The 111879-nt window shown below is 65.8% G+C and carries 109 protein-coding genes (1 of these 109 only partly in view); 65 read left to right on the forward strand and 44 right to left on the reverse strand.

What is annotated here, in order from left to right; all coding sequences use genetic code 11:
• Both WH265_RS18965 and WH265_RS18970 read left to right on the forward strand, forming a co-directional pair.
• Window positions 1-798 (forward strand): ProQ/FINO family protein (locus WH265_RS18965; protein WP_339559321.1); only part of this gene is annotated, 798 nt, incomplete at its 5' end.
• A gap of 148 nt (window positions 799-946) precedes the next feature.
• On the forward strand, window positions 947-1072 hold the full coding sequence (locus tag WH265_RS18970) for a hypothetical protein (RefSeq protein ID WP_021027617.1): 126 nt from the start codon (window positions 947-949) through the stop codon (window positions 1070-1072).
• A 14-nt stretch (window positions 1073-1086) separates the two neighbouring features.
• On the opposite strand, the gene WH265_RS18975 is transcribed toward WH265_RS18970, so the two are convergent.
• The 3 genes from WH265_RS18975 to lplT all read right to left on the reverse strand — a co-directional run bounded on the left by WH265_RS18975 (window position 1087) and on the right by lplT (window position 3932).
• Window positions 1087-1584 (reverse strand): glutathione peroxidase, encoded by a 498-nt coding sequence (locus tag WH265_RS18975; RefSeq protein WP_339559322.1) that lies wholly within the window; start codon window positions 1582-1584, stop codon window positions 1087-1089.
• A 52-nt stretch (window positions 1585-1636) separates the two neighbouring features.
• Window positions 1637-2488, reverse strand: a complete 852-nt coding sequence (locus tag WH265_RS18980; protein WP_339520893.1) for a DMT family transporter — start codon at window positions 2486-2488, stop codon at window positions 1637-1639.
• 139 nt (window positions 2489-2627) lie between these two features.
• The gene (gene lplT, locus WH265_RS18985) at window positions 2628-3932 is read right to left on the reverse strand and encodes a lysophospholipid transporter LplT (RefSeq protein WP_021027614.1); all 1305 of its coding nucleotides are present in this window, start codon (window positions 3930-3932) and stop codon (window positions 2628-2630) included.
• A gap of 141 nt (window positions 3933-4073) precedes the next feature.
• Here lplT and alr point away from each other — a divergent pair, with 141 nt between their 5' ends.
• On the forward strand, window positions 4074-5177 hold the full coding sequence (gene alr / locus WH265_RS18990) for an alanine racemase (protein ID WP_339559323.1): 1104 nt from the start codon (window positions 4074-4076) through the stop codon (window positions 5175-5177).
• An 85-nt stretch (window positions 5178-5262) separates the two neighbouring features.
• Here the strand turns inward: alr and WH265_RS18995 are convergent, their stop codons facing one another.
• Together WH265_RS18995 and WH265_RS19000 are read right to left on the reverse strand one after the other, a co-directional pair.
• Window positions 5263-6531 carry a type II toxin-antitoxin system HipA family toxin gene (locus WH265_RS18995; RefSeq protein ID WP_339535822.1) on the reverse strand — a complete coding sequence of 423 codons (1269 nt, stop codon included), beginning with the start codon at window positions 6529-6531 and terminating at the stop codon, window positions 5263-5265.
• A complete protein-coding gene (locus WH265_RS19000) occupies window positions 6528-7109 on the reverse strand; it encodes a helix-turn-helix transcriptional regulator (RefSeq protein WP_021027611.1) in 582 nt (193 codons plus the stop codon). The genes WH265_RS18995 and WH265_RS19000 overlap by 4 nt, the downstream gene beginning before the upstream one ends.
• A 368-nt stretch (window positions 7110-7477) precedes the next feature.
• On the opposite strand from WH265_RS19000, the gene WH265_RS19005 reads away from it, so the two are divergent.
• The 8 genes from WH265_RS19005 (at window position 7478) to WH265_RS19040 (ending at window position 20038) form a co-directional block, all read left to right on the forward strand.
• Window positions 7478-8062 carry a TetR/AcrR family transcriptional regulator gene (locus tag WH265_RS19005; protein ID WP_339535824.1) on the forward strand — a complete coding sequence of 195 codons (585 nt, stop codon included), beginning with the start codon at window positions 7478-7480 and terminating at the stop codon, window positions 8060-8062.
• Window positions 8059-9723: an MFS transporter gene (locus tag WH265_RS19010; RefSeq protein WP_339520904.1), complete on the forward strand. Its 1665-nt coding sequence runs from the start codon at window positions 8059-8061 to the stop codon at window positions 9721-9723. Before WH265_RS19005 ends, WH265_RS19010 begins: the two co-directional genes overlap by 4 nt.
• Before the next feature lie 42 nt (window positions 9724-9765).
• A complete protein-coding gene (locus WH265_RS19015; protein WP_339559324.1) occupies window positions 9766-10995 on the forward strand; it encodes an HlyD family secretion protein in 1230 nt (409 codons plus the stop codon).
• Window positions 10992-12458 carry an efflux transporter outer membrane subunit gene (locus WH265_RS19020; RefSeq protein ID WP_339559325.1) on the forward strand — a complete coding sequence of 489 codons (1467 nt, stop codon included), beginning with the start codon at window positions 10992-10994 and terminating at the stop codon, window positions 12456-12458. Before WH265_RS19015 ends, WH265_RS19020 begins: the two co-directional genes overlap by 4 nt.
• Before the next feature lie 178 nt (window positions 12459-12636).
• A complete protein-coding gene (locus WH265_RS19025) occupies window positions 12637-16704 on the forward strand; it encodes a Pls/PosA family non-ribosomal peptide synthetase (protein ID WP_339559326.1) in 4068 nt (1355 codons plus the stop codon).
• Window positions 16705-16706: 2 nt separating this feature from the next.
• Window positions 16707-17324, forward strand: coding sequence for a 4'-phosphopantetheinyl transferase family protein (locus WH265_RS19030; protein ID WP_339559327.1), 618 nt, complete (start codon window positions 16707-16709; stop codon window positions 17322-17324).
• Between the two features lie 170 nt (window positions 17325-17494).
• The gene (locus WH265_RS19035) at window positions 17495-19117 is read left to right on the forward strand and encodes an ABC transporter substrate-binding protein (RefSeq protein WP_445228556.1); all 1623 of its coding nucleotides are present in this window, start codon (window positions 17495-17497) and stop codon (window positions 19115-19117) included.
• Window positions 19118-19171: 54 nt separating this feature from the next.
• A complete protein-coding gene (locus WH265_RS19040) occupies window positions 19172-20038 on the forward strand; it encodes a substrate-binding domain-containing protein (protein WP_339559328.1) in 867 nt (288 codons plus the stop codon).
• Between the two features lie 13 nt (window positions 20039-20051).
• Here the strand turns inward: WH265_RS19040 and WH265_RS19045 are convergent, their stop codons facing one another.
• Window positions 20052-20678 carry a glutathione S-transferase family protein gene (locus tag WH265_RS19045; RefSeq protein WP_339535834.1) on the reverse strand — a complete coding sequence of 209 codons (627 nt, stop codon included), beginning with the start codon at window positions 20676-20678 and terminating at the stop codon, window positions 20052-20054.
• A gap of 135 nt (window positions 20679-20813) precedes the next feature.
• Between WH265_RS19045 and radA the strand changes: the two genes are divergently transcribed.
• The gene (gene radA, locus WH265_RS19050; RefSeq protein WP_021025375.1) at window positions 20814-22199 is read left to right on the forward strand and encodes a DNA repair protein RadA; all 1386 of its coding nucleotides are present in this window, start codon (window positions 20814-20816) and stop codon (window positions 22197-22199) included.
• A gap of 4 nt (window positions 22200-22203) precedes the next feature.
• A complete protein-coding gene (locus WH265_RS19055) occupies window positions 22204-22878 on the forward strand; it encodes a phytanoyl-CoA dioxygenase family protein (RefSeq protein ID WP_339559329.1) in 675 nt (224 codons plus the stop codon).
• A 6-nt stretch (window positions 22879-22884) separates the two neighbouring features.
• On the opposite strand, the gene WH265_RS19060 is transcribed toward WH265_RS19055, so the two are convergent.
• From WH265_RS19060 to WH265_RS19075, 4 genes are all read right to left on the reverse strand, one after another.
• Window positions 22885-23889 (reverse strand): aldo/keto reductase, encoded by a 1005-nt coding sequence (locus WH265_RS19060; RefSeq protein ID WP_339559330.1) that lies wholly within the window; start codon window positions 23887-23889, stop codon window positions 22885-22887.
• 96 nt (window positions 23890-23985) lie between these two features.
• Window positions 23986-25080, reverse strand: coding sequence for an FHA domain-containing protein (locus WH265_RS19065; RefSeq protein WP_339559331.1), 1095 nt, complete (start codon window positions 25078-25080; stop codon window positions 23986-23988).
• Window positions 25077-26588, reverse strand: coding sequence for a S1C family serine protease (locus tag WH265_RS19070; RefSeq protein WP_339559332.1), 1512 nt, complete (start codon window positions 26586-26588; stop codon window positions 25077-25079). Before WH265_RS19070 ends, WH265_RS19065 begins: the two co-directional genes overlap by 4 nt.
• Window positions 26589-26781: 193 nt before the next feature.
• The gene (locus WH265_RS19075; RefSeq protein WP_339559333.1) at window positions 26782-27495 is read right to left on the reverse strand and encodes a MarC family protein; all 714 of its coding nucleotides are present in this window, start codon (window positions 27493-27495) and stop codon (window positions 26782-26784) included.
• Between the two features lie 189 nt (window positions 27496-27684).
• On the opposite strand from WH265_RS19075, the gene WH265_RS19080 reads away from it, so the two are divergent.
• The 4 genes from WH265_RS19080 (at window position 27685) to WH265_RS19095 (ending at window position 30669) form a co-directional block, all read left to right on the forward strand.
• Window positions 27685-28116, forward strand: a complete 432-nt coding sequence (locus WH265_RS19080) for a glycerate kinase (protein WP_312989542.1) — start codon at window positions 27685-27687, stop codon at window positions 28114-28116.
• 244 nt (window positions 28117-28360) lie between these two features.
• Window positions 28361-28567, forward strand: coding sequence for a zinc-finger domain-containing protein (locus tag WH265_RS19085; RefSeq protein ID WP_021028650.1), 207 nt, complete (start codon window positions 28361-28363; stop codon window positions 28565-28567).
• The gene (locus WH265_RS19090; protein ID WP_339559335.1) at window positions 28568-29380 is read left to right on the forward strand and encodes a glycosyltransferase family 2 protein; all 813 of its coding nucleotides are present in this window, start codon (window positions 28568-28570) and stop codon (window positions 29378-29380) included.
• Window positions 29377-30669 (forward strand): O-antigen ligase family protein, encoded by a 1293-nt coding sequence (locus WH265_RS19095; protein WP_339559337.1) that lies wholly within the window; start codon window positions 29377-29379, stop codon window positions 30667-30669. The genes WH265_RS19090 and WH265_RS19095 overlap by 4 nt, the downstream gene beginning before the upstream one ends.
• Before the next feature lie 30 nt (window positions 30670-30699).
• On the opposite strand, the gene WH265_RS19100 is transcribed toward WH265_RS19095, so the two are convergent.
• The 4 genes from WH265_RS19100 to WH265_RS19115 are packed head-to-tail and all read right to left on the reverse strand — an operon-like array spanning window position 30700 to window position 34172.
• Complete coding sequence (locus WH265_RS19100) at window positions 30700-31257, reverse strand: GNAT family N-acetyltransferase (RefSeq protein WP_339559338.1); 558 nt, start codon at window positions 31255-31257, stop codon at window positions 30700-30702.
• Between the two features lie 19 nt (window positions 31258-31276).
• A complete protein-coding gene (pdxY, locus tag WH265_RS19105; protein WP_339559339.1) occupies window positions 31277-32173 on the reverse strand; it encodes a pyridoxal kinase PdxY in 897 nt (298 codons plus the stop codon).
• Window positions 32174-32226: 53 nt separating this feature from the next.
• Window positions 32227-33279, reverse strand: coding sequence for an NAD(P)H-dependent flavin oxidoreductase (locus WH265_RS19110; RefSeq protein ID WP_339559340.1), 1053 nt, complete (start codon window positions 33277-33279; stop codon window positions 32227-32229).
• Window positions 33276-34172, reverse strand: coding sequence for a LysR family transcriptional regulator (locus WH265_RS19115; RefSeq protein ID WP_339559341.1), 897 nt, complete (start codon window positions 34170-34172; stop codon window positions 33276-33278). The genes WH265_RS19110 and WH265_RS19115 overlap by 4 nt, the downstream gene beginning before the upstream one ends.
• A 78-nt stretch (window positions 34173-34250) precedes the next feature.
• On the opposite strand from WH265_RS19115, the gene WH265_RS19120 reads away from it, so the two are divergent.
• The 7 genes from WH265_RS19120 (at window position 34251) to rbsD (ending at window position 41745) form a co-directional block, all read left to right on the forward strand.
• The gene (locus WH265_RS19120) at window positions 34251-35516 is read left to right on the forward strand and encodes a YbfB/YjiJ family MFS transporter (RefSeq protein WP_339559342.1); all 1266 of its coding nucleotides are present in this window, start codon (window positions 34251-34253) and stop codon (window positions 35514-35516) included.
• A 215-nt stretch (window positions 35517-35731) separates the two neighbouring features.
• Complete coding sequence (locus WH265_RS19125) at window positions 35732-36682, forward strand: sugar ABC transporter substrate-binding protein (RefSeq protein ID WP_021027463.1); 951 nt, start codon at window positions 35732-35734, stop codon at window positions 36680-36682.
• 14 nt (window positions 36683-36696) lie between these two features.
• Window positions 36697-38286, forward strand: coding sequence for a sugar ABC transporter ATP-binding protein (locus WH265_RS19130; RefSeq protein ID WP_339559343.1), 1590 nt, complete (start codon window positions 36697-36699; stop codon window positions 38284-38286).
• 24 nt (window positions 38287-38310) lie between these two features.
• Window positions 38311-39318 carry an ABC transporter permease gene (locus tag WH265_RS19135; RefSeq protein WP_339559344.1) on the forward strand — a complete coding sequence of 336 codons (1008 nt, stop codon included), beginning with the start codon at window positions 38311-38313 and terminating at the stop codon, window positions 39316-39318.
• A gap of 8 nt (window positions 39319-39326) precedes the next feature.
• Entirely contained in the window at window positions 39327-40376 is a 1050-nt protein-coding gene (locus tag WH265_RS19140; RefSeq protein WP_339559345.1) for a LacI family DNA-binding transcriptional regulator, read from the forward strand.
• Window positions 40373-41347 (forward strand): ribokinase, encoded by a 975-nt coding sequence (gene rbsK / locus WH265_RS19145; protein ID WP_339559346.1) that lies wholly within the window; start codon window positions 40373-40375, stop codon window positions 41345-41347. Before WH265_RS19140 ends, rbsK begins: the two co-directional genes overlap by 4 nt.
• Complete coding sequence (gene rbsD / locus WH265_RS19150) at window positions 41344-41745, forward strand: D-ribose pyranase (RefSeq protein ID WP_133857564.1); 402 nt, start codon at window positions 41344-41346, stop codon at window positions 41743-41745. The genes rbsK and rbsD overlap by 4 nt, the downstream gene beginning before the upstream one ends.
• 79 nt (window positions 41746-41824) lie before the next feature.
• Here the strand turns inward: rbsD and WH265_RS19155 are convergent, their stop codons facing one another.
• From WH265_RS19155 to WH265_RS19165, 3 genes are all read right to left on the reverse strand, one after another.
• A complete protein-coding gene (locus WH265_RS19155; RefSeq protein WP_339535853.1) occupies window positions 41825-43096 on the reverse strand; it encodes a sensor histidine kinase in 1272 nt (423 codons plus the stop codon).
• A gap of 36 nt (window positions 43097-43132) precedes the next feature.
• On the reverse strand, window positions 43133-43861 hold the full coding sequence (locus WH265_RS19160) for a response regulator transcription factor (RefSeq protein ID WP_043340843.1): 729 nt from the start codon (window positions 43859-43861) through the stop codon (window positions 43133-43135).
• A 129-nt stretch (window positions 43862-43990) separates the two neighbouring features.
• On the reverse strand, window positions 43991-45340 hold the full coding sequence (locus WH265_RS19165) for an AmpG family muropeptide MFS transporter (RefSeq protein ID WP_339559347.1): 1350 nt from the start codon (window positions 45338-45340) through the stop codon (window positions 43991-43993).
• A 161-nt stretch (window positions 45341-45501) separates the two neighbouring features.
• On the opposite strand from WH265_RS19165, the gene WH265_RS19170 reads away from it, so the two are divergent.
• The 3 genes from WH265_RS19170 to WH265_RS19180 all read left to right on the forward strand — a co-directional run bounded on the left by WH265_RS19170 (window position 45502) and on the right by WH265_RS19180 (window position 48235).
• Entirely contained in the window at window positions 45502-46203 is a 702-nt protein-coding gene (locus tag WH265_RS19170; protein WP_339535855.1) for an AraC family transcriptional regulator, read from the forward strand.
• 87 nt (window positions 46204-46290) lie between these two features.
• On the forward strand, window positions 46291-47235 hold the full coding sequence (locus WH265_RS19175) for a DMT family transporter (protein WP_339559348.1): 945 nt from the start codon (window positions 46291-46293) through the stop codon (window positions 47233-47235).
• Between the two features lie 142 nt (window positions 47236-47377).
• The gene (locus WH265_RS19180; RefSeq protein ID WP_339559349.1) at window positions 47378-48235 is read left to right on the forward strand and encodes a M48 family metallopeptidase; all 858 of its coding nucleotides are present in this window, start codon (window positions 47378-47380) and stop codon (window positions 48233-48235) included.
• Window positions 48236-48241: 6 nt separating this feature from the next.
• Here the strand turns inward: WH265_RS19180 and WH265_RS19185 are convergent, their stop codons facing one another.
• Together WH265_RS19185 and WH265_RS19190 are read right to left on the reverse strand one after the other, a co-directional pair.
• On the reverse strand, window positions 48242-48541 hold the full coding sequence (locus WH265_RS19185) for a DUF2218 domain-containing protein (RefSeq protein ID WP_339559350.1): 300 nt from the start codon (window positions 48539-48541) through the stop codon (window positions 48242-48244).
• A gap of 5 nt (window positions 48542-48546) precedes the next feature.
• Window positions 48547-49572, reverse strand: coding sequence for an alpha/beta hydrolase (locus tag WH265_RS19190; RefSeq protein ID WP_339559351.1), 1026 nt, complete (start codon window positions 49570-49572; stop codon window positions 48547-48549).
• A gap of 162 nt (window positions 49573-49734) precedes the next feature.
• Here WH265_RS19190 and WH265_RS19195 point away from each other — a divergent pair, with 162 nt between their 5' ends.
• Both WH265_RS19195 and WH265_RS19200 read left to right on the forward strand, forming a co-directional pair.
• Entirely contained in the window at window positions 49735-50658 is a 924-nt protein-coding gene (locus WH265_RS19195; protein WP_339559352.1) for a helix-turn-helix transcriptional regulator, read from the forward strand.
• A 199-nt stretch (window positions 50659-50857) separates the two neighbouring features.
• On the forward strand, window positions 50858-53125 hold the full coding sequence (locus WH265_RS19200) for a TonB-dependent siderophore receptor (RefSeq protein ID WP_339559447.1): 2268 nt from the start codon (window positions 50858-50860) through the stop codon (window positions 53123-53125).
• A gap of 68 nt (window positions 53126-53193) precedes the next feature.
• Here WH265_RS19200 and WH265_RS19205 read toward each other — a convergent pair whose 3' ends face one another.
• On the reverse strand, window positions 53194-53832 hold the full coding sequence (locus WH265_RS19205) for an MBL fold metallo-hydrolase (protein ID WP_339535864.1): 639 nt from the start codon (window positions 53830-53832) through the stop codon (window positions 53194-53196).
• Window positions 53833-54019: 187 nt separating this feature from the next.
• Here WH265_RS19205 and WH265_RS19210 point away from each other — a divergent pair, with 187 nt between their 5' ends.
• The 4 genes from WH265_RS19210 to pntB all read left to right on the forward strand — a co-directional run bounded on the left by WH265_RS19210 (window position 54020) and on the right by pntB (window position 58630).
• The gene (locus tag WH265_RS19210) at window positions 54020-54856 is read left to right on the forward strand and encodes an AraC family transcriptional regulator (RefSeq protein WP_339559353.1); all 837 of its coding nucleotides are present in this window, start codon (window positions 54020-54022) and stop codon (window positions 54854-54856) included.
• A gap of 80 nt (window positions 54857-54936) precedes the next feature.
• Window positions 54937-55362, forward strand: a complete 426-nt coding sequence (locus tag WH265_RS19215; RefSeq protein ID WP_312990373.1) for a cupin domain-containing protein — start codon at window positions 54937-54939, stop codon at window positions 55360-55362.
• Window positions 55363-55533: 171 nt separating this feature from the next.
• Window positions 55534-57201, forward strand: coding sequence for a Re/Si-specific NAD(P)(+) transhydrogenase subunit alpha (locus WH265_RS19220; RefSeq protein ID WP_339559354.1), 1668 nt, complete (start codon window positions 55534-55536; stop codon window positions 57199-57201).
• 19 nt (window positions 57202-57220) lie between these two features.
• On the forward strand, window positions 57221-58630 hold the full coding sequence (gene pntB, locus WH265_RS19225; RefSeq protein WP_339559355.1) for a Re/Si-specific NAD(P)(+) transhydrogenase subunit beta: 1410 nt from the start codon (window positions 57221-57223) through the stop codon (window positions 58628-58630).
• Between the two features lie 6 nt (window positions 58631-58636).
• Here pntB and WH265_RS19230 read toward each other — a convergent pair whose 3' ends face one another.
• Both WH265_RS19230 and WH265_RS19235 read right to left on the reverse strand, forming a co-directional pair.
• Window positions 58637-59224: a hypothetical protein gene (locus WH265_RS19230; protein ID WP_339559356.1), complete on the reverse strand. Its 588-nt coding sequence runs from the start codon at window positions 59222-59224 to the stop codon at window positions 58637-58639.
• Between the two features lie 63 nt (window positions 59225-59287).
• A complete protein-coding gene (locus WH265_RS19235; protein ID WP_339559448.1) occupies window positions 59288-60091 on the reverse strand; it encodes an exodeoxyribonuclease III in 804 nt (267 codons plus the stop codon).
• A gap of 10 nt (window positions 60092-60101) precedes the next feature.
• Here WH265_RS19235 and pyrE point away from each other — a divergent pair, with 10 nt between their 5' ends.
• From pyrE to WH265_RS19250, 3 genes are read left to right on the forward strand one after another with little or no spacing between them, the layout of a single operon-like run.
• On the forward strand, window positions 60102-60800 hold the full coding sequence (gene pyrE / locus WH265_RS19240; protein WP_312990435.1) for an orotate phosphoribosyltransferase: 699 nt from the start codon (window positions 60102-60104) through the stop codon (window positions 60798-60800).
• Between the two features lie 40 nt (window positions 60801-60840).
• Complete coding sequence (locus WH265_RS19245) at window positions 60841-61485, forward strand: hypothetical protein (protein WP_021026825.1); 645 nt, start codon at window positions 60841-60843, stop codon at window positions 61483-61485.
• A gap of 15 nt (window positions 61486-61500) precedes the next feature.
• Entirely contained in the window at window positions 61501-62118 is a 618-nt protein-coding gene (locus WH265_RS19250; RefSeq protein ID WP_339559357.1) for a DNA-3-methyladenine glycosylase I, read from the forward strand.
• 8 nt (window positions 62119-62126) lie between these two features.
• On the opposite strand, the gene WH265_RS19255 is transcribed toward WH265_RS19250, so the two are convergent.
• The 6 genes from WH265_RS19255 to WH265_RS19280 all read right to left on the reverse strand — a co-directional run bounded on the left by WH265_RS19255 (window position 62127) and on the right by WH265_RS19280 (window position 65559).
• Window positions 62127-62660, reverse strand: coding sequence for a GNAT family N-acetyltransferase (locus tag WH265_RS19255; protein ID WP_339559358.1), 534 nt, complete (start codon window positions 62658-62660; stop codon window positions 62127-62129).
• Between the two features lie 67 nt (window positions 62661-62727).
• On the reverse strand, window positions 62728-62958 hold the full coding sequence (locus WH265_RS19260; RefSeq protein WP_021026822.1) for a hypothetical protein: 231 nt from the start codon (window positions 62956-62958) through the stop codon (window positions 62728-62730).
• Window positions 62959-63052: 94 nt separating this feature from the next.
• Complete coding sequence (locus WH265_RS19265; RefSeq protein WP_339559359.1) at window positions 63053-63415, reverse strand: hypothetical protein; 363 nt, start codon at window positions 63413-63415, stop codon at window positions 63053-63055.
• 12 nt (window positions 63416-63427) lie between these two features.
• Window positions 63428-64003, reverse strand: coding sequence for a hypothetical protein (locus tag WH265_RS19270; protein ID WP_339559360.1), 576 nt, complete (start codon window positions 64001-64003; stop codon window positions 63428-63430).
• Window positions 64004-64079: 76 nt separating this feature from the next.
• Window positions 64080-65210, reverse strand: a complete 1131-nt coding sequence (locus tag WH265_RS19275) for an alkene reductase (protein WP_339559361.1) — start codon at window positions 65208-65210, stop codon at window positions 64080-64082.
• Complete coding sequence (locus WH265_RS19280; RefSeq protein WP_339559362.1) at window positions 65188-65559, reverse strand: hypothetical protein; 372 nt, start codon at window positions 65557-65559, stop codon at window positions 65188-65190. The genes WH265_RS19275 and WH265_RS19280 overlap by 23 nt, the downstream gene beginning before the upstream one ends.
• On the opposite strand from WH265_RS19280, the gene serA reads away from it, so the two are divergent.
• The 6 genes from serA (at window position 65525) to WH265_RS19310 (ending at window position 72329) form a co-directional block, all read left to right on the forward strand.
• On the forward strand, window positions 65525-66754 hold the full coding sequence (serA, locus tag WH265_RS19285) for a phosphoglycerate dehydrogenase (protein ID WP_021026819.1): 1230 nt from the start codon (window positions 65525-65527) through the stop codon (window positions 66752-66754). The two genes, WH265_RS19280 and serA, sit on opposite strands and share 35 nt — an antisense overlap.
• Window positions 66755-66946: 192 nt before the next feature.
• Window positions 66947-67903, forward strand: a complete 957-nt coding sequence (locus tag WH265_RS19290) for a TauD/TfdA dioxygenase family protein (protein WP_339559363.1) — start codon at window positions 66947-66949, stop codon at window positions 67901-67903.
• Window positions 67904-67988: 85 nt separating this feature from the next.
• Window positions 67989-69353, forward strand: coding sequence for an ABC transporter substrate-binding protein (locus WH265_RS19295; protein ID WP_339559364.1), 1365 nt, complete (start codon window positions 67989-67991; stop codon window positions 69351-69353).
• Between the two features lie 19 nt (window positions 69354-69372).
• Window positions 69373-70380, forward strand: a complete 1008-nt coding sequence (locus WH265_RS19300) for a carbohydrate ABC transporter permease (protein ID WP_339559365.1) — start codon at window positions 69373-69375, stop codon at window positions 70378-70380.
• Window positions 70370-71236: a carbohydrate ABC transporter permease gene (locus WH265_RS19305; RefSeq protein WP_239644950.1), complete on the forward strand. Its 867-nt coding sequence runs from the start codon at window positions 70370-70372 to the stop codon at window positions 71234-71236. Before WH265_RS19300 ends, WH265_RS19305 begins: the two co-directional genes overlap by 11 nt.
• A 1-nt stretch (window position 71237) precedes the next feature.
• Window positions 71238-72329: an ABC transporter ATP-binding protein gene (locus tag WH265_RS19310; protein WP_339559367.1), complete on the forward strand. Its 1092-nt coding sequence runs from the start codon at window positions 71238-71240 to the stop codon at window positions 72327-72329.
• Between the two features lie 63 nt (window positions 72330-72392).
• Here the strand turns inward: WH265_RS19310 and WH265_RS19315 are convergent, their stop codons facing one another.
• Both WH265_RS19315 and WH265_RS19320 read right to left on the reverse strand, forming a co-directional pair.
• Window positions 72393-72947, reverse strand: a complete 555-nt coding sequence (locus tag WH265_RS19315) for a nitroreductase family protein (protein ID WP_339559368.1) — start codon at window positions 72945-72947, stop codon at window positions 72393-72395.
• A gap of 58 nt (window positions 72948-73005) precedes the next feature.
• Window positions 73006-73464 carry a PaaI family thioesterase gene (locus WH265_RS19320; protein WP_339559369.1) on the reverse strand — a complete coding sequence of 153 codons (459 nt, stop codon included), beginning with the start codon at window positions 73462-73464 and terminating at the stop codon, window positions 73006-73008.
• Window positions 73465-73624: 160 nt separating this feature from the next.
• Between WH265_RS19320 and WH265_RS19325 the strand changes: the two genes are divergently transcribed.
• The 6 genes from WH265_RS19325 to WH265_RS19350 all read left to right on the forward strand — a co-directional run bounded on the left by WH265_RS19325 (window position 73625) and on the right by WH265_RS19350 (window position 78221).
• Window positions 73625-75010 carry a hypothetical protein gene (locus tag WH265_RS19325; RefSeq protein WP_339559370.1) on the forward strand — a complete coding sequence of 462 codons (1386 nt, stop codon included), beginning with the start codon at window positions 73625-73627 and terminating at the stop codon, window positions 75008-75010.
• Window positions 75007-76197: a hypothetical protein gene (locus WH265_RS19330; RefSeq protein ID WP_339559371.1), complete on the forward strand. Its 1191-nt coding sequence runs from the start codon at window positions 75007-75009 to the stop codon at window positions 76195-76197. Before WH265_RS19325 ends, WH265_RS19330 begins: the two co-directional genes overlap by 4 nt.
• Window positions 76198-76458: 261 nt before the next feature.
• Window positions 76459-76587, forward strand: coding sequence for a hypothetical protein (locus tag WH265_RS19335; protein ID WP_021026809.1), 129 nt, complete (start codon window positions 76459-76461; stop codon window positions 76585-76587).
• A 41-nt stretch (window positions 76588-76628) separates the two neighbouring features.
• Window positions 76629-76787 carry a hypothetical protein gene (locus WH265_RS19340; protein ID WP_165841215.1) on the forward strand — a complete coding sequence of 53 codons (159 nt, stop codon included), beginning with the start codon at window positions 76629-76631 and terminating at the stop codon, window positions 76785-76787.
• A gap of 108 nt (window positions 76788-76895) precedes the next feature.
• Complete coding sequence (locus WH265_RS19345; protein ID WP_339559372.1) at window positions 76896-77684, forward strand: hypothetical protein; 789 nt, start codon at window positions 76896-76898, stop codon at window positions 77682-77684.
• A 384-nt stretch (window positions 77685-78068) separates the two neighbouring features.
• Complete coding sequence (locus WH265_RS19350; RefSeq protein WP_339559373.1) at window positions 78069-78221, forward strand: transcription initiation factor TFIID subunit D10; 153 nt, start codon at window positions 78069-78071, stop codon at window positions 78219-78221.
• A gap of 254 nt (window positions 78222-78475) precedes the next feature.
• Here WH265_RS19350 and WH265_RS19355 read toward each other — a convergent pair whose 3' ends face one another.
• The 4 genes from WH265_RS19355 to gatC all read right to left on the reverse strand — a co-directional run bounded on the left by WH265_RS19355 (window position 78476) and on the right by gatC (window position 83100).
• The gene (locus WH265_RS19355; RefSeq protein WP_339559374.1) at window positions 78476-79660 is read right to left on the reverse strand and encodes a hypothetical protein; all 1185 of its coding nucleotides are present in this window, start codon (window positions 79658-79660) and stop codon (window positions 78476-78478) included.
• 47 nt (window positions 79661-79707) lie between these two features.
• Window positions 79708-81162, reverse strand: a complete 1455-nt coding sequence (gene gatB / locus WH265_RS19360; protein WP_182344041.1) for an Asp-tRNA(Asn)/Glu-tRNA(Gln) amidotransferase subunit GatB — start codon at window positions 81160-81162, stop codon at window positions 79708-79710.
• 20 nt (window positions 81163-81182) lie between these two features.
• Window positions 81183-82658, reverse strand: coding sequence for an Asp-tRNA(Asn)/Glu-tRNA(Gln) amidotransferase subunit GatA (gatA, locus tag WH265_RS19365; protein ID WP_339559375.1), 1476 nt, complete (start codon window positions 82656-82658; stop codon window positions 81183-81185).
• 142 nt (window positions 82659-82800) lie between these two features.
• Window positions 82801-83100, reverse strand: a complete 300-nt coding sequence (gene gatC / locus WH265_RS19370; RefSeq protein WP_116926797.1) for an Asp-tRNA(Asn)/Glu-tRNA(Gln) amidotransferase subunit GatC — start codon at window positions 83098-83100, stop codon at window positions 82801-82803.
• Between the two features lie 212 nt (window positions 83101-83312).
• Here gatC and WH265_RS19375 point away from each other — a divergent pair, with 212 nt between their 5' ends.
• From WH265_RS19375 to mrdA, 4 genes are all read left to right on the forward strand, one after another.
• Window positions 83313-84359, forward strand: coding sequence for a rod shape-determining protein (locus tag WH265_RS19375; RefSeq protein ID WP_021026802.1), 1047 nt, complete (start codon window positions 83313-83315; stop codon window positions 84357-84359).
• A 285-nt stretch (window positions 84360-84644) separates the two neighbouring features.
• Window positions 84645-85586, forward strand: a complete 942-nt coding sequence (gene mreC, locus WH265_RS19380) for a rod shape-determining protein MreC (RefSeq protein WP_021026801.1) — start codon at window positions 84645-84647, stop codon at window positions 85584-85586.
• A 37-nt stretch (window positions 85587-85623) separates the two neighbouring features.
• Window positions 85624-86142 carry a rod shape-determining protein MreD gene (mreD, locus tag WH265_RS19385; RefSeq protein WP_021026800.1) on the forward strand — a complete coding sequence of 173 codons (519 nt, stop codon included), beginning with the start codon at window positions 85624-85626 and terminating at the stop codon, window positions 86140-86142.
• Window positions 86143-86163: 21 nt separating this feature from the next.
• Window positions 86164-88116 (forward strand): penicillin-binding protein 2, encoded by a 1953-nt coding sequence (mrdA, locus tag WH265_RS19390; protein WP_021026799.1) that lies wholly within the window; start codon window positions 86164-86166, stop codon window positions 88114-88116.
• A gap of 31 nt (window positions 88117-88147) precedes the next feature.
• Here mrdA and WH265_RS19395 read toward each other — a convergent pair whose 3' ends face one another.
• Both WH265_RS19395 and WH265_RS19400 read right to left on the reverse strand, forming a co-directional pair.
• Window positions 88148-88906: a sulfite exporter TauE/SafE family protein gene (locus tag WH265_RS19395; protein ID WP_312988378.1), complete on the reverse strand. Its 759-nt coding sequence runs from the start codon at window positions 88904-88906 to the stop codon at window positions 88148-88150.
• Window positions 88907-89427: 521 nt separating this feature from the next.
• Window positions 89428-91110: a GMC family oxidoreductase gene (locus tag WH265_RS19400; RefSeq protein ID WP_339559377.1), complete on the reverse strand. Its 1683-nt coding sequence runs from the start codon at window positions 91108-91110 to the stop codon at window positions 89428-89430.
• A 294-nt stretch (window positions 91111-91404) separates the two neighbouring features.
• On the opposite strand from WH265_RS19400, the gene WH265_RS19405 reads away from it, so the two are divergent.
• The 5 genes from WH265_RS19405 to WH265_RS19425 are packed head-to-tail and all read left to right on the forward strand — an operon-like array spanning window position 91405 to window position 95659.
• Window positions 91405-92529 carry an MlaE family ABC transporter permease gene (locus WH265_RS19405; protein ID WP_021026795.1) on the forward strand — a complete coding sequence of 375 codons (1125 nt, stop codon included), beginning with the start codon at window positions 91405-91407 and terminating at the stop codon, window positions 92527-92529.
• A gap of 2 nt (window positions 92530-92531) precedes the next feature.
• Complete coding sequence (locus WH265_RS19410; protein ID WP_339535903.1) at window positions 92532-93359, forward strand: ABC transporter ATP-binding protein; 828 nt, start codon at window positions 92532-92534, stop codon at window positions 93357-93359.
• A 2-nt stretch (window positions 93360-93361) separates the two neighbouring features.
• Complete coding sequence (locus tag WH265_RS19415; protein ID WP_339559379.1) at window positions 93362-94327, forward strand: MlaD family protein; 966 nt, start codon at window positions 93362-93364, stop codon at window positions 94325-94327.
• 10 nt (window positions 94328-94337) lie between these two features.
• Complete coding sequence (locus WH265_RS19420) at window positions 94338-95021, forward strand: ABC-type transport auxiliary lipoprotein family protein (protein WP_339559380.1); 684 nt, start codon at window positions 94338-94340, stop codon at window positions 95019-95021.
• Window positions 95021-95659: a hypothetical protein gene (locus WH265_RS19425; protein ID WP_339559381.1), complete on the forward strand. Its 639-nt coding sequence runs from the start codon at window positions 95021-95023 to the stop codon at window positions 95657-95659. Before WH265_RS19420 ends, WH265_RS19425 begins: the two co-directional genes overlap by 1 nt.
• A gap of 70 nt (window positions 95660-95729) precedes the next feature.
• Here WH265_RS19425 and WH265_RS19430 read toward each other — a convergent pair whose 3' ends face one another.
• The 6 genes from WH265_RS19430 to WH265_RS19455 all read right to left on the reverse strand — a co-directional run bounded on the left by WH265_RS19430 (window position 95730) and on the right by WH265_RS19455 (window position 101360).
• Complete coding sequence (locus WH265_RS19430; protein WP_339559382.1) at window positions 95730-95927, reverse strand: hypothetical protein; 198 nt, start codon at window positions 95925-95927, stop codon at window positions 95730-95732.
• The gene (gene creD, locus WH265_RS19435) at window positions 95924-97345 is read right to left on the reverse strand and encodes a cell envelope integrity protein CreD (RefSeq protein WP_339559383.1); all 1422 of its coding nucleotides are present in this window, start codon (window positions 97343-97345) and stop codon (window positions 95924-95926) included. Before creD ends, WH265_RS19430 begins: the two co-directional genes overlap by 4 nt.
• Before the next feature lie 110 nt (window positions 97346-97455).
• Window positions 97456-98922: a two-component system sensor histidine kinase CreC gene (gene creC / locus WH265_RS19440; protein ID WP_339559385.1), complete on the reverse strand. Its 1467-nt coding sequence runs from the start codon at window positions 98920-98922 to the stop codon at window positions 97456-97458.
• 9 nt (window positions 98923-98931) lie between these two features.
• On the reverse strand, window positions 98932-99648 hold the full coding sequence (gene creB / locus WH265_RS19445) for a two-component system response regulator CreB (RefSeq protein ID WP_339559386.1): 717 nt from the start codon (window positions 99646-99648) through the stop codon (window positions 98932-98934).
• A 25-nt stretch (window positions 99649-99673) separates the two neighbouring features.
• Window positions 99674-100420, reverse strand: coding sequence for an SDR family oxidoreductase (locus WH265_RS19450; protein WP_339559387.1), 747 nt, complete (start codon window positions 100418-100420; stop codon window positions 99674-99676).
• A gap of 64 nt (window positions 100421-100484) precedes the next feature.
• Window positions 100485-101360, reverse strand: coding sequence for a helix-turn-helix transcriptional regulator (locus WH265_RS19455; RefSeq protein ID WP_339559388.1), 876 nt, complete (start codon window positions 101358-101360; stop codon window positions 100485-100487).
• A 134-nt stretch (window positions 101361-101494) separates the two neighbouring features.
• Between WH265_RS19455 and WH265_RS19460 the strand changes: the two genes are divergently transcribed.
• From WH265_RS19460 to WH265_RS19470, 3 genes are all read left to right on the forward strand, one after another.
• Window positions 101495-102712, forward strand: coding sequence for an MFS transporter (locus WH265_RS19460; RefSeq protein WP_339521025.1), 1218 nt, complete (start codon window positions 101495-101497; stop codon window positions 102710-102712).
• 59 nt (window positions 102713-102771) lie between these two features.
• Complete coding sequence (locus WH265_RS19465; protein ID WP_339559389.1) at window positions 102772-103464, forward strand: dienelactone hydrolase family protein; 693 nt, start codon at window positions 102772-102774, stop codon at window positions 103462-103464.
• Window positions 103465-103609: 145 nt separating this feature from the next.
• Window positions 103610-105661 carry a bifunctional 2',3'-cyclic-nucleotide 2'-phosphodiesterase/3'-nucleotidase gene (locus tag WH265_RS19470; RefSeq protein WP_339559390.1) on the forward strand — a complete coding sequence of 684 codons (2052 nt, stop codon included), beginning with the start codon at window positions 103610-103612 and terminating at the stop codon, window positions 105659-105661.
• 48 nt (window positions 105662-105709) lie between these two features.
• Here the strand turns inward: WH265_RS19470 and WH265_RS19475 are convergent, their stop codons facing one another.
• Together WH265_RS19475 and hemB are read right to left on the reverse strand one after the other, a co-directional pair.
• Window positions 105710-106957 (reverse strand): magnesium transporter CorA family protein, encoded by a 1248-nt coding sequence (locus tag WH265_RS19475; RefSeq protein ID WP_027010810.1) that lies wholly within the window; start codon window positions 106955-106957, stop codon window positions 105710-105712.
• A 71-nt stretch (window positions 106958-107028) separates the two neighbouring features.
• Window positions 107029-108042 carry a porphobilinogen synthase gene (gene hemB / locus WH265_RS19480; RefSeq protein ID WP_339559391.1) on the reverse strand — a complete coding sequence of 338 codons (1014 nt, stop codon included), beginning with the start codon at window positions 108040-108042 and terminating at the stop codon, window positions 107029-107031.
• Window positions 108043-108241: 199 nt separating this feature from the next.
• Between hemB and WH265_RS19485 the strand changes: the two genes are divergently transcribed.
• From WH265_RS19485 to WH265_RS19505, 5 genes are all read left to right on the forward strand, one after another.
• Window positions 108242-108661, forward strand: a complete 420-nt coding sequence (locus WH265_RS19485; RefSeq protein WP_027010811.1) for a CopD family protein — start codon at window positions 108242-108244, stop codon at window positions 108659-108661.
• 60 nt (window positions 108662-108721) lie between these two features.
• Window positions 108722-109936: a VanZ family protein gene (locus WH265_RS19490; RefSeq protein WP_339559392.1), complete on the forward strand. Its 1215-nt coding sequence runs from the start codon at window positions 108722-108724 to the stop codon at window positions 109934-109936.
• A gap of 91 nt (window positions 109937-110027) precedes the next feature.
• Window positions 110028-110381, forward strand: a complete 354-nt coding sequence (locus WH265_RS19495) for a (2Fe-2S) ferredoxin domain-containing protein (protein ID WP_021026531.1) — start codon at window positions 110028-110030, stop codon at window positions 110379-110381.
• A gap of 97 nt (window positions 110382-110478) precedes the next feature.
• Window positions 110479-111120: an alpha/beta hydrolase gene (locus WH265_RS19500; RefSeq protein WP_339559393.1), complete on the forward strand. Its 642-nt coding sequence runs from the start codon at window positions 110479-110481 to the stop codon at window positions 111118-111120.
• A gap of 85 nt (window positions 111121-111205) precedes the next feature.
• Window positions 111206-111879: the 5' portion of a D-alanyl-D-alanine carboxypeptidase family protein gene (locus WH265_RS19505; RefSeq protein ID WP_021026533.1), read on the forward strand. The gene runs 499 nt beyond the window's last position; 674 of the gene's 1173 nt are visible here — the first part of the coding sequence; it begins with the start codon at window positions 111206-111208; its stop codon lies beyond the right edge, outside the window.

Consider the following 111879-nt stretch of genomic DNA (forward strand, 5'->3'; position numbering starts at 1 on the left):
AAGCCCGGCAATGGCGCACGCCGCGAAGGCCAGGGCGCCGGCGGCCGTGGCCCACGCCGTGACGGTGGCCAGGCGGCCCCCGCTGCGCCCAAGGCGCCTGCCCGCCCACGCCACCCGGTGGTGGAAAAGCTCGCCGGTCTGTACCCTGCACTGTTTGGCGACCAGCCGCTGCCGCTCAAGCGCGGTGTGTTCCAGGACCTGATGGCCGCCCACCCCGACGCCTTCGAGAAGAACGAGCTGAAGGTGGCCCTGGGCCTGCATACCCGCTCGACCCGCTACCTGAACGCCGTGGCCATGGGCCAGCCCCGCCATGACCTGCAAGGCCAGGTGGTCGAGGCGATGGCGCCCGAACATGTGTTCCATGCGCTGGTGGAGTCCTTCCGCCGCCGCAAGCCCCGTGATGGCGAAGACCTGCAGCTCAAGCTGCGCCGCCGCATCGGCATGGCCTATATCGCGTCCGACCTGAGCCGCGACGATTTCCTGGCCAAGGTCCAGGTCAAGGACGAAGCGACCCAGGCCCTGCTGGCGGCAGCCATGCAGGAAGTGGCCGAGTTCGACGCCAAGGCCGAAGCGCTGGCCACCGCCCACGCCGCCAGCGGCAAGAGCGTGGCCGAGTTTGCCGATATGTACGGCATGCACCCCGCTGCTGTGGAGCGCCACCTGCACCGCGCCGCCCAGACCCAGGCGATTGCTGCACGCCCTGCAGCCGCGCCTGCGGCCCCAAAAGCGGCGGACGAAGGCGATGCGGCCGAGCCGGCCGCTGCCAAGGCCGACGACAACGCTGCTGCTGCTGAATAAACCCGGCATTCGCCCAGCAAAAAGCTGCCCACGCTCTTGGAAGCGTGGACAGCTTTTTTTATGCCCCTGGCTTGATCGCTGACCCGCCGCTGCTTACACTGAGTTCCTGAGACCTGCGGATGGCCACCATCTGCGCAAGGAGTACGCCATGAAGCCCGATACCCCCCAAGCCAACCGCAATCGCCGCTGGCTGCGCAAGTTCTGGGGTGCGGTCTGCGTGATTGCGGGCCTGGCCAGCATTGCCGCCGGGCTGGAGACGGCGTTGATGGACTGAGCGCCGCTTGGCGTTTAAGAAGCAGCCAAGGCCTTCTCGATGGCCGCTTCCAGCTTGGCCGGCTTGGTCATCGGGGCAAAGCGCTGCACCGTGCGGCCATCGCGCCCGACCAGAAACTTGGTGAAGTTCCACAGAATCCGCCCGCCCAAGAGGCCTGGCGCCTGCGCCTTGAGCCAGGCAAACAGCGGGTCGGTGTGCGGGCCGTTGACCTCTACCTTGGCCAGGCTGGGAAAGCTGGTCTGGTAGTTCAGCTCGCAAAACTGCGCAATCTCGGTATTGCTGCCGGGGGCCTGCGCACCAAACTGGTTGCAGGGCAGGCCCAGCACCTGCAGGCCCTGGGGGCCGTACTGCTGCTGCAAGGCTTCGAGCCCTTGGAGCTGCGGCGTAAAGCCGCAGGCGGTGGCGGTGTTGACCACCAGCACCACCTGGCCGGCATAGCGCGACAGCGGCAGCGGCTTGGCGCTGGCGTCGTGGAGAACAAAGTCCTGGATGGTGTGCGGTGTTGCGGGCATGGCGGCTATCTTAGTCGCTAACCCGCCTCAAGTTAGCCGCGTTCAGCGCCACTCAGGGCAGGCGCGACTCCAGCGCCGCAATCAGCGAGGCCGACAGCACCAGCGCGCCGCCCAGCAGCAGGCGGCCCGAGAGCACGGTGCCCTCGATCAGCACATTGGAGGCGCTGGCAAAGACCACCTCGGACAGCATCACCACCGCAGCGGTGGTGGCGGCCAGGCGCGAGGCGCCGTATTGCAAGGTCCAGTTGCTCAGCATGATCAGCACGGCGACGACCAGCACCATCAGCGGCCAGCCCCAGGCCATATCGGGCACGGCCGGCATGCGGCCCAGGTAGATACCCAGCACCGACATGGCACCGGCGGCCACCAGGCCGCCAAAGAACATGGCCAGCATGCGCGCCTCGCCCGGCACGCGGTACTGGCTGCGCAACACCACATTGGTACCGGCAAAGGTAAAGCCCCCGACAATGGCCAGCGCATCGGGCAGCGAGAGGTTGGCTGTCAGGCTCTGCCAGGTGGCGCCGGCTGGAATCATCACGATCAACACGCCGCTGAAGGCCAGCACCAGGCGCAGGATGGAGTACTTGTTGGGCTTTTCACCCAGAAAGTACCAGGCCAGCAGCACCGACCAGGCGGGCATCAGATAGAACAGCAGCACCACACGCACCACATCTCCGGTGGTGGCGGCCCAGTTGAACAGCACATTGGTGCTGCCCGAGGTAAAGGCCAGCAGCAGCAGCAGCGGGTGGCGCCGGGCAATGGCCGCCGCTGCCGGCTTGACCAGCAGCAGACCGCAAAACAGGATCAGGTAGACCAGGGCCGTGCCCAGTACCGGGTGCACCCCCAGGGCCTGCAGCTGGCGGAACGGCCACCAGATCGTGCCCCAGATCAGGGCGTTGGTCATCAGGGCTAAAAAGGGCAGCGCGGTGAGCATGGGGCGAGGGGAAACAGCGCCTGGGGTCAACAGGCGCTGTCAGCTTTCTATTTTTCTAAGGGGTGCAGGAGGGCAGGTGGGCTTGGCGCGTGGCCCACCGGCGGGTCACTCAGTGGTGGTGGTCGTGGCGGGCAATGTCCAGCAGCCGTTGGACTTCCTGCGGATGCTGCTTGCAATTATGCCGGTGCCACAGCAGGATGCACCACATGATGCCGGCCACCAGCAGGCCAAAGCAGGTGATGGCGCCATAGGCCGACATGCCAAAGCGGGTGAACATGCTGTAGACGACACCCAGGCCCAGGATGCAGGCCTGCTCGTTGAAGTTCTGCACCGCAATCGAGCGGCCCGAGCCCATCAGGTTGTGGCCCCGGTGCTGCAGCAGGGCGTTCATCGGCACCACCAAAAAGCCACCCAGACCGCCCAGCACCACCAGAAAAGGGACCGCCAGCCAGATGCTGTGGATAAAGTTCATGCACACTACCAAGAGGCCCATCGCAATGCCCAGCGGGATCACGCGCGTAGCGCCGTCGAGCTTCATGCGCATCGAGGCGAGGATGGCACCGACTGCTGTGCCGATGGCGACCACGCCGACCAGCGCCGAGGCCTTGGTGGTGCTGTAGCCCAGCGCAACCGCACTCCAGGCCAGCACGATATAGCGCAGGTTGCCCGAGACGCCCCAGAACAAGGTGGTGGTCGACAGCGAGATCTGGCCGAGCTTGTCGCGCCACAGGCGGCTGTTGCAGCGCCAGAAGTCGGGCAGCAGGTCCATCACGTTGGAGAACATGCTGCGACTCGTGTCCTGGCGCAGTGGCACCAGCTGGGTGCTGGTGCGCGGGATGCGGGTGTTGAACCAAGCCGCACCTGCGTACAAGAGACCGATCACGCAGATTGCCGCCTCGGAAGGGGTATCGATGGGGGTGTCGATCAGCGGCAGATCAAAGGACAGCAGCCAGCCCGAGACCTGGGGGCCCACCAGCTGGCCGCCCAGCAGCACGCCCAGGATGATCGAGGTAATGGTCAGCCCCTCGATCCAGCCATTGGCCCGCACCAGCTGGCTGGCGGGCAGCAGCTCGGTGAGGATGCCGTACTTGGCCGGTGAGTAGGCGGCTGCGCCCAGTCCGACGACGGCATAGGCGAGCAGCGGGTGGTGGCCAAACAGCATCAGCAGGCAGCCGATCACCTTGATCGCATTGCTGATGAACATCACCTGCCCCTTGGGGTAGGCATCGGCAAAGGCGCCCACAAACGGTGCCAGGATCACGTAGAACAGCGCGAACATGGGCACCAGGGCGGCACGCTGCCACTCCGCAGCGCCTGCGCTGATCAACAGATCGACGGCAACGACAAACAGGGCGTTGTCAGCCAGCGAGCTGAAAAACTGCGCCGACATGATGGTGTAGAAACCGCGCTTCATTCGTTGGGAGGCTGATAAGGGATGCTAATGGCGCGAGAAATTTGTAAGCTGCGTGTAGGGAGTCGAGGTTATAGCACGCAGGGGCGAAAGCACGGTGCCAGAATACTAGGGGTTTTCATAATCTTGTTGTGAGTATTTGCCATGCCGCGCCCCATTCTAGCCACCATTCACACAGCTGCCTTGCAACATAACCTGGCACGCGCCCGTCTGGCGGCCCAAGACGCCAAGCTGTGGTGCGTGGTGAAAGCAAACGCTTACGGCCATGGCATCGAGCAGGTGTTTGACGGCATGCGCGCCGCTGACGGCTTTGCGCTGCTGGAGCCGTCCGAGGCGCAGCGCATCCGCGATCTGGGCTGGCGCGGCCCCATCCTGCTGCTCGAAGGCGTTTTTGATGCGCGTGACCTGGAGCTGTGCTCGCGCCTGAACCTCTGGCACACGGTGCACTGCGACCAGCAGATCGACTGGCTGGCGGCCCACAAGACCCAGCAGCCCCACCGCGTGTTCCTGAAGATGAACTCCGGCATGAACCGCCTGGGCTTCACCGCCGAGCGCTACCGCTCGGCCTGGGCCCGGCTCAATGCGCTGCCCCAGGTCGACGAGATCTCCTTCATCACCCATTTCAGCGATGCCGACACCGCCAAGGGCATCGGCGCGGCCATGGCGCTGTTCAACCAGACCACCGTGGACCTGCCCGGCGAGCGCAGCATCTGCAACAGCGCCGCGATGCTGCGCAATCCCGGTATGTCGGCCAGCGAGCGCGGCGACTGGGTGCGCGGCGGCATCCTGCTCTACGGCAGCGCGCCCGATTACCCGCTGCAAACGGCCGATGACTGGGGCCTGCAGCCGACGATGAGCTTGTCGGCCAAGGTCATCGGCGTGCAGGAGCTGCAGCCCGGCGATACCGTCGGCTATGGCTCGGCGTTCACCGCCGACAAGCCCATGCGCATCGGCGTCGTCGCCTGCGGCTATGCCGACGGCTACCCGCGCCACTGCGGCAACGGCACCCCCGTGCTGGTCGACGGCCAGCGCTCGCGCCTGATCGGCCGCGTCAGCATGGACATGGTCACCGTCGACCTCACCGACATCCCCCAAGCCGGCTGGGGCAGCGAGGTCACCCTCTGGGGCCGTGCGGCCAACGGCACCGTGCTCTCCATCGACGAAGTGGCCCAGGCCGCAGGCACCGTGGGCTATGAGCTGATGTGCGCTGTTGCGCCACGGGTGCCGGTGGTGGTGGATGGGCACTGATCTGCCTCAAAAATAGGCAGATCTACCAAGGGCTGAGCTGGCGCTGCGACGGCTTTGCTGAAGGATTCAGCCAGCTCCGCAGGCTTTAAAGAAAAGCCTGCCTTTGCCGTCTGAGCGCGTCGCGGTCGATGCTGGCTGCGAGCTGCTCCATATCCACCGGGCTGACCCCCAGTGCCTGAAAATGCGCAGCCCACTGGTCCACGGCCGCAGCCACCTGCTGCACCAGCGCGATGGCGCGTGGCCTTTTGAGCCCGTATTCCTTGATCTGGGTGAGCGCATTCTCCAGGCTGGACTCAGCCCCCATGGTGCCCACGCTGAGTGCCTGGTAGCCCAGGTTCTGCAGACTGGGCACCACGTCGTAGGCGGGGCTGAGGTCGTAGTAACCGTCCACGTTCAGGCTGATGCTGTGGTTGCGCTCATGGTCGTCGGTGTTGTCCATGAGGATGTTGAAGACCATGCGCTTGAATAGCTCCTCGCGCATGGTGGCCTGCCGCTCGGGATGGCCCAGGCGCAGCAGGATGCTTGCCAAGGCGCTGTAGCTCAGCTCCAACCCCGCAGCGCGCAAGGCAGTGTGAGCCGATTGGCAGTGCACGCGGAAAGGGCCGATGCGGTCAAAGCGCGCAATGGTGAGTGCATGCCGCGCCTTGCCATAGCGCGGTGGCAGTGGCAGCACCGCAGTGTTGGCGGTGTATATGCCGGCCTGTGCGGCCAGCCTCATCGTCGCGTGTTCAATCAGCGGGGTATCCACGGCATCATCCAACTCGCTGAATTTGATGACGCAGGGGCCGTTGTCGGTCTGCAGCAAGGCCTTGGGCCGGGCGCCACCCAAGGTGACGCCGGGCTGGACCAGGCGCTGTATCTCGGGGGTGATTGGGGCCTGGGTCTGCACATCTTCCACTGCGGCCGCGAGTTGCGCCAAGTCCTTCAGCTGCGGATAGGGCCCGATATAGCGCGGCAGGTAATGCTCAGCAGAGGTGGAAATGCCCAGTGCGCCAAAGCGGTCGTCTCCGGCAAAGAGCAGCATCTCCAGAATAGACAGGCGTGCAGGCCGGTCGATGTGGCGGATGATGCGCTCGCCCCAGCGGTCAGGCCGGGCGTCGTCGATCGCGCCAGGCGCCGTATGTTTTTCCTCATTGCTGAAAAGCTGGCCTTGTACCAAGGGCAGGTCCTGGCTGAGCGCAAAGTTCCACCAATCTGGCGCATAGCTGAACGTGGCGCAATCTGCCACCAACTGCGAAAGGCTGACCGTGCCCGCCAAGGTGGGCGCCGCCGGGTTGACCATGGCCCAGACATAGAGCTGGTCTTGCGGCACATAAGTGCGTGCAGAGACGGAGGGGAAGGCGTCGGCGGTCATGGCTTTTGGGGAGGCTTCTTGGCCATGAGCGCGGCAAGTCCTGGGGCTGCACTTGTCCATTCCTTGAGAGTCTTCTCTGATGGTTCCGCAACGATCCGAGCCAGCTCGGGCAGGTAAGCAGGGCTGAACAAGGATTTCCGGGATTTTTCTAAAGATTCGGAAGTGAGACGATCTATCTCTGACAAGGTACCTGCCTCAGTCCCGGCTTTGCGGCGCTCTGTTTGTGCCGCTGATGGCAGGGGATGGGCTGGCTCTTGAGTTTTGGGCTTGCGCTGGCTTTTTGCCTTGGCGACCTCTCGCTCCAGCGCAGCATGGTCGTTCTGCGGTGCAATCAGCCCGGCCAAATCGCCCCTTGGATTGATCAGCCACATGCACATCACATAGGAGGCCATCGCGACCGACGGGTCACCCCGTTCGATGCGGGCCATCGTGGGCTGTGAAATGCCCAGGCGTTTGGCCCATTGTGCCTGCGACTCTCCTCGCCGCTTACGGGCGATAGCAATGTTCTGCGCCAGCTTTTCGATCTGCTGCAGGACGGCTTGCGGGTAATCGGAAGGCGATGTGTTTTGACGAGGCATTCATAGATATTAGTCTTTTGCCAGAAAAAAGCAAATCTATGAATTATTTCGTCTTCTATGCTGACGAAAAAATACCAATCTCTGCTTGCACTGAGCTTAAAACAACATAGATATCATCATTTCTACGAATTTCATTCATCTATGAATATTTAAGGCTAATGGTGCCATTCCTCATCACTCTTCAACAGCAAACAGCGTGATCTTTGGGAGCATCCAGCATCCTCCTCCTCCTCGCCGGCGTAGCCGGTGAACTGACCAAAAACAGACCCCCGTTAACCCACGGGCTTACCCTGGTGTCCTCAGGGTTTGTGCAGGCCTGAAAAAATTAGCGTACAGTTTTGTACGTTTAATGCTTTTGCCTCTACCCCATGACCTCCAAAGAACGCCAACCCCGCAGTGATGCGCTGGCCCATCGCAGCCAGTTGCTCGATGCGGCCCTGCATGTGTTTACCGAGCAGGGGGTGACGGTGGCTTTGGATGTGGTGGCCGAGCGGGCGGGGGTGAGCCGCACGACGCTGTACCGCAATTTTGCGGACCGGTCCGAGTTACTGCGGGCCTTGCTGATCCATATCCTGGAGCGGCTGGCCGCCAAGGCCCATGCCTTGAGCGAGACGGGCGATGCCGATGCGCTGTTCGAGTTTTTGCGCCTCTGGGCGCATGACTCGGTGCTGACCGTGCCGCTGACCGATTACTGGCGCTCGCTGCCGCTCGATGACCCCTTGGTCGTTGACCTGCGCGCGCGCCTGTTGGCGCTGGTGACGCCCTTGTTGCTGCAGGCCAAGGCGGCAGGGCGCTGCCGGGAGGATCTGCAGGGGGCAGATCTGCTGCTGATCGTGGGCATGTTCAGCGCGGCGCGGCGCGGCCGCACGCCGGCCGAGCGCCTGCAGCTGAGCGACCGCGCCTGGCAGCTGATCACCGAGGGCCTGCGCATGGATGCCAGGGAGACGGTATGAACGCGCCTGCCTTTCGCTATGTCGAGCAACCCCCGGATTGGGAGACGCATGAGCGCCCCGTGCTGCCGGGCTCGCCTGCGCGGCTGCAGCACACGCTGCCCCGGCGCATCGCCTACATCATGGTGGGCCTGTTCGTCGGTCTGGTTGGCGGTCTGGGCAATGGCCTGGTCACGGCCAATCTGACCTCGATCCAGGGCCAGCTGGGCCTCACGGCAGTCGAGGCCGCCTGGCTGCCTGCAGCCTATGTGATGGTCAATGTGACGGCCAACCTGCTGGTCTTCAAAAGCCGCCAGCAGCTGGGCCTGCGAGTATTTGCCGAATGGGGCCTGGGCATCTATGCGCTCTTGGCATTGCTGCACGTGTTTGTCGAGGGCTACACCATGTCCATCGTGGTGCGGGCGGTCGCTGGTTTTGCCGGTGCCACCACCACCTCGCTGGCCGTCATGTATGTGATGCAGGGCTTTCCGGCCTCCAAGGTGCCCTCGGCCTTCATCCTGGGCATGAACATGTCCTCGATCGCCGTGCCGCTGGCCTGGGTGCTCTCGCCTTCGCTGGTCAACGTCAACCCCTGGCCCCATCTGTATGCGTTCGAGGCGGGTCTCGCGCTGATGGCCTTTGCCGCCGTGGTGGTGCTCAAGCTGCCGCGCGGCCTGCAGATCCATGTGTTCGAGCCGCTGGATTTTGTGACCTTTCTGCTGGTCGCGCCTGCGGTGGGCCTGCTGTGCGCGGTGCTGGCCCAGGGCGTGAACGCCTGGTGGTTCAACGCCCCCTGGCTGGCCTATGCGCTGATCGCGTCGCTGGTGCTGTTTGCGCTGGCCGCCCTGCTGGAATACAGCCGCCGCACGCCGCTGATCCAGCTGCGCTGGCTGATGCACCCCACGACGCTGACCTTCATGGCCGGCGCCATCATGATGCGTTTCATGATCTCGGAGCAGAACTATGGCGTGGTGGGCCTGCTGCGCGCGATGGGCGTGGTGCCCGAGCAGCTGCAGGCGCTGTATGGCGTGATCTTTGTCGGCATGCTGCTGGGCGTGATCGTGGGGGCGGCCACCTTCAGTCCCCAGGCCATCCTGCCGCAGATCCTGACCTCGATCCTGCTGATCGGCGTGGGCGGCTGGCTGGATCTGCACTCCACCAGCCTGAGCCGCCCGCATGACTTTTTCTTCAGCCAGTTCCTGATCGCGTTCTCGGCGGCGCTGTTCATGGGGCCGGTGATGATGATCGGCATCCAGCGCGCGCTGGGCAAGGGGCTGGACCACATGGTCACCTTTGTCGTGCTGTTCTCGGTCACCCAAAGCCTGGGCGGGCTGCTCGGCCCCGCGCTGCTGGGCAGCATCCAGCAGCAGCGCGCCCAGCTCTACACGCAGGCGATTGCGGCCGATATGCCGGTGACCAACCCGCTGGTCGCGCAGCGCCTGGCCCAGCAGTCGCAGTCGCTCGGCCGCACCATCACCGACCCGGTGCAGCGCGGCGCCCAAAGCCAGGCCCAGCTGGTGCAGGTGATCCGGCGCGAGGCGGCGGTGCGCGCCTTCAACGATGTGTTCCGCGTGATTGGCGCGATGGCGCTGGCCTTTCTGGCCTGGGCGTTCTACCGCGTGCTGCGCCAGCGCATTTTGGCCTGGCTCGCGCGGCGCCGGGGCGAGCTGCCGGCGCCCGTCTGACCTCCATCCCCTTTTTCGATCCCTATCTACAAAGCAACAACAATGGCTGATACTGAAAAACCCACTCCCCAAGCGGCCCCCGCTCCCGCAGCGCAGCCCACTGCCCCCCAAGCCACGGCGGCTGCGGCTGCTGCATCGGCTGCCCAAGCGTCGGCAGCTGCTGCAACGGCAGCCACCCCGGCACCCGTCGCATCGCCGACGGCCAAGCTGATCCGGCCCAGCCGCCGCGCGGTGCTGACCATGGCGGTCGTCGCCTTGGCCGGCGTGCTGCTGGTGCTCTGGGCCTGGAAGCTGCCGCCCTTTGCCTCCGACATGATGCGCACCGACAACGCCTATGTGCGTGGCCAGATCACCGTGCTGGCGCCGCAGGTCAGCGGCTATGTGACGGAGGTGAATGTGCAGGACTATGCGCATGTCAAGCGCGGCGATGTGCTGCTGCGCATCGATGACCGCATCTATGCCGAAAAAGTGGCCCAGGCCCAGGCGCAGCTCGACAATGCCCGCGCGCAGCTGGCCAACTCGGACCAGACCCAGGCGCAAAACCGCGCCAACCTGGGCGCGCGCCAGGCCAGCCTGTCGGCGGTGGATGCCGAAGCGCGCCGCGCGGCAGCTGATCTGCAGCGGGTCGAGGACCTGGCCGCTCGCGGCTCGGTGTCGCTGCGCGAGCGCGACCAGTCGCGTGCCACCAGCCAGCTGGCCAAGGCCAATGTGCAAAAGGCGCAGGCCGATATCCGCATCGGCGAGCAAAGCATCAAATCCACCCAGGTGGCACGCGCCAGTCTGGAAGCCCAGGTGAAGGCCGCCGAGGCCCAGCTGGGCCTGGCCCAGATCGACCTGGACAACACCGTGGTGCGTGCGCCGCGCGATGGCCAGATCAGCGAGGCCTCGGTGCGCCTGGGCCAGTATGTGGCCTCGGGCACGCAGCTGCTGTTCCTGGTGCCCGAGCAGCTGTGGGTGGTGGCCAATTTCAAGGAAACCCAGATCGCCCACATGCAGCAGGGCCAGGCCGCCAGCTTCTACGTCGATGCGCTGGAGGGCGCGCAACTGACCGGCCATATCGAACAGATGGCACCGGCCACCGGCTCGGAGTTCAGCGTCATCAAGGCGGACAATGCCTCGGGCAACTTCATCAAGATCGTGCAGCGCCTGCCGATCCGCATTGCGATTGACCCGAACCAGCCGCTGGCCGCGCGCCTGCGCCCGGGCATGTCGGTTGAAGTGCATGTGGACACGCGCGCGGCCAAGGCCGCCGCGCAAGGAGCCCGGCCATGACCCGCAGCCGGTTTTTGCAAGGCTCGGCCGCCAGCACGCTGACGGCCCTGGGCATGGCGATGCTGCTGGCCGGTTGTGCGCCGGCACTGCGCCAGGCGCCCGCCGATGCGGCCGTGACCGTGCCCAGCGCCTGGGCGCAGACGGGCGACGCTACCTCCAGCGGGCCTGAGGCAGCCGTGCCGGTGGCCTGGTGGCAGGCCTTTGGCGATGAACAGCTCAACCACTATGTGCAGGCGGCGCTCGCCCGCAATGCCAACCTGCAGGTGGCCGGCACGCGCGTGGCGGCAGCCCGCGCCCAGCTCGCCGCTGCCGATGCCGCGCTGCAGCCCAGCCTGTCGCTGGGCGCCAATGTGGGCGCCACCCACACCTTGACGGCCTCGGGTATCACCACCAGCCGCTCCATCCAGCCCCAGTTGCAGGCCAGTTGGGAGCCCGATCTCTGGGGCCGCCTGGGCGACCGCAGTAGCGCAGCCGATCTGCAGTACCGCGCCAGCCAGGCCGACCGCGATGCGGTGGCGCTGACGGTGGCGGCCACCACGGCCCAGGCCTATGTCGATCTGCTGGGCCGCGAGGCGCAACTGGCCCAGACGCGCCAGACCCTGCAGACCCGCAGCACCGCGCTGCAGCTGGCCCGTGACCAGGAATCGGTGGGCTATATCTCGCGCCTGCAGGTGACCCAGGCGCAGGCCGAGTACGAGGCCATCCAGGGCCAGATCCCGCCGCTGGAGCTGGCGATTGCACGGCAGTACAACGCGCTGCAGTTGCTGGCCGGCGATGTGCCCGCGGTACGCGATACCGCTGCGGCCGACGGCCAGGGCTTTGCCCGTCTGCAGATGCCGGTGGTGCCCGCTGCGCTGCCCTCGGCCCTGCTGCGGCGCCGGCCCGACCTGGTGCAGGCCGAGCTGAACCTGGCCGCCAGCGATGCCAGCCTGCGCGCCAGCCGCGCCGCCTACCTGCCCCAGCTCAACCTCAGCGCCAGTGCGGGGCGGCTGTTTGTCAATGCGCTGCAGTACAACCCCATCAATGTCTGGAGCCTGGGCGCGAGCGCGCTGGCGCCGCTGTTCGATGGTGGCCGGCTCGACGCGCAGTACGACAGCGCCACCGCCCAGCGCGACCAGGCCGCCTACGCCTACCGGGGCGCGGTGCTGTCGGCCCTGGGCGATGTGGAAAACGCGCTGGTCGGCGTGCAGCGCCTGGCCGAGCAGGAGCAGGCGGCCGAGCGCCGCCGCGCCGTGCTGGCCCAGACCCTGGGTTATGCCAAGGACCGCTACGAGGCGGGCTATGCCTCCTACCTGGAGCAGATCGACGCCCAGCGCAACCTGTTCCAGGCCGAGACCGAGCTGGTCAACCTGCGCCAAAGCCGGCTGGACAACCAGATTGCGCTGTACCGCGCGCTGGGCGGGGGCTGGTCGGCCGATGCGGTGCTGCCGAGCGCCGCAGTGCAACCCGCCGCCGCAGATTAGGCGGGGCTTAAGCCGGGCGCAAAGCGTTGCGCTCAGCCCTCAGACAGGCCTTGCCAGGGGGGATCCCGGCGTGGCAGGCGCTGGCGCCGCCGCATAATGCGCGAATGCCCCATTCTGGGGCGTTTTGTGCAGAAAGGCGGTGCGCCTGCGCCTTCTGCAGCTGCCGGGTATTGCTGCCATGTCTGAGACTGTTGTTTTGCGGGGGCCTGAGCGCCCCGATCTGTTGCGCCACGAGGTGCTGGCCGATGTGTTCGAGGCCACCGCCTATGCCCACCCCGAGCAGGTGGCGCTGATGGCCGGGGCGCGGCAGCTGACCTACGCCCAGCTCGATGCCGACGCCAGCCGCGCGGCACACCGGCTGATGGAAGCGGGCATTGGCCCGGGCGATATGGTGGGCCTGTGGCTGCCGCGCGGCATTGCGCTGCTCAGCCTGCAGCTGGCCATTGCCAAGACGGGCGCCGCCTGGCTGCCCTTTGACAGCGAAACACCCCCCGAGCGCATAGCGACCTGCCTGGAAGACGCCGGCGCCAAGGCGCTGCTGATGGCCGCTGCCACGCCCCAGCAGGGCCTGCGCGATGCCCAGGTGCTGTGTCCGCTGCTGACCGATCTGGACCTGCTGGCCGAGCTGCCCGCAGGCACCCCGCTGCGCCGGCGCAGCAATGCCCAGCCCAGCGATCCGGCCTATGTGATCTACACCAGCGGCTCGACCGGCAAGCCCAAGGGTATCGCCATCAACCAGGGCAGCATCTGCCATTTTTTGCGCAGTGAGAATGCGCGCCTGGGCGTGCGCCTGGGTGACAAGGTCTACCAGGGCTTCTCGGTGGCCTTTGACATGTCCTTCGAGGAGATCTGGATCAGCTACCTGGTGGGTGCCACCTTGTGGATCGCGCCGCGTGAGATTGCCGGCGACCCCGAGGCGCTGCCCCAGGCCTTGCTGGAGCAGCAGGTCACCGTGCTGCATGCCGTGCCCACGTTGCTGGCGCTGTTTGCCCAGGATGTGCCCAGCCTGCGCATCATCAACCTGGGCGGCGAGATGTGCCCCGAAGCGCTGGTCGATCGCTGGGCGCGTTCGGGCACCGGCGCGCCGCGCCAGCTGTTCAACACCTATGGGCCGACCGAGGCCACGGTATCGGCCAGCCTGGCTGAGCTGCAGGCGGGCGAGCCCGTCACTATCGGCACGCCGCTGCCCAACTACAGCATGGTGGTGGTGCAGGTGATCGAGGCGGACAGCTTTCCCGCCGGCACCGCGCCCCGCTTGGTGGGGCTGCCAGCGGGCGAAGTGGGTGAGCTGTGCATTACCGGCCCCGGCGTGGCCGCTGGCTACCTGGGCCGGCCCGAGCTGACGGCCGAGAAATTTTTGGACAACCCCTGGCCGGCAGGGCCGCACGACACGCGCCTCTACCGCACCGGCGACCTGGCGCGCATCGATGAAAAAGGCCAGATGCAATGCCTGGGCCGGGCCGATGACCAGGTGAAGATCCGGGGCTTTCGCGTCGAGCTGGGCGAGATCGAGGCCGTGCTGGCCCAGCAGCCCGGTGTGGGCACCACGGCGGTGCTGCTGCGCAAGGACGACGGTATCGACCAGCTGGTGGCCTTTTATGTGCCGCTGGAGACACCCCCCAGCCATGCCGCGCTGCGCAGCGCGCTGGCCGAGCGCCTGCCGCCCTACATGGTGCCGGCCCGCTTTGAGGCGCTGGCGCTGATGCCGCGCCTGACCTCGGGCAAGATCGACCGCAAGGCGTTGCGTGCCGCCGCGCTCAGTGCCGCGGTGGACAGCGGTGATTCGGACACCGCCGAGACCCCGGCCGAGGCGCTGCTGTTTGCCGCGCTGGCGCAGATGTTCCCCGGCCAGCCCATCCGCCGTTCGCTCGATTTCTTCAGCGACCTGGGCGGCCACTCGCTGTTTGCCGCGCGCCTGACCTCGGTGCTGCGTGCCGATGCGCGCTTTGCGCAGGCCACCGTCAGCACCATCTACCAGCAGCGCCGCGTGGGCGCGATTGCCCAGGCCTTGCAGGCCAGCATGGTGGCGGACGATGCGCCGGCACCGGCCGCGCGCGCGTTCCGCGAGCATTCGGCGCTGCGCCGCTGGCGCTGTGGCGCCGCGCAGGCGGTGGCGATTCCTTTGCTGGTGCTGGTCAAGATGGCGCAATGGCTGGCGCCGTTCTTCACCTACCACTTCTTTACCGGTGACGAGAACGACTCGGTGGCGGTGGCCATTGCGGTGTCGGTGCTCGCCTTTGCGCTGGCCACGGTGCTGGAGTTTGTCGTGGCCTGGGCCGGCAAGTGGCTGATTGCCGGCCGCCTCAAGCCCGGGCGCTACCCGCTCTGGGGCCTGACCTATTTCCGCTGGTGGCTGGCCGACCGTCTCGTGGAGGCGGTGCCGGTGGGCATGATCACCGGCTCGTCGCTGTTTCCGCTGTGGCTGCGCGCGCTGGGTGCCAAGATCGGCAACGATGTGCTGCTGGGCTCGATGACGGTGCGCGCCCCCGATCTGCTGCGCATTGGCGCCGGAGCGAGCGTGGGCAATGTGGTGAGCCTGGAGAACGCCCGGGTCGAAGGCGGCTGGCTGCTGCTGGGCACGGTCGATATCGGCGCGGATGCCTGCATTGGCTCCTATGTGGTGCTGGAGGGCAATACCCGCCTGGGCGACTGGGCCCATCTGGAAGGGCAGTCGAGCCTGAGTGACGGCCAGGTGCAGCCCGCGCGCAGCGTCTGGACCGGCTCGCCGGCCCAGCCCGTCTCGGACTTTGACACCAGCTGCATGCCCGAGCGCGTGCGGCCCAGCGCTGCCTGGCGCGCCTGGGAGATGCTGGTCTATGCGGTGGGCGGCCTGAGCATCGCGACCCTGTTCTTCATGCCGGTGTTCCCCGCGTTCTTGCTGATCGACTGGCTGGATGTGGACGCGATCTCGGTGCGGCCTTTGCTCGAAGACGGCACGGTCGATGCGCTGGGTGCCTTTATCCTGCGCTTTTTCAAGTTCTTTGTGCTGGCGCTGCCCGCCAGCCTGGTGCTGGTGGTCTGCACCATGCTGGTGGCCGCCTTGATCCGCTACCTGTTCCTGCCCCGGCTGCAGCCGGGCACCTGGTCGGTGCACAGCGGCCGTTACCTGGGCAAGTGGCTCACCAACCAGATCCAGGAAGGGAGCCTGGCGACCTTGCACGGCATCTATGCGACGGTGTTTTCGGCCAGCTGGTACCGCATGCTGGGCGCCAAGGTGGGCAAGCGCACCGAGCTGTCGACCGCGCTGGGCGTGGTGCCCGATATGCTGACCCTGGGCGACGAGTGCTTTGTGGCCGATGCGGTGATGCTGGGCGACGAGCGCATCGATGGCGGCTATATGACGGTGCAGCCCACGGTGGTCTCGCGCCGCAGCTTTATCGGCAATGGCGCCTATGTGCCCGATGGCTCGACCATTCCCGAAGGGGTGCTGATCGGCGTGATGTCGGCCGTGCCGCGCAATGCCGACATGCAGGCCGGCCAGACCTGGATTGGCTCGCCGGCCATCAACCTGCCTGCGCGCGAAGTCGTGCAGGGCTACCCCGACCACCTGACCTTTGCGCCGTCACGCCGCCGCGTGCTGGGCCGGGGCCTGGTCGAGGCCTTCCGCATTGGCGCGCCCCATGCGCTGGTGATTGCCGCCGGTTATGCGATTGTGCTCGACGCGATGCCGCTGGCCGCTGCCGGCCGCTGGGGCGCGGTGGTGCTGGATCTGGCCATCGCCGGCATGGTCTTTGGCCTGGGCGCCTTCTGGGCGGTGGCGCTGTTCAAGTGGCTGCTGGTGGGGCGCTACCGCAAAAAGGCTGCGCCGATGTGGACGCCCTTTGTCTGGCTGTCCGAGGCGACGACCAGCATGTACGAAGGTATTGCGGTGCCCAACTTCTTGCGCTACCTGCGCGGCACGCCCTGGCTCAATCTGGCGATGAACCTGCTGGGCAGCAAGATTGCCAGCAGCGCCTACCTGGACACCACCGACATCACCGAGCATGACTGCGTGACCATTGGCGCGCACAGCGAGCTCAATGCGCTGTCTTGCCCGCAAACCCATTTGTTTGAAGACCGGGTGATGAAGGTCGATGACGTGGTGATTGGCGCGCGGGTGACGGTGGGCGCGCGCTGCACCGTGCTCTACAGCGCCGAGCTGGGCGATGGCGTGCAGCTGGGCCCGATGACCCTGGTGATGAAGGGCGAACGCCTGCCCGCCGGCACCCGCTGGCAGGGCGCGCCGGCCGCGCCATGGCGGGCTTAGCATTGAACTGGACCAGGCAGCCGCTGGCCCTGCCGCCAGCGCTGCAGGGCCGGGTACAGGCCCAGGCGGTGGTGATGGCGGGCGCACCGCCACCCGGCGCGCTGCCGCGCGAGAGCCTGCGCGAGGCCGTCTACCTGGCGATCTGCCAGGCCTTGGCGCCACAGCTGGGCTGCGAGCCAGCGCAACTGGCCGTGCAGCGCCGGGCCGGCCAGGCGCCGCAGTTGCTGCGCAACGGGCAGGTGCTGCCAGGGTGGCAACTGTCCATCAGCTATGCCGATGCGCTGGCGGTCTGGGCCTGCACGCAAGAGGGTACCGTTGGCATTGATGTGCAAGGGCCGCCCGGTGATGCGCAGACCGATATCGATGCCGCTGGCTGGCCGGCGGTGGCTGCGCTGTACCTGGAGGCTGATGCGGCCGCCACACTGACCGGCTTGCAGCGCATGGATTGGCAGCGCGCCTTTGCCCGGCAATGGGCGCGGCTGGAAGCCCAGCTCAAATGCGCCGGGCTGGCACTGGCCGAAGCCGATCAGCGGCAAAAGGGCTGGAATGCCGGCATCGCGCTCTGGGATCTGGACAGTGCTGCGGGCGCGGTCGCGCTGGCCTGGCGCGCCTCGGCCTAAGCCGCATCTGGTTTTTGGCGGGGCCGTTACACTGGCCTGCCCGCCCGCCGCTAGCAGAATCTGCACTGCGCCAGGCCCATATCGATACAACGAATAAATCGTTGGCGCGGCCGGGCTGCACTGCCATAGTGCGGCGTTTTGATTTTTTGCATGGAATGAAGGAATCTGTGATGCAACCCACCACTTATCTGCAAGGCCGCAACGGCTGGGCGCGCAGCGTCTGCACCCTGGCCATCGCCGGCGCAGTGGCCGGCATGGCATTTTCTGCCCAGGCATCGAACTTCCGCTGGACCCGATCGGCCGACCTCTCGTCCTGGGATATCCATGCGCAGAATGTTGGGGTCAACAACTCGGTACACCGTGCGGTGTATGAGGCGCTGGTCGAGTACAACAGCCAGACGCAAAAGCCCGAGCCTTCGCTGGCCACCAAGTGGGAGCGCATCAACCCCAAGCAGCTGCGCATCACCTTGCGCGAAGGCGTGACCTTCAGCGATGGCTCGCCGCTGACCCCCGATGATGTGAAGTTCTCGCTGGAACGGGCCAAGGCCAAGAGCTCCGGCTTTGTCGTCTACACCCAGGGCATCGACCGCATCGAGGTGGTCAATGCCCGCACGCTGGATATCTTCTCCGACGTGCCCAACCCGGTGCTGGTCAACCAGCTGACCGAGCTGCGCATCATGAGCAAGCCCTGGGCGGTGCAGCACCAGTCCGAGGTGCCCAAGGACATCAAGGCCAAGGACGAGAACTATGCCCACCGCCATGCGCTGGGCACCGGCCCCTATGTGCTCGACAGCTGGTCGCAGGATTCGCGCCTGGTGCTCAAGCGCAACCCGCAGTGGTGGGGCAAGGCCCAGTACCCCAGCAACATCACGCAGGCGGTGTACACGCCGATCAAGTCGGACGCCACGCGCACGGCCGCGCTGCTGTCGGGCGAGGTCGATTTCATCATCGACCCGAGCATGAACGACCTGCAGCGCATCAAGCAGGCGCCCAACCTGCAGGTGCTCGAATCCGCGGCTGACCGCACCCTGTTCCTGGGCATGGACCAGTTCCGCGACGAGCTGCCCCAGTCCAGCGTCAAGGGCAAGAACCCCTTCAAGGATGTGCGCGTGCGCCAGGCGCTCTACCAGTCGATTGACATGGGCACCATCCAGCGCGTGGTGATGCGCGGCCTGGCCCAGCCCACTGGCACCCTGATTGCCCACCATGTGAATGGCTGGACCAAGCAGGCCGACCAGCGCCTGGCCTTTGATGCGGAAGGCGCCAAGAAGTTGCTGGCCCAGGCGGGCTACCCCGATGGCTTTGAGTTCGAGTTCTCCTGCCCGGCCGGCCGCTACCCGAGCGACGAGCAGCTGTGCCAGGCCATCAGCGCCCAGTGGGCCAAGGTGGGCATCAAGGCCAAGCTGCGCACCTACCCGTTCGCGACCTACTTCCCGATGATCCAGCGCTACGAAGCCAGTGTCTACCTGCTGGGCTGGTCGGTGCCCACGTTTGACGCCTACTACAGCCTGCAGGCGCTGCTGCGCTCGCCCGGCGGCAGTGGCGACGGCAACTTCAACCTGGGCCGCTTCTCCGACCCGCAGCAAGATGCCATGATCGAGCGCGTCAAGACCGAGACGGATCTGAAGCTGCGCAACCAGCTGATCGAGAAGGTGCTGCTCAACGAGCACAAGGCCATCTCGCATATTCCGCTGTTCAACCTGATCACGCCCTGGGCGACCAGCAAGAAGGTCAGCATCCCGACCCGCGCGGACAACTACATCGACTGGCGTCTGCTGAACGTGGCCAATTGACGGGCGGGTGAGAGGGCCAAGGCGCCGCTGTCTGATAATGCCTGCATGCGCCTGATGCCTCTTCGCCGCTCCTTCCTGCTCAGCTGTGCCGCTGCGGCGCTGCTGGGCTGCGCCTCCGAGCCGCCGCAGCCCGATGCGGAACCCGCGCTGGACCAGGCCAGCCTGCCGGTGCAGCTGCTGATGACCGAAGGCTTTGTGCCTGTGCACCGGGCACTGGCCGGGCAGCTGATGATCCCCACCCAGATCCGCGCCGAGCCCGGCTACGGCGCGTCGCCTGCGGTGGCGCAGGCGCTGGCCCAGTACCTGCAGCAGGCGGGCTGTGTCGATCTGGTGCTGGCGCCGCGCGCGGTGTTGCAGCTGTTGCAGGCCCAGGGCCTGGTGCGGCCGGGGCGCCTCTACGATGTGGTGCGCTCACCGCTGATTGCCATCGTGCAGGCCGGCCGCCCCGTGCCGGAGCTCCAGGACACGGAAGACGCCAAGAAGATGCTGGAGGCCACGCGCAGCATCGCCTACCCGTCGGCCGATGGCAGCGACTTTATCGAGCAAAAGCTGTTTCGTGAGCTGGATTTGACTGCCCAGGCTCTGCCCAAGAGCATCAAGGTGTTTGGCCCGCAGGTGGCCCAGTTGGTGGCGCGGGGCGATGCGGAGCTGGGCCTGCTGCTGCGCAGCGAGCTGCCGCGCTCTGCCGAGCTGCAGGTGGTGGGCAAGATACCGCCCCCCCTGGCCTACGAGGCGGTCTACAGCGCCGGCATTGTTCGCCAGGCCTGCAGCACCGCAGGGGCCCAGCTGCTGGCCCGCTTCTACCAGCGCGAAGCGGCCATGCATGACTGGAACGGCTCAGGCTGGGAGCCGGTGGCAGGGGTATCCCGGCCGCCACCACCGCCGGCCGAGCACCTGGACCCGGCTGAGTACCAGCCTTGAGTCCCTCATCGTCTCAGGCCTGGGCCAGCGCTGCCTGCACCGCAGGGCGCGCGCCCACGCGGGCGTAATGGGCGGCCACGCGCGGAAACTCGTTGATATCCACGCCATCGCTCTTGAGCCAGCCGGCCATCGTGAACAGGTAGCCGTCGGCCACCGTGTACTGCTCACCCATCACCCAGGTCTTGTCGCCCAGGTAGTGCTGCTCGATCAGCGCAAAGGCATCGCGCATGTTCTGCGGCACCTTGGCCTGCATGGCTTTCTGGGCCGCCTCGTCGTCGGCCCAGCGCGCAGCGCGTGGGCGGTGGGCATGGCTGATGTGCACGGTCGATGCCAGGTAGCTGTTGAACTCCTGCAGACGGGCAAGTTGGAACGGGTCGTCCAGCGGCGCCAGTTGTTTGTCGGGGTGGGTTTGCGCCACATACAGCAGCAGCGCGGCCGTCTCGGTCAGCACGCCTTGCGGCGTGACCAAGGCGGGCACGCGGCCCTTGGGGTTGATGGCCAGGTAGGCCGGCGTGCGCTGCGCCCCTTCGGCCATGTTCAGGCGCTGGGCATCAAAGGCAGCGCCCGCCTCATGCAAGGCAATCAGCACGGCCTGCGCGCAGGTTCCGGGGGCGTAGTACAGGGTCAGGTCTTGGCTCATGGGGCTCCTTGGATGGGGGTTGGCGGCGGTGCCAGCGCATGGCGCCTGCCGCATCGCCTGGGGATGCTAATCGATTTGCCGGCCATGTGCTGCGCTCGCCGTTACCATGGGTGTCTGTTCCGAAACGTCCACCCCATGGCCAAAGAAAAATCCGTTTACATCTGCAGCGAATGCGGCGGCACCAGCCCGCGCTGGCTGGGCAAATGCCCCGCTTGCAATGCCTGGAACACCTTGGTGGAGAGCACGGCCGAGGCCGCAGGCGGCGGCAAGAACCGCCTGAGCCAGACCGGCCGCACCGGCTACGCCGGCCAGGCCCAGGCCGTCACGCCGCTGGCCGCCATCGAGGCCACCGAAGTGGCCCGCACGCCCAGCGGCATTGCCGAGCTGGACCGGGTGCTGGGCGGCGGCATTGTCGAAGGCGGGGTGGTGCTGATCGGCGGTGACCCGGGCATCGGCAAATCGACCTTGTTGCTGCAGGCGGTGGATGCACTGCAGCACCAGGGGCTGCCCGCGCTGTATGTGACCGGTGAGGAAAGCGGCGCGCAGGTGGCACTGCGCTCGCGCCGGCTGGGGCTGGACAACAGCCAGGTCAATGTGCTGAGCGAGATCCAGCTGGAGAAGATCCTGGCCACCTGCGAGAGCACGCAGCCGGCCATTGTCGTCATCGACTCGATCCAGACCATGTACTCGGACCAGCTGAGCTCGGCCCCCGGCTCGGTGGCCCAGGTGCGCGAATGCGCGGCCCACCTGACGCGCATGGCCAAGAGCACCGGCATTGCGGTGGTGCTGGTCGGCCATGTGACCAAGGAGGGCGCGCTGGCCGGCCCGCGCGTGCTCGAGCACATGGTCGATACCGTGCTGTACTTTGAAGGCGACACGCACAGCAGCTTCCGCCTGGTGCGCGCCATCAAGAACCGCTTTGGCGCCGTCAACGAGATTGGCGTCTTCGCGATGACGGAAAAAGGCCTCAAGGGCGTGAACAACCCCAGCGCGATCTTTCTGAGCCAGCACAGCGAGCCGGTGCCTGGCAGCTGCGTGCTCGTCACCCTGGAAGGCTCGCGCCCGCTTTTGGTCGAGATCCAGGCGCTGGTCGATGACGGCGGCCCCAGCCCGCGCCGTCTGTCGGTGGGCCTGGACCGTGACCGCCTGGCCATGCTGCTGGCCGTGCTCAACCGCCATGCCGGCGTGGCCTGCGCCGACCAGGATGTGTTCGTCAATGCCGTGGGCGGCGTGCGCATCGGCGAGCCAGCCGCTGACCTGGCTGTCATGCTGTCCATCACCAGCAGCCTGCGCGGCAAGGCGCTGCCCAAGGGCTTTATCACCTTTGGCGAGGTGGGCCTGGCCGGCGAAGTGCGCCCCGCCCCGCGCGGCCAGGAGCGCCTGAAGGAAGCCGCCAAGCTGGGCTTTAGCGTCGCCGTCGTGCCCAAGGCCAATGCGCCCAAAAAGCCCATCGAGGGCATCACCATCCACGCGGTGGACCGGGTGGACGAGGCGATATCGCTGGTGCGGGGATTGGACTGAGCGCATGCTGGCAGAGGCCTTTGCGCGTGACGGCTTTGCGTTGGTTCCCGGTGTGCTGGCGGCCGATGGCTGCGCATCGGTGCTGGCGGAGCTGCAAGGGCGCACTGGGCAGGGGCCCGGCGCACGCCATCTGCTGACTCTGCCATGGTGTGAGCGCATGGCCGGGCAGTTGCGTGCAGCCCAGCTATTGGCCGATCTGATTCCTCAGGGCCATCTGGCGGTGCAATGCACCTATTTCGAAAAGTCGCGCGACACCAACTGGCTGGTGGCGTTGCACCAGGATCTGGCGATACCCGTGCAGCGCAAGCTGGAACACCCCGCACTCAAGGGCTGGGCGCTCAAGGACGCGACCCATTTTGTGCAGGCCCCCCCGCAGGTGCTGGAGCAGCTGGTGGCGGTGCGTGTGCATCTGGAGGACTGCGGTCCCGATGACGGCCCCTTGCGCGTGGTGCCGGGCTCGCACGCCATGGGCGTCATCGACAGCGCAGCTGCTCTGCAGCTGCGTGATGAACGGGGAGAGCTCGCATGCCCGGCTGCCCAAGGCGCCGCGCTGGTGATGCGGCCCTTGCTGCTGCACGCCTCGTCCAAAGCGAGCGGCAGCAGCCGTCGGCGCGTGCTGCATTTTTTGTTTGGCCCTGCGCAGCTGCCTTATGGGCTGGCTTGGGCCGCCGCCGTGTAGCCGCCCTTAAACCAGCCGCCCCTGTGGCCACAGATGCGCCGGATCGCTGTACCCGGGCGTCGAGGGGTGGCCGGGGCTGACCAGGCCGTTGACCAGGCGCTCGTCGTCCACGGTGATCTGGTAGTTCAGCGCGGGCTGGTAGTCCTGCCATTGCTTCAAGGTGCGCGGGCCGGCGATGACCGCGCTGATGGCGTTGTGGGCCAGCACCCAGGCGGTGGCGAACTGCGCGGCGCTGATACCTTGCTGCTCGGCGTGCTGCTGCACCTGCTGGGCGATCACGAGGGATTCTGGGCGGAACTCGGTCTGCAGGATGCGGGCATCCTGGCGGCCGGCGCGGCTGTCCTTGGGCGGCTCCATGCCGGGCTGGTACTTGCCGCTGAGAACGCCGCGTGCAATGGGACTGAAGGGCACAACGCCGATGCCGAACTGCGCGCAGGCGGGCAGGATATCGGTCTCGGGCATGCGGTTGAGCAGGTTGTAGTAGGGCTGGCAGACGATGGGCGGCGGCAGGCCGATCTCGCGCGCGGTGTAGACCGCTTCGACAATGCGCCAGCCGCGAAAGTTGGACAGGCCCCAGTACAGGATCTTGCCGCTGTCGATCAGCTGCTTGAGGGCATACAGGGGCTCCTGCAACTGCAGGCCGGCGCGGTCGCGGTGCAGGTAGAGGATGTCGATGCGGTCGGTCTGCAGGCGGCGCAGGCTGGCCTCGACCTCGCGCAGCATCCAGGCGCGCGAGTAATAGCCTTGGTTGGGCCCGCTGCCCATGGCGTTGCCCAGCTTGGTGGCCAGCACCCAGTCATCGCGCTGGCCTTGCAGCAGCTGGCCGACCATGCGCTCGGACTCGCCCTTGCTGTAGATATCGGCGGTGTCGATGAAGTTGACGCCCTGGGCGCGCGCATCGGCCACGATGGCGGCCGCCTCCTGGAGGTCGGTCTGGTCGGCGAACATCATCGTGCCCAGGCACAGGGCGGAGACTTGGAGGGGGCTGGCGCCCAGCTGGCGGTACTGCATCTTGGTCCTTCGGGAATCAGGTCGAGTCCCTCGATGCTAGCGGGCCGCCGCCGGTTTGTCAGTCACGGGCTGCGGCTTGCCCCGCCGCATCCATGCTCAATCGAGACCGCTGTCGTCGCCTTCCTCGTCGTCGTCCTTCTCCAGCTGGCTGCGGTTTTGCAGCTGCTCGCGCATGTTGTCAGTGCCTTGCATGAACTGGTCCACCGAGGTGGTGGGCGCCCAGCGCCACTCCGGCGGCAGCATGGTGGACATGTAGAGGTTGTCGCCCAGGCGCTTTTGCGTCTGCCACTGCAGGCCCAGCTTGGCGCCCACGCCCAGCACCAGCAAGCCGCCAACGGCCAGCGCCAAGGTGCGGGCCGATACCAGGGTGGCCGCGCGCAGGTGGAACCAGATGACCACAGCCATCAAGCTGAAGGACGCCAGGCTGGCAAAGCGGCTGAGCAGCGGCCAGGACATGGCAAAGCCCGTCACCGACAGCAGCACATCGAGCAAGGCCATGGCGACCATGCCGACCGAGGCAATGCAGACATGGCGCCAAAAGCCCGTCACCCCGGTGAACAGCTTGCCCATCATCGACCAGCCCAGGGTCCAGACCAGCAGGCCGCCCAGCATCCACAGCAGGATGGCGGGCAGCTGGCGGGCGAGGGCCCCGGTTTCGGTGGCACCCAGCCAGGTGGTCCAGGCCGACAGCAGCACCAGCAGCACCAGGGCCATGGCCGTCAGCAGCCCTTGGGCGCGCGAGAACGGGCGCCAGCGCTGGGTGGCGGGCAGCGGCTGGGCGGTGCTGCGCAGGTTCAACTGCACGCCCCGGCCCAGGGTCAGGCGCTGGCCGGGCTGCCAGGCAAAGCGCTCGCCGGCGCGGTAGTGGCGCCGGCCGTGCCAGACGCCATTGGTGCTGTCGAGCACCTCGACCTCGTATTGCCCCGCATTAGGGTGGCCTGCTTGCGGTTGGTGCAGGCGCACATGGCTGGGGCCGATGCTGGGGTCGGTCAGCACCAGGTCATTGGTGGCGGCGCGGCCAATCGTGCAGGGCCAGGCAAACACCGGCAGGGCCATGGCCAGGCGGTGGCCGCGCTCAACCAGCTCCAGCACAGCGCCTTCGGGCTCCTGCGCCAGGGGTGGTGCCTGGGTGCTGGCTTCTTCGTGGTCGGGGGCGATGTCGGTCAATTCGGGGTAATCGTGCTGGCTCATTGGGCGGCCTCGCTGGAGAAGCCTTGCAGGTACTGGCGGGCCAGGCGCTGGGCATTGTCAAAACTCACGGCACTGACGTTGAGGCGGCCGAGCACGCCCTGGCGCGGCTGGTCCACCGAGACGGCCAGCACGGTCAGGTCATACAGGCCGCTGAACTTGCGGTAGGCGGCCATGCAGACGACGGCGCGCAGCGGCAGCTTGGCGTCTCCTGCGACAAAATCCTCGCGGCATTCATAGCCGGTGCGCACGCGGTTGCCGCGCTTGCGCATGGGCTCATTGGCAAAGCTGGCGCCATAGGTGTGCGCAAACTGCCAGGGGCTCAGGCGCGGCGCGTCATAGGCCTCGTAGCGCATGCCCAGGCCGCCGACATCGCCGTCGCCGGTGAAGACTTCGCTGTCGATGCGGCATTGGCTGCGCTCAAAATCAAACAGCGATTCGCTGCGCCGCTCGCGGCCATCACCCCAGCAGCGCGCCAGCGTCTCGGACGGCACGGGCACGCGGTAGGGGCCATAGCGCTCTGTGCGGCTGCTGCCGCTCAGCACCCGGTCGACCAGGTCCTTCTGGTGCGCCATCAGCTGGCGCGTGACTTCGGCATGCATGGCGCCCTTGACCGGCGCGGCCTCGCGGCCCTGGGCGAGCAGCTGCTCGACAAACTCCACCGGCACCAGAAAGCTCAGCTGCTCGGCGCCCAGCTGCTTGGCCACATTGACGCCGACCACACGGCCCTGGGTGTCGATGGCCGGGCCACCGCTCATGCCCGGGTTCAAGGTGCCGCCAAAGAAGATGCGCGGGTAGAAGCTGCGCTGCACCAGGCCGTTGTAGGTGCCCTCGGTGATCGCAAAGCCGACATCGAGCGGGTTGCCCAGCGAGAAGATGCGCTCGCCCCCGCTCAGCGGCCGGCTGCTGGGGCGCAGCGGCAGCGCGCTGTAGCGGCGCTCCGAGGCGCCTTCTGCGCCTGCGCTGCTGTCCTTGGCCGGGGCCACGCGCAGCAGCGCCAGGTCATGCAGCACATCGATGGCCAGCAGCTGCACCGGCGCCTCCTGGCCGCTGACTGAGACCAGCACCGCGCGGTGGCGTTCGGGCTCCAGCGCCAGCTGGCTGACGACGTGGTAGTTGGTGATCAGCAGGCCATCCTCGGAGACAAAAAAGCCCGAGCCGGTGCTGCTTTGCGTATTGGTCTGGCGGCGCAAGGTGCGGATCTGCACCAGCTTGTCGCGCGCGGCCATATAGGCCTGCTGGGCATCGGGCGAGGGGGGCGGGGCCTCGGCCGCAGCAGCGGCTGCGGGCTGGCTGGCAGCTGCAGGCGATCCTGATGCAGGCGGTGCCGTTGGCGCGGTGGGCGCGGCATTCGTTAATGGCGCCGTCGGTGCAGGCACAGCGGCCTCGGCTGCAAGCGGGCTGGCCGCCTGCAGCAACGGGGCCTGGGCCAGCGCGGGCGCTGCCAGCAAGGCCGCCAGCGCAAGTGCCAGGCCGTTGCGCCACAAAGGGGAAGATGAGCAATGGGTCATGGTGTTGGGGTGTGCGCCGGGGAGGAAGCCGCAGACGCAGGAGCGGGCAAGCCAGTAGCCTGGCATGCTATCAAAATAAAAGTGCCACTGCACCAGCGGCAGACGTCATAGCAGGTAAGCATTTGCAGTTGTGGCGCGTCGCGGGTGCGCAATGCATGCCGGGGGCTGAGCGTGGATGCGGGCCAGGCGTGCCTCAGTGCCGCTGCTCATAAGCCTGGGTCACGCCATGGGCGATGGCATCGCTGATCAGGTTGCTCATCCCGCTCCAGGCGATCTGTATCCCCAGGCACAGCAGGATGAAGGCGGAGATGCGCAGAAACACAATGGTGCCGGTCTCGCCCAGCGGTTTGAGCAGCTTGTCGGCATAGCGGTTGCACAGCAGCAAGATGACACCCACCACCAGGCTGCCCACGGCCGCACCCATGACGTTGACCACGGTGATGGCTGGCGAGCTGCGGTCGAGCAGGCTCACGCCGATCGTGATCGTGGCGGCCAGGCTGCCCGGGCCGTAGGTGAGGGGAAAGGTCAGCGGGTAGAACGCGCGGCGCCGCGCCATCTCGGGCGTGAAGGCCTCGGCCAGCTTCTCGGTGCGCCCTTCGGTGGAGTTGGTGTTGATCATGTTCCAGCCAATGACGGAGACCAGCAGGCCGCCGCCGAGCCGGACCACATCGATGGACAGGCCGAACATCTCCAGCATGTAGGAGCCCACCAGCATGAAAAAGATCAGCAGCAAGGTGACATTGACGGCGATGCGGGTCGCGATGCTGCGGCGGGTGGCGTTGGAGGCCCCTTCGGTCAGCGTCAGGAAGATGGCCGAGACACTCACGGGGTTCAGGATCGGCAGCATGGTGGCGACCACCAGCAAAAAGCTCTTGCTGAAGGCGGCAAAGGCAATGGCAAAACTCATGAAAGGGCACCAGGCAATAGGAGGATCTGGCGCGCTAGCATGCCAGCCAAAGCGGGCTTGCGCTAGGGCCTGCGGCGGCCGGTGTTGGGCCAAAGGTACGCCTGCCGCCGCGAAAACTGGCGGGCAGCGGGCGCAAACAATTGGCCCCTGGCGACAAGGGCATCTGCGCAGGCAGTGGACAATAGCGCCATGAACTGGAGAAACATACTGATCCCCGTCGGCTTGCTGGTGCTGCTGGGGGCTGCTTACCAAAATTACAAATGGATGGGCGTGCTGGCCGTCAGCGGCGGCATTGTGCTGTGGCTGATGCTGCATTTCACCCGTCTGATGACCATCATGAAACGCGCTTCGGAGCGCCCTTTGGGCTATGTGGCCAGTGCCGTCATGCTCAATGCCAAGCTCAAAGCCAATGTGCCGCTGGTGCATGTGGTGGCCATGACGCGCTCGCTGGGCCTGCGCCAGTCGCAGGCTTTGGAGCAGCCCGAGGTGTTTGTATGGCGCGACAACACGGACTCCAGCGTCACCTGCGAATTTGTGCACGGACGCCTGCAGAAATGGACACTGCAGCGCCCCAGCGACGCGCAGGATGGCGCGGACAGCCCCGCCCACCCTCAGCCTTGAGGCCAGCTTACTTGTAACAAGGGCGACCCGCCGGCCGCTTGCACCGGCCCTTTAGAGGGGGTTGGCGCTCAATTCTGAGGCGCGCGCTCTCTATCTTCTGCCAAGGCGGGCGCCGTCCACGTAAAATCACTGCCCAGCATGGGAGCCCCTTGGGGCTGGTCCCCACCATTTGCCCGTGCCCACAGAATCATCGATAGCCGGCTCGCCCCAGAGGTGCAGGGCTGGCGCAGGAAAGTTGAAAACCATGACGCAGGCAGTTGTTGAGTTGCTGGCCAAAGACCTGAACGCCCAAGGCGGCGTGTTTTGTCCCAACCCCAAGGCAGATATGAAATTGTGGAGTGGCCACCCCCGCGTCTTTCTGGACGTGGGCCACAGCGGTGAGGCCAAGTGCCCCTACTGCGGTACGGTGTACCGCCTCAAGGCGGGCGAAACCTTCCACGGTGGCCATTGAGTGACTGATTCCCCATTGGGCGGCGCTGCAGCTTCGCGCAGGCTGACGCTGACCATTGGCATCCTCACCCTCAACGAAGAAGACAACATCGAGGCCTGCTTGCGCAGCGCCTCGTTTGCCGACCAGGTGGTGGTGGTGGACAGTGGCAGTGTGGACCGCACCACGGCCATTGCCTGCGGCCTCGGTGCCCAGGTGTTTCGCTACGAAGACTGGCAGGGCTTTGCGCTGCAGCGCAACCGGCTGCTCAGCCACGCCAAGGGAGACTATGTGTTCTTCCTCGACGCCGATGAGACCATCTCTCCCGCTTTCCGCGAGGAGCTGGAGGCCATTGTCCAGTCCGGCGAGGAGGCGATCTGGATGGTGCGCTGGCGCATGGTCGCTTTCGGCAAGGAGCTCAAGTACCTGCGCTCCACCGCCAAGGTCGAGCGCCTGTTCTGGCGCGGTTTGCTGCGCGAGTACACCGGCGTGGTGCACGAAGAGGCGCAGCTGAGCCGGGCCAATGTGACGCGCCACCTGATGCGCACGCCGCTGCTGCACCATTCGCGCAGCACCGTGCATTCCAGCCTGGAAAAGCTCACCCAGTACGCGATGCTGGGCGCGGCCAAGCGCGCCGAAGAGGGCGTGCGCGGCGGCATTCTGCGCGGCATGGCCTCATCGATTGCCATGTTTGTGCGTCTTTACTTCTTCCATTTCGGCTTTCTGTGCGGGGGCGCGGGCTTTTTGTACTGCGTGTTCGTCGCGCTGGAGAGCTTCTTCCGCTACGTCGCCCTGGCCTATGACCGCCCGTATCTGAGCGGAGACGTGCGCCGATGAGCCTGGCTGCGGCAGCGTCCGCTGCGCCCACGCCCGCGATGCGGGCCAGCCAGCTGGCGGCCTTTTTGGTGCCCGGTGTGGCGCTGACCCTGCCCTCGGGCTACTCCTTTGGCGCCGCAGTGCTGGCGCTGGCCAGCCTCGTATTTGTGCGCCAGTGGTGGGGCCGCCGCTGGGACCGCCGCGCGATCGCCTGGGCGCTGATGCTCGCCGTCATGGCGGTGTTGTGGACCATGAGCTTTGATGACTGGCTCCTGCGCTCGCGCAGCGACCAGTTCGTCAAATATGCGCTGGCCATCACCGGCCTGGGTTTTTTGCAAAGCTGTGCGCCCCGGGTGCGGCCGCTGGGCTGGGGCATGCTGGCGGGCGCGCTGGGCGCGGGACTGGTCGCCGTCTACCAGACGGGCTGGACCGATGCCCACCGCGCCAATGGCTTTACCAATGCGATCCAGTTCAGCGGCATTGCGCTGGTGCTGGCGCTGGCCTGCTGCTTTGGCGTGCTGCTGCTGTGGCGCTCGCTGTCGGCCTGGCAGCGCGCCTTGGGCTTGGTGTGCAGCCTGTTCGGCTTGCTCGCCGTCATCCTGTCCGATACGCGCGGCAGCTGGATCGTGCTGCCCTTTGTGCTGCTGATTGGCGCGGTACTGCTGTGGCGCTGCGGTCTGCGCAAACCGGTGGGCCTGGGCCTGCTGGCCGCCGTGCTGGGCATTGGCGGCTTGGTCTCGCTCAAAGGCGACGAGATGGCCCAGCGCTACCACACCGCCGTGCACGAGGTGCAGAGCTACGAGGTGCAGGACCGCGATGCGGCAGAAACCTCGGTCGGCCAGCGCCTGGCCCACTGGCACCTGGCCTGGCACATGGGGCTGGACAAGCCGCTGACCGGCTGGGGCCTCAAAGGCTATATCGCCGAGAAGGCCCGCCGCGTGGAAGCGGGCGAGGCCAGTGCCTCGGTCCTCCCCTACGACCATGCCCACAACGAGCTGCTCGACATGTTTGCCAAGCGCGGGCTGGTGGGGGTGGCCCTGCTGCTGGCCTTTTATGCCGTGCCGCTGCTGATCTTCTGGCCCACGCAAAAGCGCATGGCCCAGTGCCCCGGCGCGCCTATGGACCGCCAGATTCTCTACCTGCGCATGCTGGGCATCATGGTGCCCCTGTGCTACATGGGCTTTGGCCTGACCCAGGTGTTTTTTGCCCATAACAGCGGGCATCTGTTCTACGTCTACCTGCTGGTGCTGCTGCTGGGTGCGCTGATTGGACGTGAGCGCGCACTCTTGGCTTTGCATTCCCAGCGCTGAGCATACAGCGCAAGAGGGTTCACCGGTGCTTCAGCCCGCGCGGCTGTGCCACTCGCGGGCGAGCAGGGCATAGATGTATTCATCACCCCACTGGCCGTTGAACTGGTCGTTCTCGATCAGGTGCGCCTCACGCCGCATGCCCAGGCGCTCGACCACGCCCACCGAGCCCTGGTTGGCGGCATCCAAGCGCGCAAAAATGCGGTGAAAGCCCAAGTCGCCAAACCCCTGCGCTAATGTGAGCGCCACCGCCTCGGTGGCATAGCCTTTGCCAGCATAGGCTGGATCAAAGATATAGCCCACCTCGGCCTGGCGCGCCGCGGCGCTGGCCAGCTTGAGCAGGGTCTCGCCCAGCAGGCAGCCATCGCTGCTGCGCACTACGGCAAAGCGCCGGGTGTCGCCCTCCTGGGCCAGGCGCTGGGGCAGCGCATCGCGTGCGAACTGGGCCTGCAATACGGCGGTGTCCTGCGGTGCATCGGCATACAGGTAGCGGTAGACGGCAGGCTGGCGATGGTAGTGGGCGTAGGCCTCGAAATCGCTGGATGCAAAGGCGCGTAGCTGAAGACGGGGGACGGGGCTTGGGTTCAACATGCGGTGGGTGACTTCCTGCTCAGGCCACTTGCTTCGCCGCAAAGCGCGCCGCCGGCTCGATCAGCTGGGCCTGCGCTGCCACCAGCGGCAGATCGCGTGAGCCCGCTACCGTGCCCTTGACCAGCGAATACAAGGTGGCCGTGGCCAGCTCCAGCGCTTCGGGCAAGGGGCGGCTCTCCGTCAAACGGCCCAGCAAGGTGGCGGCAAACACATCGCCCATGCCGTTGGGGAGCGGGTGCAGGTCGATGCGCGGCGTGGTCACCAGCCAGGCGCCTTGGCCATTGACGGCCAGGGTGCCCAGTTGGTCGGCCGCGATATCGGGTGTGGCCAGGCTGGTGATGACAATGGTGTCCGGCCCCCGGCCACGCATCTGGCGCGCGACGGCGACGGCCTCCTCGGTGCTGCCCAGCTTGGTGCCGCTCAGCAACTCGAACTCGAACTGGTTGGGCGTGATGATGTTGGCAAACGGGATGGCCTGGTCGCGCAGAAAATCGGGGATGGCGGGGTTCACGAAGAGCCCCCGGCCCACATCGCCCATCACCGGATCGCAGAGGTAGCGCAGCTGCGGGTTGGCCTGGCGGATGTCGTTGACGGCGTCGAGAATGGCTGCGCCGGTATCGGCATTGCCCAGGTAACCGGAGAGCACGGCGCCCACTTTGTGCAGCGCGCCGCGCTCGCGCAGGCCGGCGAGGATTTCGCGGATATGTTCGGCGCTCAGGATCTGGCCCCGGAACTGCCCGTAGCCCGTGTGGTTGCTGAACAGCACCGTATGCACCTGCAGCACCTCAAAACCCAGGCGCTGCAGCGCAAACACCGCCGCCGAGTTGCCGACATAGCCCCAGGCCACATGGGATTGGATGGACAGGATGACGGGGCGGGAGGCTTGCGCAGTGGCAGAGGGTGCAGCAGTGTTCACGGTAGGCAGTCTTTGCGGGCGAGGGCCCGGACCAGGCTGCCGGGCGTTGGCTGCTATTGTGCGCCCGCGGCCTGCCACTCCGCCTTGAGCTGCTGCAATAGTTGCGCAGCGGGCAGGGCTCGGGCCTGGGCCACGCCCTGGCCGGCCCAGAGTGACAGGTACTGTGCATCGCCCGCCGCGCCAGCGAGCTTGCGCAGCGCGCCGGTCAGTGCGTTTTGCACCGGGTAGGGCGGAATGGCACCCTCCTCGGCTTCGAGCGCATCGATCATCGCATTGCGGATGCCGCGTGCAGGCCGGCCCGAGATGGTGCGGGTGGTGACCGTGTCGGTGGCCTGGGCGGCCGCCAGCGCGGCGCGGTAGGCCGTGTTGATGGCCGATTCGGGGCAGACCAGAAAGGCCGTGCCCATTTGCACCGCCTGCGCGCCCAGCGCCTGGGCGGCGGCAATGCCGGCACCATCCATGATGCCGCCGGCCGCAATCACCGGCAGCTGCAGCTGGCGCACGCAGTCGCGCACCAGCGGCAGGGTGGAGACCATCGACGAGGCATAGTCTGCCAAGAAGGTACCCCGGTGGCCGCCGGCCTCACTGCCGCTGGCGATGACGGCATCGGCCCCCACCGCCTGCCAGGCCAGCGCCTCGGCCACCGTGGTGGCCGTGCCCCAGACCTGGCTGCCTGCGCCCTGCAGGCGCTGCACCTGGGCGGCGCTGAGAATGCCGAAGGTAAAGCTGGCCACGGCCGGGCGGCAGGTGACCAGCGCATCGAGCTGCTGCGCAAAGTCTTCGCACCACTGGCTGGGCACGGCCGGCTCGGCGCCAAAGCGGGCATAGAGCGGGGCCAGGCGCTGCAAGGCCTGCTGCACGGTGGCGGCATCGGGCGCGGGGGTGGCCTGCACAAACAGATTCATCGCAAAGGGCCGGTCGGTCTGCGCGCGCACCGCAGCGGCGGCTTCCGCCATCGCCTGGGGCGAGCGCATGCCGCAGCCCAGCGAGCCCAGGCCGCCGCCGGCGCTGACGGCAGCGGCCAGCGCCGGGCTGTCCGAGCCGGTCATCGGGCCTTGCACCACGGGCAGCTGCAGGCCCAGTTCTTGTGTCAGGTTGCGGGTCATACGGTCTCCATCGCGGTGGGGAAAGGGGTGGGGGTCGGGGTGGGGGCCGCTGCCTGCAACACGGCCAGCAGCTGCTGCACCGCGGGCGTGGCATAGCCCTGGCGGGTGACGAACATCGTGGTGCAGGCGCCCAAGGGCTCGCTGCGCACCGGCAGCGCATCGCGCTGCAGATCCAGCACGGTCTGCGGCACCACGGCGACCGCGCTGCCTGCGGCCACGGCCGCCACGATCGCATGGTACGAGGACAGCTGCAGCACGCGCGTGGGCGCAGGGCCATGGGCCTGCGCCATCCACTGCTCGCCAATGCGGCGGTAGGTGCAGCCATCGCTGAAACCGGCCAGGGTGCGCGGCAGCTCCCCTTCCTGGGTTTGGGCAGGGCGCAGCAGCAGCAGCGATTCTTCGTACAGCGGCACCAGATCGAGCGGCAGCGGCGCATCCACATCCGGAGGCGGCCAGGCGACCAGCGCGGCATCGAGCTGGTGGTCCAGCACCTGCTCCATCAGCTGCAGCGAGGCGGCCGTGGACAGCTCCAGCTGCACCTGGGGGTGGCTGCGGTGGAAAGCGGCCAGCGGCAGCGGCAGGCGCGCGGCGGCCGTGCTCTCCATCGAGCCCAGGCGCAGCCGCCCGCTGGGGTGCTGGCCACGCAGGCTTTGCGTGGCCTCTTCGGCCAGGGTCAGCAGCTGGTCGGCATAGCGCTGCAGCTGCCGTCCCTCGGGTGTCAGCACCATGCGCCGGGCTTCGCGTACAAAAAGCGCGACGCCCAGCGACTCCTCCAGCTGCTGGATGCGGGTGGTGATATTGGACTGGGCGCGGCCCAGCTGCTGTGCAGCGCGGGTGATGCTGCCGCTGGCAATGACCTGCTGAAAAATGGCGAGGGTGGCGAGATCCAACACGGCGGTATCTATCTTTTTTGAAGATGTTAATTTAACATAGCATCTCCAAAAAAGATACATAAGCACTAGGTCCGCACCATGCCACCCTCGGTCAGCTCTTCGGTTTCCCCTTCCACCCCTGCCCCCTCACTGCGCTGGGGCCAGCGCCCCTGGTGGGTCGCGGTGGCCGGCATGCTGGCGCTGGCCTCGGCCATGGGCGTAGGGCGCTTTGCCTTTACCCCCCTGATGCCGATGATGCTGCACGACGGCAGCATCGACCTGGCGCAAGGCAGCTGGCTGGCGATGAGCAACTACCTGGGCTACTTTGTGGGTTCGCTGGTCTGCATGGTGCTGCCCTGGGTGGCCCCGGGCCTGATGCAGCGCCTGCACCCCTCGCGCATGGTGCACTGGTGGCTGTTCATCACTGCGGTGCTGACGGCGGCGATGGCGCTGCACTGGCCCGGCGCCTGGGCCAGCCTGCGCTTTGTCTCGGGCGTGGCCAGCGCGGTGGTGTTTCTCAATATCACCCTGTGGTGCATGTCGCAGCTGGCGCATCTGGGGCGGCCGCAGATGGGCGGCCTGCTGTTTTGCGGCCCGGGCATCGGCATTGCGCTCACGGGCCTGGCCACCAGCGCCATGGTGGCGGCCGGCTGGCATGCCGTCAGCGCCTGGCTGGCCTTTGCGCTGCTGGCGCTGGTGCTGTGGCTGATGGTGATGACGGTGGTGCGCGGGCCGCTGGCGCCGCCGCCAGCCCCCACGCAGACGGGCACTGCCGTGGCCGTCGCGCCCGAGGGGCCGGTGGACCGCTTGCTGCTGACCCTGGCCTACAGCCTGGCCGGCCTGGGCTATATCGTTACCGCCACCTACCTGCCGGTGATTGCGCGGGGCGCGCTGCCGGCCGATTCGATCTGGCCTGACCTGTTCTGGCCCATGTTTGGCGGCGGCGTGGCGCTGGGCGCCTACTTGTCGACCCATTTGCCCGCCCGTTGGGACCGGCGCCGGCTCCTGATGGCCGGCTACGGCATCCAGGCGGTGTCGATTGCGATCAGCGCGCTGTGGCCCACGCCGCTGGGCTTTTCGCTGGGCAGCCTGCTGCTGGGCCTGCCGTTTACCGCGCTGACTTTTTTTGCGCTGCAAGAGGCGCGCCGCATCTGGCCCAGCGCACTCAGCAGCTTTCCGGGCCTGCTGACTGCGGCCTATGGGCTGGGCCAGATTGTGGGCCCGCCCATGGTGGCCTGGATGCTGGCCCACAGCGCCAGTACCCAGCAGGGCTTTGCCTATGGCCTGGCGGCGGCGGGCGGCGCGCTGGTGCTGGGCATGGTGGTTCTGGCCGGCATGGTCTGGCGCCACCCCCACCAGGGCTGAGCGGCGGAAACGCCGCTGGCAGCCAACGGCAAGGGGGCTGCAAAACCGGGCGCCCAAAGGCGCCCGGCCCGCATGTCCAACTCGTGAAACATTGTTTGACCTTGGGGTAAACTCCGGGGCGCAAACGTTTGCGCCTATGCAAACATGCGGCATCTCGCGGCTACTGCTGTGGATAGCGCCGCGTGATGCACAACAATCCTTCGGAGACTTATCTCATGCGCTTTACCCGCCGTACCCTGACTGCTGCGCTGGCTTTGGCCACCGTGGCTGGTTTTTCCCACCAAGCCGTCGCGGCTGACAAGCCCAAGGTGGCGCTGGTGATGAAATCGCTGGCCAACGAGTTCTTCCGCACGATGGAAGACGGCGCCAAGGCGCACCAGAAGGCCAATGCCGCCCAGTACACGCTGGTGGCAAACGGCATCAAGGACGAGACCGATACGGCCGCGCAGATCAAGATGGTCGAGCAGATGGTGGCCCAGCGCGTGCAGGCCATCGTGATCGCTCCGGCAGATTCCAAGGCCCTGGTGTCGGTGCTGAAAAATGCAGCCGACAAGGGCGTGCTGATCGTCAATATCGACAACAAGCTCGATGCCGACGCGCTCAAGAGCAAGGACCTGAACGTGCCGTTTGTCGGTCCGGACAACCGTGCCGGCGCCAAGCTGGTGGGCGAGTTCCTCGGCAAGCAGCTGCAGGCCGGTGACAAGGTGGGTATCGTCGAAGGCGTCTCGACCACGTTCAATGCCCAGCAGCGCACCCTGGGCTTCCAGGACGCGATGAAGGCCGCTGGCGCCAATGTGGTCAGCCTGCAATCGGGCCAGTGGGAAATCGACAAGGGCAACACGGTGGCTGCCGGCATGCTGCGCGAGCACCCCGATCTGAAGGCGATCATGGCGGGCAACGACAGCATGGCGCTGGGCGTGGTCGCAGCGGTCAAGGCCTCGGGCCGCACCGGCAAGGTGCAGGTGGTGGGCTATGACAACATCGCCGCCATCAAGCCCATGCTCAAGGACGGGCGCGTGCTGGCGACTGCTGACCAGTACGCTGCCAAGCAGGCTGTGTTCGGTATCGAGATCGCGCTCAAGGCCCTGGCCGAGAAGAAAAAGCAGAGCGAGCTGCCCGCTGAGGTCAAGACCGATGTGGCCTTGGTGACCAAGGACAGCAAGTAACAACGGCGCACACCATGGCAACGACTGAGGCGCAAGGCGCCGGCACGCCACGCGTGCGTTTGCAGCAGATGGGCAAGGCCTACTCCGGCACCTTGGTGCTCGAGGGCGTGAGCCTGGATCTGCATGCGGGCGAGGTGATGGCGCTGACCGGAGAAAACGGCGCGGGCAAGAGCACCTTGTCCAAGATTCTGTGCGGGTTGGTGGATCCATCGCAGGGCCAGATGCAGCTCGATGGCAAGCCCTTTGCCCCCACATCGCGCCGCGATGCCGAGCGCCAGGGCGTGCGCATGGTGATGCAGGAGCTGGGCCTGGTGGCCACCTTGACGGTGGCCGAAAACCTGCTGCTGGGCCAGCTCCCCCACAAGATGGGCTGGCTGGACCATGCGGCGATGCGGGCGCTGGCCCGCACCCAGCTGGCCAAGATCGGCATGGAGCATATCGACCCGGACACCCCCGTCTCGCAGCTGGGCATTGGCCAGCAGCAGATGGTGGAGATCGCCCGCAATCTGCAGGATGGCACGCGGGTGCTGGTGCTCGATGAGCCCACCGCCATGCTCACGCTCAAGGAAACCGAGCACCTGTTCACGCAGATCGCGCTGCTCAAGGCGCGCGGTGTGGCCCTGGTCTATGTGTCGCACCGGCTCGAAGAGCTGCAGCGCATTGCCGACCGCGTGGCCGTGCTGCGCGATGGGCGCCTCGTCGATGTGCGGCCCATGCAGGGCGTGCAGGAGCATGAGCTGGTCGAGCGCATGGTCGGCCATGCGGTGCAGGACAACGAAGGCCGGCCGCGCCGCACACGCGGTGCGCTGCGCCTGTCTGCGAAAAATCTGCAACGCGGCGCGCAGGTGCGCGGCGTGAGTCTGTCGCTCTATGCGGGCGAGATCATGGGCCTGGCGGGCCTGGTCGGCTCGGGCCGTACCGAGCTGGTGCGCCTGCTGTTTGGTGCAGACCGCGCCGAGCAGGGCGAGATCAGCCTGCATGCCGCTGGCAGCGCGGCCGCCACGCATACGGTGGCGCCCAATTGGAGCAGCCCGGTGCAGGCCATCCGCGCCGGCATCGGCCTGGTGACCGAAGACCGCAAGTCGCAAGGCCTGCTGCTGTCGCAATCCATCCGCGCCAACACCACCTTGGCGGGCATGCACAAGATTGCGCGCGGCGGCTGGCTGCAGCGCGCCCAGGAGAGCGAAGTGGCGCGCCATTTTGTCGAACGCCTGCGCATCCGCTCGCGCAGCGCCGAGCAGGCTGTCTCCACCTTGAGCGGCGGCAACCAGCAAAAGGTGGTGTTTGCCCGCTGGCTGCACCAGCCCTGCGATGTGCTGCTGCTCGACGAGCCCACGCGCGGCGTCGATGTGGGCGCGCGCGCTGACATCTACCACGAGATCGACCGCATGTGCGACGACGGCAAGGCCGTCTTGATGGTCTCCAGCGATCTGCGCGAGTTGATGGCCATGTGCGACCGCATTGGCGTGATGCATGACGGCGAGCTGGTGGCCGTGTTCGAGCGCGGCCAGTGGAGTGACCAGCAGCTGCTGGCCGCCGCCTTTGGCAATGTGGATGAAGCCCCATTGGCCCACGCCGCAGCCCAGGCTGCAACCCCCGAATAAAAAAGCAGGCAAGAGGACCAAGCCATGACCACCCCCCTTTCCGCGCGCGCCAGCGCGCCTACGCCGTCGGCTGCCAAGGCCTCTTCGGGCCGCATGCAGGCCTGGGGCACCTATGTGGGCCTGTTTCTGGTGCTGGCCGCGATGGTCACGCTGTTCAGCTTCCTGAGCGAGTATTTCTGGAGCGCCGAGACCTTTGTCACCATCGCCAACGAGATCCCCGCACTGGCGGTGATGGCCGTGGGCATGACCTTTGTGCTGATCCTGGCGGGCATTGACCTGTCGGTGGGCTCGGTGCTGGCGCTGTCGGCGGCGGTGGCGGCCCAGGCGATTCTGGTCTGGGGCCTCAACCCCTGGGCCGCCGGCGCGCTGGGCCTGCTCTGCGGCCTGCTGTGTGGCGCGGTGCTGGGCTCGATCTCGGTGGTTTGGCGCCTGCCGACCTTTATCGTGTCGCTGGGCATGCTCGAAGCGCTGCGGGGCGCAGCCTACCTGGTGACCGACTCGCGCACCCAGTATGTGGGCGACGCGATCTCGGGCCTGGCCGCGCCCATTGCCTATGGTGTCTCGGCCGCCTTTGTCATCGCCATCGTCGTGGTGGCGCTGGGCCAGATTGTGCTGACCCGCACCGTGTTTGGCCGCTATGTGGTGGGCATCGGCACCAATGAAGAGGCCATGCGCCTGGCCGGTATCGACCCGCGACCCATCCGCATCCTGGTGTTTGCGCTGACCGGCCTGCTCGCCGGCCTGGCCGGCCTGATGCAGTCGGCGCGCCTCGAAGCGGCCGACCCCAATGCCGGCAGCGGCATGGAGCTGCAGGTGATTGCGGCCGTCGTGATTGGCGGCACCAGCCTGATGGGCGGACGCGGCTCGGTGATCGCGACCTTCTTTGGCGTGCTGATCATCGCGGTGCTGGAAGCGGGCCTGGCCCAGATTGGCGCCAGCGAGCCTGCCAAGCGCATCATCACCGGCGCTGTGATCGTCGTGGCCGTGATCATCGACACGGTGCGCCAGCGCCGTGCCGCACGCCGGGCCTGACGGTGGCAATGAGCAGTATCAAGGACGTGGCGCGCCTGGCGGGCGTGTCCGTCACCACGGTCTCGCATGTGCTCAACAAGACGCGTTCGGTGCTGCCAGCCACGCAAGAGCGCGTGCTCGAAGCCGTGCAGACCCTGGGCTATGTGCCCAGCGCCGTGGCGCGCAGCCTCAAGATCAACGCCACGCACACCCTCGGCATGCTGGTGCCGGACAACTCCAACCCCTATTTTGCCGAGCTGGTACGCGCCGTCGAAGACGCCTGCTTTGCCGCCGGCTATGCGCTGCTGCTGTGCAATACCGACAACCATGCCGGGCGCCAGCAGGTCTACCTGGATGTGCTGTCGCAAAAGCGGGTCGATGGCCTGATCGTGGCCTCGACCAGCGATGATGCGCTGATGTCCCAGCACCTGGCGCAAACCGCGCTGCCCATGGTGCTGATTGACCGGGCCATTGCCGGCCTGGAGCGGCCTTGCGTGCAGACCGACCATGTGCAAGGCGGCATGCTGGCCACCCAGCACCTGATGGCGCTGGGCCGCAAGCGCATCGCCTGCGTGGGCGGCCCGCAGGATCTGCAGTCCAGCGAGCAGCGGGTACAGGGCTGGCGCCAGGCACTGCAGCTGGTGGGCCTGCCCAGCGATTTGCTGGTGCATGGCGATTTCACCGCCAATGGCGGCTATGTGGCGATGCGGCGCCTGCTGCGCGACCGTGCTGCCGACCGGCCCACGGCTGTGTTTGCCTGCAACGACCTGATGGCCATGGGCGCGCTGCGCGCCGTGCATGAAGCAGGCCTGCAAGTGCCCCGCGATGTGGCCGTGGTGGGCTATGACGATATCGAGCTGGCGGGCTACACCCAGCCGGCGCTGACCACGGTGGCCCAGCCCACCCAGGCCATGGCCGAGCAAGCGCTGGCCTGGCTGCTAGAACGCATCCAGGCGGGCCGCAGCGCCGAGCCTGTCGCGGCGGCCACGCAGCTGCTGGTGCCGGCGCTGGTGACCCGGGAGAGCAGCCGGGCCCTGGCCCGGGCCGCCGTGCCGATTGCGATTGGAGAAACCCTGTGAATGTGCCTATCTTGAGCCAGGCCCCACGTATCGTGGTGCTCGGCAGTTTGAACATGGACCTGGTGCTGCGCGTGCCGCATATGCCGCGCGCGGGCGAGACCATGCTGGGCCAGTCGCTCAGCCAGGTGCCTGGCGGCAAGGGCGGCAACCAGGCCGTCAGCTGCGCGCGCCAGGGGGCGGCCGTGAGCCTGCTTTCTTGCGTGGGCGAGGACGCCTATGCCGACCAGCTGCTCGCCGGCCTCGTCGCCGACCATATCGATGTGCAGCATGTGCAGCGCAGCGCGCGCGATGCCACCGGCGTGGCTGTCATCAGCGTCGATGACAGTGCCCAGAACCAGATCGTGGTGGTGCCCGGTGCCAACCTGCGCTTGCAGGTGACCGAGCCGGTGCTGCGCCCGCTGCTGCAGGATGCCGACTATGTGGTGCTGCAGTTCGAGACGCCGCTGGAAGAAGTGGACCAGGCCTTGCGCAGCGCGCGCGCCGTGGGCTGCAAGACGGTGCTCAACCCCTCGCCGGTGCAGCCGCTGCCCGATGCCTGGTGGCCCCGCATCGATGTGCTGGTGGTGAACGAAGCCGAGGCCGCGCAGCTGAGTGGCAGCCCGGTCGACAGCCCCGAGAGCGCCGCCCGCGCCGCGCGCTGGCTGCAGGCCAAGGGCGCCGGCCAGGTGGTGGTGACCCTGGGCAGCCAGGGCGCCGTTTGCTGCGATGCGAACTCGCCAGCGGGTGCCGAAGCCCCCGCCCATTGGCACCGTGCCCCCCAGGTGCAGGCGGTCGATACCACCGCTGCGGGCGACACCTTTTTGGGCGCGCTCACCGTGCAGCTGGCCTCCGGTGCCAGCCTGGACGAGGCCACGCAGTGGGCCATCCGCGCCGCTGGCATCTGCGTCACCCGCGCTGGCGCGCAGCCGTCCATCCCCTTTCATGCCGAGGTAGCGACCCGCACCGAAGCGAGCCCCTGGAGCCCCTTATGAAGCGTGCTGCGCTGTTGAATATCGAGTTGTCGCAAATCATCGCCGCGATGGGCCATGGCGACATGCTGGTGATTGGCGATGCCGGCCTGCCGGTGCCCCCCGGCGTGCGCCGCGTGGACCTGGCCGTGGCGCGCGGTGTGCCGAGCCTGGACCAGGTGCTGCAGGCCATCCTGAGCGAGCTGCAGGTGGAAGCGGCCATCGTCGCCAATGAGTGCCTGGACGGTCAGCAACTGCCGGCCTGGTACCAGCAGCGCCAGGCCGATGGCCTGCCCAGCGCGCCGCAGTGCGTCTCGCACGAAGAATTCAAGGCCATGAGCCGCCAGGCCGTAGCGGTGGTGCGCACCGGCGAGTGCACGCCGTACGCCAATATCGCGCTGCGCTCCGGCGTCGCGTTCTAAGCACTGACATCCAACGTGCCATCAACAAGGGCCTCTGCTGCAAAGCAAGAGGCCCTTTGAACAAGCGTTCGGTGGTGGCTTAGACGCTAGCCGGAGGCAACGTTTGCGCCGGCGTGCTGCGTGCCAGCGGCGCCAGCGGCAGGCGCAGCACAAAGACTGCGCCGCCACCCTCACGCCCCTCGCAGTGCACGCTGCCTTCGTGGCGTTCGGCAATCGAGCGCACCAGGGCCAGGCCCAGGCCCACGCCGCCATGGCGCTCGCTGGCGCCGGGCATGCGGTAAAAGGATTCAAAAATGCGCTCGCGCTGGTCGGGCGGCACGCCGGGGCCCCGGTCGGCCACGCGGATCTCGGCATAGGCGCCTTGCTTGTCCAAGAACAAGGTGATCGGGCCCTGGGAGTAGCGGCGGGCGTTTTCCAGCAGGTTGCGCACCGCGCGGCGCAGCAGCTTGGCAATGCCGCGCACCTCGATGGCATCGCCATGCATGTCGGCGACTTCCAGGTCGGCCTCGACCCGCGCGCACTCTTCGGCGCACAGGCCAATGATGTCGATCATCTCGGAGCTGCCGACATCGGCCTCGCGCGCGCCCAGGCGGCTGGCCAGCAGGATCTCGTCAACCAGCTGGTCGAGCTCGGCGATATTGCGCTGGATCTCCTGCTTGAAGGTGGGCGAGGGCTTCTCGCCCATCAGCTCCACCCCCATGCGGATGCGGGTCAGCGGGCTGCGCAGCTCATGCGAGGAGTTGGCCAGCAGCGATTTGTGCGCCTGCACCAGCGCCTCGATACGGGCGGCGGCGGCATTGAACTGCTCGGCCAGGTCGCTGACCTCGTCATTGCCGCGTACATCGACGCGCACCGACAGGTCGCCATCGCCAAACTGCTTGACGCCTTTGCGCAGCGCCTCGAGCCGGCCCATCAGGCGGCGGATGATGGGGAACACGCCGACCACGACGACGACACCGATGAGCCCCAGCATCCAGAAAAAGCCAAACGGCGGCTTGACCCAGAACCACCAGGGGCCCAGGTTGGGCGGCGGTGGGCGGTGGCCTTCACCCCGGCCGGAGCGGCGCTGCAGCTCCATCTCGTAGGTGCGGCCCTGGTCGTCCTCAATCAGGTAGAGCACCAGCTCGCTCGGGTCGCCGGGCTGGCGCACTGCCTCGCCATGCAGCAGCACCCCGCCATCGGCACTGCGGATCAGCAGCTCGCGCGCGGGCGGCTGCAGCGGCGTGGCGTTTTTCTCCGCCGCCGCCTGCCAGGCCCAGCCAATCACCAGGATCAGCACGGCCACGCCGCCCACCACGGTGAGCCAGATGCGCAGATAAAGCCGCTCGGCGAAGTATTTGTAGAGATGCATGCGTGCAAACGTGCAAAGGGGCGCTAGCGCCGGGGCTCAGTCCTGCTGTTTGGCAAACACATAGCCCACGCCGCGCACGGTCAGAATACGGCGCGGATTCTTGGCATCGGCCTCGATGGCGGCGCGGATGCGGCCCATGTGCACATCGATGGAGCGGTCAAAGGCCTCGAGCTCGCGGCCGCGCACCGCTTCCATGATCTGGTCGCGGCTGAGCACGCGGCCGGCGCGCTCGGCGAGGGTGACCAGCAGGTCAAACTGGTAGCTGGTCAGGTCGGCGGGCTTGCCGCTGATGGTGACAGCCCGGGCGTCGCGGTCGATCTCGAGGCTGCCAAAGCGCAGCACCTGGCTGGCGGGGGCTGCGGCGCTGCCACCATCGACGCGGCGGCGCAGAATGGCGCGGATGCGGGCGAGCAGCTCGCGCGGCTCAAAAGGTTTGGGCAGGTAGTCATCGGCGCCCACTTCGAGGCCGATGACGCGGTCCATCGGGTCGCCCTTGGCGGTGAGCATCAGGATAGGCACCTGGGCTGCGGGGCCGCTCAAGGTACGGATGCGGCGGCAGACCTCCAGGCCGTCCAGATCGGGCAGCATCAGGTCGAGGATGACCAGGTCGGGCGACTGGCCGCTGGCCGGGTCCTGCAGGGCCGACAGGCCGCTGGCGCCATCGGCCATGTGGCTGACCTGCAGCCCCGACTGGGCCAGATACTCGCTCACCATATTGGCCAGACGCTCGTCATCTTCGATCATCAACAGTTGGTGGGTATGCATGGCAGTCATGGTTATGGGCGGGTGAACCCGCAGATTTTGCTATAGAGGGCCATGGTGGCACGCTGGGGTCGCGCCGGATTGTCCCTGCCGTAAAGTTTGGTAAACCGCGCCCGGGCCCTGTCAACCTCTTTATGACCTGCCCGGCACCGGTGTGATGCGCGAGGCCAGCCAGACCAGCACCAGCACCGGCAGCCCCAGCAGCGCCGTCGACACAAAGAACTGCGCATAGCCAAAATGGTCCACATAGACGCCCGAGAAGCCGGCAATCCACTTGGGCAGCAGCATCATCATCGAGCTGAACAGCGCGTACTGGGTGGCCGAGTAGTTCACATTCGTCAGGCTCGACAGGTAGGCGATAAAGGCGGCCGACGCAATGCCGCCGGCCAGGTTGTCGGCCGAGACCACCGCAATCAGGCCCACCAGGTCATGGCCGCGCGTGGCCAGCCAGGCAAACAGCAGGTTGCTGCCGGCCGACAGCACGGCGCCCAGCATCAAGACCCGCATCACGCCGATGCGCATCGAGATCACGCCGCCAATAAAGGCGCCGACCAAGGTCATGATGACGCCAAAGATCTTGCTGACCGAGGCGACCTCGGCCTCGGTGTAGCCCATGTCGACATAGAAAGGGTTGGCCATGATGCCCATCACCACGTCCGAGATGCGGTAGATCGCAATCAGCGCCAGGATCAGCACCGCATGCCAGCCGTAGCGGCCAACAAAGTCGGCAAACGGGGCGACCAGCGCCTCCTGCAGCCACTGGGCGGCATTGCGGGCGGGGGTCATGGGCTTGGCCGCCGGCTCGGGCGACAGCAGCACGGTGACCACGCCCACCAGCATCGAGGCGGCCATCACCATATAGGCAAAGCCCCAGGCCTGGCGCTGGTAGTCGCCCGCACCTTCTTGCAGGCCCAGGGCCACCAGCCACAGCACGCCGGCGCCGGCCCAGATCATCGCGATGCGGTAGCCGGTCTGGTAGGTGGCGGCCAGCGCCGCCTGGCGATCGGCATCGGCCGATTCGATGCGGTAGGCATCGAGCGCAATATCCTGCGTGGCCGAGCCAAAGGCCACCGCCAGCGCGCACCAGACCACATGCTTGAGGTGCAGCTGCGGATCGACCCAGGCCATGCCCAGCAGGCCGGCAACTACCAGGCCCTGGGCCAGCAGCAGCCAGCTGCGCCGGCGCCCCAGCAGGCGCGTGAGGACCGGCAGCGGCAGCCGGTCAACCAGCGGCGACCAGACCCATTTGAAGGCATAGGCCAGGCCCACCCAGCTGAGGTAGCCAATGGTGCTGCGGTCAATCCCTGCCTTGCGCAGCCAGAACGACAAGGTGCCCAGCACCAGCAGCAGCGGCAGGCCGGCAGAAAAGCCCAGCGCCAGCATGCGCAGGCTGGCCGGCTCGGTATAGACGCGAAACGTGTCCGCCCAGGAGCGGCGGGCGGCGGGGGAGGAGGCGGTAGCGGGCGAAGAGGTGTCGGCCATGCGGACGAGGCGTGCAGTAAAAAGGGGCGGGCCAGGCCAGGCCCGGACAATGCGTCAATATACGCTGATCCGCGCTGCTGACCGGGGCAAGCGGGGCAACAAGGGGCCAGCGCCAGCGCTTGGCTACACTGTGCGCTATGCACTGATGCACCGCTGCTGCCATGGCCGACCACCACCACCACCGATTGCTGGCTCCTGACTACTCTGTTCGCCACTACGAAGGCGAGCAGCAGGCGCACAGCCATGACCATGTGCAGCTCTTGTATGCGCTGGCCGGCCGCATGGAGCTGGAGGTCGATGGCAAGGCCGCCTATGTCGACACTGCCAGCGGCGTGGTGATACCGGCAGGTGCCACCCACGCCTACCTGGCACAAAAGGGCAGCGCGCTGGCCGTGGTGGATGTGCCCGACGGCGCCGACTGGGCGCAGATGCGCCGCTTTGCCGCCCCGCCGCGCGACTGGCTCGCCACCCATGCCTCCGCCTTGACGGTGGCCCAGGCCCATGTGGCCTGGGTGCAGCAGTCGCCCGCGCTGCTGCTGCGCCGCGCACTCGATGTGCAGGCCATCACCGCTGCAGTGCGGGCCGACCTGGCCGGCGACTGGCGCACGCCCCAGTTGGCGGCGCTGGCGCACCTGAGCGCCCAGCGCTTTCATGTGCGCTGGCAGGAGCTGACTGGCAGCACCCCCCAGCAATGGCTGCGCGACCTGCGTCTGACCGAGGCCAGCCAGGCGCTGGCCGCCGGCCAGCCGCTGGAGACCACGGCGCTGCGCTGCGGCTACAGCACGGCCAGCGCGCTGGCCTATGCGCTGCGGCGCGATCGCGGTGTGGGCAGCCGCAGCCTGCGCAAGGGCGCAGGCGCTTGATGCTCTGGGCACTTTGGGTACGTTGGCCAGCACAGGCACAAGCGTTTCTCGACATTTGCCCCGGCCCCGTCGCGGCACCATAGCGGCATGACACAGACTTCCAGCGGCATGGTATCCCCCGCCCCTTCTTCATTTTTCAGCGCCTCTGCGCAAGGCATTACGCTGGTCGCCATTGCCGGCGTGCTCTGGGGCACCAGCGGTACGGCCCAGTACCTGGGGGCGGCGGGGCTGTCGCCGTTCTGGGTGGGTGCGGCGCAGCTGGCGGTGGCTGCGGCATTTTTGGGCCTGAGCCTGCTGTGGGCGCGGCGTGGCAGCACCGGCAGCCTGGTGCTGCGGCCCAGCCAGGCGGGGCTGCGGCTGTCGTCGTTCTTCTGGGCATCGCTGGGCATTGGCGGCTACAGCGTGTTCTTTTATGCCGGCCTGCAGATGGCGGGGGTAGGCGTGGGCACGGCCGTGGCCATTGGCAGCAGCCCCATCTGGGCGGGCCTGCTGCAGGCGGTGGTGCTGCGCGCGCCGCTGTCGCCGCTGTGGTGGCTGGGCACCCTGGTCAGCGTGGCCGGTGGTGTGGCCATGGTGATGGGCGAGGGCGGCAGCAGCCAGGTCTCCTGGCCCGGGCTGGCGCTGTGTCTGCTCGCCGGTCTGTCCTATGCCGGCTATGCGCTGGTCAATAAGCGTCTGGTCAGCCATATGTCTCCCAAGGTGGTGAACTTCTATGTGTTCAGCGGCGCGGCCCTGCTGGCGCTGCCGGTGGCCGCGCTGTATGCGGGCATGCCGCAGTGGAGCCTGTCTGCCGTGCTGGTGGTCGTCTATCTGGGCGCCGTTGTCTCGGGCATTGCACACTTGCTGTTCTCGATGGGCCTGCGCCATATCTCGGGGCCCACTGGGGTGGCGCTCAGCCTCATCGAGCCAGTAGCGGCCTTTGTGCTGGCCGTGTGGATCGTCGGCGAACACCAGCCCTGGGTGGCCTGGGTGGGGCTGGCGGCGGTGCTGCTGGGGCTATGGGTGGTGGTGAAAGCCGAGATGCGGGCTTGATTTGTTCAGACAACGAAGTGGGATTTGGCCATTGGGTGACACTCTTGCTTCGGTGATCTGCTTGTTGGGCCAGGGCGATAGTTTTAGCCACAAGCTGGTTAAAAACTTGTGCAAACATCGTGTTTTCATGATTGGAACTGGAATGCCTGATCTGCCCCATCCCTCACCATTGTTCAGCTGCGCCTGCCATGGGCGCCGCGCCTGGCTGCAGACCCTGGTCGCAGGGGCTGCCGTGGTGGGTGCCGGTAGCGCGGGCAGTGCCTGGGCGCAGGTGGATGTAGGCAAGTCATCGGCGCTGCGCAACCTGGTGCCAGCCGAAGCGCTGGAGCAGGCGGCGCAGCAGCAGTACGGGGAGCTGCTGGCGCAGGCCAAGCAGCAGGGCGCATTGGCGGGGCCGGGCAATGCCCAGCTGCAGCGCCTGCAGACGATTGCCCAGCGCCTGATTGCACAGGCCCTGCCCTGGAACCCACGTGCCAAGGACTGGAAGTGGCAGGTGAACCTGATAGGCAGCAAGCAGATCAACGCCTTTTGCATGCCCGGCGGCAAGATCGTGTTCTACACCGGGCTCATTGACCAGCTCCAGCTGAGTGACGACGAGATTGCGATGGTCATGGGCCACGAGATGGCGCATGCGCTGCGCGAGCATTCGCGCGAACAGCTGGCCAAGACCCAGGCCACCGGGCTGGGCATCCGCCTGGGCGCGGCGATTTTTGGCCTGGGCGATATGGGTACCGCCGCCGCCAACCTGGGCGGGCAGCTGCTGACGCTCAAGTTCAGCCGCTCCGATGAATCCGATGCCGATCTGGTGGGGCTGGAGATCGCTGCACGTGCCGGCTATGCACCGCAGGCCGCCGTCAGCTTGTGGGAGAAGATGGGCGCGGCCACCGGTAAAGGCGGCATCGGCTTTCTGTCCACCCACCCGACCGGGCCCAACCGCATCGCCAGCCTGCAGGCCAATGTGCCCAAGGTGCAAGGCCTCTACGAGCAAGCCAAGCGCTAAACGGTCTTACACCCAGGCCACCACCATCGGGTTCTTGCGCGAGAACAGTGCCACATGCGCGTCGATTGCATGGCGTACCCTGGCCAGTGCCTCGGGATTGTCAGCGCTGCAGACAAAGGACAGCATGTCGCCCTCGGCCCGCAGGCTGCAGTGGCCCCAGGGGAACTGGGCCTCGCCCTGGTGGCTGTCGTACTGCACGCTGATCTTGCGGCTGAAGTGGTAGCACAGGCGCTGCAGATAGCGGCTGGCCTCCGGGGTGGCGACCTGGCCTTGGGTGCTGAGGCTTGTCAGCGCGGGCTCGGACATGGCACTCAGTCCTCGATCGCCATTGCCAGCGCCTGCTGTGCCGCTGGCAGCATGGCGCTGCCATGGTCGGCACCGGGAAAGCTGGCATAGCGCAGCGCCAGGCCTGGCGCGCCGCGCAGGCCCTCCATCAGCGCGGGGATGCCCGGGGCGCTCTGGCGCTGGCGCCGTATGGCGTCGCGGGCCGGGTCGCTCGCGGGGGCGGATGGCGCGGGCGGCGATGCCTGCGTGGATGGCGCTGCAGGCCGCGCTTCGCGCTCGCCTTGCGTGACCAGCAGCCGTAGCGGCGGTGCATCCTTCGCCTGGCTGGCGGCATGCGCCAAAAATCCGGGCAAGGCTTGCAGCACCAAGCCATCGCGCCACCAGATCGAGGGGCTGGCGGCGACATAGCGCTGAAAGCTACCGGGGCGGGTCAGCAGCGCATGCAGCACGCACAGGCCGCCATACGAGTGGCCAAAAAAGGTCTGGCGCGTGGTGTCGATCGGCAAGCTCCCCTCCACCAGCGGGCGCACCTGCTGGTCGATAAAGTCGAGGAAATGGTCGGCGCCGCCTTCGGCGCGTCCGCGCGCATCGGTGGCGGGGCCGGGCGCAGGCGGCGTGTAGTCATAGCTGCGGGCGCTCAGGTCCAGCACCGCGCTGTCGGCATAGCCCAGGCCGACGACCACGGCGCCTTGCGTGGGCACCGAGGGCCCGCGCGCAAAGCGGTTGCGCATCAGCTGCGCGGTGGGCGTGAACAGCAGGTTGCCGTCCAGCAGGTAGAGCACCGGGTAGCCCTGGGGCGGTGGCGGGGCGGGCGGCACGGCCACCATGATGCGGTGCACGCGATCCGGTGCGCCCGGGCCGGGCATGCCGGGGGCGCGCAGGTCCAGCTGCCGCGTGCCGGGCAGGGTCACGGGTGGCGCGTCCTTCAGGCTGCTTTGCCAGGCGCAGCCGGGCAGCGCAAGCGCAGCGCCCAGGCCCAGCAGGCGGCGCCGGGTCACATCGGCCAGCTGGGCCAAGGGCAGGGTGGGGAAGGTGGGCAGGGCGAGTTGCATAGGGGCTGGGCTTGCGGCAAATCAACCATGGGCTTGAGAATGATTTGCATTAAGAAATTATCATGGCAAGCATGGCACAAACCCGCTTGGCCCATGTTTGCTGCAGCAAGAAAGATGTTTGCGCATGCTGGGCTCCTTCAACACGCTCTACCGGCCTGGCCTATGCGCGCCCCTGATTCCGCGACCAATGCCGAGGCAGAGCTGCGCGCCCATGTTTCGCGGCTGCGCGAGCTGCGCCCGGGCCTGCACCTGCACAGCGAAGACGGCTGCGACCCGCGCGACCAGACCGCGCAGGCCGAGATCGACGCCGGGCTGCGCCTGGTGGTGTTGCTGGAAGGGCGTATCGATGTCTCTTACGGTTTGACCCGGGTGGCGCTGAGCCACCAAGGCGCAGGCGCCAGCGCCGCGCTGGTGTCGGTGGCCGAGCGCGAGCGCTTTGAGCGGCGGGCGCGCTCGGGCGTGTACTCGCGCCGTGTCAGCCTGGGGCTCACCCCCGCCTGGCTGGCCCAGGCCGGGGGTGGCGATGGCGCTGCCTGGCCCGATCTGCAGCGCTTCATGCACGAGCACCTGGCCACGCGCCACTGGCAGCTGTCGCCGCGCGCTGCGGTGATTGCCGAGCAGATCGTGCACCCGCCGGGGCTGACGCCGCTGCTGCAGCACATGTACCTGGAGAGCCATGCGCTGGAGCTCTTGGGCGAGGCGCTGGCCACCGTGGGCGATGGCGAGGCCGCAGCTCCGGGCGGCAGTGCGGCAGGCCTGTTGCCGCGCGAGCACCAGCGGCTGCGCGCGCTGCATGCGTTTCTGGCCTCGGGCCAGGCCGATACGCTGTCGATGGATGCGATTGCGCGCCAGGCGGGCGTCAATGCCAGCACCTTGCAGCGCCAGTTCCGCAGCGTCTACGGCACCACGGTGTTTGAGTTTTTGCGCGAATGCCGGCTGCAGCGCGCCCGCCAGGCGCTGGAGCGCGACGGCATTACCGTGGGCCAGGCCGCGCTGCTGGCTGGCTACACCAGCGCCGCCAACTTTGCCACCGCCTACCGCCGGCGCTTTGGCCTGGCGCCCAAGCTGGCGCGGGTCCGGGTCTAAAGCCAAATTGCTCCTGATTGACCGCCTGTTCCTCGAACGGGCGGCTTTGCCGCTGGCGCAAACATCTTTGTTGGCCGCGCAAACCACGGACCGCCCCCCAGATGGAAGAATTCAGTACTTGGTAATGAAAATCATTCATCTTTACAAAAGGGGCGGTATGGCGATCCAGGCAGGGGAACAGGGGTGGCGCTTGCGCGCTGTGGCAGCAGCGGTGCTGGTGTTGGGGGTGCAGGCGGCGGCGCAGGCACAAACCCCGGCACCGGCAACCACACCGTCGGAGCAGGATCCGACCTTGGAGACGGTGCAGGTGCTGGGCACGGCAGAAAGTGCCTGGAAGCAGGCACCGGGCGTCTCGACCGTCACGCGCGAGGACCTGGACAGCCAGCCGAGCAATGACCTCGCCGATGTGCTGCGCCAGCAGCCCGGTGTGAACCTGACCAGCAACTCCAGCAGCGGCCAGCGCGGCAACAACCGCCAGATCGACCTGCGCGGCATGGGCCCGGAAAACACCTTGATCCTGGTCGATAGCAAACCCGTCAACAGCCGCGGATCGGTGCGCTACGGCTGGCGCGGCGAGCGCGACACGCGAGGCGACATGAACTGGGTGCCGCAGGAGGCCGTCGAGCAGATCGAGGTGCTGCGCGGCCCCGCCGCTGCCCGCTACGGCAATGGCGCAGCCGGCGGCGTGGTCAACATCATCACCAAGGGCATCCCCGACAAGCTGAGTGGCAGCGCGACGGCGTACTACAACCAGCCAGAAGATTCGCGCGACGGCAGCAGCAGCCGCACCAGCTTCTCGCTGGCCGGGCCGATCTCCGAGCAGCTGGGCTTTCGTCTGAGCGGCAATGTGGACAAGACCGATGCGGACGCCTGGGACATCAACCAAGGCCATGCCTCGACCCGCACCGGCATTTATGCCGGCACCTTCCCTGCGGGCCGCGAAGGGGTGCGTGACCGCAACCTCTCGGGGCGCCTGAGCCTCAAGCCCGCAGCGGGCCACCGCATCGACTTGGATGCCAGCTTTGCGCGCCAGGGCAACATCTATGCGGGTGATACGCAAAACACCAACAACTACACCGTCGATGCGAATGGCAACCTGGTCGCCACCTCGCAGCGCGTGCTCGATGCGCTGGGCACCGAGACCAACCGCATGTACCGCTCGACCTATGCCGTCACGCACAAGGGCGAGTACGACTTTGGCAGCTCCACCGCCTACCTGCAGTACGAAACCACGCGCAACACCCGCATGAACGAAGGCCTGGCCGGCGGCACCGAAGGCCTGTTCTCCAGCGATGCCTATGGCACCTCCAAGCTCGACATCCTGACCGCCCATGGCGAGATCAGCGCCCGGGGTAAATGGGGCAGCCTGCCCCATGTGATGACCGTGGGCGCCGAGTGGGTGGAGCAAAAGCTCGAAGACAGCAACTCCGTCTCGCAAACCACGACCGAGGCTGGCAGCGTGCCCGGGGTGGACAACACCGGCCGCAGCGGCAAGATCTCCTCGCGCATTGCCTCGCTCTTTGTCGAAGACAACATCGAGCTCAATGCCAGAACCCTGCTGACCCCCGGCCTGCGCCTGGACCAGCACAGCGAGGTGGGCACCAACTGGAGCCCGTCGCTGAACCTGTCGCACTACCTGACGGACAAGGTCACGTTGAAGGCCGGTGTGGCGCGGGCCTACAAGGCCCCCAACCTCTACCAGATGAACCCCAACTACCTGCTCTACAGCCGTGGCATTGGCTGCTGGGGCGCGGGTGGGGCCTGCTATCTGATGGGCAATGCCGACCTCAAGCCCGAGACCAGCATCAACAAGGAGCTGGGCATCGAGTATGCCGACGAGGGCCTGCTCGCCGGCGTCACCCTGTTCCACAACGACTACCGCAACAAAATCGATGCGGGCATGACCCCGGTGGGCACCGCGACCGGCGGCACCGGTGCCTATGCCAATGCCGATGTGTTCACCTGGACCAATATCCCCAAGGCGGTGGTCTCTGGCGTGGAGGGCACGTTCAACGTCAAGCTCAGCCCCGCAGTGCGCCTGAGCAACAACCTCACCTACATGGTGCAGAGCAAGAACAAGACCACCGGCGAGCAGCTGTCCATCATCCCCAAGTACACGCTCAATTCACGCGTGGAGTGGCAGACCACCAATGCCTTGCAGCTGCTCGGCTCGGTGACCTGGTACGGCGGGCAAAAGCCCAACAAGCTCGACTACCAGGGTCTGCCGCTGACTGGCGAGGAAACCCGCCGCCTGGCCCCCTATGCGCTGGTGGGCGTGGGCGCGCGCTACAGCTTTACCAAGGATGTCACCCTGACCGCCGGCATCAAGAACCTGTTTGACAAGCGCCTCTACCGCATGGGCAATGCCGTGGGTGTGAACAACCCGCGCACCATCTACGGCGCCGGTGCCGCAACCTACAACGAGCCCGGTCGCTCGTTCTACGCCTCGCTCACGGCCAAGTTCTGATCGGCGCGCCATGTAAAAAAGGCCAGCGGCATGCCGCTGGCCTTTGGCGTTCAAGTGCTGATCTGGGATCAGGTGCCGCCCACATAGGGGTTGCTTTGGCGCTCACGGCCAAAGCTGCTCTCGGGGCCATGGCCGGGGATGAACACCGTCGCATCGCCCATGGGCCACAGCCGCTGGGTGATGGAGTCGATCAGCTGCTGGTGGTTGCCCTGGGGGAAATCGGTGCGGCCAATGCTGCCGGCAAACAGCACATCACCCACAAAGCAGCGCGTGATCTGCGGCGCATGGAAGACCACATGGCCGGGGGTGTGGCCCGGGCAATGGCGCACCTGCAGGGTTTCCTGCCCGATGCTGACCGTATCGCCATCCTGCAGCCAGCGCGTGGGCGTAAAGCTTTGCGCAGGCGGAAAGCCAAACATCTGGCTTTGCTGGGGCAGGCCATCAATCCAGAACTGGTCGCCGGGGTGCGGGCCAATGATCGGCAGGCCGCGCTGCTCGGCCAGCGCCCCGGCGCCACCGGCATGGTCGATATGCGCATGGGTGAGCCAGATGGCCTGGAGCTGCAGACCCAGGCGCGCGATCTCCGCTTCGATGCGCTCCAGATCACCGCCGGGATCGATAACGGCGGCCTCCATCTGCTGGTCGCACCAGACCAGGGAGCAGTTTTGCTGAAACGCGGTGACGGGAATCGTGTGGTAGTGGAGCATGGTTGGTGTGGGGGCTGGCGGCCACGCACAGGGCTGGCGTGTGCAGGGCGCAATACGGCTATTGTGCGGCAAGCTGTGGTGGGCTTGGAGCTGGGCGGGGTTCGGCGCTGCAAGTGGGTGCCGCTTGGAGGATGGTTTGTAGAATCAGCACTTCGCCCCCTGCTTTCACCACCTGTCTGGATTCTTGATGCCCCGCCCCCCTGCCTTGCCACGTTCGGATTGGGTGCTGCGCAGCCCGCCTTCCGACCGCATGGAGCGCATCGAGGCCTGGTTCCAGGGCAATGCCTACGCGATGCACCGCCACGACACCTATGCGATAGGGCGCACCCTGGCGGGCGTGCAGAGCTTTCACTACCGGCGCGGCCGGCGCGACAGCCTGGCCGGCAGCACCCTGGTGCTGCATCCCGACGAAGCGCATGACGGGCAGGCCGGCACGGACGAGGGCTTTCGCTACCGCATGGTCTATGTGGAGCCCGCGCTGATCCAGGACATTCTGGGCGGCAGCGCGCTGCCATTTCTGGAGGGCGGTATCACCAACGACCCGGCTATATCGGCCGCTGCCGAGGCCCTGCTGCAAGGCGTGGACGATACGGTCGAGCCGCTGGAGCAAAGCGATGCGCTGGCGCAGCTGGCCCATGCGCTGGCCGCTGCCACCGGCGGGCCCGGCACAAGGCGCGCCAAAGCCAAGGGCGACTACCAGGCCGCACACCGTGCGCGTGACTACCTGCTGGCCCATGCCAGCAGCGGGGTAGCACTCGATGCGCTGGAAGCGGCTACCGGCCGCGACCGCTGGAGCCTGTCGCATGATTTCCGCATGTTCTACGGCACCAGCCCTTACCGCTACCTCACCATGCGCCGGCTCGATGCCCTGCGGCGCGGGTTGCTGGCGGGCCTGTCGCTGGCCGATGCTGCCCAGGACGCCGGCTTTGCCGACCAAAGCCATATGACGCGGCATTTTCTGAAAACCTTTGGCATCACCCCGGGGCGCTGGCTGCAGGTCATGCGCCAGGCATCGCGCCGCTGAACGCTTGCCCACAAACGTTCAATACTTTTGGGCGGTGCATTCTTAAGCTGGCTGCTGTTTTCAACCTATCCAGCAAGACCATGCCAGCATCTACCGAAACATTTCCCACTCCAAGCCACCGTGGCCAAGGCCAGTCCATCGATCTGCTGGGCAAGATCGCATTGCTGCAGGGCCACTGGCAGCCGCGCGTGGTCGCAGAGATGAACGACTACCAGTTCAAGCTCGTCAAGATCGCCGGCGAATTTTTGTGGCACCAGCACAGCGACACCGATGAAACCTTTATCGTCCTCGATGGCGAGTTGCGCATCGACCTGCGCGACGCCAGCGGCAGCCTCCGCGCCATCCACCTGCAGGCCGGCCAGATGGCCGTCATCCCCCAAGGCCTGGAGCACAAACCCTTTGCACAGGCCGAGGTCCAGCTGCTGCTGATCGAGCCGCGTGGGGTGGCGAATACGGGGGATGGGGAGGCGGGGGAGCGTACGGTGGCGAATGATCTCTGGATCTGATCGCGGCCCAGCCATGGACATGACTTGCATAGTAGATATGCAAGGCCCTAGGCAAAAATGCGCGTAGCCCAAACCGCTGGCCCGTGATACAAGGAGTTCAGCGCTGCAGGCATGGCCGGGCACACCGGCGCTCTGCAAGCGAGTTGATCCCTGAACCAGGAGCGCGCATCCATGTCCAGCACCTTGTCACCGACGTCCGCAGCAGCGGCGCCGCAGCCAGCGCCAGCAAACCCGCAATGCATAGGGGTGCCGCGCGAGATATTTCCCGGTGAAAAGCGCGTGGCCACCGTGCCTGCGGTGGTGGAGAAGCTGGTCAAGCTGGGCTTTCGCGTCAGCGTGGCGGCAGGCGCTGGCGCCGCTGCCAGCTTTGGCGATGAGGCCTACCGCGCAGCGGGCGCCCAGGTGCTGCCCAGCGCAGCGATCTGGGCGGGGGCTGACATACTCTTCAAGGTACGGCCACCGACGCCCGACGAGGTCGAATGGATGCATGCCGGCCAGATTCTGGTCGGCTTTGTCTGGCCTGCGCAAAACCCCGCGTTGATGGCGCAGCTGGCGGCCAAGGGGCTGACGGTGCTGGCCATGGATGCGCTGCCGCGCACCCTGAGCCGCGCGCAGAAGATGGATGCGCTGACCTCGATGGCGGGCGTCAGCGGTTACCGGGCGGTGGTCGAAGCGGCCCATGCCTTTGGGCGCTTTTTCAACGGCCAGATCACGGCGGCGGGCAAGGTGCCGCCGGCGCAGGTGTTTATTGCGGGAGCAGGGGTGGCTGGTTTGTCGGCGATTGGCACAGCGGTCAGCCTGGGCGCCGTGGTGCGCGCCAACGATACGCGGGCCGAAGCGGCCGACCAGGTGGTGTCGCTGGGCGGCACCTTTGTGCCGGTGGACTATGCCGAAGAGGGCGCTGGTGGTGGCGGCTACGCCAAGGTGATGAGCGAGGGCTTTCAGGCGGCGCAGCGCCAGATGTATGCGCAGCAGGCCGCATGGGCCGACATCATCATCACCACGGCCCTGATCCCCGGCAAGCCCGCGCCCCGGCTGATCACCGCCGAGATGGTGCAGGCGATGAAGCCCGGCAGCGTGATTGTGGACATGGCCGCCGAGCAGGGCGGCAACTGCGAACTGACGGTGCCCGGTGAGGCCGTGGTGCGCCACGGCGTGACGATTGTGGGCTACACCGACCTGGCCTCGCGCCTGGCGGCGCAGTCGTCCACCCTGTATGCCAACAACCTGCTGCGCCTGACCGAGGAGCTGTGCAAGGCCAAGGATGGGCATGCGCTGGTGGACATGGAGGACGATGCGATCCGGGGCCTGACGGTGGTGTACCAGGGCAGCATCAGCTGGCCCGCGCCTGCGCTGGCGGCCGCGCCCGTGGCCAAGCCGGCAGCGGCTACTGTGGGGGCTGCGGGCACTGCAGCAGCCAGCCCGGCGGCGGCCAAAAAGCGCGGCCACGGCCATGGCGCCGGTAGCCCCTTGCCGGCGCGCAGCCTGGCGATCATCTTTGCGGTGCTGGCACTGCTCTTCTGGCTCATTGGCGCCCATGCGCCGGCGGCCTTCCTGGGGCATCTGACGGTGTTTGTGCTGGCCTGCTTTATCGGCTACATGGTGGTCTGGAACGTGACGCCCGCGCTGCACACACCGCTGATGAGCGTGACCAATGCGATCTCCAGCATCATCGCCATTGGCGCGCTGGTGCAGATGGCGCCGCCGGGCGTGGTGGGCTCCGACCGGCCGGGGCTGCTGATCGGCGCACTGGCCTTTGTGGCGCTGGTGCTCACGGCGATCAATATGTTTGGTGGTTTTGCGGTCACGCGCCGCATGCTGGCCATGTTCCGCAAATAGGCCACCGAGGTAGAACCGCATGACCGAAAGCCTTGCCACCGTCGCCTACCTGGGCGCTGCCATCTTGTTCATCCTCAGCCTGGGCGGGCTGTCACACCCCGAGACCGCGCGGCGCGGCAATCTGCTGGGCATGCTGGGCATGGGCCTGGCGGTGCTGGTGACCATTTTTGGTCCGCGCGTCTCGCAGTCCGGCGTCGTGGCGATTGTCATCGCGCTGGTGCTGGGCGGCGGCATCGGCCTGTATGCCGCCAAGCGGGTCAAGATGACCCAGATGCCCGAGCTGGTGGCGCTGATGCACAGCCTCGTCGGCTTGGCCGCCTGCCTGGTGGGTTTTGCCAGCTATGTCGATACCTCTCATCCGCTGCAAGGTGCCGAGAAGGCCATCCATGCGGCCGAGATCTATATCGGCATTCTCATTGGCGCGGTCACCTTCTCAGGCTCGCTGGTGGCCTTTGGCAAGCTCAATGGCCGCATTGGTGGCAAGCCGCTCCTGCTGCCGGGCCGGCATCTGCTCAACCTGCTGGGGTTGGTGGTGGTGGTCGCGCTGGGCTGCTGGTTTGTGCAGAGCGCATCGCTGGGCCTGGGCATGCTGGCACTGCTGGTGATGACTGCCATCGCGCTGCTGTTTGGCGTGCACATGGTGATGGCCATTGGCGGGGCCGACATGCCGGTGGTGGTGTCCATGCTCAACAGCTATTCGGGCTGGGCCGCAGCGGCCACGGGCTTCATGCTGGGCAATGACCTGCTGATCGTCACCGGCGCGCTGGTGGGCTCGTCCGGTGCGATCCTGAGCTACATCATGTGCCAGGCGATGAACCGCAGCTTTATCAGCGTGATCGCTGGCGGTTTTGGCAGTGGCGCGCCTACGCCGGCGGGGCAGGCGGGCGTGGTGCCCCAGGGTGAGGTGGTGGCGGTGACGGCGGCCGAAACCGCCGAGATGCTGCGCGAGGCCAAGCGCGTGGTCATCGTGCCGGGCTATGGCATGGCAGTCGCCCAGGCCCAGCACACCGTCAACGAGATCACCCGCACCCTGCGTGAGCGCGGCGTCGAGGTGCGCTTTGCGATTCACCCGGTCGCTGGCCGCATGCCGGGCCACATGAATGTGCTGCTGGCCGAGGCCAAGCTGCCCTATGACATCGTGCTGGAGATGGACGAGATCAATGACGACTTTCCCGACACCGATGTGGCCATGGTCATTGGCGCCAATGACATCGTGAACCCGGCCGCGCAGGACGACCCGGCCAGCCCGATTGCCGGCATGCCGGTGCTGGAGGTCTGGAAGGCGCGCCAGTCGATCGTGATGAAGCGCTCGATGGCGACCGGTTACGCCGGCGTGGACAACCCGCTTTTCTACAAGGACAACAACCGCATGCTGTTTGGCGATGCCAAGCAGATGCTCGATGAAGTGCTGGCGACGCTCAAAAGCTGAGCGCTCTTACCATTCAAAGGCCGAATCGCTGCTGGGAAAGCGCGCTACCGGGCACTCGCCGCTGCGGGCATAGCGGTCGGCATAGTTGAAGCGGTAGGCCATCTCGCTGCCATGGCGGCAGGGCAGTCCGCCGTAGAGGCGCGCATAGGTTGCGCGCGCACCGCTGCTGCTGCGGTAGGTGTCTTCGGCCTTGAAGACCAGCTTGCCCTCCTTGTCCTGGATGCGCAAGGTGCCGAACGAGGCATTGTTGGGCGTCTCGTAGTCGACCAGCATGTCCGCGCCCTGCTGGCCCAGCTGCGAGATGATCAGAAAGTTGGCGCGCTGCTCGGCCACCAGCTGCTCCCGGCTCAGCACCCGCATCGTGGCGGTGGACTGCAGCCGGGGTGCCAGTGCCAGGGCCTTGCCTTCGAGCACGATGATGGCGGCGGTATTGTCTGGTGAATCCCGTGTAGGGCCTGCCAGCAGCACCTTGGACAGGCGCTGGGTCAGCGCCTCCACCAGCTCCTGCGTGCTGTAATCCGATGCATCCTTGGCGCAGGCGGCGGTGCTGGCCAGCAGGCCGGCCAGAAGAAGAGGGGCTGCAGTGATGCGCATGGAGGTCTCCCGATGGGCGCTGTGGGCTCCCGGCACCTGGGACGCAGGGGCCAGGCCGGAGGGTTACAGCTGGAAGTCGTAATCGATGGTGATCGGGGCGTGGTCCGAGAACTTCACATCCTTGTAGATATGCTCCCTGCGGGCCAGCGCGGCAATCGCGGGCGTGGCCAGGTGGTAGTCCAGGCGCCAGCCCACGTTGTTGGCATAGGCCTGGCCCCGGTTGCTCCACCAGGTGTAGCAGGCATCGGTGGTATCGGGCTGCAGCACGCGGTACACATCGACCAGGCCGCCGGTCTCGGTCTCTTTCTCCAGCAGCTGGGTCATCCAGCTGCGCTCTTCGGGCAGAAAGCCGCTGTTTTTCTGGTTGCTGCGCCAGTTCTTGATATCGGCATTGGTGTGGGCAATGTTGACATCGCCGCAGAGAATGAAGTCGCGCTCGGCGCGCAGGCGCATCAGGTGCGGGTGCAGCTCGGCCAGAAAGCGGTACTTGGCGGCCTGGCGGATCTCGCCGGAGCTGCCGCTGGGGAAGTAGCAGCTGATGATGGAGAACTTGCGCGTGGGCGTGTCAAAGCGCAGCTCCACGTAGCGGCCTTCGGCATCGAACTCGTTGGGCGAGAAGCCGATCACCACATCGCTGGGCGCATGGCGGGTGTAGACGCCCACGCCCGAGTAGCCTTTTTTCTCGGCAAACTGGAAATACCCGTTCATCTCATCGATGACGTCGAACTTGTCCAGCATATCCGCTTGCTGTGCCTTGATTTCCTGCACACAAATACAATCGGGCCGGGTTGTCTCAATCCAGGGGATCACGCCCTTGGTGGCAGCGGAGCGGATGCCGTTGAGGTTGAGGCTGGTTAATTTGAACAAGGATTGGGTCATGGTCGTTAGTCTCCCACAGTCAGGCGCGGATGCGCAGCTGGCGCAGGATTTTGTAGAGTTTGCCGTGGACGCGGGCGTGCTGCGCTTTGGGCAGTTCACCACCAAGGCCGGCCGCATCAGCCCGTATTTCTTCAATGCAGGCTTGTTCGATGACGGCGCCAAGATGGCGCGTCTGTCCGAATTCTATGCAAAAGCGATTCTGGCCAGCGGTGTGGCATTCGACATGGTGTTCGGCCCGGCCTACAAGGGCATTCCGCTGGCCGCGACCGTGGCCGTGGAGCTGGCGCGCCAGGGCAAGAACGTGCCCTTTGCCTATAACCGCAAAGAGGCCAAGGACCATGGCGAAGGCGGCAGCCTGGTGGGCGCCCCGCTCAAGGGCCGGGTGCTGATCATTGACGATGTGATGTCGGCCGGTACCGCCGCGCGCGAATCGATTGCGCTGATCAAGGGCGCGGGCGCCATCCCCCACGCCATGGCCATTGCATTGGACAGACAGGAAAAAGCCACTGAGAATGGCAAGGATGTGGCGCATAGTGCGGTGCAATATGTGCGTGACCAGCTGGGCATGCAGGTCTGCACCATCGCCAAACTGGAGGACCTGCTGGCCTTTCTGGCCCAGGGCGCGGCAGCCGATTCGATGCGTGAACACCACAGTCAGGTGCTGGCGTACCGGGAACGTTATGGCGTTGGCAATTGATTATTAGAATTCGATAGTTTTGGATGATAAGGATCTGACGATGCGCAAGGACCGGTGTGCCGCTGCTTTGGCCATGGCGATGCTGATGCTCGCTGGCGCCAGCCATGCCCAAAAGTCCCCGTCTACGACCATGGTCTACAGCTGCGTGGATGCGGGTGGGCGCCGCCTGACGGCGGACCGGCCCATTGCCGCCTGCGCGGACCGTGAGCAGCAGGTCACCATGCCCGGCGGTGCGGTGCGCACGGTCGGGCCTACCTACTCCGAGCGTGAGCGCGCCGAGCAGGCCGCCCAGCAGCGCCGTGAGGCCGAAGAGCGCTACCGCGCCAACGACGGCAAGCGCCGTGAGCGGGCACTGGCAACGCGTTTTCCGACCAAGGCCGCGCACGATGCCGAACGGGGCGAGGCCGTCGATGTGCTGCGCGCCCAGATCCGCATCGTGCAGGAGCGCCGTAGCTTCTTGCTGGAAGACCGCAAGAAGATCGACCAGGACATGGAGTTCTACAAGAAGGACCCGAGCAAGGCGCCCGCCCCGCTGCAGGCGCGCCTCGATGGCAACCGCCATGACCTGAAGGAAGTGGACGAGCAGATCGCCACGATCAACGACGAGATCAAGGCCACCAACCTGCGCTTTGACGAAGAGGCCCAAAGCCTCAAACCCTATTGGACCCCGGCCGCTTCCAGGTAGCCGCGCGCATGCCCCATGCCTCTTGACTCCCTCGCCCCAGGCCTGGCGCTGGCCGATGACCAGCGCGCGCGCTGCAGCTGGTGCATGGCCTCGCCCCTCTACCAGCACTACCACGACCATGAATGGGGCTTTCCCGTGCATGACGACCGCCGCCTGTTCGAGAAGATCTGCCTCGAAGGCTTTCAGGCGGGCCTGAGCTGGCTGACGATTCTGAACAAGCGTGAATCCTTCAGAGCCGCTTTTGCACAGTTTGATGCCCCGCAGATCGCGCAGTTTGGCGCCGACGATGTGCAGCGCCTGCTGGCCGATGCCGGTATCGTGCGCCACCGGGGCAAGATCGAGGCGGTGATCAACAATGCCCAGCGCCTGGCCGAAGTGCAGCGCGAGTTTGGCAGTTTTGACGCCTATCTCTGGCGCTTTGCGCCGGCGCCCGGCAGCCGGCCCGAGCACATCACCTTGGACGCCGTGCGCCAGATGGGTGTGCCGCCCGAGGCGGTCGCCCTGTCCAAGGACCTGAAAAAACGCGGTTGGAAGTTTGTCGGCCCGACCACGGTCTACGCCTTCATGCAGGCCATGGGCATGGTCAATGACCATCTGCAGGGCTGCCATGTGCGGGATGGCCAGCCGCCTTGAGTCTGCTGCTACAGCGCCGATAGCTCGCTGACCAGCAGCGAATAGCGCTGCAGCGATACGTATTGCCCATCGCGCTTGCTGCAGTCGCGCAGTAGCCCTTCATGGCAAAAGCCCAGGCGCGCCAGCAGCCGGGTCGATGCCGCGTTCTCCGGTTCCACATAGGCCACCACGCTGTGCAAGCCCAGCCGCGCAAAGGCGCTGGGCAGCCACTGGCGCAGCGCCTGGTCCATCCAGCCATGGCCCCAATGGTCGGGCAGCAGCCAGTAGCCCAGATCGGCACTGTCGGCCTCGTCGTCATGGTCGTAAATGCCGACGGCGGCGATCACGGCGCCATCGAGCAGCACCGCCTGCCACCAGCCGCTGCCCTCGCTGGCGACAGACGCATACCAATCGAGCTGTTCCTGCGCAATCGCGCGGGCATCGCTGTGCTCTGTTTCCAGCCCGTAGAACGCGGTCAGCCGCGCATCCCCCATCGCATGGGCGACGACAAACAGGTCAGCGGGGGAAAAATCGCGGAAATGGAGGCGGGCGGGCTGCAGCATGGTGCAAGCCTAGCACCGCTGGGCGGCGGTGCTGTGCGATAGGGAAGAGGGGGTGGTGAAACAGCTGTTAAGCCGCTACATGCCAGCGGGCGGGCTGGTGGCTGCCAACGGTCTGTATACCCAGCAGCGCCGCATTGCGCTGCAATACGGCTTCAAACTGCGCGCCGCTGGCACCGATCTGCTCGGCAGCGCCATCCCAGTAGTCGTCGGCAATCTGGGCGGCGGTGAAGTCACGGTGCGTGAACTTCTGCACAATATTGCGCAGCTTGTCGAGGTTGATGCTGTCGATATCGGTCATGGCAGGCCTCCGGTGCAAACATGGCCCCAGTTTGGCGCAAATGGGGCGGCTGTCAATCGGCAATCGCCGCCAAACCGGTGCTTTGAACAGGTTCTTAGCCGCGCATCGCCGCCGTGCTGCGCAACAGGCGCTGCACCAGGAGCGCGCCCACCCAGGCAACGCCGCCGATCCACAGCGGCACCAGCACATAGCTGCTGGCGCGCGCCCACTGGCCCAGCTCGTCCAGCTCCCGCAGCGGCCACAAGGCCAGCGCCAGGCCAAAGCCCCACCAGGCCAGCGCAAACAGCGCAAAGGCCCAGGGCAGCCAGGCGGGGCGGCCAGCGGCTGGGCGCTGCCTAGCAGGGCGGTTTTGCACAAACATCCACAGCACGGCGGCGAGCACCAGCAGCAAGGACAGGCCTGCCGCCACCGGCCACCACAGGGCCAGCGGCAAAAAGGCCAGGGTCAGCGAATCCATGGGGCCCGGCCTTTATTCCTTGTTGCAGAGCATGGAGTCAGCCAGGCTGCCCACGGTCACCCGCAGGTTCTTGCCCTTGTGGGCCTGCACCGCCCAGGTGTCGCTCAAGTCCTCGGGCACCAGGTCCTTGTCTTGCATCAGCTCGGGCTTTTTGTGCTCGGAGCGGTCCTGCTTGACCACCTCGGGCACGATCATCGTGATGGTGCTGCCGTCCATGCGCCACTGGCCCGTGCCTTGCAGCACAAAGCGGTACTGCTGCTCGCTGCTGGGCATGTCATAGGCCAGAAAGGCCTGCGAGCGCAGGCTATGGTCGGGGTTGAACTGGTTGGTGTAGGTAAAGCTGGCGCTGTCCTTGCCCATGCTGATCTGGAACTGGCATTCCCAGACCCCTGCCAGGTCGGCCTCGCTGATGCTGGCCGCCGCTGGCGCCGGGGCCTGCGGTGCCGGTTTGTCGCTGGGCGCCGCCTGCTGGGGCGCGCGGGGCGCGGGTTCGGCCTCTTTTTTGGAGGGCCAGAGGCTGGAGCAGGCGGCCAGGCCGGGGAGCAGCAGCACGCAGAACGTGGTGCGGAAGAGGGGAGTCAATGGCATCTGCGCACTCTACCAAAATCCGGTAAAGCCACGGCCCAGGTCTTTGTAGGCCCAGGCCGCTCGTGTGCCAGCCGTTTTAGCCCGCCAGGGTCGGGTAGTCGGTATACCCCTTCTCGCCACCGCCATAGTAGGTGCTGTTATCACCCTCGTTCAGTGCCGCGCCGCTGCGCAGGCGCTCGACCAGGTCGGGGTTGGCGATATAGGGGCGGCCAAAGGCGACGATATCGGCCTGGCCGCTGGCCACGCCTTGCTCGGCCAGTGCACGGTCATAACCGTTGTTCACCATCCAGGCGGCCTTGCCGCCGGCGCGGCGGTATTCCGCCTTGAAGGCCTCGTAGTCGAAGGGCCGGCCTTCGACTTCACGCGGGCCGCCGGTGGCGCCTTCGATCACATGGATATAGGCCAGGCCCAGCGGCGCCAGCTGGTGGGCCAGGTAGGTGAACAGGCTTTGAGGATCGGCGTCGTCGATGCCATTGGCGGGGGTGACGGGCGAGAGCCGGATGCCGACCTTGCCACGGCCGACCGCGTCGATCACCGCGCGGGTGACTTCCAAGGTCAGGCGGGCGCGGTTTTCGATCGAGCCGCCGTAGTCGTCGCGGCGGGCATTGGCGCCGGTCTTCAAGAACTGGTCGAGCAGGTAGCCATTGGCGCCATGGATCTCAACGCCATCGAAGCCGGCGGTCTTGACCGCATTGCGGGCGGCCGCAGCAAAGCTGTGCACGATGCCGGGGATCTCCTCGGCATCCAGCGCACGCGGCTCGGAGGTCGGCTCGAAGCGGCCTGTGCCGGTCGCAGGGTCGATCAGGAAGGTCTTGGTCTTGGCGGTGATGGCCGAGGGCGCCACCGGGGCCTGCTGGTCCGGCTGCAGCAGGCGGTGCGAGACACGGCCCACATGCCACAGCTGGCAGACAATCTTGCCGCCCTTGGCATGCACGGCGCGGGTCACCTGGCTCCAGCCATCGAGCTGGTCCTGCTCGTACAGGCCCGGCACATCGGCGTAACCCTGGCCCTGGTGGCTGATGGCGGTAGCCTCGGTGATCAGCAGCCCGGCGCTGGCGCGCTGCGCATAGTAGGTGGCAGTCATCGGCTGGGGCACCGCCTTGGGCGAGCGGTTGCGCGTCAAAGGTGCCATCGCGATGCGGTTGGCCAATTCCAAATCACCCACCTGCACAGGTTCAAACAGGTTATGGGTTGCGGTGCTTGTCATGCAAAACTCCTTGTGGTTGGATCACGGGCTTACCCGCTTTTTGTACCACGCAGCCCAGCCCTTTGCAGGCCAGGGTTGAAGCCCGGACCCTGTCGGCCAAGCGCCCGGCGGGCGCAATCCCAAGCAAATCAAGGGCTTCAATGCTGCAAAGCAGCATTTGCCGGTAGATGGCCTGGGCAGCCCCGGGTACTAGGGTCAACCCGACAACGCGTAATGGCAAAGGTTCTGCGCCATGATCGACCCGGGTCTGCCAGCTGCCGATCGCAGCCTGGTGGGCAGACCGCAGTCGTTTGTGAAAGAGAAAGCGCGCATTCATGACCAAAACATCGCTGGATAAATCGAAGATCAAGTTCTTGCTGCTCGAGGGCATCCACCCTTCCGCGCTCAAGGTGTTGCAGGCGGCGGGCTATACCCAGGTTGAGGCGCTGACCGGTGCCTTGGAGGGGGAAGAGCTCAAGCGCAAGATTGCCGACGTGCACTTTGTCGGCATCCGCTCCCGCACGCAGCTGACGGCCGATGTGTTTGCCGCGGCCAACAAGCTGGTGGCAGTGGGCTGTTTTTGCATCGGCACCAACCAGGTCGATCTGAATGCGGCGCGCGAGCGCGGTATTGCGGTCTTCAATGCGCCCTTCTCCAACACCCGCTCCGTGGCGGAGCTGGTGCTGGCCGAAGCCATCCTGCTGCTGCGCGGCATTCCTGAGAAGAATGCGGTATCGCACCGGGGCGGCTGGAAGAAAAGCGCCGACAACTCCTTCGAGATCCGTGGCAAGACCTTGGGCATCGTCGGCTACGGCTCGATCGGCACCCAGCTGTCGGTGCTGGCCGAAGGCCTGGGCATGAAGGTTGTGTTCCATGATGTGGTCACCAAGCTGCCGCTGGGCAATGCCCACCAGGCCGCCAACCTCAACGCCTTGCTGGAGCAGTCCGACATCGTGACCCTGCACGTGCCCGAGCTGGCCTCGACCCACAACATGATTGGCGCGGCCCAGATCGCGGCGATGAAGCCCGGCAGCATTTTGATCAATGCCTCGCGCGGCACCGTGGTGGACCTCGACGCGCTGGCCCAGGCGTTGCAAGCCAAGAAGCTGCTGGGCGCCGCCATCGACGTGTTCCCGGTCGAGCCCAAGAGCAACAAGGACGAGTTCCAGTCGCCGCTGCGCGGCATGGACAACGTGATCCTGACCCCGCACATCGGCGGCTCGACGATGGAAGCCCAGGCCAATATTGGCCTGGAAGTGGCAGAAAAGCTGGTCAAGTACAGCGACAACGGCACCACCACCTCGGCCGTGAACTTCCCCGAAGTGGCCCTGCCCGAGCACCCTGGCAAGAACCGTATCCTGCACGTGCATGAGAACCGCCCGGGCATCCTGTCCGCCATCAACCAGGTGCTGGCCGACAACGGCATCAACATCGCCGGCCAGTACCTGCGCACCGATGAAAAGGTCGGCTATGTGGTGATCGATATCGACCAGGAATCGTCGGCGCTGGCGCTGGAGAAGCTGGCCCAGATCGCCGGCACCATCCGCTGCCGCGTGCTGTTCTGATGCTGCGCCCACCGCACCGCGCCCAGCGGTATCGGTGCAGTGGGCGGCTTTAGACACCCAAGAAAGAGGCTTATGCCTCTTTTTTCTTAGCTGCTGTTGGCATATCGATGCATGAAATGCGTCGTTGTGGAGGCGCACCCCGCTGCCTAGCATGAAGGCTTCAACCCGATTGCCAGACCACGAGGAGCGCCCATGAATGCCATCACCAATGTTCGCCACCTGAGCCCAGCGGCCGATGCCGCCGCAGCCACTGCCCTGCACATCGAGCCCCTGGCGGGCCGCATCGGCGCGGTGGTGCATGGGGTGGCGCTGTCGGGTACGCTGGAGCCGGCGCTGTTTGCCCAGATCAAGGCAGCGCTGCTGCAGCACCGGGTGATTTTCTTCCGGGGCCAGCAGCACCTCGATGACGCCAGCCACCAGGCCTTTGGCCGTTTGTTTGGCGAGATCGAGGCCCACCCCACCGTGCCCGCCCCCGATGGCACGGCCTTTCTGGAGCTCAACTCGCAGCACGGCGGCCGGGCCGACTCCTGGCACACCGATGTGACCTTCAAAGCGGTCTTCCCCAAGGTCTGCGTGTTGCGCGCGGTGACCTTGCCCGGCCATGGTGGCGACACCGTCTGGGCCAATACCGTGGCCGCCTATGAAGGCCTGCCCGCGCCGCTGCAGCAGCTGGCCGAGCAGCTTTGGGCCGTGCATGGCAATGACTATGACTATGCGGAGAACTTCCGCCAGAACACAGCCGCCAGCCAGACCGAGACGCAGGGCCGCGCCAGCTACCGCAAGGTGTTCACCAGCAAGACCATCGAGTCCGAGCAGCCGCTGGTGCATGTGCATGCCGAGACGGGCGAGAAGGCGCTGCTGCTGGGCCACTTTGCCAAGCGCATCAAGGGCCTGCGCAGCAATGAGTCTGCCGCCTTGCTGCAGCTCTTCCATGAGCGCATCGTGCGCCTGGAAAACACCGTGCGCTGGCACTGGCAGCCGGGCGATGTCGCCATCTGGGACAACCGCGCCACCCAGCATTACGCGATCAATGACTATGCCGATGCCCACCGCGTGATGCGGCGCGTGACGGTCACCGGCGACGTGGCGACCTCGGTCGATGGCCGCAGCAGCGTCGACCTGACTGTGCGCGAGCCGGCAGCGGCCTGAGCAGCCTGGGCGCAGCTTCTTCCCAACAGCCAACACCCTGATCGCAGATGGCGATGGCCGCCTGCGCGCACCACAGAGAGTTTCCATGACCCGAACCACCTACCACTACAAAGGCGGCCTGCTGGTGCCGCGCCGCAAGCTGCTGGTCTCTGCGCTGGCGGCCGGCGCCGGCAGCATGCTGGGCTTTCCGGCGCTGGCGCTGGACAGCAAGCCGCTCAAGGGCGTAACGCTCAATACCTCGCTGTACAGCTCGCCGTATTCCAAGCTGCTGCGGCCCTGGATTCCCGAGTTTGAGGAGGCGACCGGCGCCAAGGTGAACTTCGACACGCCCGGCTTTCCGGTCTACAACCAGCGCGCTGACCTGGAGCTGTCCACCAAGGGGGCGGCGTTTGATGCGGTCAATGTCACCTTCATCTATTCGAGCCGCTGGATCAACTCGGGCTGGCTGACGCCGCTCGATGGTTATATCAACGACGCCAACAAGACGCCGGCAAGCTTTGATATCCGCGACTTTCTCGAAGGCGCGCTGGCGCCCGAGCGAGGCCGTGACGGCCAGCTCTATGGCATCCCCTGGCAGGCCGAGGTCACGATTGCGGCGGCCTCGCGCTTTGATGTGCTCAAGCAGTCTGGCCTGGCCTTTCCCGATACGACGGATGCCTGGCTGGAAGCGGCCAAACTGCTCAACCGCAAGGAGCGCGCGGCCGGCTTTGTCACCGACAACCACTATGGCTGGACCTTTATCCCCTTCTTGCAGGCCTTTGGCGGCGATGTGTTCCGCAAGGCACCCGATGACCTGTTCCCCACCTTGGACAGCCCCGAGGCGATAGCAGCAGCCGACTACTTTGCCCGCCTGCTGCGCGAGTACGGGCCCGACGGTGTGGTCTCCTACACCTCGGACCAGGCCGTGCAGTCGCTCAAGGCCGGGCGCAGCCATTTGAGCGTGCAAGGCCAGATCAACCTCTCGCAGCTGGCCGATAAGTCCAGTAGCAAGGTGGCAGCATCGGCGGCCTGGGGCCAGGTGCCCAAGGGCGTGGCCGGGCGCTTTCCGGGCACGGCCATCCATGGCTGGGGCATTCCGGTGGGCAGCAAGAACAAGGATGCGGCCTGGCAGTTCATCCGCTGGGCCACTTCCAAGGAAACCTTGCAGCGCGCCGTGGCCGCAGGTTATGGCTCGCCCACGCGGCGCTCGGACATCGACTCGCCCGCCTACCGTGAGCGCCAGCGCGTCAACGGCTATGACATCGCGTCGCTGGTGACATCGTCGGTGGAGCTGTCGGCCAAGCAAGGCCATATGAAATACCGCACCGTGGCTGCCTACCCGCAGGTGGACCAGCAGATCAACAAGGCCATCGAGCTGATCGTGACCGGCCAGCGCACGCCCGAGCAGGCGATGAAGCAGGCGCAGACCGCGTCGATTGCCGAGCTGCGCCGCGCTGGCGTCTCGGTCTGAGCAGCGAGGGAGCGCAGCCATGCCGCCCACTGCATCTCTCGCGCCGCAGGCGCTCGACACGGGGTCTGCGCGCCCGCTGCCCAGCCAGGCGCGCGGCAAGCCCGCTGCGGCTGCAGCGTCGCGTAACTGGCAGCGCAACTGGCAGCGCGAATCGGCACGGGCCTATGGCCTGGGCCTGGCGCCGGCGCTGGTGGTGCTGGCCGCCATCACCTTGCTGCCGCTGATCACGCTGGTGGTGGTGAGCCTCACGCCGCTGAGCCTGACCGACCCGGCAGCGACCTTCCATTTTGAGCAGCCTGGCGGCAACTATGCGCAGCTGCTGCAGGATCAGCGCTTTGTCGATTCGCTCTGGGTGCAGGCCAAGCTCTCGTCGGTCAGCGTGCTGCTGCAGCTGCTCGTCGGCCTGGGCCTGGCCTTGCTGCTGCACAGCAGCAGCAAGGTGGTGGCGGGCCTGCGTACGTTCTTTCTGATCCCGATGGTGCTGCCGCCGATTGTGGTGGCCCTGGTCTGGAAGATCATCTACACGCCCGACATCAGCCCCATGCATGCGCTGCTCGAGCAGTGGGGCTGGCCGCTGCGCTCGCTGATCGCCAACCCTGACACCGCGCTGTGGGCCATTGTGGCCGCCGATGTCTGGCAGTGGTTCCCGTTCACGATGCTGATGGTGCTGGCGCAGCTGCAGATGGTGCCGCGCGACCCGGTCGATGCCGCCCGCATCGATGGCGCCAACCGCTGGCAGGTGTTTGTCTACATCGTGCTGCCCTATCTGCAGCGCACCCTGGTGGTCTGCGCGCTGTTCCGCCTGATCGACAGCTTCAAAGCCTTTCCGCTCTTGTATGTGCTGACCAATGGCGGGCCGGGCACTGTGACCGAGGTGACCAATTTCTACGGCTTTATCCAGGCCTTCAACTTCTCGTACTGGGGCTACGGCAGCGCCATTGCGGTGGTGATGCTGGCCATCATCTTTGTGCTGAGCGCACTGGTCAGCCGCCTGGGCCGGGCCAAGGGAGATGCCCATGCACGCTGAGACCTGGCACCACGCAGCACCTGCGCTGCCCGTATGGCAACGCGCCGTGCAAGGCCTGCAGCGCCATCTGCGCAGCACCGCCGCCGTGCTGGTGCTGATGGTGGTGCTGTTGCCCTTTTTGTGGATGCTGCAGATGGCCTTTCGCCCGGCGGGCGATGCGCTGTCGCTGGATCTGCTCTTCAGCCCCACGCTAGAGGCCTTTGCGGGCCTGTGGCAGGACAACTTTGCGCGCTCCTTTGGCAACAGCTTGCTGGTGAGCGTGCTGTCCACCGGGCTGTCGCTGCTCTTGGGAGTGCCCGCTGCCTATGCGCTGTCGCGCTGGCGCTTCAAGCAGCGGCGCCAGGTGGCGTTGTGGGTGCTGTGCACGCGCATGGCGCCGCCCATTGCGTTCACGATTCCGTTCTTTCTGGCCTTTCGCTGGCTGGGCCTGCTCGACTCGGTCTGGGGCCTGGTGCTGGTCTACCTGACCTTCAACCTGGCCATCGTGATCTGGATGATGCAGGGCTTTTTTGAGGCCATTCCCACGGCGCTCGAAGAGGCGGCCTGGATGGACGGCTGCAGCATCTGGTCGGCGTTTTGGCATGTGACCTTGCCGCTGACCCGGCCGGGCCTGGTGGCCACCGCCGTGCTGTGCTTCATCTTCTCGTGGAGCGACTTTTTCTTCGCACTGATTCTGACCCGCACCCAGGCGGTGACGGCGCCGGTCGCCATCGTCAATTTTCTGCAGTACGACGGCTGGGAGTGGACCAAGATTGCAGCGGCCGGCACCTTGGTGATGCTGCCGGTGCTGCTGTTCACGGTGCTGGTGCGCAAATACCTCGTTCACGGCCTCACCGCCGGTGGCGTCAAGGACTGAGATGGCTTCGATTGCATTGAGACAGCTGCGCAAGCACTTTGAGGGGCACGATGTGCTCAAGGGCATATCGCTCGATATCGCCGAGGGCGAGTTTGTCGCGCTGGTCGGCCCATCTGGCTGCGGCAAATCCACCTTGCTGCGCATGCTCGCCGGGCTGGAGGAGGTGAGCAGCGGCCAGATTGTGCTGGGTGGCCAGGTCATCAACGGTGTGCCGCCGCGCGAGCGCAATATCGCGATGGTGTTCCAGAACTATGCGCTCTACCCGCATATGACGGTGGCCGAGAACCTGGGCTTTGCGCTCAAGCTGCAGCGCCAGGCGCCGGCGGCCATTGCGCAGCGCGTGCAGCAGGTGGCCGAGATCCTGGGCCTGGAGCCGCTGCTGGCCCGCCTGCCTGCCCAGCTGTCGGGCGGCCAGCGCCAGCGTGTGGCCATGGGCCGCGCCATTGTGCGCGAGCCACTGGCCTTTTTGTTTGACGAGCCGCTGTCCAACCTGGATGCCAAGCTGCGCGTGCAGATGCGCACCGAGATCAAGGCCTTGCACCAGCGTCTGCGCACCACCACGGTCTATGTGACCCATGACCAGATCGAGGCCATGACCATGGCCGACCGCATTGTGGTGATGCGCGATGGCCTGATCGAGCAGGTGGGCACGCCGCTGGAGCTGTACGACCGGCCGCGCAATGCCTTTGTCGCGCAGTTCATCGGCTCGCCCTCGATGAACCTGATTGCCGCCCGCACGCAGCAGGCGCAGGGGGAATGGCAGCTGGTGACCGACGATGGCCTGCGCCTGCCGCTGCTGCCCGGCCTGCAGGCGCAAGGCGAGCGTGCGCTGTGGCTGGGCGTGCGGCCCGAACATGTGCAGCTGGCAGTGGCGCCCCTGAGCGGTGTCGTCACCAGCGCTGCGACCGTCGAGGTGGTGGAGCCCACCGGCGCCGAAACCCAGGTGGTCAGCCGCTTTGGCCAGCAGCCTCTCATTTCGACCGTCAAGGAACGCCTGGCGCTGGCCCCGGGCCAGGCGCTGCATTGGCACACGGCGCCGCAGCATTGGCATGTGTTTGACCGGCAAAGCGGTGAGCGGCTCAACGTCGCTTAATACCAAGCCCCTAATGCACAAAGGCTCCCAGTCGGGAGCCTTTGCGTTGCTGGGTGCCGGTGTTTAAGCCAGGGGGCCTGCGGTCAAGATTTCCGACAGCGCCTTGCGGGGCGAGGGCGTCTCGCGCTCGGCCAGGTCAGCGGGCAGGCTGGACTTGTCGCCGCGCTCGCCAATGGCGACCAGGCATTCGACCTGCCAGTTGTCACCGAGCTTGAGCACGGCGCGTGCAGCATCGCGCTCGATGCCGCCCATGGCGTGGGTGGCCAGGCCCATTGCATGGGCTTGCAGAGCCAGGTAGCCCCAGGCGCAACCGGTGTCAAAGCTGGGCGCGGGAGACTCGTCCTTGTTCGACAGCACCACCAGCAGGGCGCCGGCGTTCAGGCACCAGCGGCGGTTGAACTCGTTGGGGATGGTGGAAAACGCCTGCCAGTTGGCATCGCCGTTGATCGAATAGGCAAAGTGCCAAGGCTGCTTGTTGCTGGCCGAAGGGGCCCAGCGTGCGCCTTCCACAATGGTCTCGATGTCCTTGGCGGTCAGCGCCTTGCCGGAGAAGGCGCGGGGCGAGAAACGGTCCAGAAACTGGGGATGGATGGCATGGGTGGATTGGCGCGTCGTCATGGTCAAAAAGTGAGCAATAAGACCGCCAGCATGCCATATCTGCCGGTTTTTTGCAGGCCTAGATTTTTTGTTTATCGACCAGCTTGAAGGTGCCGGTGGCCAGGCCCAACAGGTTGCCAGCATCGTCATGCAGCTCGCCGCGCACAAACGACAGGCTCTTGCCGCGCTTTTCACAAACGGCCGTGCAGACCACATCGCCGCTGCCCGGTGCAATGTAATGAATGGTCAGGTCCACGGTGATGACGCCATAGCGCAACGGATCATGCGCGCGTGCGGCGCAGGACAGGCCCACATCGAGCAAGGTGGCGATGGCGCCGCCATGCATGTCGCCCCGGCTGTTGGTGTACTGCCTCTGGTAGGGCATGCGCACCCGGGCGCGCTCATTGCCGATCGCCTCGCCCTTGAGCAGGAAGGCTTCGGCCATGGCCATGCTGAGGCCGAAAATCTGGTTGGCGGGCTCATCCACGGTGTAGGCGGGAATGTCGTTGGCAACAGCGGAGGATGCAGTGGTGGTCATGGAGCAGGCGCAGCAGGTTCAAAACCTTGGATGTTAGCGGCTGGGCCGCCAAGCCGCGCCGCATGGCTGACACCTGGGAGTCGCCGCTGCAGTGGCGCCCAGCTTCGTTTGCAAAGCGGCTGCCTCCACTTCTGTGCCCTCGGTTTATCATCGCTGGCTTATGCCCGTCTGGCCCCCGTCGTCCTCTCTGTCATCCCCGTATTGCCCGCGCTGCGGCGCAGCGAACTGCCGCAGCGCAGGTGCGCGCGACCGCTTTGCCTGCCTGCAGTGCGGCGCGCAGTTCCGGCTGGAGCAGCTGCAGGGCCAGGTTTTCACTGGCATGTCCACGACGGCAGACGCAGCCAGCGGGGCGCGGCTGCGCCGGCATCTGCCCTGGCTGGCAGTGCTGCTGGCCATGCTGCTGTCCATCCCCTGGTGGCTGCCCCGGCTGAAACCCGGGCTCCAGCTGAAGCTGCCCGCTGCCTGGCAAGACAAGGCAGCGCCGTTGGCGCTGGGCCGCAGCGAGGCGACGACGCTGATCGAGCGCAATGGCCAGCGCCTGCTGGTGCAGCTGTTTGAAAACCGCGAGCAGGGCGATGTGGTCTACCGCGTGCTGGTCCGTGATGCGGCCACCGGCGCCAGCCTGGGCGAGCCCCAGCGCATGGCCATGCCCTGGGCCGGCAGCTCCGGACGGGCCGAGCTGCAGTTTTTCTCGGACGGGCAGCTCTACCTCTTTTTGCGGGAGCGCGGTTTTTGGCGGCTGGATCTGGCGAGCCTGCGCTTTGTCGATCTGCTGCCCCAGCTCAGCGAGAAATTTGCAGCGCAGCTGGGCGAGGGCATTGTGGGCGTAGCGCCCAAGGGCCGCGACCGGCCCGACAGCCTGGAGGTCACCAGCCGCAGCGGCAGCAAATACCTGGTGTACTGGCTGATCGGCCAGATCTGGCCGGCGGCCGACAGCAGCAGCCTCTACGAAATGGCCCAGGCCGGCTACCGCCAGGAGATCGCCTTCTACCGCTATGAATCGCTGCCCCGCCCGACCGGCGAGGAGGGCCGCGCGCTGCTGGTGCAGTCCTGGTGGCGGCATGAGCCCGGCCAGCCGGCCTACTTTGGCTATTACGACCTGCAGCCCAGCGACAGCCGCGAGGTGCAGAGCTCGCCGCGCAGCTATGTGGCCATTGGCGATGGCTTCTCGACCCGCCCCTATGCCACCAAGGACCGGGGCCTGCTGCGCATCAAGGTGGTGCAGCCGGCGGTGCCGCGCTTCCATGCCGATGTGATGGCCGAGAATGCGCGCCGCCTGCTGCTGGCCTACAACCCCACGCCGCTGCGGCAGGAGGGGCGCGTGATCCAGCTGCTGGACAAGGCCAGCGAGCAGGTGGTGTGGAGCCGCACCATCGACCAGTTGCCCCCGCTGGGCCAGCGCGAAGGCGGCATGTATGTCACCGGCCAGGCCGTCAGCGCCGGCTTTTTGCTGCTCGATGACATGCGCCAGCCCGCGCTGCTGATTGGCGATAACGGCGAGGTGCTGCAGGACTTTGGGGCTGCGGCCCAAGGAGCCGCGCAGTGAGCATTCCTCGGCGTTTTTATCTTCCGCTGGGCCTGGGCTTTCTGTTCTTTTTTGTGCTGCCGCTGCTGGTGCCCGCGACGGTCAAGCTGCTGCAATCGGGTGCAGACAAGGCCGAGGAGCTGGGCGATGTGGCGGCCTCGGCCGTCTACCAAGGAGAGGACGGCAGCCTGCGCATGCTGCGGGTGATGAAGCACAGCACCGCGCAGGACGATGTGTTTGTGCTGCTGGACAACGACCTGCAGGCCAAGCAGCTGCTGGGCGAGCCCCAGCGCATTGTGCTGCCCCGTGCCCAGCTGCGCCAGCCGGCCCGCCTGCGCAGCGAGGCCAATGGCCAGCTGTCGCTGCTGCTCAATGACCGGCACTGGTGGGTGCGCGAGCCGGCGCAGACCGCGTTTGCGCCGATGGATGCCGCGCTGCGCCAGCGCTTTGCGGCCGAGCTGGGCACAGGCGTGTCCAAATATGCGTTTGGCGAGGTACGCGAGCCGGGGCTCTTGGATGTGACCAGCAATACCGGCGACCGCTATGCGCTGTACTGGGCCAGTGGCGAGCTCTACCCCTGGGCCGAGCGGCTGCAGCGCTGGCAGCAGCGCCCCTGGGCACAGTACCCGCAGACGGCCTCGCGCATCGACTATGCCGACTTTGACACCGACGTGGCCCAGTACGGCATGCCGATGATCTTGCTGCAGTTTGCGCAAAAGGTGCGGCCCGGCGAGTTTGAGCGCTGGCCCCGGCTGAGCGTGCACTCCAGCGCCGACAAGCAGGTGCGCGCCGCCCCCAAGCTCTACCAGCCAGTTAGCGATGGTTTTGTCGTCAGCCGCCAGGCGCTGCGCGAGGCGGGCATTACCCAGATTGCAGCGGTGGCCAGCGTGCCGGTGCAGTTCAGCGGCGAGGTGCTGGCCCGCAATGCGGACCGGGTGCTGATGCGCTACGACGAGACCCCTACCACCGCCGCCGAGGTGGTGCTGCAGATCGTCGATGCGCGCAGCCTGCAAGTGGTGTGGCGCAAGTCCACGCGCGAGATGCCGCAGCTGCTGTTTGACGGCGAGCACCTGGCGGCCCAGGCCTGGCCCGGTGGTTTTTACCTGAGCACCGGCATGAACCTGCCGGCCCTGGTGATCGACAGCGAGGGCCAGACCTTGGTCGACTTTCAGCCCCAAAAGCGGCTTGAGGCAGCCAGCGAAGACTGAGGCATCAGCGCATGCATGCGCGGCCCGGCTAGCCCATGGTCAACGTGGATAGTGGACGATAAAAGTGCAGCGCAATACGATAGTTATTTAGCGGCCTACAGCGCTGTTTTGTAAAGAAATTTTGCAAATCCACCGGCCTGTTTACGTAAAGCCAAACGAATCTCCAAAACTCCTACAGCCAGCGCCAGCCCGCAGCGGCACCATGTCCTCACGGCAGGCGTTTGCTCCTGCCGCCAACCTGACACTGAAGGAGTAAGCGCCATGAGCCAGCAGAACCACCAACAGTCCGGACAGCAGCCTGCCCAGAAAAAGGAGCAGCAGCAACAGCAACAATCCCCGAAGCAGCAGCAACCGGGCCAGCAGGACCGCAAGCAGCCATCGCAGAAGTAGTCTGCGACTGCGCGGCCCACGAAGACCAGACGGAGCACCCCATGCAACAACTGCCTTTGCCGATGACCAAGCAGCAGCCTTGGCCGCTTCAGCAGGGCCAGCCGTTGCGCGAGGCCAAGTACTCGCAGCAGCAGTGCAAGTGCAACCGGCGCCAACTGGGCACCGAGCCCAAGACACCGGACAACGCACAGATGTGCTGATCTTCTGAGCCCCTGCACCAAAGCCCGCACGATGTGGGCTTTTTCGTGGGCGCGGCAGCGCACGCGCGGCGATACTGGCGCTCTCGACCAACTCGCCAGCCGATATCGATGAACACCGGATTCTTCGCGCAGCCCAATCCGCCCTACCGCCGCGCCAACTACAGCTTTGCCTACCAGTGGTTGGAGGATGTCGGCAGCCTGGCCGCCTTGCTGGCGCATGTCGAAGCGCTGCGCGCCGCAGACCCCGCGCACCGCTATCTGTGCACCTTGGACGATATCCAGCAGGGCAGCTACACCAGCGGCCATGCCAGCCAGGATGACCGGCTTTACCTGGCCAGCCCGCTGGATATGGACTGGGACGACTCGGCGCAGGAGGCGGCCTGGGATATTCAGGCGCTGCAGCACCGCGCGCGCCAGCTGCGCCAGGCCCAGGGCCCGCAACGTTGGGCCGATGTCTGCGGCAGCCTGGCGGTAAGCGCCAGCGATATCGACGCACTGCTGGCCGCCAATTGCAGTCCCGATCTGCTGCTGGACGATGTCGTCTACATCCAGCGCCTGCCGTTGGCCAGTGACGACCCGCTGATCGCCGGCCAGCCCAATGGCTATTTCAGCGCCGACTGGGACAGCTTTCAGAACCATGCCATCCACCAGCGTTTGGCGCAGCAGCATGGCTACCAGCTGTACGCGATGGGCGCCGCCTGGATGGCGCTGGCCCGCCCACAGCCGCCCGATGGTGCGCAGGCACAGGCGCTGGTGGAGGATTTGCGGGCGCTGTATGCCTCGGGCGATGAGGCGTTGCTGGCCCATCCGGGCTGGCAAGCCTTGCCAGCGGTGCTGCAAACCCAGCGCATCCTGGTCATGGGATATACCGACGACATGGCCGACCGCTGGGAGTAGACGATAGGGATCCGCTGCAAAACTCCCTGCCATGGTCTGAGCGCGGGCTCGGGCGATCCGTTGCGTTGTCCTCCTTGTCAATAGCGCGCTATTGACTGCAAAAAGGCGCCTTGCGGCTCATCCCTATCCGGCGCCTATCCCGCTGGGCGAGGGTTTTGCAGAGCATCCCTCGCTTGTACTTCTGTGAAGGACGGAAAAGGGATGTGTGCTTTGCTCCGCCGTGGCAGGGGGCGAGGCGCTGCAGAGGCTTTGCAAAATGTGCGGCGAGAAACGTCTCGAAGCAGGCGGCGCGTCAATTCCTACACCGGCCCCTGGGCGGCAGCGCGACTATAGAGCCATGGCAGGGCAATGTCGCCCCGTCATCATCTTGAAGGAGCTAACGCTATGAATCAGCAAAACAGCCAACGCAATCCCAACCAGGTGAACCAGCAGCAATCGGGCCAGAAACCCGGCTCGCAAAAAGAGCAGCAGCACCAGCAGCAGTCGCCGCAGCAAAAGCAGCCTGGTCAGCAAGATCGCTCTCAGCAGCAGCGCTGACTGTGCTCAGTGGGACTGATAATCTTCATGAGATAATTCATGAAGACTAAGCTTTATGGCATTTGCTGTGTAGTGCAGTAGTTATGCCATTTAATACACCGCTGTCACTTTTATAAAAATATTCATACATGACCCGCTTTTGTGGGTCATTTTTCATACAAGATGCGTTAGCGAATAGTAGATGGCGTTGAGATGAATTTAAGCTGAACGCGCCATTGTGATTTTAATTATCTTAAATTAATTAATTTTGTCTGTTAATTTTTTGGATTTGGAATTTTTTCAATTAGTTTTTTAATTGTATCATTTAGGTCAAAATTTTCATTGTCGGAATTATCTATTTTCTGATTTGTGAAAAAATGCTGAGATAAATCTACTTTTACTTTATTAAGATCATTGTTGTTTAAAGAAGAGAAGTATAAATCTATTGTGTTTAACGCGATTTCTTTATTGCTTAAATCATTTCCTCTTTGGCGATGCTTGTTGCTTTCTTTTGAAAGCCATGATGCACCAGCAAGTAAAATCAAAACAATGGATATTTTTGTAATCACGTAGAATATATAATCTCGATCATTCGAATTATTCATGAATGCGTTTGAATTGTATTTTTCTATAGATGATTCTATATTCCCAAGTGCTAATATTGAAGTGACAATCGCGGTGCCAAGAAAGCATATCACTAAAAATCTGAAAATATTAGAGAATAGGTATTCAGATTTGGCAGCCTTTTGATAATGTTGCGCCAATAAATTTCCAGCTTCAGTGCCATGAAGATTATTTAAATTCTGTAACCTGTCTTTTGATTTTGGTATTTCTGTATTTATATACTCGATCAATTCTTTTGATTTGCCAGCTGATTGCGATTTTATTTCTTCGATTGCAGATGTTATGTTTTCCTTTGCGCTCTCTTTTATGGTGGATATAGAGTCTTTAATGGTTGATAATTCAGCTCTGGATTTTATGATATCTTCTTTTAAGTCGGATAACATTTTTTCGATTTGATTAATAGATTTATTTGATTTATTTGAATCTAATTCTCCATGAATTTCTACTAAGTTAGAAATTTCATTTTTATAGATTTCAAATTGCTCTATTAAATCAGACTCGCTTAATGACTCTGAAGAGATGTTATTAATATTATCTCTGATAGAATTCAATTTAGATATTAAAGCGCTAAAGTTAATATTACTATTCTGCGTTTCTTTTTCTAGTGAATTCACGATCAGAAAAGCAGTATCTTTTGCGCCAACAAATATGTGATATATGTGAAGTGGATTGTTGTCTCTAGATTTTATTATGTTTTTCAAATGACTTAAATGTCGGTTTAATTCTGATTTAAGGCCAATGCCTATTTTGGAGCTCTTGCTGTCTGTAAGAAACTCGTCCAGTTGGACTATTAAATCTCTAATGTTGTGCGCTAATTGGGTAAAAATATTGCTCATAAAAAAAGCCTCCGGACGGAGGCTTAATTTAGCAGATATAAGCGTTTTCAGGCCAGCTTGGCCTTCAGCAGCTCATTGACCTGGCCCGGATTGGCCTTGCCCTTGGAGGCCTTCATCACTTGGCCGACCAGCGCGTTGAAGGCCTTGTCCTTGCCGGCCTTGTACTGCTCGACATTGCCGGGGTTGGCGGCGATCACCTCGTCGATGATGGCTTCGAGCGCGCCGGTGTCGTTGGACTGCTTGAGGTCCTTGGCGTCGATGACGGCGTCGACGTCGGTGCCTTCGCCGCTCCAGAGCGCCTCGAACACCTGCTTGGCGCTGTTGTTGCTGATGACATTGCCGTGGATGCGGGCGATCAAGGTGCCCAGTTGCGCGGCGCTGACCTTGACCTGGTCCATGCCGATCTCTTCCATGTTCAGGCGGCGCGAGATCTCGCCCATCACCCAGTTGCTGGCCAGCTTGGGCTGGCCGCTGGCCTTGGCGGCGGCTTCGAAGTAGTCGGCCATCGCCTGGCTTTGGGTCAGGGTGGTGGCGTCGTACTCGGGCAGGCCGTAGTCGGCCACAAAGCGGTCGGCGCGCTGGCGTGGCAGCTCGGGCATCTCGGCCTTGACGGCCTGCACCCAGCTGTCGGCAACGACCAGTGGCGGCAGGTCCGGATCGGGGAAATAGCGGTAATCGGCCGCGTCTTCCTTGGTGCGCATCGCACGGGTCTCGCCGGTATCGGGGTTGAACAGCACGGTGGCCTGCTGGATCGCGCGGCCGTCTTCGATCTCTTCGATCTGCCAGCGGATTTCGTAATCGATGGCGATCTGCATGTTCTTGAACGAGTTCAGGTTCTTGATCTCGCGGCGGGTGCCCAGCGGCTGGCCCGGCTTGCGCACGGACACGTTGGCATCGCAGCGGAACGAGCCTTCCTGCATATTGCCGTCGCAGATGCCGATCCAGGTGACGATCTTGTGCAGTTCCTTGGCGTAGGCCACGGCCTCGGCGGTGCTGCCCATGTCGGGCTCGGTGACGATCTCCAACAGCGGCGTGCCGGCGCGGTTCAGGTCAATGCCCGATTGGCCGATGAACTCGTCGTGCACCGATTTGCCCGCGTCTTCTTCCAGGTGGGCGCGCACCAGGCGCACGGTCTTTTTCTGGTCGCCGACAAAGAAGCTCACCTCACCGCCTTGCACCACCGGGATCTCGAACTGCGAGATCTGGTAGCCCTTGGGCAGGTCGGGGTAGAAGTAGTTCTTGCGTGCAAAGATGCTGACGGGCGCAATCGTGCTGCCCAGCGCCAGGCCGAGCTTGATGGCGCATTCGACAGCCTTCTTGTTCATCACCGGCAGGGTGCCGGGCAGCGCCAGGTCCACGGCGCAGGCCTGGGTGTTGGGCTCGGCGCCAAAGGCGGTGCTGGCGCGGCTGAAGATCTTGCTGTTGGCGGCCAGCTGGGTATGGGTTTCAAAGCCAATCACCACTTCGTAGCCGTTGATGAGCTTGATGCTTGTTTCGGTCATGTTCTGTGTTCCTCCCTGCGTTACTTCGCGATGCCGGTGGGCTGGCGCAGGTGGTGGTCGGTGGCTTGCTGCAGCTGGTGGGCGGCGTTCAAGAGCTTGGCTTCGCCAAAGTAGTTGCCGATCAGCTGCAGGCCCACGGGCATGCCGCCTTCGCCAAAGCCGGCGGGCACGGACAGGCCAGGCAGGCCGGCCAGCGACGCGGGCAGGGTGTAGATATCGGCCAGGTAGTTGGCGAGCGGGTCGCTCTTGCCACCCAGCGCCCAGGCCACGGTGGGCGCAGCGGGGCCGGCGATCAGGTCGCAGTCCTGGAAGGCGGTCTGGAAGTCGTCGGCAATCATGCGGCGGATCTTTTGCGCCTGCAGGTAGTAGGCGTCGTAGTAGCCGTGCGAGAGCACATAGGCGCCGGTCATGATGCGGCGCTTGACCTCGTCGCCAAAGCCTTCGGCGCGGGTCTTCTTGTACATGTCCACCAGGTCGCCGTAGTCCTTGGCGCGGTGGCCAAACTTCACGCCATCAAAGCGCGAGAGGTTGGACGAGGCCTCGGCCGGCGCGATGATGTAGTAGACGGGGATGGACAGCTCGGTGCGTGGCAGGCTGATCGGCACCAGCTTGGCGCCCAGCTTTTCGTATTCCTTCAACGCCGCATCGACGGCGGCGCGCACATCGCTGCTCAGGCCATCACCAAAGAACTCGGCGGGCACGCCGATGCGCAGGCCGGCCAGCGAGTCGTTCAGGTGGGCTGTGAAGTCCTCGGCCGGGTGGTCGAGGCTGGTGGAGTCGCGGTCCAGGTCGGGGCCGCACATTTCGCTCAGCAGCAGCGCGCAGTCTTCGGCGGTGCGCGCCATCGGGCCGGCCTGGTCCAGGCTGGAGGCGAAGGCGATCATGCCGTAGCGGCTGGCGCGCCCATAGGTGGGCTTGATGCCGGTGATGCCGCAGAACGACGCGGGCTGGCGGATCGAGCCGCCGGTATCGCTGCCGGTCGCCGCAGGCGCCAGGCGCGCGGCCACGGCGGCTGCCGAGCCGCCGGACGAGCCGCCGGGCACCCGGCTGGTGTCCCAGGGGTTGCGCACCGGGCTGATGGCGCTGTTCTCGTTGGCCGAGCCCATCGCGAACTCGTCCATGTTCAGCTTGCCCAGCGTGACGGCGCCAGCAGCTGCCAGCTTGCTCACCATGGTGGCGTCAAACGGCGACTGGTAGCCGGCCAGCATCTTGCTGCCTGCGGTGGTGGGGAAGTCCTGGGTGACGAACAGGTCCTTGTGGCCCATCGGCACACCGGCGAGCTTGCCGGCCGTGCCCGCTGCAATGGCGGCATCGGCGGTGCGGGCCTGGGCCAGCGTCACTTCTTCGTTGATGTGGATGTAGGCACCCAGATCCTGGTGGGTCTTGGCGCGGGTCAGAAAATGCTGGGCGGCCTCGACGGAGGACACTTCGCGGCTTTTGAGCTTGGCGGCCAACTGGGCCACGCTCAAGTCATGCAATTCGGTAGGGATGCTCATGCAAATCTCGCGATCTTGGCGATCTCGGTGAATGGGAAAGGGCGCAGGGCGCCGGTCTCAAGGGCGTGGTGCTGCGTGCTGCTGCCACCACGGCCGGGGGCCGGTTGTTGCCAGGGCCCGCCAGGCCTGAAGATGCTGTGAATTACTCAATCACCTTGGGCACCAGGAAATAGCCTTTTTCCACGGCAGGGGCACTGCGCTGGTTGGCCTCCCGGTTATTGGGTTCGCTGATGACGTCATCGCGCAGGCGCAGGCTGATTTCCTGGATCGCGGCCACGGGGTGTGACAGGGGCATGACACCGGAGGTATCCACAGCCTGCATCTTCTCCACAATGCCGAAAAAGTTATTCATCTGCGAGAGCATGCGCTCACTCTCGGAGCCGGATAATTCGAGCCGCGCCAGGTTGGCGATGCGGGCAATGTCATCTTTTGTCAGGGCCATAGATAGTCGTATGTAAACCAGTCGTAAAAAAACGGGGCCGGAAAGCGTTGCCCTGTAAGTTATTCACAGGGGATGGGGTATTATCCCGTCTTTGACGCAATAACGCGGCAACGTCGGTCATTGCGCATCAAAAACCCTTCTGTCATCTCACCACACACCAATGAAGGGCGATGGAGCGCCGAAGCGCGATCCATGCCCTAGAGGAAACTTGCATGTTCGGAGCGTTCCGTCGCTACTTTTCCACCGACCTGGCCATCGACCTGGGCACGGCCAACACCTTGATTTTTGCACGCGACAAAGGGATTGTGCTCGATGAGCCCTCCGTGGTTGCGATTCGCCATGAAGGCGGCACCCATGGCCGCAAGGTCATCCAGGCCGTAGGCCGCGAAGCCAAGGCCATGCTGGGCAAGGTGCCCGGCAATATCGAAGCCATCCGCCCGATGAAGGACGGGGTGATTGCCGACTTTTTGATCACCGAGCAGATGATCAAGCAGTTCATCAAGATGGTGCACCCCCGCACCTTGCTCTCGCCCAGCCCCCGCATCATCATCTGCGTGCCCTGCGGCTCGACCCAGGTCGAGCGCCGCGCGATCAAGGACGCCGCGCTCAAGGCCGGCGCCACCCAGGTGGAGCTGATCGAAGAGCCGATGGCTGCCGGTATCGGCGCCGGCCTGCCGGTGTCCGAGGCCTCGGGCTCGATGGTGGTCGACATTGGTGGCGGTACCACCGAGGTGGGCGTGATCTCGCTGGGCGGCATGGTCTACAAGGGCAGTGTGCGCGTGGGCGGTGACAAGTTCGACGAATCCATCATCAACTACATCCGCCGCAACTACGGCATGATGATCGGCGAGCCCACGGCCGAGCTGATCAAGAAGAGCATTGGCTCTGCGTTCCCAGGCTCCGAAGTCAAGGAAATCGAAGTCAAGGGCCGCAACCTCTCCGAAGGCGTGCCACGCAGCTTCACCATCAGCTCCAACGAGGTGCTCGAAGCGCTGACCGAGCCGCTCAACCAGATCGTGTCCGCCGTGAAGAACGCACTGGAGCAAACCCCGCCCGAGCTGGGTGCCGACATTGCCGACCGCGGCATGATGCTGACCGGTGGCGGCGCCTTGCTGCGCGACCTGGACCGCCTGCTGGCCGAAGAAACCGGCCTGCCGGTGCTGGTTGCCGAGGAGCCACTGACCTGCGTGGTGCGCGGCTGCGGTATCGCCCTCGATACCCTCGACCGCAAGGGCGTGACCATCTTCACCAGCGAATAACCCGGGCGCCCTCCGCGCGGATACGCAATAATGGCGAGCGTCAGCGACTATGCAACCCATAGCCCGCTGCCGGCCCGCCATTGCGCTTTGCGGCCCGCTTGCCACTGGCGGTGTGCACAAGGTCTGGCTGATGGGCCCGCCGCCATGCGCCCGCTTCTGCTTTTTCGCTTTTCTCTGATGTCCTTGCTCCTGTCCCTTGTCCACCGTGCTGACCGCCGAGCGGCGGGGCGGCACGCGCCCGGACCAGGCGCAGGGCGCAGGGCCCGGTTCTGCTGAGGCCACCGCATGGCACGCAACGTCTTCTCCGGCGGTATACCGACCTTCCGACCCCAGGGGCCCAGCGCCAATGTGCGCCTGGCGCTGTGCGTGGCGCTGGCCGTGTTCCTGATGGTGGCCGACGTTCGCTTCAAGCTCACCGAGCCGCTGCGCAAGGCCGTCGCCACCGTGCTGTTCCCGATGCAATGGGTGATGCTGCAGCCGGTGCTGCTGGCCCAGGGCGGAGCCAGGTATTTTGAAGACCTGCATACCGCGCAGGCAGCGGCCGTGGTGGCCGAGAAAAACGCCATCGCACTGACGCACCGCGCCAACCTGGTCGAGACCCTGGACCATGAGAACCAGCGCCTGCGCCAGCTGCTCAACCTGGTGCCCCGCCTCAAGACCGAGGGGCGCGCTGCCCAGGTGGTGTACGAGACGGCGGACGCCTTCAACCGCCGGGTCGTGATCGACAAGGGCGAGGTCGCCGGCATTGCCCGCGGCTCGCCGGTGATGGACGAGCTGGGCGTGCTCGGCCAGGTGACCCGGGTGTTTCCGATGTCGGCCGAGGTTACCTTGCTCACCGACCGCGAGCAGGCCATCCCCGTGCTCAACCCGCGCACCGGCGCCCGGGCCGTGGCCTATGGCGACCCGACCAATGCCTACGGCGGCGGCATGGAGCTGCGCTTCATGCCCAGCAATGCCGATATCCAGGAAGGCGATCTGCTGACCACCAGCGGTGTCGATGGCGTCTATGCGCCCGGCCTGCCGGTGGCGCGCATCGTCAAGATCGAGCGCCGTGCCGATTCGCCGTTCTCGCGCGTTTACTGCGAGCCGCTGGCGCAGATGTTTGGCACGCAGTTTGTGATGGTTATCAATCCGCTGCCCGAAGACGCGCTGCCGCCACGCCCGCCGGTGGAGACCAAGACCCAGGAAGGGCCGGCATCGACCCCCCGCAAGGGCAAGCGCGGATGATGCCCGTCACCATGAACCAACCTCCAGGAGTGCAGCGATGATCATGCCGCGTGGGCAGCCCTTGCTGCTCCCTGTCCCCCCGGGCTTTATTGCGCTGACCCTGGTGCTGGCGCTGATGATCAACATGCTGCCGCTGGGCCGTGCGCTGTGGCTGCCCGATGTGCTGCTGCTGGTGCTGGTCTACTGGGGCGTGCATGAGCCCGGCAAGATCGGCATGGGCTGGGCCTTTGTGCTGGGCCTGTGCATGGATGTGCACCAGTCGTCCCTGCTGGGCCTGCATGCGCTGGTGTATTCGGCCGTGCTGTATGGCGTGGCGCTGCTGCGCCAGCGCATCACCTGGCTGAGCGTGATGGCCCAGGCGGTGCAGGTGATGCCGCTGTTCCTCGCCTCCGATGTGGTACTGATGCTGCTGCGCATGTTGCTGCGCGGCAGTTTTCCGGGCTGGGGCTTTTTGACGCCCGGGCTGTGGTGCGTGGTGCTGTGGCCGCTGGTGAGCTGGCTGCTGCAGCTGCCCCAGCGCCAGCCGCCCGACGATGACGAGAACCGCCCTTTGTAAGCGGGGGCCTGTGCGCAGACCATGACCGAGATCCAGAATTCAGACCGTGCCTTCAGCCGCTTTCGGCTGCGGGTGGTCGTCATCGGTCTGGTGGTGGTGCTGTGCTTTGGCATTCTGCTCTCGCGCCTGTATGTGCTGCAGGTCGAGCGCCATGATGATCTGCTGGCGCAGGCCGAGAGCAACCGCACGGCGGTGGTGCCCATCGTGCCCAACCGGGGCCAGATCTATGACCGCAATGGCGTGCTGCTGGCCACCAACTACTCGGCCTACACGCTGGAGATCACGCCCTACAAGGTGGGCGATGTCGAAGAGACCATCGATGCGCTGTCCCAGCTGATCGAGATCACGCCGCGTGACCGGCGCCGCTTCAAGCGCCTGCGCGAGGATTCGCGCAACTTCGACTCGCTGCCGATCCGCTCGCGCCTGACCGACCAGGAAGTGGCCAAGTTCGCCGCCCAGCGCTACCGCTTTCCCGGTGTGGATGTGAAGGCGCGGCTGTTTCGCTCCTACCCGATGGGCGAGACCGGTGCCCACCTGATCGGCTATATCGGCCGCATCAACCAGCGTGAGAAGGAGCGCATCGACGACTCCGACGAAGCGGCCAACTACCGGGGCACCGAGTACATCGGCAAGACCGGTGTCGAAGCCAGCTACGAAAAAGAGCTGCATGGCCACACCGGTGTGGAGCGCATGGAGACCTCGGCCGGCGGCCATGCGGTGCGCAAGCTCGACAGCTCCCCGGCCACTCCCGGCGAGAGCGTCGTGCTGTCGGTGGACATCAAGCTGCAGAAGATGGTCGAGGACCTGTATGGCGAGCGCCGGGGCGTGGCCGTGGCGATCGACCCGCGCAGCGGCGAGCTGCTGGCCATGGTCAGCAAGCCCACCTACGACCCCAATATCTTTGTCGAAGGCATTGACCAGGAAAGCTGGAAGGCGCTCAACGAATCCATCGACCGCCCCTTGCTCAACCGGGCGATGCGCGGCACCTACCCCACCGGCTCCACCTACAAGCCCTTCATGGGCCTGGCGGGGCTGGAGACGGGCAAGCGCACGCCCTCGACCATCATCCAGGACGGCGGCAGCTGGACCTTTGGCGGCCATACCTTCCGCTCGGGCCATGCGCTGGGCCCGGTCGATCTGAACCGCGCGATCCAGCACTCGAGCAACGTGTATTTCTACACGCTGGCCAATGAGATGGGGGTCGACGCGATCCATGATTTCATGAAACCGCTGGGCTTTGGCCAGATCACCGGCATCGACCTGCCCGGTGAGGTGCGTGGCGTGCTGCCCAGCACCACCTGGAAGCGCGACACCTACAAGCGCCCCGAGCAAAAGCGCTGGTATGCGGGCGAGACCATTTCGCTGGGCATTGGCCAGGGCTACAACAACTTCACCATCCTGCAGCTGACCCATGCGCTGGCGACGATCCTGGACAACGGCAACAGCCGGGTGCCGCATGTGGGCCGCTCGCTGATTGACCCGGTCACCGGCGAGCGCCGCCCCATCGAGCAGCCCCCGCCCGTGAACCTGGGCTACAAGCAAAGCAATATCGAGGCGGTCAAGCGCGGCATGGTGTCGGTGGTGACGGGCGGCACCGGGCGCGGCTCCTTTGGCACGGCCCGCTACACGGCCGGCGGCAAGACCGGCACGGCCCAGGCCATCAGCATCGGCCAGAAGGAAAAGTACAATGCCGCGCGCCTGGCCGAGCGCCAGCGCGACCATGCGCTGTACATCGCCTTTGCACCGGCCGAAGACCCCAAGATCGCTGTCGGCGTGATTGTCGAGAATGCCGGTTTTGGTGCCGGCTCGGCCGCGCCCATTGCCCGTCGCATCATCGATTACTGGTTGATGGGCGAGTACCCGAGCGAGGCCGACATGGCTGCGATGCAGCGCGGCGACGGCCGCGCGCCGATGGGCACGCCGCGCAGGGTCGAAGATATCCAGCTCAAGCCGGCCGCCGAGCCGGGGCAATAACGATGGCGGCCTTCGCGCTGAGTGCCGGGTTCTAGCGCAAGAACGCGTCGTAGCCGGTCTTGAGGATCAGCGCCGCCACGACGACGATGAACATGCCGCGCACAAAGCCCGAGCCTTTTTTCAAGGCCATCCAGGTGCCCAGCATGCTGCCCAGGATGTTGGCTGCGGCCAGCGGAATGGCAAAGTGCCACCAGACATGGCCCTTGGCGGTGAACAGGATCAGCGCCGCGATATTGGTGGCGATATTGAGGATCTTGGCGCTCGCCGAGGCATTCAGAAAGTCATAGCCCAGCCAGCGCACCATCAGGAAGACGAAGAAGCTGCCGGTACCCGGGCCAAAGAAGCCGTCGTAGAAGCCAATGGTGGCCCCAATGGCCGAGGCCACCCAGGCTTCGGTGCGGCCGCTGTAACGCGGCGCATGCGTCTGGCCCAGCTGCTTTTTGTACAAGGTGTAGGCCAGCACGGCAACCAGGATGACCGGCAAGGCCTTGCGCAGCATGCTGGGATCGACCACGGTGACGGCCCAGGCCCCCAGCAGCGAGGCGACAAAACCTGCGCCTGCGGCCGGTGCAATGGCGGCCCAGCGCATGTCCACGCGCTTGGCGTACTGGCGCGCCGAGATCAAGGTGCCCCAGACGCCTGCACTCTTGTTGGTGCCCAGCAAGGTGGCCGGCGGCGCAGAGGGGAAAGCGCCAAACAGTGCGGGCACCAAAATGAGGCCGCCACCACCGACGACCGCATCCACAAAGCCCGCGAACATCGACGCGAAGGTAACGAAGATCCATTCCATGGGGCGAGATTGTCGCACCGCCGCGTGGGCTGCAGCACCGTACCAGGGGTGCTAAATGCAGCGCTGCCAGCGGAACAGAAGGGGGCGGTGCTGCCAGGTCGTGATGCGCTGGCCGGCGGGTGCCGAGGCGGGCGGCGGCGAATGCGGCGCCAGAAAAACAAAAGCGCCCGAAGGCGCTTTGAAGGAGCATCTCATTTTTATTGATGCTTTTTATAAATGTTCGAATTGTAGAGATGTCTCCTCGGTCCTCTCGCAGAGCACTGTTTCAGTGCCTCGAGTGCCTCTACTATAGGTCATCGCACCTGCATGGTGCATTGGGATTTACCCCAAAGGTAACTGATTTGGTGCAGATTGCAGGATGCGACCGATTTCTGCCCCTTTCCTGCGCCCAGCCGCCCCATAACGGCAAAAAATGAGACAAAACTGCCGTTTCAGGGCGTGCTGGGCGGTCGATTGCCCTTGAAGAGGGCAGGGTCAGCGCAGTGGGCGCTGTAACCGCGCTGAAACTCTGCGGCGCACCATCATGGCCCATGGCTGGCGCGTATCCACTCCGAGGCCCGCTCGGCCAGCATCAAGGTCGGCGAGTTGGTGTTGCCGCTGGTGATGGTGGGCATGGCGCCGGCATCGACCACACGCAAACCGCGCACGCCGCGCACGCGCAGCTCGCTGTCGAGCACGGCCATTGGGTCGTGGTCGGCGCCCATCTTGGTAGTGCCCACCGGGTGGAAGATGGTGGTGGCGATATCGCCGGCCAGGCGTGCCAGATCCTCATCGCTTTGGTACTGCGCGCCGGGCTTCCATTCCACCGGCTGGTACTTGGCCAGCGCCGGCTGGGCGGCGATGCGGCGGGTCACGCGCAGGCTGTCGGCCGCCACCTGGCGGTCCTCGGCGGTGGACAGGTAGTTGGGCGCAATCGCCGGCGCAGTGCGGAAGTCTGCGCTCTTGATCTGCACCGTGCCGCGGCTCGTGGGGTTGAGGTTGCAGACGCTGGCGGTGAAGGCCGGAAAACTGTGCAGCGGCTGGCCAAAGGCGTCGAGCGACAGTGGCTGCACGTGGTACTGAATATTGGGGTGGGGCTGGCTCGCGCTGCTGCGGGTGAAGGCGCCCAGCTGCGAGGGCGCCATGCTCATCGGGCCGCTGCGCTTGAGCAGGTATTCCAGCCCGATCTGGGCCTTGCCCCAGAGGTTGCTGGCCAGCACGTTCAAGGTGGGCGCGCCATCGATCTTGAAGACCGAGCGGATCTGCAGGTGGTCCTGCAGATTGGCGCCGACGCCTGGCAGGTCATGCTGCACGGCAATGCCATGCTGCTGCAGCAAGGCGCCGGGGCCGATGCCCGACAGCTGCAGGATCTGCGGCGAGTTGATGGCGCCCGCGCTCAGCACCACCTCCTTGTCGGCCTTGACGATGGTCATCTCGGTGCCGGTCCAGACCTCCACGCCGGTGCAGGCGAGCTGGCCGTCGGCCTGGCGCTCGAGCACCAGGCGGCTGACCTGGGCATTGGTCCACATCTCGAAATTGGAGCGGCCGTAGCAGGTGGGGCGCAAAAAGGCCTTGGCGGTGTTCCAGCGCCAGCCGTTCTTTTGGTTGACCTCGAAATAGCCCACGCCTTCGTTGCTGCCCCGGTTGAAGTCATCGGTGGCGGGGATGCCCGCTTGCTGGGCGGCTTGCGCAAAGGCGTCCAGAATGTCCCAGCGCAGGCGCTGCTTCTCGACGCGCCACTCGCCGGTGCTGCCGGTGCGGCGGTTGCCATGCCACTGCGCAAAGCTGGGGCTGGTCTCGCCTTCCTGGTCCAGGCGCCAGTGGTCTTCATGGCGCTTGAAGTAGTTGACCGTGTCATTCCAGCGCCAGCGGGCGTCGCCGGTCAGCTCGGCCCAGTGGTCGTAGTCGCGCGACTGGCCGCGCATATAGATCATGCCGTTGATGCTGGAGCAGCCGCCCAAGGTCTTGCCGCGCGGGTAGAGCAGGCTGCGGCCGTTGAGCCCGGCATCGGGCTCGGTCTTGTACAGCCAGTCGGTGCGCGGGTTGCCGATACAGTACAGGTAGCCCACGGGGATGTGGATCCAGTGGTAGTCATCGCGCCGGCCCGCCTCGATCAGCAGCACCCGGTTATGGGTCTTGGCGCTGAGGCGGTTGCACAGCAGTGCGCCCGCCGTGCCTCCCCCGATGACGATGTAGTCGAAACTTGTGTTGTCTCCAGATTGCATGTGCGGTCTTTTTCTCATTGGGAGTATGGGGCTCCCTCGGTCCATCGAATCGGCAAGTTTGTGAGCAGTATGCCGGGCTTGCCAAGCGGGAAAACCAATGCCCTGTCACCCATCGCGCCTACTGCCTGCCCGTGGCCGCCCAGCGTGGTGTAGATGCCGCACAAGCGCGGCTCGGCGATGCCTTCCTACAGCGGCACGCGCTGTGATCGCCAGCCCGCTGGGTGCGCCTGGGTGACAGACCGGCTATAGTGCGAATGGCGTGCGCGCAGGGCGACACGCTTTGTTTTTGGACCCATGGACGATACAGCCCCTCATCTACAGCAACTTCAGGACGGCACGCAGCGCTGGGCGCAGCTGCGTGGGCGCTGGGGTGCGGCAGAGCTGGGCCAGCGCCCGCTGTGGCGTGAGCTGCGCCGCCAGCTCGATGGCGCCGCGCCCAGCGCCCAGCAGGGCTGGGACCTGAGCGAGGTGCAGTGGCTCGACCATGTGGGCGCGCAGCTCCTGTGGGACCACTGGGGCCAGCAGTGGCCCGCGCAGCTGCGGACCACCGAGCTGCAGCGCCAGATGCTCGAACGGGTCGCGTCGCTGACGATGGGCTGCCCGCCGGAGACCAAGGTCAACTGGTGGGGCTGGCTGATCCAGCTGGGCCTGGTGCTGCTGGGCTTCATGGCCCATGTGCGCAGCATGGTCGAGATGGTGGGGCAGCTGCTGCTCGATGTGCTGCGCCTCATCAAGAACCCGCTGCGTGGCCCCTGGCGCGATGTATCGGGCCATCTGTATGCGATGGGTGCCACCGCGCTGCCGATCACGGCCCTGGTGGGCTTCTTGATTGGCGTGGTGCTTGCCTACCTGATGTCGCTGCAGCTGCGCCAGTTCGGTGCCGATGCCTTCATCGTCAATATTCTGGGCATCTCGCTGGTGCGCGAGCTGGGGCCCTTGCTGGGCGCCATCCTGGTAGCCGGCCGTACCGGCTCGGCCATTACCGCGCAGATCGGCGTGATGCGCGTCAACGAAGAACTCGATGCGATGCAGGTCATGGGCATTGCGCAGGGCTACCGCCTGGTGATGCCGCGCGCGCTGGCGCTGGCGCTGGCGATGCCGCTGGTGTCAATGTGGACCACGGTCTGCGCGCTGGTCGGCGGCATGATGGCCGCCGATGCCGCCATGGGCGTATCGCCCGCCTATTTTCTGCAGGCCATGCCCGGCGCGGTCGATATCGCCAACCTCTACCTGGCGCTGGCCAAGTCGGTCACCTTTGGGGTGGCGATCGCGCTGATTGCCTGCCACTGGGGGCTGGAGGTCGAGCCCAACACCCAGAGCCTGGGCCGGGGCACGACCTCGTCGGTGGTGATCTCGATCACCGCGGTGATCGTGCTCGATGCGATCTTTGCGATCGCGTTCCGCAAGGTGGGGTTCTAGCGATGAGCCATCCCATCTCCCAACCCCCCAGCGCGCCGACCAGCGATGAGAAAGTGGTCGAGATCCGCAAGCTCTGGACCGTGTTCGGCCAGGGCGACCGGGCCTTTGCGATCCACCAGGACCTGGACATGTCCGTCTACCGGGGCGAGATCCTGACCCTGGTGGGCGGCTCGGGCACCGGCAAATCGGTGCTGCTGCGCCAGATGCTGGGGCTGCTGCACCCGGCCAAGGGCGAGGTGCTGGTGATGGGCCAGCCCGTCAAGGAGCTGAGCCTGCGCGGCGCAGCCTCGCGCATCGGCATGCTGTTCCAGCAAGGCGCGCTGTTCTCGGCCTTCAATGTGCTCGAGAACATCGCGTTCCCGCTCAGCGAGCAGGGCACGCTGCCCAAATCCGTGGTGCATGATGCGGCCATGGTCAAGCTGCAGATGGTGGGCCTCAAGCCCGAGCATGCCACCCGCATGCCCTCTGACCTGTCGGGCGGCATGATCAAGCGCGTGGCGCTGGCCCGGTCGCTGATCATGGACCCGCCCCTCTTGCTGCTCGACGAGCCCACGGCCGGGCTCGACCCCAACAGCTCGGACGAGTTCTGCGCGCTGCTCAAGGACCTGCATGCCGAGCTGGGGCTGACCGTGGTCATGGTCACCCACGACCTCGATACCTTGTTTGCACTGTCCACCCGCGTGGCGGTGCTGGCCGAAAAAAAGGTGATTGTCTCGGGCACACCGGCCGATGTGGTGCAGTTCAAGCACCCCTTTATTGAACATTTCTTCCTGGGTGAGCGTGGACGCCGTGCAATGGCTCCAGTGGCGCTTGGTGGGGTGAAGGAATAGCTATGGAAAACAAATCACACGCACTGGCAGCGGGATTGTTTGTGGTCTTGCTCACGGCGCTGGTCATCTTCCTGAGCCTGTGGATGGGCCGTGACAACACGAACTACATCCGCTATGAACTGTCCACCCGCGAGACCGTCAGCGGCCTGCAGCCGCAGGCAGCGGTGCGCTACAAGGGGGTGGCCGTGGGCCGCGTGACCAAGATCGAGTTCGACCCGGCCCGCGACGGCACGGTGCTGATCATCATTGCGGTCAACGCGGAAGCGCCCATCACGCAAACCACCTACGCGATGCTGGGCTACCAGGGTGTCACGGGCCTCGCCCATATCCAGCTCGATGACGACAACACCGAGACCACGCCGTTGCCCCCCGGCCCCGACGGCATTCCGCGCCTGCGCGTCAAGCCCTCACCGTTTGGCCAGATTGCCGAGCAGGGGCCCATCATCTTGCAGCAGGTGGAAGACGCGACGCGCAAGGTCAACGACCTGCTCAACGAGGACAACCAGCAGGTGCTGGTGGACAGCATGAAGAGCCTGGGCCAGGCAGCGCAGAGCCTGGAGCAGCTGAGCAAGCGCCTGATGGTGACGGTCGATACCAAGCTCGACCCGGCCCTCGCCAGCCTTCCTGCCATCGCGCAGGATACGCGCAAGACACTGGCGGGTATCCAGAAGACCTCCAATGACGTGAGCACGGCAGTGGGCAGCCTGGCGGCCAAGGGCGGCGTGGTGGACCAGATGGGCCAGGCGGTCGAGAAGGTGAGCGATGCGGCCGACAACTTCAACCGCAGCACCTTGCCGGCGATGGGCCGCACCATGCATGACGTGGGCTCGGCCGCACGCCGCATGGGCGATACGGCCGATGCGTTCAAGAACAACCCGCAGTCTCTGATTTATGGCAGCTCCAATGCGCTGCCGGGCCCTGGCGAGCCAGGTTTTGTAGCCCCTGCCGCCGCAGGCAGCGGCCGATAGGATGGATGCCATGATTTCTACTTCCCTGCGTGCGCCCTGGGTCCGCCGCCTGCCAGGCGCGGGCCGCGCAGCCCTGGTGGCTGCGTCGGTGGCGGTGCTGGCCGCTTGCTCGGCCCTGCCGCAAAAACCCCAACCCGTCGCCCGTTATGACTTTGGCCCGGCGGCCGCGCCGGTCTCTCCCAGCGCGGCTGCCGCCGGTGCCGAACCGCTGGTGCTGGCCAATGTGCGCGCCGCTGGCGTGCCCGATGCCAGCGCTGCCATCTACTACCGCCTGGCCTATGCCGATGTGCGCGAGCTGCGGCCCTACACCCAGGCCAGCTGGGTGCTGCCGGCCATGCAGCTGATCCAGCAGCGCATGCGCGATGTGCTCAGCGGCCAGCGCGCCGTGGTGCTCGATGACGATGGCGCCACCCAGCTGCTGCGCAAGACCGGCTACCCGGCGATGCTGCGCCTCGAGGTGGTGGATTTCAGCCAGGTCTTCGATTCGGCCCAGTCGAGCCAGGGCGTGCTGCGCATCCGCGCGACGCTGAGCGAAATCACCCCCAAGGGGGAGCGTTGGCTGGCCCAGCAGGTGTTCCAGGCCCAGCAGCCCGCCGCCAGCCCCGACGCGGCCGGTGCCGCCGCCGCACTGGCGTCGGCCACCGATCAGGTGGCCCAGCAGCTCGATACCTGGCTGCGCCAACAGAAGCGCTGATGCCCGGGGGATGGAGGCGCTCGCTGTGGCGCGGGTCGGCCGCCTGGGTGCTGGGCGCCATGGCGGTGGTGCCGCTGCTGGCCGCCGAGATGGACGACGATGCCTACCGGGAGGCCGTAGCCCAGCTGGACGCACGCGCTGAAAAAGCCCTGGCCCATTGCAAGCGCCTGGCCGCTGGATCAGCTGCGCAGCGCCGCTGCACGGTCGAAGCCGACAGCCAGCACGCGGTGGACGCTGCCCAGCTGCAGGCGCAGCGCCACCCCAGCGGCAACAACCGCTTCAAGGCCCTGGCCGCCCAGGTAGACCGGCGCCACGCGCTGGCGGTCGAGGACTGCAAGACCCGCTATGCCGGCAACGACAAGGACAGCAAGAGCGCGCAGCAGGACTGCCTGCGCGAGGCCAAGCAAAAGCGCGCAGCCGGCATCCAGGATGCGCACCAGCAGGCGGCCAGCGAGGTGTCCATCTTCACGCCGCCCAAGAGCGAGGCCGAGCGCCAGCGCGAAGCCGATCTGGACACCGCCATCCGCAAGTGCGACAGCCTGCTGGGCGATGCCAATGTGCAGTGCGTGCGCGGCCTGTCGCCGGAAGCTCGCTTGCGCGCCATCAGCCGGGGCAGCGGCGCATCGCCCGCCAAATAGGCCCTCATTTTTAAAAAAGCAACAAGGCAGCCCGGGGGCTGCCTTGTTGCTTGGGGTGGTGACGAGACGTTCAGAACCGCTGCTGCGCCAGCAACAGCGAGCAGCGCAGCCGCAGCCACATCAGGCGCCGGGCATTGGCCTGCAGCGGCAGCTGGCTGCCACGCTCCAGCCACTGGTCACGGAGCGTGCGCAACTGGCTGCGGCTCATCTGGTGCTGGGCCTGGCGCCATTGCTGGCGCTGCTGTTCCATGCGGGTGTCGGTGTTCATGCGCTCTCCTGGGTGCGTGGGGCAAAGGTCTTGGGGGCGGGGGTGGGAATTGGCTCGGGTGTATCGCCTTTGCCAAAGGCATACCAGTCGACCTTGCGCGTGGCCACCATCACGATCGCCAGCACGGCAAACAGCGCGAGCGAGCCAACAGCCAGCGCGGTTTGTTCGAGCTGCAGCAGCACAAACAACAGGCCATACATCAGCGCAATCAGCGCTGCAAACGGCAGGCCGCGCCGCAGGCTGCCCAGGATGTGGCTGGCGTAGTAGCCCAGCAGCAGAACGCAGGCGCCCGCGCCAATGGCATAGGCCTGGCTGAAGCCCAGATGCTCGGACAGGCTGATCAGGAGCAGGAAGAAAATGCACAGCGCCGAGCCCACCAGCAGGTACTGCACCGGGTGTACGCGCAGCTTTTTGAGCACCTCGAACATGGCGACGGCGACAAAGGTCAGCACGACAAAGAGCAGGCCGTACTTGGTGGCGCGGTCGCTCAGGCTATAGGGGTTGACCGGGTCGATGAAGCTGGTGCCGAACTGCTCCAGGCACTGGCTTTCTTCGGTCGCGTAGGGGTAGCTGGTGTCGGGCGTGCCCAGACTGCACAGCGAGCGCTCCTGCACAAAGGCCTGGCGCGCCGATGAGGCCAGCGCCGGGATGCTCCAGCTGGCGTTGAAGCCCTGGTCGCTGATCTCGCGGCTGAGCGGCAGAAAGTTGCCACCAAACGAGGGATGGGGCCAGTCGGCCTGCATGCTGACCTGGTTGGTGCCGCCCAGCGGCACAAAGGCCAGGCGCTCGGTGCCCATCAGCTGCAGCAGCACGACCACTTCGATGGCGCTGCTGTCGTTGCCACTGGCGGCCGTCAGGGGCTTGGTCTGCAGGCCCCGGGTGTAGACGCCGTGGCCGGTGCCCGGCTCCAGTGGCAGCGGCTTGCCATCGACCTGCAAAGTCGCACTGCGGATACCGCGCGGATCGCTGAGCGGCAGGACCAGGCGCGGCGCATCGCAGTGGCGCACGGCACCGCCCTCGGGCTTGCCTTGCAGCTGGTTGCCGGGCGCAAAGCGGGCGACCAGCTTGTCGTGCATGAGGAAAGTGTTGACCTGGTAGAGGCCGCGTGCGCGCGGCTGCATCTCGGCCCGCGTCTGGTGGCTGATCTCATCGGGCAGCGCATAGCGCTGAAAGCTGACCAGCCGGGTCTCCACTCGCCCCTCGCTGTCCTTGCCGCTGACTTCACGGCTGCAGCGCTGGGCCAGCACCGGGCCAAACAGGGTCTGCGACCCTGCAGTGCTGTTGACCACGCTTTGTACCGCGCGGTCGCGGTTGTAGATGCGGTCGCGCACCACATCGCTGATCATCATCAGCGCCACCAGCAAAAGCGCCATGGTGATGGCCAGGCTCAGGGCCTTTTGCACCAGTCTGTTTTTCATGCATTCCTCGTTGCTCTGTGTATCGGTGCGGCGAGTGTCAGCGGCCCCGGTGAGCCGAGCATGAAGTCTGTGAAGGCAGTGTGAAGTGCAGCGGCCTGCGGCTGAAGGGCTCAGTCCTGGGCCGAGAAATCGAGGCTGGCGCGCAGGCCGGGCTGGGTGTTGGCAAACTGCAGCCGGCCGCCATGGAGCAGCATGATGCGCTGCACGATGGACAGGCCCAGCCCGCTGCCGCTGCGCTCGCCGTTGGGGCGCGGCGTGGTGAAGAAGCGCTCGCCCAGGCGGGGCAGCAGGCTGGCCGGCACGCCCGGGCCGCTGTCCTGCACGCTCAGGCGCTGGGGCGCCAAGGTCAACACGATCTGGCTGTGCGCGGGCGAGAAATCCAGCGCATTGGCCAGCAGGTTGCTGATCGCCAGCGTGACCAGGGCCGCATCCCAGGCGCCCTGGCTGTCATTGCCTTGCAGCAGCAGCGGTATGCCTTTTTGCGCGGCGGTGGCCTGCAGCTGCGCGATGGCCTGCTCGGCGCAGGCGCGCAGGCTGGTGTGCTGGCTGGCCGTAGCGAGCGCGCTGCGCTGCTCCAGCTGGCTCAGCTGCATCAGCTGGTCGATCAGGTTTTGCAGGCGCAGGCTCTGGTCCACCACCTGCTGGGCAAACATCGCGCGGTCGGCGGCGGGCAGCTCGTCCTGCAGCAGCTCACCCGCGCCCCGGATGGCGGCGACCGGGCTTTTGAGCTCATGCGTGAGCGCGCGCACATAGCCTTCGATGTAGTCGCGCCCTTCCAGGCGCCGGCGCATCGAATCCATGGCCTGGGCCAGGTCACCCAGCTCGCCGGGGACATCGGGCACCTCGGGTGTCTTGGGCGCGCGGGTGATGCGGCTGCCTTGCGCCTCCTGCAAGGTGGGGCCCTGCACCTGCTGGGCATAACTGCGCAGCTTGCGCACCTGTACCACCAGCCACCAGGTGATGGCAAAGCCGACGGCCGCCGACAGCAGCAAAAACAGCACACCGCCGCGCAGCATCTTGCTTTCGCTGCTGTCGATGATGCTTTGCACCGCATTGGCTGGCTTGGAGACGGTGAGCACGCCGACGATGGCGCCATCCCGCAGGACGGGCGCGGAGACATACATGACGCTGGTGGCCTCGTCGGTGGCCACTTCGCGCGAGGTGCGGGCGCCGTATTCGCCGCGCAAGGTGAGCGCCACATTGCGCCAGCGCGCGTAGTCGGCCCCCACATCCTGGCCGGCGGAATCGAACAGCACGCGGCCCTGGGCATTGGTCACGGTCACGCGCAGGTCGAGTGCGGCCTTGCGCGTGTCCCAGATCCACACCCGCAGCGGTTGCTGGAAGGCGGCCTGCACCTGCTGGGCAAAGCGGCTGTTGCTGCTGTCGCTGCCCAGCTTTCCATAGGCCAGATCATCGCTGGCCTGCGCGGCCAGCAGGTAGGCGGTCTCGACCAGCGTGTCTTCGGTCACCTTGCGCACGCTGGGCTTGATCTCGGCCATGAACACGCGCAGCACAAAAAAGGCCGCCAGCCCGTTGATCAGGAAGAACGCAAACAGCAGGCGGATCCCCAGACGCATGGCCGGCCTTCAGTCGCCATCGCGCAGGCTGTAGCCCATGCCGCGGTGCGTGGTGATGAAGTCGCGGTCGGCCACCACGGTGCGCAGCTTGGCGCGCAGGGTCTTGATGTGGGTGTCCACCGTGCGGTCGGTGCTGTCGCTGTGCAGGCCCCAGACGGCATCGAGCAGATGGTTGCGGCTGAGGATGCGGCCTTGCGCGGCCAGCAGGCTGCTGAGCAGCTGGAATTCGCGCCGCGTCAGGTCCAGCAGCACGCCTTGCAGGCGCACGCACTGGCCGGCCTCGTCGACCTGGAAGGCGGTGCTGGCGGCGGTGGCCGGGGTACTGTTGGTATGGTTGGGCGCCGGCGCAAATTGCTGGGCACGGCGCAGCAGCGCGCGGGTGCGGGCCACCAGCTCGCGCGGGCTGAAGGGCTTGCTCAGGTAGTCATCGGCGCCCAGCTCCAGGCCCAGTACCCGGTCCACCTCTTCGCCCCGGGCGCTGAGCACCAGGATGGGCGCGGGCGAGCCAGCAGCGCGCAGCTGGCGGCACCAGTCCAGGCCATTGCCATCGGGCAGGCCCACATCGAGCAGCAGCGCATCAAAGCGGCCACTGGCCCACTGCGCGCGGGCATCGGCCATCAGGAGACTGTGGGTACAGCCGATGCCATCGCGCTCCAGCGCATAGCAGACGGTGCGGGCAATGGCTGGATCGTCTTCCAGCAGCAGAACATGGGGAGCAGGGCGCATGGTGGGTTCCGTCAGAACGGGTGGCCTAGCGGCCGCCGCCGGCATCGATGAAGGAGCCGGTGCAGTAGCTGCTGTGCTCGGACATCAGCCAGTAGATGGCCTGGGCGATTTCGTCTGCGGTGCCGCCGCGCCCCAGCGGCACGCCGGCTGACAGCCGCTGCACGCGGTCGGGCTGGCCGCCGCTGGCGTGGATATCGGTCTCGATCAGGCCCGGGCGCACGCCGTTGACGCGGATGCCTTGCGCGGCCACCTCATGGGCCAGGCCCAGTGTCATGGTGTCGATGGCGGCTTTGGACGCCGCATAGTCCACATACTGGTGGGCCGAGCCCAGGCAGGCGGCGCGGCTCGAGACATTGACGATGCTACCGCCAGCACCCCCTTCGGCGGTGCTCATGCGGCGCACCGCTTCGCGGGCGCAGAGAAAGCTGCCCAGCACATTGGTATCGAACATGCGGCGCCAGCGCGCCATGTCCATGTCCTGCAGGCGCTGGGCGCGGTCCACCACGCCGGCGTTGTTGACCAGCCCCGTGATGCGGCCCAGCTCGCTGTCCACGCGCGCAAACATCGCCAGCACCTGGGCCTCGTCGGCCACATCGGCCTGCACCGCCAGCGCGCGGCGGCCCAGGGCCTGCACCGCCTGCACCACGGTCTGGGCCGCAGCTTCATTGCTGCTGTAGTTCACGGCCACATCCCAGCCATGCTGGGCGGCCAGGACGGCGGTGGCGGCACCGATGCCTCGGCTGGCACCGGTGATAAGGACGATAGAGGTCATGGCATGGAGGCTCACAAAAGAGGCCCTATCTTAGGCGAGCTTGCGCCGCATGCCCAGGTCGCGTTCAAGGCGCGGGCAGCGCGGCCAGCCGGTCCAGCGCCTCGGCGTCCTGGTCGCTGACGGGCAGGTAGACCACCATGCGCATGCCGTTGCGCGGGGCCGACCACCAGTAGGTCTGGCGCAGGTGGAGGATGCCGACAACAGGGTGGTCAAAGGTCTTTTCGTTGTTCTCCGGGCTGCGCACCTGGTAGCGCTCCCAGGCGTTGCGGAAGACGGGCGACTGCGCCAGAAAGTAGTCCAGCCGCTGGGCTATCGCCGGGTCGCCACTTTGCTGGGTGTAGGCCGCGCGGAACATGGCCACCATGCGCTCGATGGCCTGGGGCTCATGGCGCATCACGCGCTGCCACTGCGGGTTGAACAGGTTCATGTGCAGGCAGTTGCGCTCGAGCGCGGGCAGCTGCTGCAGCGATACGCCCATCAGCCGCTCATAGGCGGCATTGGCGTCGAGCAGGTCAAAGGCAGCGCTTTGCATCTGAGCGGGGTAGGGCAGCATCTTGTCGAGCAGCTGCCGGTGCAAGCAGCCCGGCGCGTCGAGCACGCTGGCAGCGGGCTGGTCGAGCTTGATGCCCGCCAGCACCAGCAGGTGGCGCAGCTCGTCGTCATTGCATTGCAGCGCCCGGGCAATGGCCTCCACCGCCTGGCGCGAGGGCTGCACCTCGCGGCCTTGTTCGAGCTTGGTGTACCAGGTCACGCCAATGCCGGCGAGCTGGGCGACCTCTTCGCGCCGCAGGCCCGGGGTGCGCACGCGGCCATGGCGCGCCAGGCCCATGGCCGCGGCCGACAGGCTCTCGCGCCGGGCACGCAGAAAGTGGCCCAGCTCCTGCGAGGGGACAGAGGCCGCAACGGCAGGCGGGGCATGGGTGGGGGTGGCTGCAAGCATGGTCATGGGCGGTTAGGGTAGCGGCAATGGTGCAGTGCAGTATAGGCCTTCCAAGCCTAGGCTACGCAGAATCTTGTACCAGTCTAAAAAACATAACACACTGGCGCCCTGTTTATTTTCAGGCGCAGACTCCCATGCGAAGAATCACTGCTGACAACGCCACTTTCGGCGTTTTTCTGGCCTTTTTGCTGATCCCCCTGTCGGGCATCGGCACCGATATCTACCTGCCTTCGATGCCCGCCATGGCCCAGAGCCTGGGCGGCACCGCCTCCCAGATCCAGCTGACCTTGACCTTGTTCATCGCCGGCTATGGCCTGGGCCAGCTGGTGGTGGGCGTGCTGCTGGACCGATTTGGCCGCTGGCGGCCCACGATGGTGGCGCTGGCCCTGTTTGCGCTGTCGAGTGCGGCCATTGCGGTCAGCGACGACATCGTGGTCATCTGCGCGCTGCGCCTGCTGCAAGGCCTGCTGGGCGCCGTCGCCGTGGTCGGCAAGCGCACCTTTTTTGTCGATGTGTTCCGGGGCCCGGCGCTGCAGCGCTACCTCACCTGGATGACCGTGGTCTGGTCGCTGGGGCCCATCTGCGCGCCTTTTATTGGCGGCTTTGTGCAGACCCACTGGGGCTGGCGCGCCAACTTTGTGGTGCTGGCCGTGTTCTCGGTGGTTGCGCTGGTGCTGGAGCTGCTGGGCGGCGGCGAGACCCTCGCCCAGCCCCAGCCCATCCGGCCGCGTGAAGTGGCCAGCCGGGCCTGGGAGATCATGCGCAATCGCGCCTTTGCGCGCGGCGTGCTCTGCGTCAGCGCTGCGTATGCGATGGTGATGGGCTGGAGCATGGCCTCGCCCTTTATCGTCGAGACCGTGTACCACCGCCCGCCCACCACGACAGGGTCGCTGGCGCTGCTGATGGGCCTGGCCTGGATGGGCGGCGGCCTGATCGCCCGTGCGGCGATGGCGCGCTCGCTGGCGGCCAAACACCAGGCCGCGCTGTTGGCGATGGCAGGTTTCATCGCACTGCTGGCTCTGACAACCTGGCTGCCCGCATCCTGGCCATCGCTGGAAGTGATGGCGGCCGTCGCCTTTTGCATCCATGTGGCAGCAGGCCTGGTGTTCAATATCCACTTTGCCAATGTGCTGTCGATGTTCCCCAAACACGCTGCCTTGTCGGGCGGCATTGCCGGCGGTCTGGCCTTTTTGCTGACCTCGCTGCTCGCGTCCTTGGGCATCCACCTGGTGAACCCGCAGACCGGCTTGGGCCTGGCGGCGGTCTATGGCGGGCTGGCCTTGTTGCTGGTGGCCGCCTGGCTGACGATGCTGGCGCGTCCGGCACCGGCAGCGGCCTGCGCAACGCCATAATCGACCAGGCCCCCCTGAATCTCGCATCTGTCGAATCTGTTTAGCAAGGAGTGATCGCTATGGGACATTTTGTAGATCTGACCTCGGCCGACGGCCAGGTGTTTCCCGCCTATATCGCCGAGCCTGAAGGCAAAGCGCGCGGCGCCATCGTGGTGGTGCAGGAGATCTTTGGTGTCAACTCGCACATCCGCTCGGTGGCGGACCGCATTGCCCAAAGCGGCTATGTGGCAATTGCGCCCGCCACGTTTGCCCGCGTCAAGCCCGGTGTGGACCTGGGCTATAGCGAGGCCGACATGCAAGCCGGCGTGGCCCTGAAGGCCGCTGCCGAAGCGCCCGCCGTGGCCCCTGGCGTGCTGCTGGACCTGCAGGCCGCGATTGACGAGGGCGCACGCCGCAGCGGCGGCAAGGTCGGCATCACCGGCTTTTGCTGGGGCGGTCTGCTGGCCTGGCGCGCGGCCTGCGAGCTCAAAGGCCTGTCGGCTGCAGTGCCTTACTACGGTGGCGGCATGACCACGCCTGAGGAGATGGCGCGCACGCCCCAATGCCCGGTGATGGCCCATTTTGGCGACAAGGACCACTGGATCTCGCTGGCGTCGGTGGATGCGTTCCGCAGCGCCCACCCCGAGGCCGAGGTCTATGTCTACGCGGCCGACCACGGCTTCAACTGCGACCAGCGCGGCTCGTACGATGCAGCGGCTTCTGCCGCCGCACGGGCGCGCAGCATGGCCTTTTTTGCCAAGCAGGTAGGCTGAGCGGTCACTCCCGCCTAGCTCCGCACCAAGCCTTGTAGGTTCTGAGCCTGCAAGGCTTTGTTGCATTTTCGGGGGCCGCTCGTAACACCGTCGTCATAGGGGCTGCAGATGATGCGCGCATCGCTCACTTTCAACGACAAACACCATGCGCACCCCTTTTTTCCGTGCCGCCGACCTGCGGATGGCACCGCTTCCCTTGGCCGCGCTGGCCGCTGCCGCCATGCTGACGGCCTGCGGCGGTGGCGGCTCCAGCAGCACCAAAGCGGCGACCGCCACCTTGGCGGTGCTGGAGACCACCGACCTGCACTTCAACATCCGCAGCTATGACTACTTCAAGCTGGCCGATGACCCCTCGTACGGCTTTGAGCGCACGGCCTCCCTGATCCGCCAGGCGCGCAGCGACTTCGCCAACACCTTGCTGGTGGACAACGGTGACACCATCCAGGGCACCGCCTTGGCCGACTACGAGGCGCAGGTGGCGCCGATTGCCTGCGACCAGCAGCTGTCGATGTACAAGGCCATGGCCGTGTTCAAGTTCGATGCCGGCACCTTGGGCAACCATGAGTTCAACTATGGCCTGCCCTTCCTCAACCAGGTGCTCGGTGGCGGCCTCCAGGTCGATGGCGTCGATGCCAGCAAGAAGTGCGTGGGCAATGGCTACCCGATGGCGCTGGCCAATGTGATCAGCAGCCAGACCAAGGCCCCGCTGGTGTCGCCCTATGTGGTGCTGGAGCGCGAGATCAGCGGCACCGACAGCGACGGCAAGGCCGTCAAGCTGCCCATCAAGATCGGCGTGATCGGCTTTACCACGCCCGGCATCCTCGGCTGGGACAAGCGCCATCTGGAAGGCAAGGTGCAGGTGACCGGCGCCGTCGAGGCGGCGCAAAAGTATGTGCCCGAGCTGCGCAGCAAGGGCGCCGACATCGTTGTGGCGCTGCTGCACGGCGGCCTGGATGCCTCGGAATACCGTGCCGACATGGAGAACCCGGGCCTCTACCTGAGCAAGGTGGCAGGCATCGACGCGATGGTGATGGGCCACCAGCACAGCGTGTTCCCCGATACGGCCGCGCAACCGGCATTCAGCATGGCCGGTGTCGACAACAAGGCCGGCACCATCAACGGCGTGCCGGCGGTGATGGCCAGCAGCTGGGGCAAGGCGCTGGGCGTGGTGGCGCTGGCGCTGAAGTGGGACGGCAAGGCCTGGAGCGTGGACAAGACGCAGAGCAAGTCGGAGCTGCGCAGCACCACCACCGGCAAGGATGCCGCCGGCAAGACCAGCTATGTGGCCGTTGACAGCAGCATTGCACCGGTGGTGGAGAGCCAGCACCAGGCGGCGATCAGCTATGTGAAGACGCCGGTGGGCCAGACGGACTTTCGCATGGGCACGCAGTTTGCCGATGTGGGCGACCCGGGTGCGATCCAGCTGGTCAACCAGGCGCAGCAGGACTATGTGCAGCGCTATGTGCAGGCCAACCTGCCGCAGTATGCGCAGCTGCCGGTGCTGTCGGTGAGCGCGCCTTTCAAGTCGGGCTTCCAGGGCGGTGCGGACTACACCGATGTGGCCGCCGGCCCGCTGGCGATCTACAACGCGGCCGACCTCTACCTCTACCCCAACACCGTCTATGCGGTGAAGGTGAATGGCGCGCAGATCAAGCGCTGGCTGGAGGCCGCTGCCCAGCGCTTCAACCGCATCGACCCGGCTGCCACCGCAGACCAGTGGCTGATCAGCAGCTTCCCGGGCTACAACTTCGACATGTTCACCACCGCCGATATGCAGTACCAGATCGATGTGACCCAGCCCGTCGGCAGCCGCATCGTGGATCTGCAGTACAGGGGCGCGCCCATCGACCCGGCGCAGGACTTTGTGATTGCCACCAACAACTACCGCGCCACCAGCGGCAAGAGCTTTCTGCCGGAGCTCGATGGCCGCGCCACGATCTACGCCTCGCCCGATGCCAACCGCGATGTGGTGATCTCCTACATCAAGGAGCATCCGCAGGTGACCCGCGCGGCCAACGGCGCTGCCCACAGCTGGCGCTTTGCCAAGACCCCGACCGCCGGCAAGGTTCTGTTCACGTCGGCGGCCGATGCGTTGCCTGTGGCACATGCTGCGGGCCTGGCCCATGTCTCGCTGGACAAGGCCGATGACGGCACGGGCACACAGCGCGCGGTCTACCGCATTGATCTGGGCCAGTAAGTAGTCCAGCAACGGCGTGCAATGCGCCGCTGGTGGGCCGTGCAAGCGCTATCTGCCCGTGCGGGTCAGGTAGCGCTTGTACGAGAAAAAGCCGATCAGCGCCACGGTGATGAAGGCCATCACGCCCATCGCCCACCAGAAGCCGTCTTCCTTGTGGATGAGCGGGATGAACTCGAAGTTCATGCCAAAGATCGCGGCAATCAGGTTGAGCGGCAGGAAGATGGCGGTGATGGTGGTGAGCGTGCGCATGATGTCGTTGGCACGGTTGCTCTGGACCGAAAAATGCATCTGCACGGCGGTCTCGGTGCTTTGCTCCAGCCGGCGCACATGGTGCACCACGCGCTCGATGTGTTCGAGCACATCGCGGCTGCGCACCTTGAGCGCTTCGAGCTCGCGCTGGGCGCTGGGCGCCTCGGGCTGGGGCCAGGTCTCCAGCGCATCGACCCAGTCCTGCACGGCCGCGCGCTGGTCCTCGCAGATCTCGTCGAGCTGGTGCAGGGACAGGCGCGCTTCGAGCAGCGCCTGCCAGTTGGCAATGCGCTTGCGCGGCGACAGAAGCGCGCTTTGCCACTGGTCCAGATGGCGCGAGAGTTCACGGCGCAGGTCCAGGTAGTTGTCCACAATGATGTTGACCACGCGCATCATCAGATCGGCCGGGGACATGGGCAGGCGGATGGGCTGCAGGCCGCCCGGTGTGGGGCTGCTGCCGGGGTTGCGAAAGGCCTTGTCCTCGCGCGCCAGGCGCTCTTGCGTGGCATGCGATATCTGGCCCAGGTCGGGCGCATTGGCATCCTGCGGGGCGGGCGCGCCGGCCTTGGCAAACTGCAGCAGGCGCCGGGCATAGGCGTCGCGCACGGTGCAGTCCTCGGGGTGTACCGACAGCAGCACCCGCTCCCAGGCGGCAAAGCCGACCGGGATGGTGCTGATGTGGGGCGCCTCATTGATGGGCTTGGCAGCGGCGGTGCGCCGGGCGGCGGCCAAGGCGGCGGTGCCCGCCTGCGAGGGGGTGCTGGCCAGGCGCCGTATCACCAGCAGGTCGTACTGCGAGGTGTAGTCGTAGTGGGAGGGGAGCTGGGCATTGAGCAGGTCGGAGACATGCAGATCGACCAGCGGCGCGCCGCTGAGCTTTTGCAGCGCCAGCTGCAGGCTGCCCAGCTGCTCGCTGAAGTAACCGCGCGTGCAGGCCAGCCACAAAAAGCCCTTGGCGGGGAGTTCATAGGGCACGGCGGCCAGCTCGCTGGCCTCGTTGCCGATGATGTGAAAGATGCGGATGCTGCTGGGTGTACTCACCGGAATTCCTCGATCGGTTCAGGCGCAGCATGGCAAAAAAAACGGGCCTGTGCAAGCCCGTGCTGGTATTTTTGCTATCAGTTTTTCTCTTTGAGCCAGCGCGCGGCGTCCAGCGAGAAATAGGTCAGGATGCCGTCGGCACCAGCCCGCTTGAAGGCCAGCAGCGACTCCATCATCACCTGGTCATGGTCCAGCCAGCCGTTTTGCGCGGCGGCCTTGAGCATCGCGTATTCGCCGCTGACCTGGTAGGCAAAGGTGGGCACCTTGAACTCGTCCTTGACACGGCGCACCACATCCAGGTAGGGCATGCCGGGCTTGACCATCACCATGTCGGCGCCCTCGGCCAGGTCCTGGGCCACTTCGCGCAGCGCCTCGTCGGTGTTGGCCGGGTCCATCTGGTAGACGTTCTTGTCGGCCTTGCCCAGCGCGCCGCGTGTGCCCACCGCATCGCGGAAGGGGCCGTAGAAGGCGCTGGCGTACTTGGCGCTGTAGGCCATGATGCGGGTGTAGATGTGGCCCTGGGATTCGAAGGCCTCGCGGATCGCGCCGATGCGGCCGTCCATCATGTCGCTGGGGGCGACGATGTCGACACCGGCCTCGGCATGGTTGAGCGCCTGGCCCACGAGGATTTCGACGGTCTCGTCATTGAGGATGTAGCCGGTCTCGTCGAGCAGGCCGTCCTGGCCGTGGCTGGTGTAGGGGTCGAGCGCCACATCGGTCATCACGCCCAGCTGGGGGAATTCCTTTTTCAGCGCCCGCACCACATGGGGGATCAGGCCATCGGGGTTGAGCGCTTCCTTGCCGTCGGGGGTCTTGAGCGCCGTGTCGATCTGGGGGAAGAGGGCCATCACCGGAATGCCCAGCGCCACGCACTGCTCGGCCACCGGCAGCAACAGGTCCAGGCTCAGGCGGTCGACGCCGGGCATGGACAGCACGGGCTCGCGCTTGCCTTGTCCTTCATGCACAAAGACCGGGTAGATGAAGTCGTGCGGGGTGAGCACGTTCTCGCGGACCAGGTTGCGGGTGAAGGCGTCGCGGCGCAGACGGCGCGGACGGTTGTGGGGAAAGGGGGTGGGGCTGGACAGATGCATCCAGCAATTGTGCGCCAGATCAACGGCAGGCTGCACAGCGCGGACCCGAGAGACTGCGCTGGGCATGGAGGAATGGGCGCTGGGCTTGTGCCGGGCTTGCGCCAGATCAAGGCCGGGCTTGCGCGCGGCATCGGACCGCTTTTAAGCCGGGGTCCAGCGCTGGGCCATCGTGCCAGCCACTACACTGTGGCGCATGCTCATGCTGTGGATCAAAGCCTTTCATATCGTGTTTGTGGCCAGCTGGTTTGCGGGCCTGTTCTACCTGCCCCGGATCTTTGTGAACCTGGCCATGGTGCCGGCCGACTCGCAGGCCGAGCGCGAGCGCCTGCTCTTGATGGCGCGCAAACTCCTGCGCTTCATGACGATGATTGCGGTGCTGGCGCTGGGCCTGGGCCTGTGGCTGTGGCTGGGCTGGTGGCGCGGAGCAGGGGGCTGGCTGCATGCCAAGCTGTTCTTTGTGCTGCTGGTCATTGGCTACCACCATGCCTGCGCCGTGCTGCTGCGCAAGATCGCCAATGGCACGGACCGGCATTCGCATGTCTGGTACCGCTGGTTCAACGAGGTACCGGTGGTTGCCATGGTCATCATCGTGGTGCTGGTCGTCGTCAAACCCTTTTAATTCGCGCACACTTGGGTAGCCCATCACGGACCACGATCTGCGCACCAGGGCCTACGCACCATGCCTGACAGCCGCCCCGCACCCCTCAGCCTGCAAGAGCCTGCCCCGGCCGGCGAGCACCGCACCATCGCCTGGCCGCTGGTGCCGGTGTATGTGGCGCTGATCGTCTTTGCCAGCCTCTTTCCCTTTGCCGGCTGGCGCACCCAGGGCATCTCGCCGGCGGAGTTCTTGCTCGCCCGCATCCCGCCGCCGTACTGGACCTGGTTCGATGTCTGGATCAATGTGGCCGGCTATGCGCCGCTGGGCTTGCTGCTGAGCCTGGGCTGGTGGCGCCATGGCTGGGTCAGGACGGGCTGGTTCTGGGCCTTGTGCGTGGGCAGCCTGCTGTCGCTTGCGATGGAGTTCCTGCAGATTTTTCTGCCGCTAAGGGTGTCCAGCAACATGGACTGGCTGCTCAACAGCATCGGCACCTTGCTGGGCGCGCTGGCCGTGCCCTTGCTGGCCTGGCTGGGCATCTTGCGGCGCTGGCGCGATGTGCGGGCGCGCTGGTTCGATGCCGATGCGCGGGGCGCCATCGTGCTGCTGATGCTCTGGCCGCTGGCCTTGCTGTTCCCGGCCGCGCAGCCTTTTGGCCTGGGCCAGGTGTTTGACCGGCTGGAGATGTGGCTGGTCGATATGCTGGAGAACTCGGCCTTCGAGCACTGGATGCCCAACTTCATGCAGGCCACCGAGCCGCTGTCGCCCATCGGCCAGCTGATGGCCGTGCTGCTGGGGCTGCTGATTCCCTGCTGGCTGGCCTTCAGCGTGATGGGCAGCGTGACGCGGCGCATGGCCATGGTGGCGCTGGTGGTGCTGAGCGGCATTGCCGTCTCGGCGCTGTCGTCTTCGCTGAGTTACGGGCCAACCTATGCCTGGGACTGGCTGGACCAGACCACGCGCCTGGGCATTGCGCTGGCCGTGTCGCTGGCGCTGCTGCAGGTGGGCCTGCCGCGCCGCTACTGTGTGCTGCTGCTGCTGATGGGGCTGATGATCGATGTCAACCTGCTCAACCAGTCGCCGCCCAATCCTTACTACGCCGATGCCTTGCAGTCCTGGGAGCAGGGGCGCTTCATCCGCTTTTTTGGCCTGGGCCAGTGGCTCAGCTGGCTGTGGCCGTTTGCGGTGATTGCCTATGTGCTGCTGCGCCTGGGCCGGCTGCCTGCCGTGGTGGCGGCGCGGCGGCGCCAACGGCTGCACCAGCACGCGGCCTCCGGCACCCCGCCCGAGCAAGGCTAAACGCAGTAGCCCGTGGCAGTATTGCGGCCTCTGGGCGCCAGGCGGGCGCCAAGCTGCCACAATGGGGGATCGCATTCGAAGAGAGCTTGGCATGAGCGAGCAAAAACCTGGCAACGACGGCCAGTACTACCAGCACCATGTGTTCTTCTGCCTCAATGACCGCGTCAATGGCGAAGACAGCTGTGCCCACCATGGCGCCAAGGACATGTTTGACCACTGCAAGGCCCGCGTCAAAGCCGAGGGCCTGAGCGGACCGGGCAAGGTGCGCGTCAACAAGGCCGGCTGCCTGGACCGCTGCGCAGGCGGGCCCATCATGGCGGTCTACCCCGAAGGCGTCTGGTACACCTATATCGACAATGACGATATCGATGAGATCGTCGAGTCGCACCTGAAGAACGGCAAGGTGGTCGAGCGCTTGCTGACCCCGCCCGACGTGGGCCGCTGAGCGCGCGCCTGCTTCCTCCCCCGACTTTTTCCGCATAGACACAGGGCGCCACTGCCGCTGCAGGCGCTGGCTGGCCCGCCATGGAGTAGACCGCAGCATGAACGCGCAAACCGAACGTTTCACCATCCATGGGCCGGCCGGCATTCTGGAAGTGGCCCGCGATCTGGCCGCCAGCCCCGATGGCGTGCAGCGCGGCACGGCCATCATTGCCCACCCTCATCCGCTGTTTGCCGGCACGATGGACAACAAGGTGGTGCAGACCCTGGCGCGCGCCTTTGTGGCCAGCGGCTGGACGGCGCTGCGCTTCAACTTTCGCGGCGTCGGCCAGTCGGCGGGCAGCTATGACGAGGGCCGGGGCGAGCGCGAGGATTTTCTGGCCGTTGTCGAGCAGCTCGCGCCCCAGGGCAATCTGGCGCTGGCGGGCTTTTCTTTTGGCTCCTTTGTGATGAGCCATGCCTTGGCGGAACTTTGGCCCCAACGCCAGATCGACAAGGCGGTGTTCGTGGGCACGGCCGCATCGCGCTTTACGGTGGCGACCTTGCCTCCCGAAGCCCATGAGCGCACCCTGGTGGTACATGGCGAAGCCGATGACACGGTGCCGCTCGCTGCGGTGATGGACTGGGCAAGGCCTCAGATACTACCGGTTACGGTTGTGCCCGGAGGCGGGCATTTTTTCCACGGACAATTACCGCTTCTCAAAGGCCTGGTCACGCGGCACCTGCTGGCCCCCGCCTTGTGACGGTGGTGTAGTATTGCTATTGTTTTTGATATCCTGCGGCCAGTCTTCATGCGCTGCAGGCACTTGTTTCTAAGAGTTGAACGACATGAAATCGAGCTTGATGCCCACCCTGCGTAACTGGGCTGCAGCAGCGCTGCTGGCGCCCACCCTGGCCTTTGCCCAATTGGCAGCGCCCCAGCCGCCCGAGATCGCGGCGCGCAACTACCTGCTGTTTGACGTGACCACCGGCCAGATCCTGGCGGCCAAGGATGTGGATGCGCCGGTCGAGCAGGCATCGCTGACCAAGCTGATGACCGGCTATGTGGTGTTCGATGCGCTGCGCAACAAGAAGATCAGCCTGGAGCAGACCATGCCGGTGAGCGAGCGCGCCTGGAAGATGCCCGGCTCGCGCATGTTCATCGACCCCAAGATGCAGGTGAAGGTGGATGACCTGCTGCACGGCATGATCGTGCAATCGGGCAACGATGCGACGATGGCACTGGCCGAAGCCGTGGGCGGCACCGCCGAGAACTTTGTGCGCCTGATGAACGAGCAGGCCAAGGCGCTGGGCATGACCAACACGGCCTACAAGAACCCCGAAGGCCTGACCGAGCCCGGCCACACGACGACGGCCAAGGACCTGAGCATTCTGGCCAACCGCCTGATCAAGGATTTCCCGGAGTACATGCACTACTACGCGACCAAGCAGTGGTTTTACCCCGGCACGCCCAAGTCCAACGGCACCAATCGTAATACTTTGTTGTTCCGTGACCCGACGGT

Source organism: Comamonas sp. MYb396 (assembly GCF_037479555.1).
In the GTDB taxonomy this organism is placed as follows: domain Bacteria; phylum Pseudomonadota; class Gammaproteobacteria; order Burkholderiales; family Burkholderiaceae_C; genus Comamonas.

Coding starts and splice junctions, on each gene's coding strand:
- WH265_RS18970 (WP_021027617.1), top strand. CDS start 947: ATGAAGCCCGATACCCCCCAAGCCAACCGCAATCGCCGCTGGCTGCGC.
- WH265_RS18975 (WP_339559322.1), bottom strand. CDS start 1,584: ATGCCCGCAACACCGCACACCATCCAGGACTTTGTTCTCCACGACGCC.
- WH265_RS18980 (WP_339520893.1), bottom strand. CDS start 2,488: ATGACCAACGCCCTGATCTGGGGCACGATCTGGTGGCCGTTCCGCCAG.
- lplT (WP_021027614.1), bottom strand. CDS start 3,932: ATGAAGCGCGGTTTCTACACCATCATGTCGGCGCAGTTTTTCAGCTCG.
- alr (WP_339559323.1), top strand. CDS start 4,074: ATGCCGCGCCCCATTCTAGCCACCATTCACACAGCTGCCTTGCAACAT.
- WH265_RS18995 (WP_339535822.1), bottom strand. CDS start 6,531: ATGACCGCCGACGCCTTCCCCTCCGTCTCTGCACGCACTTATGTGCCG.
- WH265_RS19000 (WP_021027611.1), bottom strand. CDS start 7,109: ATGCCTCGTCAAAACACATCGCCTTCCGATTACCCGCAAGCCGTCCTG.
- WH265_RS19005 (WP_339535824.1), top strand. CDS start 7,478: ATGACCTCCAAAGAACGCCAACCCCGCAGTGATGCGCTGGCCCATCGC.
- WH265_RS19010 (WP_339520904.1), top strand. CDS start 8,059: ATGAACGCGCCTGCCTTTCGCTATGTCGAGCAACCCCCGGATTGGGAG.
- WH265_RS19015 (WP_339559324.1), top strand. CDS start 9,766: ATGGCTGATACTGAAAAACCCACTCCCCAAGCGGCCCCCGCTCCCGCA.
- WH265_RS19020 (WP_339559325.1), top strand. CDS start 10,992: ATGACCCGCAGCCGGTTTTTGCAAGGCTCGGCCGCCAGCACGCTGACG.
- WH265_RS19025 (WP_339559326.1), top strand. CDS start 12,637: ATGTCTGAGACTGTTGTTTTGCGGGGGCCTGAGCGCCCCGATCTGTTG.
- WH265_RS19035 (WP_445228556.1), top strand. CDS start 17,495: ATGCAACCCACCACTTATCTGCAAGGCCGCAACGGCTGGGCGCGCAGC.
- WH265_RS19040 (WP_339559328.1), top strand. CDS start 19,172: ATGCCTCTTCGCCGCTCCTTCCTGCTCAGCTGTGCCGCTGCGGCGCTG.
- WH265_RS19045 (WP_339535834.1), bottom strand. CDS start 20,678: ATGAGCCAAGACCTGACCCTGTACTACGCCCCCGGAACCTGCGCGCAG.
- radA (WP_021025375.1), top strand. CDS start 20,814: ATGGCCAAAGAAAAATCCGTTTACATCTGCAGCGAATGCGGCGGCACC.
- WH265_RS19055 (WP_339559329.1), top strand. CDS start 22,204: ATGCTGGCAGAGGCCTTTGCGCGTGACGGCTTTGCGTTGGTTCCCGGT.
- WH265_RS19060 (WP_339559330.1), bottom strand. CDS start 23,889: ATGCAGTACCGCCAGCTGGGCGCCAGCCCCCTCCAAGTCTCCGCCCTG.
- WH265_RS19065 (WP_339559331.1), bottom strand. CDS start 25,080: ATGAGCCAGCACGATTACCCCGAATTGACCGACATCGCCCCCGACCAC.
- WH265_RS19070 (WP_339559332.1), bottom strand. CDS start 26,588: ATGACCCATTGCTCATCTTCCCCTTTGTGGCGCAACGGCCTGGCACTT.
- WH265_RS19075 (WP_339559333.1), bottom strand. CDS start 27,495: ATGAGTTTTGCCATTGCCTTTGCCGCCTTCAGCAAGAGCTTTTTGCTG.
- WH265_RS19080 (WP_312989542.1), top strand. CDS start 27,685: ATGAACTGGAGAAACATACTGATCCCCGTCGGCTTGCTGGTGCTGCTG.
- WH265_RS19085 (WP_021028650.1), top strand. CDS start 28,361: ATGACGCAGGCAGTTGTTGAGTTGCTGGCCAAAGACCTGAACGCCCAA.
- WH265_RS19095 (WP_339559337.1), top strand. CDS start 29,377: ATGAGCCTGGCTGCGGCAGCGTCCGCTGCGCCCACGCCCGCGATGCGG.
- WH265_RS19100 (WP_339559338.1), bottom strand. CDS start 31,257: ATGTTGAACCCAAGCCCCGTCCCCCGTCTTCAGCTACGCGCCTTTGCA.
- WH265_RS19110 (WP_339559340.1), bottom strand. CDS start 33,279: ATGACCCGCAACCTGACACAAGAACTGGGCCTGCAGCTGCCCGTGGTG.
- WH265_RS19120 (WP_339559342.1), top strand. CDS start 34,251: ATGCCACCCTCGGTCAGCTCTTCGGTTTCCCCTTCCACCCCTGCCCCC.
- WH265_RS19125 (WP_021027463.1), top strand. CDS start 35,732: ATGCGCTTTACCCGCCGTACCCTGACTGCTGCGCTGGCTTTGGCCACC.
- WH265_RS19130 (WP_339559343.1), top strand. CDS start 36,697: ATGGCAACGACTGAGGCGCAAGGCGCCGGCACGCCACGCGTGCGTTTG.
- WH265_RS19135 (WP_339559344.1), top strand. CDS start 38,311: ATGACCACCCCCCTTTCCGCGCGCGCCAGCGCGCCTACGCCGTCGGCT.
- WH265_RS19140 (WP_339559345.1), top strand. CDS start 39,327: ATGAGCAGTATCAAGGACGTGGCGCGCCTGGCGGGCGTGTCCGTCACC.
- rbsD (WP_133857564.1), top strand. CDS start 41,344: ATGAAGCGTGCTGCGCTGTTGAATATCGAGTTGTCGCAAATCATCGCC.
- WH265_RS19155 (WP_339535853.1), bottom strand. CDS start 43,096: ATGCATCTCTACAAATACTTCGCCGAGCGGCTTTATCTGCGCATCTGG.
- WH265_RS19160 (WP_043340843.1), bottom strand. CDS start 43,861: ATGCATACCCACCAACTGTTGATGATCGAAGATGACGAGCGTCTGGCC.
- WH265_RS19165 (WP_339559347.1), bottom strand. CDS start 45,340: ATGGCCGACACCTCTTCGCCCGCTACCGCCTCCTCCCCCGCCGCCCGC.
- WH265_RS19170 (WP_339535855.1), top strand. CDS start 45,502: ATGGCCGACCACCACCACCACCGATTGCTGGCTCCTGACTACTCTGTT.
- WH265_RS19175 (WP_339559348.1), top strand. CDS start 46,291: ATGACACAGACTTCCAGCGGCATGGTATCCCCCGCCCCTTCTTCATTT.
- WH265_RS19180 (WP_339559349.1), top strand. CDS start 47,378: ATGCCTGATCTGCCCCATCCCTCACCATTGTTCAGCTGCGCCTGCCAT.
- WH265_RS19185 (WP_339559350.1), bottom strand. CDS start 48,541: ATGTCCGAGCCCGCGCTGACAAGCCTCAGCACCCAAGGCCAGGTCGCC.
- WH265_RS19190 (WP_339559351.1), bottom strand. CDS start 49,572: ATGCAACTCGCCCTGCCCACCTTCCCCACCCTGCCCTTGGCCCAGCTG.
- WH265_RS19195 (WP_339559352.1), top strand. CDS start 49,735: ATGCGCGCCCCTGATTCCGCGACCAATGCCGAGGCAGAGCTGCGCGCC.
- WH265_RS19205 (WP_339535864.1), bottom strand. CDS start 53,832: ATGCTCCACTACCACACGATTCCCGTCACCGCGTTTCAGCAAAACTGC.
- WH265_RS19210 (WP_339559353.1), top strand. CDS start 54,020: ATGCCCCGCCCCCCTGCCTTGCCACGTTCGGATTGGGTGCTGCGCAGC.
- WH265_RS19215 (WP_312990373.1), top strand. CDS start 54,937: ATGCCAGCATCTACCGAAACATTTCCCACTCCAAGCCACCGTGGCCAA.
- WH265_RS19220 (WP_339559354.1), top strand. CDS start 55,534: ATGTCCAGCACCTTGTCACCGACGTCCGCAGCAGCGGCGCCGCAGCCA.
- pntB (WP_339559355.1), top strand. CDS start 57,221: ATGACCGAAAGCCTTGCCACCGTCGCCTACCTGGGCGCTGCCATCTTG.
- WH265_RS19230 (WP_339559356.1), bottom strand. CDS start 59,224: ATGCGCATCACTGCAGCCCCTCTTCTTCTGGCCGGCCTGCTGGCCAGC.
- pyrE (WP_312990435.1), top strand. CDS start 60,102: ATGGTCGTTAGTCTCCCACAGTCAGGCGCGGATGCGCAGCTGGCGCAG.
- WH265_RS19245 (WP_021026825.1), top strand. CDS start 60,841: ATGCGCAAGGACCGGTGTGCCGCTGCTTTGGCCATGGCGATGCTGATG.
- WH265_RS19250 (WP_339559357.1), top strand. CDS start 61,501: ATGCCTCTTGACTCCCTCGCCCCAGGCCTGGCGCTGGCCGATGACCAG.
- WH265_RS19255 (WP_339559358.1), bottom strand. CDS start 62,660: ATGCTGCAGCCCGCCCGCCTCCATTTCCGCGATTTTTCCCCCGCTGAC.
- WH265_RS19260 (WP_021026822.1), bottom strand. CDS start 62,958: ATGACCGATATCGACAGCATCAACCTCGACAAGCTGCGCAATATTGTG.
- WH265_RS19265 (WP_339559359.1), bottom strand. CDS start 63,415: ATGGATTCGCTGACCCTGGCCTTTTTGCCGCTGGCCCTGTGGTGGCCG.
- WH265_RS19270 (WP_339559360.1), bottom strand. CDS start 64,003: ATGCCATTGACTCCCCTCTTCCGCACCACGTTCTGCGTGCTGCTGCTC.
- WH265_RS19275 (WP_339559361.1), bottom strand. CDS start 65,210: ATGACAAGCACCGCAACCCATAACCTGTTTGAACCTGTGCAGGTGGGT.
- serA (WP_021026819.1), top strand. CDS start 65,525: ATGACCAAAACATCGCTGGATAAATCGAAGATCAAGTTCTTGCTGCTC.
- WH265_RS19290 (WP_339559363.1), top strand. CDS start 66,947: ATGAATGCCATCACCAATGTTCGCCACCTGAGCCCAGCGGCCGATGCC.
- WH265_RS19295 (WP_339559364.1), top strand. CDS start 67,989: ATGACCCGAACCACCTACCACTACAAAGGCGGCCTGCTGGTGCCGCGC.
- WH265_RS19300 (WP_339559365.1), top strand. CDS start 69,373: ATGCCGCCCACTGCATCTCTCGCGCCGCAGGCGCTCGACACGGGGTCT.
- WH265_RS19305 (WP_239644950.1), top strand. CDS start 70,370: ATGCACGCTGAGACCTGGCACCACGCAGCACCTGCGCTGCCCGTATGG.
- WH265_RS19310 (WP_339559367.1), top strand. CDS start 71,238: ATGGCTTCGATTGCATTGAGACAGCTGCGCAAGCACTTTGAGGGGCAC.
- WH265_RS19315 (WP_339559368.1), bottom strand. CDS start 72,947: ATGACGACGCGCCAATCCACCCATGCCATCCATCCCCAGTTTCTGGAC.
- WH265_RS19320 (WP_339559369.1), bottom strand. CDS start 73,464: ATGACCACCACTGCATCCTCCGCTGTTGCCAACGACATTCCCGCCTAC.
- WH265_RS19325 (WP_339559370.1), top strand. CDS start 73,625: ATGCCCGTCTGGCCCCCGTCGTCCTCTCTGTCATCCCCGTATTGCCCG.
- WH265_RS19335 (WP_021026809.1), top strand. CDS start 76,459: ATGAGCCAGCAGAACCACCAACAGTCCGGACAGCAGCCTGCCCAGAAA.
- WH265_RS19340 (WP_165841215.1), top strand. CDS start 76,629: ATGCAACAACTGCCTTTGCCGATGACCAAGCAGCAGCCTTGGCCGCTT.
- WH265_RS19345 (WP_339559372.1), top strand. CDS start 76,896: ATGAACACCGGATTCTTCGCGCAGCCCAATCCGCCCTACCGCCGCGCC.
- WH265_RS19350 (WP_339559373.1), top strand. CDS start 78,069: ATGAATCAGCAAAACAGCCAACGCAATCCCAACCAGGTGAACCAGCAG.
- WH265_RS19355 (WP_339559374.1), bottom strand. CDS start 79,660: ATGAGCAATATTTTTACCCAATTAGCGCACAACATTAGAGATTTAATA.
- gatB (WP_182344041.1), bottom strand. CDS start 81,162: ATGACCGAAACAAGCATCAAGCTCATCAACGGCTACGAAGTGGTGATT.
- gatA (WP_339559375.1), bottom strand. CDS start 82,658: ATGAGCATCCCTACCGAATTGCATGACTTGAGCGTGGCCCAGTTGGCC.
- gatC (WP_116926797.1), bottom strand. CDS start 83,100: ATGGCCCTGACAAAAGATGACATTGCCCGCATCGCCAACCTGGCGCGG.
- WH265_RS19375 (WP_021026802.1), top strand. CDS start 83,313: ATGTTCGGAGCGTTCCGTCGCTACTTTTCCACCGACCTGGCCATCGAC.
- mreC (WP_021026801.1), top strand. CDS start 84,645: ATGGCACGCAACGTCTTCTCCGGCGGTATACCGACCTTCCGACCCCAG.
- mreD (WP_021026800.1), top strand. CDS start 85,624: ATGATCATGCCGCGTGGGCAGCCCTTGCTGCTCCCTGTCCCCCCGGGC.
- mrdA (WP_021026799.1), top strand. CDS start 86,164: ATGACCGAGATCCAGAATTCAGACCGTGCCTTCAGCCGCTTTCGGCTG.
- WH265_RS19395 (WP_312988378.1), bottom strand. CDS start 88,906: ATGGAATGGATCTTCGTTACCTTCGCGTCGATGTTCGCGGGCTTTGTG.
- WH265_RS19400 (WP_339559377.1), bottom strand. CDS start 91,110: ATGCAATCTGGAGACAACACAAGTTTCGACTACATCGTCATCGGGGGA.
- WH265_RS19405 (WP_021026795.1), top strand. CDS start 91,405: ATGGACGATACAGCCCCTCATCTACAGCAACTTCAGGACGGCACGCAG.
- WH265_RS19410 (WP_339535903.1), top strand. CDS start 92,532: ATGAGCCATCCCATCTCCCAACCCCCCAGCGCGCCGACCAGCGATGAG.
- WH265_RS19415 (WP_339559379.1), top strand. CDS start 93,362: ATGGAAAACAAATCACACGCACTGGCAGCGGGATTGTTTGTGGTCTTG.
- WH265_RS19420 (WP_339559380.1), top strand. CDS start 94,338: ATGATTTCTACTTCCCTGCGTGCGCCCTGGGTCCGCCGCCTGCCAGGC.
- WH265_RS19425 (WP_339559381.1), top strand. CDS start 95,021: ATGCCCGGGGGATGGAGGCGCTCGCTGTGGCGCGGGTCGGCCGCCTGG.
- WH265_RS19430 (WP_339559382.1), bottom strand. CDS start 95,927: ATGAACACCGACACCCGCATGGAACAGCAGCGCCAGCAATGGCGCCAG.
- creD (WP_339559383.1), bottom strand. CDS start 97,345: ATGAAAAACAGACTGGTGCAAAAGGCCCTGAGCCTGGCCATCACCATG.
- creC (WP_339559385.1), bottom strand. CDS start 98,922: ATGCGTCTGGGGATCCGCCTGCTGTTTGCGTTCTTCCTGATCAACGGG.
- creB (WP_339559386.1), bottom strand. CDS start 99,648: ATGCGCCCTGCTCCCCATGTTCTGCTGCTGGAAGACGATCCAGCCATT.
- WH265_RS19450 (WP_339559387.1), bottom strand. CDS start 100,420: ATGACCTCTATCGTCCTTATCACCGGTGCCAGCCGAGGCATCGGTGCC.
- WH265_RS19455 (WP_339559388.1), bottom strand. CDS start 101,360: ATGCTTGCAGCCACCCCCACCCATGCCCCGCCTGCCGTTGCGGCCTCT.
- WH265_RS19460 (WP_339521025.1), top strand. CDS start 101,495: ATGCGAAGAATCACTGCTGACAACGCCACTTTCGGCGTTTTTCTGGCC.
- WH265_RS19465 (WP_339559389.1), top strand. CDS start 102,772: ATGGGACATTTTGTAGATCTGACCTCGGCCGACGGCCAGGTGTTTCCC.
- WH265_RS19470 (WP_339559390.1), top strand. CDS start 103,610: ATGCGCACCCCTTTTTTCCGTGCCGCCGACCTGCGGATGGCACCGCTT.
- hemB (WP_339559391.1), bottom strand. CDS start 108,042: ATGCATCTGTCCAGCCCCACCCCCTTTCCCCACAACCGTCCGCGCCGT.
- WH265_RS19485 (WP_027010811.1), top strand. CDS start 108,242: ATGCTGTGGATCAAAGCCTTTCATATCGTGTTTGTGGCCAGCTGGTTT.
- WH265_RS19490 (WP_339559392.1), top strand. CDS start 108,722: ATGCCTGACAGCCGCCCCGCACCCCTCAGCCTGCAAGAGCCTGCCCCG.
- WH265_RS19495 (WP_021026531.1), top strand. CDS start 110,028: ATGAGCGAGCAAAAACCTGGCAACGACGGCCAGTACTACCAGCACCAT.
- WH265_RS19500 (WP_339559393.1), top strand. CDS start 110,479: ATGAACGCGCAAACCGAACGTTTCACCATCCATGGGCCGGCCGGCATT.